Raw genomic sequence first — 83,778 nt, 5'->3', positions numbered from 1 at the left:
GTGCCATACTCCTTGAGTATCCTGATAATTTGTTCTTCGGTGAATTTTTCTCTTTTCATGACCAGTTAAATTTAAAACTGTATTTTCTATTTTTAACTGGCCCTATTTTATGGGGAGCTTACAATTCCTACCTGTACCTTGTTTTTCCATCCTGAAACAATTTTACTTTCTCCCTTCATTAATGCTTCATATCCATCACGGGCTACGTCCGCAGGCTTCGAGAGCTTTTCTTCTCTATAGGTTACTGTGTCTTCTGCATGAGCTTTATGAAAGAAATCAGTATCGCTGGCGCCGGGAAGTAATGCAGTAAGGGTAACATTAGTACCTTTCAATTCATTTATAAGAGCCTCACTGAATGAAAGCACAAATGCCTTTGTTGCACCATAAACAGCCATCATTGGTGCAGGCATAGTACTCACTACCGATCCCAACTGAAGAATTTTTCCTTCATTCCGCTCCACCATCTCTTTAAGAAAAAGTTTAGTCAGGCTCACTAAGGCGCCGACGTTGAGCTGAATGATGTCTAATTCACGATCAAGGTCAGTTTCTGAAAATTTTCCATATTCTCCCTGCCCTGCATTATTGACCAGCACCGAAATGGCAATGCCTTGCGCTTTAATATCATCATAGATTTCGAATGGTGCGTTTGGGTCAAATAAATCTTTTGGAAGCGGAATAACCTCCACACCAAACAGATTAATAATCTCATCCGCTACTTCCTGAAGACGATCTTCCAGGCGGGCTACCAGCACCAGATTATACCCATCCTGTGCAAATAATTTCGCAAGCTCATATCCAAAGCCACTGGTGGCCCCGGTAATAAGTGCAAATTGATTGTTGTTTTTCAATGCCATAAGTAATTGGTTGAAAGTTATAAACTGAAAATAGACAAACGAGAGAGCTGATAAAAGTATGCCAACAGCGGGGCTTAAATATTTAGAATTGATTGAGTGTTTATTCTAATTTCCACACTTTAATCTTTAAGTATTGGAATTAAATGGTTCTATTGGTTATTGTCTACCCATTTCCATCTCATAAGAAATGGCCCGATAAATTGGTAAGATTGGCCCGCAGCTTCTATCTTATACTGTAATAATTCTTCAATCTTCAAATTCTAAAATATTTTTTTCTCTACCTATCTTTTTCCGATCAGGCGGAATTCAGACAAATAAAAGTTCGAAATTCAGATTTATAATATGTCTCACGCACTTTAACTTAGGGAGAGCGAAGTCACGATACTATATTATTGCTGCGAACATTTTTGTTTCCAATTATTGAATTCCATTTTTATATCTAATTTTCGACAAAATTCTACCGAATTGGTCGAACTAATTACCTGCATAGAATATCCTTTCAAAATTACCTTAACTATACCTTACAAAAGGTAGCCGGAAACAATTAATGATTTTGTAAATAACCTCACTATAAAATAAATCATGGTTGCAAAACTCTCCTCCGATCAACTATTAAGCTTTCTCGTCATCCTCAGTATTCTTCTCATCGCATCACGGCTGCTGGGTGAAATATTTAAAAAGTTTAAGCTGCCTGCTGTAATGGGGGAACTATTTGCCGGTATTATATTAGGTCCTTCATTAATGGGCGCTTATTTCCCCGGAACCTTTAATGCAATTTTTGTAGACCCAAAGCAATCTTACAGCGCTTTCGATGGCCTCGCACAGGTAGGGATTATTTTTCTCTTATTTGTTGCCGGTATGGAGGTGAACCTGAACACACTTAAACGCCGTGGAAAGGCTGCAGCCAAAATAAGTTTTGCGAGCTCCTTTTTTCCTTTTGTTACAGGGTTTATTGCAACCTGGTTTTTTTACGATCAGCTGTTTTCAACTCCCACCGATAATAAATTAATACCTGCCATGTTTATAGGCACAGCGCTGTGCATTACCGCCCTCTCCGTCAGCGCAAAAATATTGATTGACCTGGATCTTATCAAGACACGCTTCGGGAACATGATATTAACGGCCGCAATGGTAAATGATTTTCTGGGTTGGATGCTCTTTTCCATCGTGCTGAATCTTATAAATACGCAGCATAAAGGATTTGGTGTTATCGAAACGGTGTTCATTGTACTTTTTTTTGCAGCATTTTTAATGACAGGCGGAAGATGGCTGATTGACCAGACCTTTTTAGCCGCTAAAAAATATTTTCCTTCTGCCGGAACAAACATCACAGTTGCGATTATTTTTTGCATACTCTGTTCGCTCTTTACAGAATGGGCAGGCATACATGCGGTATTCGGGGCTTTTCTTGCCGGTGTAGCGGTAGGTGCTTCCAAAAATTTTACCGATAAATCGAGAGATGTTCTCCATCAATTCATCACAAATATATTTGCCCCGCTTTTTTTCGCTTCCATAGGATTGCGGGTAAACTTTATTACCAATTTTGACTGGAAGATTTGCCTGTTTATACTGTCTATTGCTTCTATAGGGAAAATTTTAGGAGGCACCCTGGGCGCGCGTTTGAGCGGTTTTAAAATCAATAAAGCACTTGCCGTAGGCTTTGGAATGAATGCGCGCGGCTCTATGGAAATAGTATTAGGACTATTGGCACTACAGGCAAAAATAATCGATGAAAAGGTTTTTGTAGGATTGGTGGTAATGACGATTGTTACTGTTATGGTTGCAGGTCCTATGATCACCTTCTTTCTCCGAAGACATGATGCAGTTATCGGTTATGAGGCTCAATTAAAACATCAGAACCGGATTCCGGCTACCGGGTAAGCACACTCTTAAAACGACCCTGAATCACCCCGGATCGCACAACCACGGTATACTTTTCCATTCATAATAACCTTGGCTGAAAACTCATAATTTTCTTTGGATGATCCCTCACTGCATTTCTGCTTTTTAATCACTACCTGCAACGCTGCGGTTATAGCAGTATTCTCCGTACGGTAAGTAATGGCATCATCCATTTCACCTGGCTCGAAGTAAGGAAAAATATATACTTTTCCGTGGGTATAATCTTTTAAGGCAATAAGGCTTTCTTTTTTCGAAACCTGCAGCGACCAGTTTGGCTTGTTACCGATTACCCAAAATTCATAGGGTATGCAACTGTTTCGAAAATTTTTTTGCTCGAAGGTCAGCACCTTATATACGGTTAAAACACTGTCGTATCCTCTCGAGCGTATTTCCTGCGGAGCAACCGCCATATTCCCTTCCACCTCGGTATACGCATATTCATTTGGATAGGTGAGTGAACTTTTAATCAACGCTTTATAAAGGTGGTCCAGCTTTCCGCTGTCATCTGTCCAGATGTCCTTATCCGGATCTGCACAATCGCGGAAGACATGCTTTGTTGCACCTGATACAAAAAATCCCTTGTAGGTTTTTCCAGCAGGTTCTGAAGGGGCTTTGTCTGGTACAGTTTGAGCTGGGGAAATATCCCGGACAGGAATAATGTCGATGTTTTCACCAGTTTGCTGATGCCGGCATGAAATTAAAATTAATGCTGTAACAAATATTCCTGTGAGGTTCATGCTGAAAAATTTAGAATTGAAGATACCATTTCCTAAAGAATCTACTCAGAGATGGTCTCATTAGAAAATTTATTATTCTGAAATCAAAGGCTATTTTTGATTCTCTTAAAAATTAATCATGTCTGTCTTTAACATCTCTCATACAGTTGCGGAACGTTTTTTAAAATACGTAACTATCGATACCCAATCTGATCCTGAATCTTCGGCAGTACCCACTACGGAAAAACAAAAAAACCTGTCTAGGATCTTAGTTGAAGAGCTGCTTGCCATTGGAGTAACTGATGCACATCTTGACGAGTACGGAATCGTCTATGCAACTATTCCTTCCACCACAAAAAAGCAAGTACCCGTAATTTGTTTTTGCTCGCATGTAGATACTTCTCCCGATTGCAGCGGTGCTAATGTGAATCCCGTCATTCATAAAAACTATGACGGAAAAGATTTGGTGTTACCCAATGATCCATCGGTTATCATTAGTAAAGCAGAACATAAAGATCTTGCTGACCAGATTGGAAATGATATCATCACCTCGGATGGTACTACGCTGCTCGGAGCCGATAACAAAGCAGGTGTGGCGGCTATTATGGATGCCGCAACCTTTTTAATGGCTCATCCTGAAATCAGCCACGGTGAAATAAAAATCTTATTTACTCCGGATGAAGAAGTGGGCCATGGAGTGGATCATGTTGATATGAAAAAATTAGGTGCTGAATATGGCTATACCATAGACGGAGAAACAGCAGGCACATTGGAAGATGAAACGTTTTCAGCCGACATGGTCACTATCACCATCCATGGAATCAGTGTACATCCGGGCCTGGCAAAAGGCAAAATGGAAAGCGCTATTAAGATTGCTGCCTCCATTATCGAATGCCTTCCGAAAGACAAGCTTTCACCTGAAACTACAGAAGGAAAAAATGGATTCATACATCCCGTAAGCATAAACGGAATATTGGAGCAGGTAACAATCAAATTCATCATCCGCGATTTTACCGAGGAAGGATTAAAAGAAAAAGAGAAGCTGCTGGAAACTACCTGCCTGTACAGCATTAAAAACTATCCGCATTCCACTATGGAATTTAAGGTAACCGAACAATACCGGAATATGAAAGTGATGCTCGATAAGTATCCGCAGGTGGGTGAATATGCCATGGAAGCTATTCGGAGAACAGGTCTTACTCCTTCACGAAAAAGTGTGCGCGGCGGAACAGATGGCTCGCGATTTTCTTTCATGGGAATGCCATGCCCGAACTTGTTTGCGGGCGAGCATGCATTTCATTCAAAGCAGGAATGGGTTTCGATTCAGGACATGCAGAAAGCGGTGGAAACCATTGTACACTTGTGCATGGTATGGGAAGAAAAAAGTTGAGCTAAATCCTTTAATACGATTTAAAATTTGAGACAAAAAGCGCTACTTATTATAACTTAAACATGCGTATTCCTGCCACTATAGTGCTGGATTAGCGCTATAAGTTGATTTCGAAGTAGCGTATATTTAATTGTTAGCGGTCATTGCAGAGCGACACCCAAACCGAGAAATAGATAAAATACCTCAATGAAAATTTGAACAATGAAAAATTATTTCTCTCAAACTCAGGTTTTTACTTTTCTTACAATCTTAGTTTTTTGCACTGCCTGCAACGGACAAGTTAAAAAAGACTTACCAAAAGAAAAGGCATCTGACGGACACCCAAAACTTATAAAAACCATAGGCAACCCCAGGTATGGCAATGTACAATGTGGCTTGCAGGACAAAGCCGGTAATCTTTGGTTCGGAACTACACAAAACGGTTTGTATAAATATGACGGTAAATCCTTTACCCAATTTTTAGTGGCCGATGGGCTAAACAGTAATAGTGTTTATTCACTTTTGGAAGATAAAGAGGGTAAAATCTGGATAGGTACTGAAGCGGGACTTTGTCTTTACGATGATAAAACATTTACTGAAATCCAGATTCCTTTACCAAAAAACCTGCCTCCCAACAACAATCCCAACTATCGCAACTCGCATTGGGTATACAGTATCATGCAAGCAAAAAGCGGAAAACTATGGTTTGTAACAATAGATGGTGTTTATATCTACGATGGCAAATCCTTTACTCCTTTTATAATCAATGATGCCGCAAATGCCTTTTTGACCAGTAACGATAAAGTGGAACGGATCTTAGAAGATAAAGCAGGGAACATTTGGTTTGGAGGACGAACCAACAAAGGTGCGTACCGTTACGATGGAAAATCTGTAACCAACCTGAAACCAATGGAATTATTTCAAGATGGGCCAACGCCAAAAGCGCATAGTTGGGCATGGCCTCAATTGCAAGACAAGAATGGGAATATCTGGTTCAGCAATTGGGGTGGGGCCTACCGATATGATGGCAAATCATTTACAAGTTTTTCAAAAGAAGATGGATTACCCGGTGGGGTTATGCGAATAATAGAAGACAAAAAGGGAAACATTTGGTTTGGTGGTGATGGTGGACTTAGCCGTTACGATGGTAAATCGTTCACCCGTTTTACAGCAAAAGATGGACTAGCAACTCCTTGGGTTTGGTCAATTTTGGAAGATACAAGCGGAAATCTTTGGGTGGGTACAAGAGAGACAGGTCTCTACTTTTTCGATGGAAATAGGTTTATTACTTATTCGGAATATAAACAGCAGCCTGTAACGAACTAACAAACAAAATTTGCAACTACAGACGAAAGTGAACAAAAGCAACGAACCGCTAACAAGGTATTGCCAAAAGCGGGGCTGGCGAAATATTATTGTCCTGACGAAAGTAATTAAACATTAGTAAATCTATTAAGCGGCAGAGCTGAAATTCCCCGCCTTCGGCAATACCCGAAACGTTAGCGGTCATACTATAACGACAACTCCACCTATCTACGTAGTACTATCAATACTTGTCGTATTCAACCACTAAGATTGTCGCATTTACACTGCAATTACACGAACTATGTTGCGAGATTTGTCGTAACAAAAACAATTAATATGAGAAAAATAATCGTGTTATCAATGATTTCATTAGATGGTGTAATGCAGGCACCTGGTGGACCTGAGGAAGATACATCAGGCGGTTTCAAATATGGCGGTTGGGTTGCGCCTTATGGTGACGAAGTTGGTGGCAAGGTTATAGAAAAACTGATGAAACCTGCCGATCTTCTTTTGGGCAGAAAAACATTTGAGATTTGGGAAGATTACTGGCCTAAGCACGCAGATAATTGGCCAGGTATCAATGACGTCACAAAATACGTCATGTCCACGACCATGAATAAGTCAGATTGGAAAAATTCAGTTTTCCTCGAAAGCCTGGCCGATATTGAAAAGCTCAAAAACTCTATTGGTTCTGACATTCAGGTTTGGGGTAGCGGTAAGCTCATTCAACTGCTACTTAAGAATGATCTGGTGGACGAACTCTGGCTCATGATTCACCCATTGACTCTTGGTGAAGGAAAAAAGTTGTTTGACAATGGCCCGATTCCGGCGTCATTTACATTAATAGAAAGTACAGTTACACCAAGTGGAGTTATTATTGGCAATTACAAGCGAGCTGGAAAAGTCGAGACAGGTACTGTTGGAGCTTAATGAGAAATAAAATGTAAAAAAATAATTGTTTCATCAGGGGATGGCCTCAGAACCATGACTGCACCACCGACTTTTTAAAATGCTGCTTAAAAGGTTAGATATAAAAAAGCGGATATATGAAAAGGATTACTTGCACACACTTCAATTAACCAACAAGCACTCCGTTTAAAATTATTGTAATAACTATATGGAAATTCAAACGTTTGACAAAAATGGAGTATTAGCGTCAATTGCTGAAGCCGTAACACAGCTTGCAGGTTTAATGGCTTCTGTTGATGAAGACCAGGTAAATATTATACCGTATAAAGGCAGCTGGACGGCACCTCAATTATTGACCCATGTCACAAAATCAATTACCGGAATGTCAAAGGCGATGCTAAGAGATGCAAAGCCAGCCGAAAGAAATCCAGGAGAAAGAATAGAAGAATTAAAAAAAGTATTCCTGGACTTTTCAAATACATTTCAATCGCCTGAATTCATTATCCCTGAGATTGGTATTTATGAAAGACATCCGACGATCGGGAAACTAAATGAAGCTTTCAAACAATTTAAGGAGAATGCTGGTATTGCTAACTTAAATGAACTCGTTGAAGGACTCCCCCTTGGCCCAATTACAAAGTTAGAAATCATTTATTTTACCTTATTTCACACTAAGAGGCATTTGCATCAGATGAGAAATATCTGCGAGGCTTTAGAAAATAAATAATATAGGAGTGGATGCTTTCCGTTCGAAGCAGGAATGGACTTTTATCGAGAACATGCATAGGGAGTTAAAACGATTATACCCTTGTGTATGGTTTGGGAAGAAAGAGCTGAACTAAATTATGAATGAATATGAAAAAAATTATTCTTATTGTGTTGATTGTAACATGTTATTCCTGCGTAAAAGATCCTGTTATCAAAGGTATTGTAGCCGGCAAGTATTATGTAACAAAACATACTTTCAATTATTTACTTGGCAAGGGTGAGTACAATCATGCTTATTCGAATCAAACTTTTACAATAAAAGAGCTTTATGATTCAGCCATAGTAATCGATAACATTACTTTGTATCGGGAAACAGCTCCGGATACTATAGTTTATTATAATTATTGGTATGCCAATAGCTCTTATTTAGCTGAGTTTTTTCCTGTGAATGACAGTATCTATGTTTCCTTTTATGAAGGTGGTTTAGGTGCTGGTACTACTACTATTTACTATGGCAGAAAAACAGGGAAATAAAAGAATCACAAATTTTGCGCAGGCAATGTATGACGACTGCTACAAGGCGTTCAATGTTCAGCTTATGTCATTTTAACTTCAACGATATATTTTCAATTTGGGCGCTTGTACCGGCGGGACGTTCAATAAATACCCTCCTGCAACAATACCCAATCGTTGGAAGCTATTGGGTTTGACACTCTAAAAAAAACTAAATATTATTTTTGCAATAAATTAAATCTTGTTTCTTTTGCTTCAGGTTCGCAAACACGACCATTGGTTCAAAATCTAACATAAAAACTATACAAATGACAATTAAAGAAGTAGTAGCTCGCTACATGGAGCTTGAAAAACAAGGTAAATTTGAAGAAATTCAAAATGAATTGTACAGCCAGGATGTTGTATGTATTGAACCCGAACATGCGGTAAATATGGGAATGCAGGTTATAACAAAAGGGTTGGAAGCTGTTATAGCTAAAGGAAAAGCATGGGGACAAAATATTGCTGAAATGCACGGTGGTTATACTTCTGAGCCAATTATTGCAGGTAATTTCTTTAGCGTTGCTATGGGTTTTGATGCTACATTTAAGAACGACAATCAACGGAGACAACTGGACGAAATCGCTGTATTTGAAGTTAAAGACGGTAAAATTATTAAAGAACAATTTTTCTTTTAGTTTTTATTTTAAGTTAATTTGGTTACATGACTCTACAGATTTTGAGCATCTTGCCAATTGAAGTTGACGGAACCATTTTATTAGGTTTAGGGAAACATAATTCGCCAGATTTGAGAACAGCCACCAACAAAAGTATTGGCAAGCTGGGTTAACGGAAGATCATTCGGCTGCAAATCATTATTGTTATGCATCCGGGTTTGACGGAATTCTACTCATCATTTAGCTGTTAACTTGTACATTTATTTCCTTATTCGGCTGCAGTTCCGGGCTGGACAAGCAACGAATATCCAGCCTTCGCAAATACTCGGACGTTGTGCGTCATGCGTTCGAAAAAAAATATGGAAATAGAAAAGCCATAATCTTAAACAGAAAATTTTCAGAGATAATAACACGAACTCACAACAATAGGTTTGTCAATAGGCTGGCTGACAATCGGCGCAAATCACTATCAGCAATAGTTCCAGCTCACAAATTAAGCCAGGCAATAGTTCTTATCTTCGGCAACAAAATAAAACCAAGCTGCAGTTCCGTGCTGGAAGTTCAATGAATTCTCTGCCTGTAGCAATACCCAGTCGTTGTGCGTCATTAATGAATCATGTATGAAAGCAGCCGTACGATCTAAATATGGTCTGCCTGGAGACCGGGGCGGTAGATAAAACCCTAAATTTTTTATGCTTAATTTTTAAATTGATAAACTGTAAATCTCTTAATGATTGTAACATGGCAGGCTGGAGAGTTGGAATGATGTGTGGAGCGAAAGATAGGATTGATGAAATAATTCGATTTAAAAGTAATATGGACAGTGGAATGTTTTTACCTGTACAACTTGCAGCAGCAAAAGCTTTAAGCTTAGTAAGTGATTGGTATAAGCAACTCAACAGCATTTATTCAGAGAGAAGGGAAATTGTACTTACCTTCTTAAAACAACTGGATTGTTCTTTTGATGATAAGCAGGCAGGGCTTTTCATTTGGGCAAAAATCCCTTCATCTTAGAAAGATGGATATGAATTAAGTGATGAAATTTTATAGACTAAAAATGTGTTTATAACCCCGGGAGGAATTTTCGGGAGCAATGGTAATAGTTATATTAGGGTTAGTTTATGTGCAAAGGTTGAAGTGATACAAGAGGCATTGGAAAGAGTAGCCTCCCTAACCTCTTTAAAGAGGGGATTAAAAAATCAAATCATGAAGGAGAAAAATAATTTATCAGGTGGTTCAAAAGTCCTCCTCTTCGGGGAGGATTTAGGAGGGGTAACCTCCCCGCCCTCCAAAGGAGGGATCAAAAAACAACAAATAAATGAAAACAGAAAACTCAAATACTAACTCATCAAAAGTCCTCCCCTTCGGGGAGGATTTAGGTGGGGTTACTATAATAGGCATCGGTTTAATTGGTGGCTCTTTCAGTTTGGTGTTAAAAGAAAAGGGAATTGCAAAACATGTTATTGGTGTTGATGTTAATGAACATCATTGTGAAAGGGCTTTACATTTGGGATTGGTTGATGAGATTCTTCCTTTGAAGGAAGCGATAAAAAAAAGTTCACTAATTGTATTAGCAATTCCTGTTGATTCAATAAATGATTTGCTTCCTCACATTTTAGACCAGGTAGATAAGCAGGTAGTGATGGATATGGGTTCTACAAAACAAAAAATGCATGATGTTATTGCTTATCATCCAAAACGAAAAAGATTTGTTGCAACGCACCCAATGTGGGGTACAGAATTTAGCGGACCCGATGCTGCAGTAAAAGATGCATTTGTAAATAAAGCTGTAGTTATTTGCGGAAAAGATGATTCTGATGAAGATGCTTTAAAGCTTGTAGAAAACATTTATCAGCAAATTGGGATGCACTTAATTTATATGGATGCCGCAGACCACGATGTGCATGCTGCTTACATAAGTCATATATCTCACCTTACTTCATTTGCTTTGGCAAATACTGTTTTAGAAAAAGAAAGAGAAGAGGATGCAATTTTTGAACTGGCTAGCGCTGGCTTTGAAAGTACCGTACGACTGGCAAAAAGCGATCCTGCTACATGGGTTCCCATTTTTAAACAAAACCGCGAAAACCTTTTGGATGTGCTCAACGAACATATTACCCAGCTAAGAAAATTTAAGAGTTGCCTTGAAAAAGAAAACTATGAGTATTTGCAGGAGTTGATAGAGCATGCAAACAGGATAAAAAGAATATTGAAATAGATTGTGGTAAAACTATAAAATTACAGATCAACGTTATTACCCTCTTGCATTTATTACTTTTCCGCTAATATTAAAATTTATAATATTGATTTTTTGGCAATAAAATAAATTTAGCGAATTTAGTTTTTTGGATGTCTAACCTAAGTAGAAAATCAGCTTTATTTTCCGAAAGCTTATTACCTATTATAATAGGCTTATAACTTGCTTTGCTTAATGAGTTTAGTTCGATGGCAATTTCCTTTGCTCCGCCAATGCTCAAAATACTCATTGGCTTATCATTCAAAATAAAACTGTAGGGATTATCATGACAAATAAGAATATTATTCTCTTTACCAAAAGAAATAATTTTTTCAAACAATTCTTTGAAGGTAACTTTCCGGTTGGCATGTTTTGATAATTATCCCACATTATTTTTGGAACTACTTTTACCATGCAATTTAGATGATGTTACTATTGAACTTAGTGCTTCAAAGTCAGGCTCCCAATTGTTTTCTTCCTTCAAATTATAATATATACAGGTGCCTCCTGCTAATTTAACTGCACTGCTGTATGTTGGATAACCGGGGTTGGGAATCAGTACTTCATCACCTACATTTAAGTAAATTATACATATATGCATGATGCCTTCTTTACTGCCAATCAACGGCAGTATTTCAGTGTTCACATCTAAAGTAACGTTATACCAATGCCGGTTAAATTCAGCGATTGCATTTCTAAAAACTGCACTTCCCCTATAACTTTGATAGGCATGGTTGTTTGGCTTTGCAGCTTTTTTATTCAAAACATTAATTACTTCCGGGTGGGGCGGCAGATCCGGACTGCCAATACCAAGGTTGATTATTTGCTTTCCCTTCTTATTTAGCTCTTCTATTTCACGCAGGTTCTGAGAGAAATAATATTCTCCAATTCCGTGTAACCTGTCTGCTGTATTAATCACGTAGGAGTGATGGAGAAGAGGAGTAAGTATCAATACCTTTTAAAATTCCACTCCCAGTGAAAAATGAACCGTTCTTCCATCAGCAGGTAAAATGCCGGGGCCCGGATAGGTACTAATGCGACGTGTGAAATATTTTTCGTTTGTGAGATTGTTCACTCCAAAATTCACATTGTAACGGCTGAAGCGAATGGTGGTGTTCCAGTCCGTAACACCATACGACGGCACAATGCCCACAATACCATTCGTAGAGCTTACCGTGTTTGCTGCATCGGAAAAAGTCTTCCCTACATAACTGTATTCGAGTGTAGAGGAAACCCATTTATAAGACCACGTCAACCCGCTGCGTATAATCCACTTTGGAGCATTTTCCAGCGTGTTGCCGGTAAGGCTTACTCCATTAGGTGCAATGGCGCCTTTTACATATTCTGCATGATCATATGCCAGCGAACTGAATATTGCTATATCCCCTATAGAGGATTTTGTTTTTTTTAAAGCAGTTGGGTGAAATTCTATAAAGGATTCTACGCCTGCAGAGGCTGTAGTACCTACATTCGTTTTAAATAGATAAGATTGGCCTGCCCCATTTAACATACCTATGGAGCCCAAACGATCTTCATAACGCATATAAAACAAATCAATGTCAAGTATCAGTATATCATTCAAATTACTCCGGATGCCAATGTCACTGTTATATCCGTGAGCATCTTTTAAATTGCGATCTACGGTATCAAGCGTAGCAGAAGGAATTAAATCACTATAAAGCATCGGGCGGAATGCCTGAGACCAGTTTGCGTAAATGGTATTCAGCTCATTTATTTTGTACTGAAGCCCAAGCCCGGCAAGCAACTGGTTTCGGGTTTTAGTGTAATCACTGGGATTGAAGTCGTAGTTCGTATTCCCGGAAACTTTAGTATCAATAATTTCGTAACGCAAGCCAGGGGTAATAGAAAATTTCTCAAAAGGCCTGAAAATATTTTCGGCATATAAAGTATAGTTGAAAGTGGTGAAATCGAGATCCAATTGATACGGAGCAATCAGGGAAAGATCGAAATCGGTTCCTGTGGTTCCCTGTCCCTTTTGCTGGCGGTGCGTATGGGCATCGCTGAATCGCAAACCACCGGAAATAGTATTGCTTGTCTTTGCGAGTGAATAATTATGAAGCAACCGCATTTCATTTGTGAGGCTGTGGTAATAATCGCGGTCCACCTGACGCGGCGCATATTTAAGTGTCAACGGATTGATTGAATCTGGAATTAAAGGAGAAGCAATAAACATGACACTGTTTCTCTGACCAATGAAATAGTTTGATTTCAGACTGAGCTTGGTATCCTGAGAGAATGCCACATCCAGCGTAAGAGCTGGAATGTTCAAATTCGGCTGAAAGTAATTTCTACCCCTGGTTGACTGATAGGGATCTGTTTGAAACTGCGCATCTGACAAGCCTCCCGCTGTTTGGTTCACATAATAATATCGGGAGAATTCAAAACCCAGCTTTATTTTTTCATTGAATCTATAGTGTAAACCCGCATAATAAGCATAAGAATAATACTGGCTGTTCGGCCTGTATCCGTTCGATCTGCGATAATTATAAAATGCATAATAATTCAACTTTCCAACCTGCCCGCCAAGTGCATTATAGGAATTGAAGGTGCCGGATGAACCCAGCGTCTGCCTTGATTCATAACCAACATTGCGATCTGTGGGTCCATCTTTAATAACATAATTCAGCATGCCTCCAAACTGGGGACCAAATTGAAGTGAGGCTCCTCCCCTTACGAGCTCAATAGCGTGCAAGGCTTCTGTAGGTGGATTGTAATGTGATTCAGGATAGCCAAAGAGATCAGAATTTACATTGTATCCATTCTGCCTGATATTAAATTCCCACGACCTGTGCGGATTCAATCCACGCGTTGAAATACTTGTTTGCAGTCCGCTGCCATCAAAGTCCCATATATTGATACCAGGAATTTTGGCGAAAACCTGCCTGGCAATATTTTCAGCTGTATTGGCATTTGTCTTATCGAGGATTATGACTTCATTTTTTTTGCCGGCAAAAATCAGCGTACCTCTTGTATCAGGCAGGTGTTTTAGATTATTGTAATCTTTTTCAGCAGTCACCAAAACTTCGTCCAGCATCTGTGCAACAGGGATCAATACAAATTGTTCTTCATACACTTTCTGATCGGTAACCAGAATTTGTCTAACATATGGATTATATCCAATACAGGAAACAGCAACAGTAAGATAACCCTTTGGAACATTCTGAAGAATGAAACGGCCGGATGAATCTGTGGCGCCCAGAAGATTTGTTTCTTTAATGTGAACGGTAGCACCGTTTACGGTATTCCCGGCTTTGTCCACCACAACACCCTTGACGGTTGTTTGAGAAAATGCAGCAAGTGAAAGGGATGTGAAAGCAATGATTAAAACAATATAAATAAAAGCATAGCGTATTTTTATAATCATAACAACTCTTGTTAAAAAATGCAAAGGTATGCCTGTTCTATTGTACAAAATCGCAATTTACTTTTCATTAACAAAAATTCAACTTTTATTATGATTGTTAAGAATCGGATGATTGTTTCAAATTAATAATTTTATAAGTTCTATTGTGATACGTTATTTAATTATTCAAAATCAGCCCAAAGATTTTTAAAAAAAGCACCGCACAATTCCAAACACAAGGATGATGAACACCAAAAGAAAAGATCATTGGGAAAAAGTTTATTCTACTAAGCAATCTCATGAAGTTAGCTGGACGCAGCAGTTACCAAAAACTTCTTTAGACTTTATTCACAGTTTTAATTTACCAAAAACAGCAAGTATTATTGACATAGGAGGAGGTGATAGTAAATTAGCAGACTATCTACTTGATGAAGGTTATGAAAATATTACGGTGCTTGACATTTCGGAGAAGGCCATTGAAAGAGCCCAGCAGCGGCTCGGGTCAAGGTCAGCGAAAATAAACTGGATTATCAGCGATATAACGGAGTTTCATCCCCTAGTAACCTTTGATTGCTGGCACGACCGGGCAACATTTCATTTCCTGACCAGCGCTGAGGATATAAATGCATATCTTAAAACAGCCTGGCAAGCAGTACAAGGCTTTATGGCAATTGCAACTTTTTCCAATAGCGGTCCCAATAGATGCAGTGGCTTAGAAGTTCACCAATATACAGAAGAAGAATTACGAGGACGATTGGAAAACGGTTTTGAAAAAATTAAATGCGTTACAGAAAACCACAAAACGCCCTTTAATACTTTTCAGAATTTTTTGTTCTGCAGCTTCAGGAAAGTGATTTCAGAAATATGACATATATACTATAAGTGGGATATTCGGGGGACAAAGAGAATATCGAATTAACATTATTTCACCAGACCTTATCGGTCAATAAGTACTGTTTTATATACTCATTTATACCCTCTTCCAGTGAATAGAATTCTTTTTTATAGCCTATACTGCGTAGCTTTTCCATTTTTGCTTCAGTAAATGACTGGTATGTATTGCGAATATCCTGAGGAATTTCTATCCATTCAATAACCGGTTGAATATCCATAGCGGAAAACGTACTGTTTGCTAAATCTAAGAACGTTCTTGCTTTTCCGGTTCCAAGGTTATATATGCCTGAATGCTGCTGATGTTCCAGTAAATAAAACATCACTTCAACTACATCCTTTACATAGATAAAATCACGAAGCTGCTTCCCATCTTCATATTGTGGATTATGAGACCTGAAGAGCCTGACTTTTTCAGTTTGTTTTATTTGATTGAAGCCATGAAATATCACAGAAGCCATTCTGCCTTTATGGTATTCATTGGGACCGAAGACATTAAAAAATTTAAGCCCGCACCAGAACGGTGGTGTCTCCCTTTGCTCTAATACCCACTTATCAAATTCATTCTTCGAAACACCATATGGGTTTAGCGGTTTTAATTTAGAGATTATTGCATGGTCATCGCTGTAGCCGAATTCACCGGCACCATAGGTTGCCGCAGAGCTGGCATATAAGAGAGGAATACGATGCTCCGCACAACGCTTCCAAATCTCTTTGGAATAATTCACATTCAGCTCATCAAAAATTTTCCCATTAAATTCTGTTGTATCGGTTCGGGCTCCCAGGTGAAAAATAAAATCAATGGAATCGTGCTGCAGATCGAGCCATGTTAAAAACTCATTGCGGTCAATGATGTTCAGATAACGCTTGCTTTCATAGTTGCGTTTTTTTTGTTCCGAAGAAAAATCATCTACCAGGCCAAGGTCAACTATGCCAGCTTCATTAAGCCTGGCAACCAGGCAAGAACCAATAAATCCCGCAGCGCCGGTGATGATGATCATCAAGTTAGCTTATTGTTTAAAAAGTTAATTTGTTTATTTTGTTACAATTCATGGAAAAAATAAAAAATTTTGAAGATCTAAAAATTTGGCAAAAAGCTCATGAATTGAATAAGCTCATTTTTAATTTAAGCAAGGAAAGTAAGTTTAGCAGGGATTTTCATTTAAAAATCAAATATTAAGTTCATCAGGCTCTATTATGGATAATATCGCAGAAGGGTTCGAACGAAACAGCAGATTAGAATTTATTCAATTTTATCAATCGCAAAAGGTTCAGCGGGTGAATGTCACTCTCAAATAATCAGGGCACATGACTATGGATACATGACATCTGATGATATGAACAATTTAAGCATATAGTAATAGAATTGGGAAGAATGATGGAAATCTCATTGCTTATTTGAATAAATCTGAAATTAGAGGTGCAAAATTTAAAGACCGTATTTAAGAACAGATGCTTTTTTCAATTGCTACAACTCTAAATTCTAAACAATATAAACAATCTAAACCATAAGGCTCCGCTAAACATTAAACAAAAAGTGCATCACATCACCATCTTTTACTTCGTACTCTTTGCCTTCGATCCTTAGTTTTCCGGCGGTGCGACAGCTTGCCTCGCTGCCGTAGGATATATAGTCATTGTATGCAATCACCTCAGCCCGGATAAACCCTTTCTCAAAATCTGAGTGAATCACACCCGCTGCCTGTGGAGCAAGCATGCCATTCTTTATTGTCCATGCCCTGACCTCTGGTTCACCTGCAGTGAAATAGGTAATCAGTTTCAAAAGACTGTAAGAAGCACGTATCAGTTTCTCCACACCTGATTCCTGTAATCCTAAATCATGTAAAAAAGATATCCTGTCGTCATAGTTATCCAGCTCTGCAATCTCTGATTCGATGGCAGCTGAGATAAGCAGCACTTCCGCTTTTTCATCCTTTACAGCATCCATTAATTTTCCTGTATGGCTGTTGCCGCTTATTACGGATTTCTCATCTACGTTACAGACGTATAAAACAGGTTTAGAAGTAAGTAAAAACATATCGGCAAAAACAGATTGATCTTCGTTATCAAGGTTAACGGTGCGGGCTGATTTTCCGGATTCAAGATGGCCTTTATATGCTAACAATATATCCATCAATTTTTTTGCATCACGGTCTCCTGTGCGTGCTACTTTCTCTTGTTTGGAAATCCTCTTCTCTACCGTTTCCAAATCTTTCAGTTGCAATTCCGTATCTATAATCTCTTTATCACGCACGGGGTTAATATTGCCATCAACGTGAATTACATTATCATCATCAAAGCAGCGGATCACATGAATGATGGCATCGGTGTTCCGTATATTTCCGAGGAATTGGTTTCCCAGTCCTTCACCCTTACTCGCTCCCTTAACCAGGCCGGCAATGTCTACAATTTCAATAGTGGTAGGAATAATTTTTTTAGGATTTACCAACCGGGCCAATTCCGTCAGTCGCTGGTCGGGAACGGTGATAACACCCACGTTGGGCTCAATGGTACAAAAGGGAAAGTTCGCTGCCTGTGCTTTTGCATTCGATAGTGCATTAAAAAGTGTAGACTTACCGACGTTCGGCAATCCCACTATGCCACCCTGTAAACTCATTTTCAAAAATTAAGGCGGCAAAGATACACGGCCGGTTTGAGTTTGCTGGTATCTCTTTTTTTAAACTCTTACAAGTTCCTGATCAGAACATCCTTATGCCTGCCACAAACCCTACCCACATGCGCACAGTGGTATTATTACCCTGATGCGTATAGAATGTAGTAGCGCGATATGGATCATAAATATGGTTTTGTACACTTACATTGTAAGTTGGTCCGGCAAAAAGGCTGAAATATTTATTAAATGAGTAGCCACCCATTAGGCGAAATTGGTTATTCATATTTATGCCTTGAAAATCGAATCGCTGATGGTGCATCGTCCACGCCATACCGTCCATATCAATAAATGCTTTTTTAATGGGAATATGCCCGCCAATTCCCAACCCGAAGCCGAACGGAAGCGTAGCATCAAAAGGAGAGATGCCATACGCGAAAATATTATATACGTATTCCGATCCTACACGAATGCCGCCGTTAAAAGTCAGCACATCACTGGTCCAGACATTGATATCAAAAGTTCCATGAGCACTTAAGCTGATAAGGCCAATGGGAATTCCGGTAATGGAATCTGAAATGTTGATTAAACCAATTTGAAAGCCATTGATTTTTTTTCCGAAATTTATTAAGCCTATCTGACCTCCGTCACTTCTATTGGAAATATTAAATACACCGGCGATCTGGCCGCCTTTTAAATTTCCTAAGGAGATATTTCCAACGCCTGCTGTTTGCCACCCATCGGATTTTTTTGCAGATCCTGAAATATTTAAAACTCCTGCTGTCTGAAATCCAGAAAGGGTATCGGCGGCAATATTGACGATACCAGCTGCCTGAAACCCATGAACAGTGCTTTCGCTAACATTTGCAATGCCGGCGAATTGCGCTCCTTTCAATGATTTAGCCACGTTTGCCAGGCCCCCAAATTGGGCGCCTTTTACATCACCGCCTGCATAATTTGCGAGTCCGCCAAACTGGGCTCCGATAACATAACCTTTATCCCCGTTCAGTAAGCCACCGAACTCTACTCCTTTTACCGCTCCATTAAATCCCTGCAGTATGTTTAATGAAATATTATGCCGGTATAGATAACCTTCGCTGCCGTTGCTGCTTAAGGGCGTAACAAATGAAACCTGCGCATAGCGCAATATATATTCGGAAGAATCGGCTGCGGAAAAAATGGGTGCCCGCGGAAGCAAACTATCATTTTGAAGCGTAAATAGATCGTTGCTTCTTTTTAAAAATCTTAGCGAGTCCTTATCGAACAGATGCCAGTGTAAATTCAGGAATGGATGGGAAGAAGAATCCTTTCCACCTCCAATTACAGAATGAAGTGTACTGTCAATTTTTTGCAAAAAAAGTTTAAGGACGGTGCGGTTCACCGTGTCACCTTTTGGTTGAAGGTCATTTTCGGGTGCCGGTTTCACGCTGCCAGTGTCGCTGCTTTTTTGAGTATCTGCGGGATGGTGAATAATTAAACCCGTATCCATAATATATGCTACCTCATCCGGTAAGCCGCTATCAATTTCATTGGATGAATTATGGAAATATAACAGATCATTTTTTATAGCTATGGTATCCGCTTCCTGGTTAACGGATGGCATATAATTCTGTAATTCCTGCAATGCAATACTCTTATTTTCGGAAACATTACTGCTATCCCCAAATGAAATCACACTTTTTATTAACTCAGGTTTTTCAAGTATGCTTTCATTATTCGTACGTTTTCGATCAGTTTGCAGATAATTATTGGCCTGTGAATTCTTATTATTTTGATTTAAAACTGCAATGCTTTGACCATTCGCTTTGGTAAACGATTGCGGTAATGCATTGTTAGCTCTTATTTCCTGCTTACCATCATTATGTTGCTGTATTGCCGGTAAAGAATTTGAAAGAGGCGGAGCTTTTAACACAGCTAAATCCCCTGCACCGGTATTATTTTCATGGACATTTTTACTTAAAGATTTTTCTTTTGAGGAAGATTTGTCAGCTGGTTTGGAGGGAGAGTTTATGCTTAAAGCTTCTCTTGTATGAAACTGGTATGTACTATCTGTAGATCGGCTTGCATTATTCTGACCATTCACACCAGGCATTTCTCCGGAGATTGATGTTGATTCGGGAATACCAGGCTGTGTAAATTTTTGATCCGAATATTTGATCCAAAACAGAGATGTTAAAATAGCGCCTGTGATTAAACCACTTCCAAACAGTGTCCATCTATTTTTTACATATCGCTGGAACCAGCCTGCTTTCGGTGCTGCATTATACATCTGCAAAAGGAGATCAAAATCCTTGTGCCGGTTGATTGCTTCATCGCTCAGCGGAACATATTGCACTTTAAATTTCATTCTCTTCATAGCCGCGCTATATTTCAACAGTTATTAAATTTCTGATACGTTCCAAAATGCGGTGTATTTTAACTTTAGCATGATTTTCAGTAATGCCTTTAATGTCCCCAATTTCTTTGAAAGGGCGTTTTTCAAAAAATCGCATTTCTATCAATTCCAAATCAAGTGCCGGAAGCTTTTTTATCGAGGCAAATAGTGATTCCCTCTTTTGAGATTGTATAGAGTTATCTTCTTCCAGCAGCTGATCAACATTTGCATTTTCAAGACTTACAATCCGAACCTTTTGCTGATCCCTGAAATATTGAGTTATTTCATTGCTTGCTATTCTGAATAGCCACGCAGAAAAAGGAATTCCACGGTACATGTATCGATCAATACTTTGCATTGCTTTTAAAAATACCTGGGATGTTATATCTGCAGTCAGGTTTTCGTCGTCCGTTCTGCGGTATATAAAAAGAAAAATTTCTTTATAATGCTTATCGTAGAAGTAGCGGAACTGCTGGGGATCCCGTTGCGCTGCTTCTATTCGCTGCTGCTCTTCCATTGCACTGTTTTCTTGGTATCTTAAAATAATGTCGGATTATTTCCGGATGTTATACATGCTTTTCCGAATGGAAAACATTAATCAACGTGCAATGCATTGCCGCTACCGGAAATGCTTACATCCACAAATGGATTTCCTTTATAAAAGATATTTCCGCTGCCAATGATACTTCCGGTAAGTGAAGAAAAAACATTGACTTCCGCATTCCCAGATCCGGTGATTTTTACATTACATTTATCTACAGGGAAATCGTAGGCATAAATATTTCCTGAACCACTGATTGACAAATCAGAAGAAAGGCTTTCACCTGACAGCGTAATATTACCTGATCCGGAAATGGAAGCATCCGTAGATGTGGCTTTTCCTATAAAATTAATTTCACCAGAACCACTGAGATTTATATCGAGGTTATTTGTGATTATAGAGTCCTGTGTAGATATGAAACCGGTTCCAGTTAGTGTAATCGACATGGATTCACTTTTAATAATAGATGTGGAATAAAGGCTTCCCGTGCCGGTAACCTTCATGCCCTTTATATCAGGCACGGTAACGTATATCCGGATGGGTGAATAATCTTTTATGCATTGATGGGTATTAATGCTGAGCTGATCGCCGGTAACGTTAGTTTCTATCTCATTCAATATATTCTGCTGAGCTTCTATCTTCAGATCATACAAACTTCCCTGGGTAATATAGAGAACAGCGTCAATACCGAGACTCACATAACTGTAGCCGGTTACATTTCTTGACTCCGTTATAACAGCGCCTGATCCGTTAATAACAACTTTATCGCACGAGGAAATCAGACTAGCAATTAATAAAAGAAGTATCAGGTGCCTTAAATACGTAGCTCGCTTCATGAATTGTATTTAAGATAATAACGGTAAAAAGGCTAAAAGTTACAGGCGTATGGAAATTGTTCCTGCTTCATTAAAGACGTAACTGAATAAGCAGTAATTATTCGCTTACCTTTTGCTTATCACCATTTCAGGTCATCATCATTGGGAAGACGATCTGTACCTGATGGATTCCCGGTAATTTTATCAGCGGGGGAATCATCACTTTCCGGAGCTACAGGATTTGAGGTTGGCGCCGATTCATTTTGAGCATTGGTTTCCTGCCGGTTTCTTTCGTATTCTTCCTGACGACGGGCGAACTCGTCAAAATCATAATGTGGCATTAGCTCCTTCTTAATATGATCAATAGTCTCCGTTAGATTTTCAAGAAATTTATTGAAATCTTCTTTATATAAAAAAATCTTAAACCGCTCATAAGTATCATCCTGCCTCTTTTTACTCTCAGTAATGGTCAGGAAATAATCATTTGCCTTTGTCGATTTAACATCAAAGAAATAAGTTCTTCTTTTCCCTGCTCTTAATTTTTTTGAATAAACAGATTCCGACTTGTAATTTCCTTTTTTATCATCCACGGTATTATATTATTTAGGCTTCGCAAAGATATTGTTTTCCATTTCTAAATTCAAAATGTTTAACCGGCGTAGTTTTTTTCCTCCATTTGCTGCTTTTCATACAATTCGAAATAGGCATTTCGCCGTTCCAGCAATGACTCATGGGTACCCTCTTCAATAATTTCGCCATCCTCAAGCACTATAATATTATCAAAATTAAACAGTGAGAAAATACGGTGCGTAATGATTATAGTCGTGCGGTCTTTCAGATACTCATTCATATAGCCAAGAATGTTTTTCTCAGTTATTGCATCTACGGCAGAAAGACAGTCATCGAAAATTACAATTTTAGGGTTTTTTATTAGTGCACGCGCAATGGAAATACGTTGCTTTTGACCTCCGGAAAGCGTTACCCCTCTTTCCCCCACAATGGTTTCATATTGTTTTGGCAATTGCCTTATATCCTCGTTAACGGAAGCATAGATGGCCGCTTGTTCAATTTCCTCTTTCGTTATCAGATCCTGTTCAAGTCCGAAACCAATGTTATTATAAACTGTATCGGAAAAAAGGAAGACATCCTGCGGTACGTATCCAACCTGTTTCCGCAGTGAATATAAATTCATGCTTCGAATATCATTCCCATCAATTAATACATTTCCATCATTCGCATCGTACATGCGAACCAGCAATTGACCTAAAGTGGACTTTCCCGAGCCTGTTCTGCCGATTACAGCAATCCTGTTGCCCTTCCTGATTTTGAAAGATATATTCTTTAATGCCTTTATTCCTGTGTTAGGATAAGTAAAAGAGACATTCCTGAATTCTACAGTGCCTGCTATGTTCTCTTCATTAGTGCTTTCAGAAAAGATCTCCGGCTTTACATTTAAGAATTCTTCAATCCTCTTCTGAGATGCAGCCGCACGCTGTACAAGTGCCATTACCCAGCCGACCGAGGCAATAGGCCAGGTCAACATGTTAATGTAGATAACAAATTCTGCAATATTACCAGGCGTAATTTTCCCTTCAATTACCTCAATTCCGCCAATAAAGATTGTTAATATGGTACTCAACCCAACAAGCATAAAAATGAGTGGAAAATAAATTGCCTCTACGCGCGCCAGGTCCAGCGTCTTTGATTTGTATTGCTCGCATTCCTCATTAAAATATCTGCTCATGAATTTTTCCTGCACGTAAGATTTTATAACACGAATGCCTGAAAACGACTCCTGAGAAATGGTAGTTAGAAAAGAGAGTTGCCGCTGAATAGATTCACTTTTCCGTTCAATGATGCCATTGACATAAAAAATTGAAATGCCAAGCAGAGGAAGCGGGGCCACGGTATAAAGAGTAAGTTCAGGATTCACCCGGATCATAGTAAAAATTACCATTATAAAAAGAACCGCCAGATTAATGGTGTACATTATAGCAGGGCCTGTATACATGCGCACACGTGATACATCTTCAGTGATGCGCGACATAAGATCACCGGTATTATTGCGCTTATAGAAGTCCAGATGTAATCGCTGATAATGATCGAAAACTTCATTCTTTTGATCGTATTCAATTAACCGCGACATAACAATTATTGTTTGGCGCATGAAGAATAAAAAGATGCCGCGAAGGATAGCAAGCAGAACTACAATCAGTCCAAAAAAGAAAATAGACACGCTGAATTGCTTGAGAAAATTTCCTTCAAGTGCAGATCCCGCATAAAACTGGTGGTACGATATCTCATTCAGGACCATATCCACTGCGTGCCTGACTACCTGCGGTGAATAAACTCCAAAAATATTGGATAAGGCAATGAAAATAATTCCGGACAAGAGCCGGCTGCGATACTTATATAAATAGTGATTAAGAGATTTTAAATACTTCATCCGCGATGTTTCAATTTTCCCTCATTCTCCTCTCAAAAAAATAAATTTACCTTTGATGTCTTTAGCTGCAAACCTACATGATTCATTGCAAACTAATAGATTGTATTATCAGTGTTTCAGTTAACTTCTCATTGATAAATCAATAACCTTTTACTTTAAAAACCTAAAAGTGATGTCTGTTTTAACACCAGCACCGGCTGATATTAACAATGCCTCTGTATTCGAGCAATTGGCGCCCATGGAACACGAACAGGTTGTTTTCTGCTATGATAAAGCGACTGGTTTAAAATCTATCATTGCCATTCACAATACCATTCTCGGTCCGTCGCTTGGCGGTACCCGATTCTGGAACTATTCAAATGATCATGCTGCCCTTAAAGATGCATTGCGCCTTTCCCGTGGTATGACTTATAAAGCTGCTATAACCGGCCTTCACCTGGGCGGGGGTAAAGCAGTGATTATTGGCGATCCGCGAAAAGATAAAACAGAGACTTTGCTAAGGCGTTATGGTAAGTTTGTCGAGAGCTTGAATGGAAAATATATTACGGCGGAAGACGTAGGAACTTCCTCTTCGGACATGGAATATATTGCACGTGAAACCAGCTTTGTTACCGGACTGCCGGAATATATGGGAGGTGGCGGGGATCCTTCGCCATTTACAGCATATGGTGTGTATTTGGGAATGAAGGCATCAGCAAAGGAAGTTTACGGGAATGATAGCTTACAGGGAAAAAAGGTAGTAGTGCAGGGAGTAGGTCATGTTGGAGAACACCTGGTTGCGCTTCTTGAAAAGGAGGGATCCATTATTTACATTACCGATATTTTTGAAGACCGTTTAGCAGCTATCAGCAATGCCCACCGTGTAACTGTAGTGCCGCCTGAAGAGGTTTATAATGTAGACGCTGATATTTATGCACCTTGTGCTCTGGGCGCAACTATTAATGATGACACTATTGGTAGATTAAAATGCTCCATTATTGCCGGAGCTGCAAATAATCAGCTTGCAAGCGAGGAAGTGCATGGTCAAATGCTTTTGGATAAGGGAATTCTATTTGCGCCGGATTTTCTCATAAATGCAGGAGGACTGGTAAATGTGGGAATGGAGCTGGAAACCTACAATGAAAATCGTGTGAAAGCGGAGTGCGAACGAATTTATAACCGTACACTTACGGTTTTCAAAATTGCTAAAGAAAAAAACCTTCCCACTTATAAGGCTGCTAACGAAATGGCTGAAGAGCGTTTGCGAAATATTGCTGTTTTAAATTCGAGAAAATAAGCTGATGGTCTGTCCACATATATTATTGAAGCGCAGAATTTACATTTATCCCATCCAACATAACTGCTGCCTATTTGCTTCAATTAAAATAACAGTACTGTAATGCTCTCCAGAAGAAACGTACGAATAAAAGTGATGCAAACATTATACTCGCGGGAGCATGATAAGGAAAAGACCATTGAACGACTCGAGAAGACCACGCTGGAAAGTATTAATGCATTTTACCGCTGCTTTCTTTACAATCTCTACCTGTTGTCAAAGACTGCGGAATATGTAATCAGGGATAACCAGATTCAGGCCGCAAAATTTATCCAGCAGGAGGACAAATCTTTTTTAAGCTCCCAGGTTTTTGACAACATAATAATTCAGCATATAGTAGAAAGGGAAAGTTTATATCAAGAGATAAAACGTGAGAAGATGGACTTACGGGCTGATGAAGATTATTTCCGTCAATTCTTCCAGTTATTAAAAAAGACAAAGGAATATTCTGAATATTCACTTAAACAAAATCCTTTAATGCCCGAGGATAAAGAGATCATTTATTTTATATATAAAAAGATATTATATCCAAATGAAATGTTTCAACAGCATATTGAAGATGTATTCACGGGGTGGCTTGATGATCGGGAAGCCATTTATCATTCCGTTATTAATACTATCGAAACAATAGCCCCGGGTCAAAGCTCATTTATTACTAACCGGGTTAAGGATATGAAAGAAGTAAAGGAATATGCTATTGATCTTTTAAAAAAAACCATTTATAATGAAGAGGAAGCTGAGCAAATAATTACGCCTTTTCTCGAAAATTGGGATAAAGAGCGGCTTGCTATGCTGGATCTGCTGTTAATGAAAATGACGGTAATTGAAATGATATATTTTCCAAGTATCCCGGTTAAAGTTTCCATTAATGAATATATTGAATTAGCCAAACTCTACAGCACACCCAAGAGTGGTGAATTCATCAACGGAATATTAGATTCTCTTATGAAAAAACTAAAAGAAGAAAACCGTATAATCAAAAGTGGCAGGGGTGAAAAGGAAAGCTGATCATCGGGATCCGGATAAGGTAATAACGCCGTATTACTTGAAAGTATTTTTGGAAGACGGTTATCCATATTTGTTTAAATCGTTTATCTTTGCCAACTCTTTTTAATCCCAAAAGCCATGGACGCTATTAAATACTTTCACCAGCAGGTGACCAAGAAAAAGGAACTTCCCGATTTTAAGGCAGGTGATAATGTTACTGTATACTATAAAATTATTGAAGGGAGTAAAGAGCGCATACAAGCATACCGCGGGGAAGTAATTCAGAGAAAAGGGATGGGCACAACACAGACTTTTACGGTTCGCAAGATTTCCAATGGCATAGGTGTAGAACGAATATTTCCTTTTTTTTCGCCCAGTATAGATAATATTGAAGTGAACAAGCGTGGCAAGGTTCGCAGGGCAAGAATTTTTTATATCCGGGATCTGAAAGGCAAAAAAGCACGCATAAAAGAAAGAAGAGTTATTACTACCGAACCCACTCCCCAAAACGTTTAAGGATTACTCACTGGAACCCCCAAAGTGAAGTTTATAATTAATTACCCGGATCCTTTATCTTTTTGTCTCCCGCAATAGAGAACTGTCTCACAAGTAGTCATTGCAAATGAAGTGAAGCCAACACTATATTCTGTTTTAAAGTTGTTATTGGTGACCTCCTTTATAGGATTAAAAAAGAAAACCGGATCGCTAACGGACCCGGTTTATTAAATTTTCGAACTATCGGCTAATAACCATGACTTTTGATTCCAATTCTTTTCCATCTGTAAACAGAGAATAGTGGTACGTGCCCGCCGTAAAATCTACAGCCTTTAAGGTAAGAAAACCGGCCTGGTTGTATAAAGTAAATACCTTTATAACATCACCATTTTCAGATGCAATACGAATTTCTGCATTTACAAAACTTTGAGGAATAGTGTATTGAATGGTTGTTTCATTGGAAAATGGATTTGGTGAGTTTTGAATCAATGAAACCTTTTCAATTGTATTATTCACTTTTTCTCCGTCGGAACCAATATTTGGATTATAATTAACGCAGCATTGAGACAAAGCAGCTTTAATATCACTGAGCTGTTTCTGCACATCATCAAGCTGTAATTGCTGTGTTGCATACTGCTGAGTCAATTCTTCATTTTTACTTCTGAGATCCTCATTGTCAGAAATCAGCGCTTTAATACTAACCAGGGCTACACCCGCCGGATCAATAGTGGATATAGTGGTATCATTTCCTACACCAAATAATTTATTAAAATCCTGGGCTACAGGGCCAATGTGTTTAATGGATTGGTTTTCTACCTTATAATTCCATCTCTGTATATCCAGCATTTTTACCCGGCTTAAAATATCTTTTGAATCCAGCTTCTCAAAATTATCTTTCAATTTTCTGTCAGATGCATTTGACCAAACCCCGCCCGTTGTAAGAGAGGCACTGGTATTTACAAATTGCATGATATTATTTTGTGATGGATTTACGCCGAAGCCGACCTTAGTAAAGGAAGAATTTCCGATCACTACAGTATTACTGCCTGTTATTTTAAACTGAGCACCTATTGCGATAGCATTAGATAAATTATCGCTTCCATCGGTACGGAAGCCGATGTATATGTTGCTGTTACCCTTTGTGGTTTTAATTCCTGCTGAATCACCTATTATCGTATTCTTATTTCCTGAAATCCAGCGGTAAGAGGAGGATTCACCAATAAATACATTAAACGACCCGATCTGCTGATACCCGGCATAGGCACCTACCATAGTATTATTACTTCCGGTACCTGAATAACCAGCAGCCCGTCCTAAATAAGTATTCTGGAAGCCATTGACATTTTCGTGGCCTGCATTTTTACCCAGAAAAGAATTATCAAAACCATCCTTATTAGAGTATCCTGAGGCTTTTCCTATAAAGGTATTGTAGCTGCCATGTACATTATGGAAACCCGCTGTCTGGCCAACAAATACATCAGAGGAGCCCGAATCATTCAAAGCTCCTGCCTGGTTGCCGATAAAAGTATCATAATAAGCCAGCTTGCATACCTGTCCAGCCGATTCACCTACGAACGTATTATGGTGCCCTTCCGTATTGTCTGAGCCTGCAAGATGACCTACAAACACATTATACTCTCCGTTGGTGTTAGAATTACCCGCGTGGTATCCAACAAACGTACAGGAGCTCGCCGTATTTGCTGTATTACCGGTATTTCCTACAAATAAGTTTTCTCCGCCTTTATTGTCCAAAAAATTTGCTCCATCCAGGAAAAGTGATCCGCTCAAATAAATATTTTTCCATTGAAGCGACGGCGACCCTATGTTAAGTTTATTATCGGTGTCTGGAAGCAAATCTGCTGCAATCCCGGTAGTCGAGCCTCTGGTTAAGCTCATACGATCAGGTTGCTTTACGTTAATTGTGTTGTACTTTTTAAGATTTGACTGGGCATAAATATCAGTCTGCATAGAAATAAGCAGGAGAAAGAAGAGTCCGGGAATGTAATGTGTCATAATTTTTTTCATGAGGTTTAATTTTAGTTTACAATTTAAAGTTAATCAATCATCCCTTTAGCGATCAGGAGAAGACCATAACCGATATAAAAGTACGCTGTGTATGACGCCTCTCATAATTGAATTTCGCAAATAGAAAAAACTGGTTACGGATTTCCGCAAATAGAAAATTTACTTCACACATTCAACTTTTTAAAAGAGTTATTCAATCATTATAGTTAGTTGCCGATCATAACTTATAGGGTGCAACCATTAACTTTGTAAACCTAAAAACTGCTGATTGATTATGAGTGAAAATTATAAAGCCGAAAATTTCCTTGAAGAAATAGTGGAAAGTTTTGTAAAAAGAGGTAACAATGATGGCAGGGTAATGACGCGCTTTCCACCGGAACCTAATGGATATCTTCACATAGGGCATGCCAAAAGCATATGCCTCAATTTCGGCCTGGCGCAAAAGTTTGAAGGGCAAACCAATCTTCGCTTTGATGATACTAATCCTGAAACTGAGGAAACGGAATACGTTGACAGCATTAAAGAAGATATTACCTGGTTAGGATTTAAATGGACGAATGAATATTATGCTTCTGATTATTTTGATCAATTGTATGGATTTGCTATGACCTTGATTAAAAAGGGATGCGCATACGTTGATGACCTCTCCGCTGAAGAGATTGCCGCTTCCAAAGGAACGCCGAATGAGCCCGGTAAAAAAAGTCCGCACCGTAATCGCAGCATTGAGGAAAACCTTAATCTTTTTGAACGAATGCAAAAAGGTGAGTTTCAGGAAGGTGAAAAAGTGTTACGCGCTAAAATTGACATGGCTTCACCCAATATGCAATTGCGCGATCCCATCATGTACAGGATAAAATACGTAGCGCATCACCGCACCGGTACCAAATGGTGCATTTACCCTATGTACGATTTCGCGCATGGTCAAAGCGATTCCATTGAAAAAATAACGCATTCCATTTGTACGCTTGAATTTGAAGTGCACCGCCCACTGTATGAGTGGTTTATCGAAAAACTGGAGATTTTTCCTTCGAGGCAATATGAATTTGCGAGGTTAAACATGACGTACACCGTAATGAGCAAGCGAAAATTATTGGAATTGGTGAATGAAAAAATGGTGACAGGCTGGGATGATCCGCGAATGCCTACCCTATCCGGATTTCGCAGGCGCGGATACACACCGGAAAGCATCCATACATTCTGTGATAAAATAGGCGTGCAACGAAGAGAAAATACTATCGACGTTGAATTGCTTGAATTTTGTGTCCGCGAAGATTTAAATAAAAAAGCCCTGCGAAAAATGGCGGTTTTCGACCCGGTAAAATTGATCATCACCAATTATCCTGAAACCCAATCAGAAGATTTGATTGGTGAAAATAATCCCGATATTGAAAATGGCGGGGGAACTCGTTTATTGCCATTCAGCCGCGAATTATGGATCGAGCGCGAAGACTTCATGGAAAATCCCTCAAAGAAGTTTTTTCGCCTGGGTGTAGGCTTAACGGTCCGTCTTAAAAATGCCTACATTATCACTTGTGAAAGCTTTACTAAAGATGAAAGCGGAAATATACAAGAGATCCATTGCACCTATTTGCCGGAAAGCAAAAGCGGGAATGATACTACCGGCCTGCATGTGAAAGGCACTATTCATTGGGTGAATGCATTACATGCTTTATCGGCGAAGCTATTATTATACGATCGCTTATTTCTAGTCGAAAATCCTGATGGACAAATTGAGGATTTCAAATCGTACATCAATCCCGATAGTTTGAAAATAGTTGAAAATGCATTTGTAGAACCTTCATTAAAAAATGCAAGGTTCGGCGAGAGCTATCAATTTATTCGTAAAGGATACTTCTGCCTCGATAAAGATTCGAAAGAAGATAATTTAATTTTTAACCGGACGGTAACGCTGAAAGACAGCTGGGCGAAAGAGGCGAAATAATTACGTTGTGCGTGAGCCTGCGATCTTACGCTTGCGCAGTTTAAGCTCAAGTCAGGCAACGCAATGGCTCGCCCTAAGACTTGCCCCAGGAACAGAGGAAGAAGGATATGCACTATAGATGTTAATGGGAAGATGATTTTGTGCGAGAGACGAAACGGCCCAGATGTGGTTTGGAAAAACTTTAGACAAGGCCGATTAATTCAAGCTTCTGAAGTCAACCGGAACCACTTTTGAAACTCCTTCCTCCTGCATCGTAATGCCGTAGATAACATCCACCGCTGCCATCGTTTGCTTATTATGTGTGACCAGCACGAACTGTGAGCGCTCGGAGAAGTCGCGTATGATTTTATTGAACTTCGTAATGTTCGCATCATCTAAAGGCGCATCCACCTCATCGAGTATGCAAAAAGGTGCAGGCTTATAAAGATAAAGTGCAAACAAAAGTGAAATAGCTGTCAGCGTTTTTTCACCTCCGGACAACTGATCAATGATCTGAGGCCGCTTGCCCTTTGGCTTCGCAATGATCTGTATCTTCGACTCGAGTATATTATCCTGATTTTCCAAAATCAGGTCGCACTCATCTTCTTCAGTGAACAAGCTTTTAAATGTCCTGATAAAGTTTTCCTTAATGGAGCTAAAGGCTGAAAGAAACTGTGTTTTCGCAGTGTTCTCAATTTCACCAATCGTCTCCATTAACGAAGTTTTAGCATTCATCAAATCTGTTTTTTGAGACACTATAAAGTCGTGGCGCTGCTTCATTTCATTAAACGCCTCCATTGCCATAGGATTTATTTCTCCATAGGTATCAATACGGTTCCGGTAGCGCTCCGCTTTCTGCTTCAGCTCTTCCGCGTTTAATTCTATATCAGGCTCCCGTTCCATCAACGACTCAATATCTACTTTAAATTCAATTTGCAGGCGATCTTTAAGCGAATTCAACTGGATCTTTAATTCGGTAACCTTATCATGTATCTCGTTCAGCAAATGGTCAACCTGTTCCTTATTTTTTGTATGCATTCGAATCTGCTCTTCTGCCTCATTAATTTTACCACGGCTTTCATAGTAGGTTTGCTCAGCATCAGTAATCGCCTTTGCCATAGCATCTTTAACACCGTAGTCATGGATAATCTCCGTTTCCACAAGTCGTAACTTCTCCTGAAGAATTATTATTCCCTCATCTATTTCCTGCAGCTCTATTTTGTTTTTCTCAATCAGTTGCTGAGTGGCCTGAAACTGCTGATTTTTATATTCGAGTTCCCGCTGCATATGTGAAATCTTATTCTGTTGCTGCAGGTATAAAATATTCTTCTGATTAAACTGCTCCGACGCTAATGAAAGTCCTGATTCAACAGATGCTAATTCGGATGAAAGCCGGATAAGCAATTCCTGCTGCCCGGATTTTTTATCGGAGAGTATAGAGTGTTGCACCTTCAGCTGGGTTTGCTCTTCTTCCAGCTTAAGCAGAGATTCTTCAATGGCCTCCATTCGAACCCGGTGATGAGCAAAAAAACCATCGAGATTTTCCAATTTGGCTATTATTCCTGTAACCTTATTTTTAACCTGGTTATGCTCTTCTCTCACGTTATTCAGTTCTGATGAGCGTGAAGAGTTTTTAAGCCGCGCCAATTCCAGCTGAAGATTCTGGGCACTCTGCTGTAATAAGTTTTCTTTGTCTTTCAATTCATTAATTTCTGACTCCAGGGATTTTAAATTTTTAATTCTTCCCAGACGTTTTCCGGAAAATGCTCCCACCTGTCCACCGGAAATACCATGAAGTGTACGGATGTATTTCCCATTCTTTGAAATGAGCCTGGCTTCTTTTGGAAAGGCTGAAAAATCAACTTCATTTTCATCTCCCAGTAAAAAAACTCCTGAAAGAAGATATGCTACCAGGTGCTCATATTTTGAATCTGCTTCTACTACATCAATAGCTTTAATTGCATTAAAAATTCCGGAATCAATATCCGGCTTTATATCTTTTTCAAAGTCGTTGAGCACAAAAAAGCTTGCTCTGCCTTTTGCCGCATCGCTTAACAGGTTCACTGCATGCAGCGCTTCCTGCATATCTGCAACCACATAAAAATTCAGCCATGGCTCCAAAAAATTTTCAACTGCTATGCGATATTCCGAAGGACAGGATACAATATCTGAAAGGAGCTTTGCATTTGAAGTCCAGTCTGATTGCTGTTTTAAATATTTTATCGATTCAGGAAATCCTTCCATATTATCAATAAAACTTTTTGTAAGGTTATACTCATTCTGCCGGGCATCCAGATCACGGTGAATTCCTCTTAACTGATCTCTTACTTCCTCCACTGACTCTTCGTTACGGTTAACTTCCTGCTGTAATTGATCAGTTGCATCAGTAAGCTCAAGCAGCAGGTCTTTTTTATGCTGCTCCTCATTTTTATAAGTATTATGCAGGGAATGTAATTGCTCCTGCTCCATCTTACGGTTGGTATGGTCTATTCGCGCACGCTCTTTCTCCTGAAGCAGATTTAGTTTTTTAACCTCGTTTATAGAACTTTCCCGTTCTATTTCGGAAAATTCTTTTTCTGTTTCATGAAATAGCTTTGCCTGATCATCGAGCCGTAATTTAGTTGAAGTATAATCTGCACGTAATCCATCAAGTGATATTTTGGATAGATCCCTTGCGGTGACCGACATGGCTAATAGCGCATTCTCATTTTTACTATCGGCATGTAAGGTATCAATAGCATCTGCAATAATGTTTAGCTCTTCAGAGGCTTTTTGATTTTGTACAATGATGCTCTGTTTTTTATCTTCTTTGAATTTCAGGTTTTCCGATAAGATATTTTTTTCATTTTCTTTTTGCCTGATCGCAGTCACAAATTCATTCTGTTCCCGCTGCGCAGCTATCATCCTTTTTTCTTTTAGAATATTTTCAGATTTTTCTTTTTGCAGAGTTGCTTCAAGCAAAATAATTTGTGTTTCCTGTGCAATTTTTTTTTCTTCTTCCTGCTGTTGACTGCTTTTTAAAGAATCAAATGATTTCTTAAAATCATCCAATGTAAATAGTGCGAGCTCTATACTCAAGTTCCGGTATTCTTCTTTCAGCTTATAATAACGTTCCGTTTTTTTTGCCTGGCCTTCAAGTGCTTTAAGATTATTCTCGATTTCAAAGAGCAGATCATCAACCCGGTTCAGATCCAACTGGGTAGCCTCAAGCTTGTTAAGCGTTTCTTTTTTACGTGCTTTATATTTTGAAATTCCTGCAGCCTGTTCAAATAATTTACGCCTCGAGTTATCCTTATCATTTAAAATCTCATCAATCATTTGAAGTTCTATGATTGCATAGGAATCGCTGCTAATTCCGGTGTCCAGAAAAAGAGAGGTAATATCTTTAAGGCGGCAGGTAATATTATTTAGCTTGTACTCACTGTCGCCATTGCGGTAATAGTGCCTGCTTATAGTAAGGGTGTGGTACTCGGTGGGAAGAAGGTTACGATCATTTTCAAAAGTCAGCGATACTTCTGCAAGTGATGATGGCTTACGGACCTTAGTGCCGTTAAAGATCACATTCTCCATTTTTTCCGAACGGAGCATGGTGGTTTTTTGCTCTCCCAGTACCCATCGAATCGCATCAACTACATTGGATTTTCCACACCCATTAGGGCCTACCACACCGGTGATGCTGTCATTGAAATTTATTGTTGTTTTTTCAGGAAAGCTTTTAAAGCCTTTTATTTCCAAGCTGATTAATCGCACACTGTTCTTTTAAAGCAAATTTAACCTGATGGTGTGGATTATAACAGGCTGACTAACTAAGTGTGGATAAGTTATACAGGTTACAAGAAAATCAGTTTTTTCGGAAAATATACAGTGTTGCATTTGCAGGATTTATCGGACATTTCCCCTTGAAGTTTAATTTTTTAAGCTCATGACGGAGAGATTGCATGAAGAATCCATGTGTTACCAATAATACATTTTCACGGTTTTCAGATACCAGCTGCGTCAGGAATTTATATGCCCTCAGATTCGATTGCCTGCGCGTTTCAGGCATTTTATGATAATTAATAAACCATGCTATCCTCCCAAGAATGGACCTTAGTGAACTGGGTAAATTTAATTTTAACAGGAAAAAAGCAATGTTTGGCACTTCAACCAATTCGTCGGTAATTTTAAAATCACCATCATAAATTGCTTTAACGGTGTCTAATGCCCTTTTTTTAGAACTAACATAACAAACCGGAAAATCATTGGCACTGATTTTTAAGGTTGGATTTAAAATCTCTGATTCATCGTAAGCAGTGCGGTAGTTATTAAATGATTCACCAATTGAAAAAAAAGGATCACGATATAAAACCCTTCCGTGCCGTATAAGGCCAATGTTCATGGATTGAAATGTAGCAGTAATACCGGCAAAGTTTAAAATAATTTATAGCTTAAATCCGATTCTGTTGTTTTTTCTCTACAATATTGTGATCAAATTATTGGAATGAATTCAATCAAAAAAGTTTTCCGCAATTTCCAATACCGGAAAGGTGGACTGAACAGCATCTCAAGGGAGTGCTGTCAAGAATCTTTACGGTGGCATCGCGCACCAGTTGCATTACCACTACAAGGATTTATCGTCGGTATTACGGCGTCTTTGCATACGGCAACTCCATATGCTTCTTAAATGCCTCTTCCGGATTAATTTCTCTGCTAACCATTCCAAAGTTTACAGAACCTGACAGAGCATTTTTCTATAGAACTATTAGTTTTTTCAAACAAAAAAAAAGGAGTATCAACTCCCGTTAATAGTGACTAAAAGAAAATTTGCACTTGTACTGAGACCAGGTCATTGTTTTTCTGGGTAGGTGCATTCTCGTGCCGGAAATCATACTGGAGTTGAATTTTGGTAAAGGCAGCGAAGTAGTAATTAAGTGCTACGCTGTAAATAGTACTGGCGTCGTCTGATTTGTCAGTATTAGGGTCATAATGATCGTACTTAACTAATGCCGCGAATTTTTTAGGCACAATAAAACTTTCGGCCTGACCGTAATATCCGTTTTTGGTAGTTACACTGTCTGTTCCCTGTAAAAATTCAGCACTTAGCAAAAAGCGGTTGCCATTATAATTCGCATCAAAACCGAAGCGATTTCTATCCTTTGGTTTTTTCAGATCAAGACCGTAAGTTGCTTTTCCGGTATAAAAGGATCCGCCAAGACTGAGTTGTTTAACAGGATACACTACTACCCTGCCGGCAATATCCTTATGCTTATCAGCATCATTCTTGTTAATACCATTTCCATTGAAAATACCCAGTGAATATTCTACTACATTACTTTTCGGATCGGAACTAACCCTGGCAAGGCCGCCGCTGTAGAGAAAACCTATATCCCGTCCGTTATTATTTACAGCAGGAGATCCTGCAATTACATCTTTTGAGCGTGCTGTAAGCGCCTCTACCACCTGTGATCGGCTGATACTATGTACGTCATAATCTGTACGTAGGCTTTCATATGAGAGCGGTACTTTCTGCTGACCGGCCGTTAATTTTGCAAACTGGTTTATAGTATAGGATGCATAAGCATCCATAAGCCTCACAGTAGGCGGAGCAAAATCAACCTGTAACCTATAAGCTAAGTTGCGAAAAGGAGTTCCATTGAATATTAGCCGTGCATTACGGATATCAAAATTATTCGGAGTTACCTTATCTGTATAATACTGATACCGTGCCTGGGCATAACTGCTGAGTGTAATTTTACAGATGTTCGAGATCACCGGGAAAGTAAGCATTGTTACAGGAGCTGGCGGCGTTGGTGCGGCCTGAACAGTTTTGGTAGAATCACCTGGCATGTTGCTGCCGTTTATCTGACCGAAAAGAGATGAATAATTTAGGGTAAGAATTATGACTAATGCAATCGTTATTTTGGTAATCGCTTGTTTCATGAGGGTTTAATTTTTTTTTATGAAGCCACAAATATATTCTTAGTCTATAGAAGTAGTAGACCATTGTTAAAAATAATCCTTACTTGCTCATTCTCAGACTGATAATTTTAAAAACACGATTAAATTAATGCGATAAATAAGCCTACTGCCGCGGTAGAATAATTTTACTTGCTGAAATCAGAAGATAGTTTAATTCGAAAGGTGCGGTTTCAAATTCAGCTTAATGAAGGGTAATTCAACTGCTCAATTAAACTTTAAAGCTTTTGAAGCAAGAGTTTTGCATGCATTGCATCAGCAAGCGAGGTACGGTCAAGAATATCTGCAGTAGCATCTCTGACGTGCTTCATTACTTTACGGATTTCACATGTTCGTTCGTCTTTGCATTCAATGCAGCGGACATATGCTGTCTTGCTTACACATGCTACCGGAGCCAGGGGTCCGTCCAGTGTACGAATGATCTGACCCAGATAAATTTTTTCAGGCGATTTAGATAATGAATAACCGCCGCCTTTCCCCATACGGCTATACAGAATTCCATGCTTTTTTAATTCCAGTAAAATATGCTCGAGAAATTTTTTAGGTATATATTCTGCAGCTGCCAGGTCTGAAATTAGAACGGGACCCTCCTCATAACGGCGTGCCAGGTAAAACGCAGCTTTTAATCCGTATTTAGCCTTATGAGATAACATGGAACAAGATATATAATTTGATTTATTTCATAAAAAGTGATAGGATCTGGCAGGATTTTCTATTCACTTTAGATCATTATCCGTGATGCTATCAACTTTATATATGAATCACTTCTCCATAAGCAGCTGCAGCGGCTTCCATTATGGCTTCACTCATAGTAGGATGCGGATGTACGCTTTTAATAATTTCATGTCCCGTAGTTTCCAGCTTTCTGGCTACTACACATTCAGCAATTAATTCAGTCACGTTATAACCGATCATATGAGCTCCAAGGAATTCATTATATTTTGCATCGAAAATCAGTTTCACAAATCCTTCTTTAGCGCCTGCGGCACTTGCTTTACCCGATGCCGAATAGGGAAACTTTCCTATTTTTAATTCGTAGCCGGCTTCCCTTGCCTGCTTTTCTGTGTAACCAACAGAGGCGATTTCAGGTGAGCAATAAGTACATCCCGGAAGATTGCTGTAGTTAAGCGGCTCGGGATTTTTACCTGCAATTTTCTCAACACAGATTATTCCTTCTGCACTTGCAACGTGAGCCAATGCGGGGCCTTTTACAATATCACCAATAGCATAGTAGCCTGATATATTTGTATTATAGAAATCATCGACCAGCACTTTGCCTTTTTCGGTCTTAATTCCAATTTCTTGCAAACCCAGATTTTCAATATTGGTGGCCACACCTGCCGCAGACAGCACAATTTCGCACTCAATTTCCTGAACACCTTGCCCTGATCTTACAAATACTTTGCAAATGGGGCTGGAAGTATCTACCCTTTCCACTGCAGAACCCGTCATTACAGTTATGCCTTGTTTTTTAAAGTTCCTTTCAAGTTCTTTCGATATTTCTTCATCTTCAACTGGAACAATACCAGGCATAAATTCAATGAGTGTAACTTTTGTACCGATTGAATTATAGAAATAAGCAAACTCCGAACCGATAGCGCCTGCACCCACGATTACCATTGTTTTCGGATGCTGAGGAAGCACCATTGCCTCACGGTATCCTATTATTTTTTTTCCGTCTTGCTCCAAGTTGGGCAATTCTTTAGAACGCCCGCCTGTAGCGATTATGATGTGTTTTGCGGAATGTTCTGTTTTTTTTCCTGAAGGCTCAGTCACAATTGCTGTTCGCCCATTAGCTGAATCTCCCGCTTTTAAGCTTGCAGTTCCCATTATCACTTCAATCTTATTCTTCTTCATAAGAAACTGCACACCACGACTCATTCCATTGGCCACTGTTCTGCTTCTTTTAACCATGTTGTCAAAATCCGGTCTACTATCACTAACCTGAATGCCATAATCGGCTGCATGCCGTATGTATTCAAATACCTGGGCACTTTTTAATAAGGCTTTGGTTGGTATGCATCCCCAGTTAAGACAAATACCTCCTAAAGATTCGCGCTCGATAATCGCCGTCTTTAATCCCAATTGTGATGCCCTTATAGCTGCAACATAACCACCCGGGCCACTTCCTATAACAATTAAATCATAGTTCATTAAGTTTATTTTTTGTTAAAAGAGTGCGCAAGTTAAAAAAGATTTAAGGGGAAATCCTGATAAGTTGCTTATGCAATACATCGCTTTGCATTCTTCATTTATGAAGCTATAAGAAATATATGCAATGAGGCAAAAGAAGAAATAACTTTTATATAAATTTTAATGAGAGCAATACTCTTAAAACTTATAATCTTAATGATTTAAATAAGTTTGAAGATTCACCCTTTCAACAACCTACCTGAATTTGGAACATCTCTTACCTGGATTAGTACCCGTTCAGATGGTAAGCGCGTTCTTTGATTATAGTTAGAATACAATTAGCGTTTTTTGTTAATTTAATAGTAATTACAATTGTCTGCAAATCGTTACAAAAAAGAAGGCATTTAAAGTAGAAAATCACTTACCATCTATTGATTGAACATTATTTAATAAGCATTAAATTTCAGAAAGCAACTTTTTCCCGATGTTTCCGGTTTAGAGCAAACTAATAAGCTCAGTTATAGATACATTCAAAAAAATGAAAAAGGCTTTCAATCGCATCTTAATTATAGATGATGATCCTACCTTTATCTTTCTTACCAAAATGACTTTGTCAAAGATTTCTTTTGCAAAGGACATTACCAGTTATACTGATCCTGCTGAAGCGCTTATTGATCTTAAAAAAGTTTCTTCTGATACTAACTATGATTTACCTGAAATTATTTTTCTGGATTTGAGTATGCCTGTAATGGATGGATGGAATTTCCTTGACGAGTATCATTACCTTCCCGACACTCTGATACAGAATTGCAAGATATTTATCTTATATTCTTCTATTGATCCTGATGATATTAAAAGATCACAATCGTATCCTAAAGTGCTTGATATTATAAGTAAACCGCTTGCTATCAATAAAGTTAAAGAGATACAGGAGCACAGCTACAAGCAGGTTATAAAGTAAAGATTGTTTGCAGAGAACTGAATGAACCTTTTATTGATACCAATATTATTTGTTACCCGGTGACAAGCAGAATCTATACTTAAGCAAGCCTGGTAAAAAAGGTATTTTATTCCGGTTCATCCAAAGTATAATGGAAGAACAAATAAATACTGCTAAAGCCATTGCAAATAATTTCCCACCATCATTATAGACTATAATTTTAAGTTTGGTAAGGTGAAAAAAAATGGCACCGCCCATTAAACCAATAGCCATGAGGGCTCCGAACCAGGAAGTGCGGGGAATTAATACTAACACCGATGCGATTAATTCCATTATCCCAATTGCTATGCGCCCATAAGGTTCCATACCAAGTTTTGAGAAAATGTAAACTGCTTCTGGGTGGGCAGAAAATTTAAAGTATAAGGTCTGCAGCATAATCACCGCTGCTATTAATTTTAAAATCCAAAGCAATATTGTTTTACGGTTTTTCATCCCGTAATATTAAAATATTTTATAATTGTTACGCGGAATTATCCCTGTAATATCAGAATTACGATTTCCATAGCATTCAAGGAATCGTATTAATGCTTATTCAGATTTAGCGAATACAGCAGATGCCGCTCCGGTTATTTTCATATCCGTATTATTCTGTACAAAGGCAATAATTGAAGTATTTGCATCTTCAGGCAAGGAACCGGTTAAATGGATTATACCTGTATTTTCAGCCTTCATCGAAGTAAATTGACGCACCACGTTTGCGTTATGCAATGTCCGGCCCCCATTTTCTCCGCGCTTTACAGGAGTAGATTCCTTCAATGATACAAGGGCAACATTGATCTTACAATTCGTGTAATCACCATCGAGTTCGTATTGCACCTCAATTTGGTTTCCATTGCGTGCTGCATTCAATCTTTTAAAAGCTGCAGCGGCATTTACTTTCATTGCTTCAGCTAATGAAACACCTAACCTATCATCATCGGAGCCCACAAATTCATGTGTTCCATTCACAACCATTTGCGGTGTATAGATATTTTGAAGATGCATGAATCTTGAATAGGTACTTTGACGTTCTGAAAATGATTTATCACTGAAAGGATCGGCCCAGCCTAAACGATTCCAATAATCCACATGAAATTCGAGAGCAAAAATCTTTCTGCCATCTTTTTGAGCATCTGAAATTGTTGCCGATAGCAGCTCATCCGCCGGAGGGCAACTGGAGCACCCCTGCGAGGTAAAAAGCTCAATAACTGCAATTGGTTCGAAGGAAGAGGGTAAAGAGGAGCCGGAGAAAAGTAAAACCACTGTCAACGATAAAATTGAAATGAAGGATGCTTTCATACTATGGAATATATTAAAGTTAAAAAATTATACAATCAGTTTACTTGCTGTACATGGTTGATACGTGGTACTAACGAAAACTCTGAATTAAAGTTCGGATTACAGAAACTACTATTCTTCCTAAAAACAAGAGCTTAAAAGGTAATAAGAAACCCGCAATCCGGGACCATTTCGTTAGATTTGTAAAAAAATATTGAGCATGGAGTCCATACTCGAACCGTTAATAAATTCTCCAAAGCTGAATGAGTATGTTGCGGAATTGCAGAATCGTTTATTTGAAGAACGCGATAAAAGATATGCTTTTTATGAGTCTATAAGCGAGGATGATAAAGCGGAATTTATAAATGGTAACGTTATTATGCAATCACCGGCGACAGCCTTCCATACATCGATAGTAGCTAATCTTGTAAACCTCATGCGTAATTATGTGCATAAGCAAAAATTAGGGGAAATATTTTTTGAAAAAGCATTGGTTACGCTGACACGTAATGATTATGAGCCGGATATAATTTTTTACACTTCTGCAAAGGCCAACAATATAAAGCCGGAACAATTAAAGTTCCCCGCACCAGATCTGATTGTGGAAGTGCTCTCACGTTCTACGGAATCGATTGATCGCGGGGTGAAATTTGAAGATTATGCTCATCACGGAGTGGATGAATATTGGTTAGTAGATCCCTCTAAACTATTAATTGAGCAGTATTTCCTATCCAATAAAAATTATCAATTAAATTTTAAGGACACAAAAGGTACAATTGTTTCCCGTGCTATCACGGGATTTAAAACACCGGTTAACGCCATATTTGATTCCACTGAAAATCAGGTGGAACTGAGAAGTATATTACTGGGCAACTGAAATTTTAGTCTGCATCGGAATTTCAGGTCAATATTAAAACACTGGACCTTTCTAATTTATTATCATGAAATATCCTTCCGGTAAACTGATCGTCAGTTTAAAAATATTGTAATGCGAACATTGCAAGCAATTCTAAGATGAAGCGATCACTTTATTAGAACTATCTTTAAAGTAAATTAAGAGGATGAAAAAAGGCTTTTTGATAATGATAATATTAATGGTTAGCTGTTATCTTGTTTTTGCACAGGAATGTTACCGAAATATCGATAGCTTTTTAATGGCCCCCGGCGGCTACGATATTTATGGTACTGGTTCTATAAGCGAAGATGAAAACGGACAATTAATAGTACGGTTCGATAGTAATTTTAATACCGCAGGCGGGCCTGATGTTCACGTTTTTCTTTCGAAAACATTTACAGCGCCGAATGATAATAATCCGGATAAGCTCGAAATTGGAATTCTTCAAAATACAACCGGTGCACAATCTTATATTGTTCCCTCCAATGTAAATATTGCCGATTATAGCTGGGTGCTGATTCACTGTATCACTTATGATCATTTTTGGGGAGGCGGAATGTGCGGCGGGCTTATTGGTAACTGCACTGCTTCTGGTATAGATAATCACAATCCATTGCCTCCGCAGCTACTTTGCATAAAGGGAACTGTTTTTATTAATAACCTGCCAGATAACACTTCAGCCATTAGCGTCTATGATATCCTGGGTCAAAGAATACTAGTGCAAAACTTTAACAAAGGATCTTCACCTTCCGATTATGGCTTGAATTTACAAAACCATAAAGGAATTTTTTTTCTGCATTTGAAAGCTGCTGGTATAGAAACAACTTATCGCTTCGTGCTAAATTAAGTGTATCATTTCTATAAATGGATATCCTTGCGTTGGACTATAGGCATCTGATTCAGCAAGTGTTCTGATAGCTTAAATACCTTGGATGTTTCAGGCGTTTCCATAAATTTTCAAAACTGTCTCTCTCAAAGAATCTCCTGTTTCAGAGCAAATCATCTCCATAACATCTGCAATCTGTTGAGGCTTTACCCAATTGTTAAATTCAGCATTAGGCATGCTTTTACGGTTAGCAGGTGTATCAATGGTGCTGGGAACAATTATAGTAGCAGTTACATTTTTTCCTTTAGCAGTTGCGTTCATTAATTCAGTAAGATTAAAGAGTAAGCTTTTGCTAAGTGCATACGCTATATTGGATTTCCCTTCAGAGGCTTTTATGGCCGAACGGGATCCTACGAAAATAATCTTCCCCCTACCCTGCTTCATCATATGGTTGAAAAGCGGTTTCGCCACATAATAACCAGTTTCAAAATTTAAAGAGTATTGTTTCATCAGATCCGTGCCACTCGTTTTCTCAAGAGCTCCTGATGCAAATCCTCCTGCAAGCAATAGCGCAGCATCGATTAAATGGTATTTCTGAATGATTCTTTCAACAAACTCCGAAGTTTCTGATTCATTAGCCAGATTCACGGCTGATATATCAAGATTATCATTATGGGAAATAGAATTTATTGCGCTCTCATTTGAAACGGTGGCTATCACCTGATAACCTTTCAACAAAAATTTATCTACTACCGCAGTACCTAAGTTTCCACTGGCACCTGTTATTATTACTGTTTTCATATTATAAAGGAAAAGATTTGAGCAGAGAGATCTGCATATTTATTTGCAGCCTGTAACTATGAAGAGAAATGGCAATTGTGTGTATACAAAACAGAAAAGATAAAAACCTTTAAGTGGGCCCACCAGGACTTGAACCTGGGACCTGCGGATTATGAGTCCGACGCTCTAACCAACTGAGCTATGGGCCCGAATAAAATTTTTTGAAAAGAGCGCAATTTAAGACAGTTATAAGATTTTACGAAACCGCTTTGGCGTTTTAAAGATTAGTTAATGCCTGATCAGGTATTGCAAAAGCTTAAGCAATAATCCTTTCATCTATAACATCCTGTATATCCCCCGATAGCGAAACACTTCCTGTGAATAGTCTCCGTGATAGGTGTAGCAATCGAAATCTGATTTATTATGGATCGCTTTCATCACATTACCTTGCCCGCAATTATAGGCAGCCGTAACAGCACGTTCAAAATCAATGGGTGAAAGTTGCTTTTCAACATACTCCAAAAAATTTCTTTTCTCATTCAAAACGGCTACTGCTTGCTTTGCAGTGGCTAAAGGATCCTGCCAGGCTCCTGACGCAACAAAATCAGGATAAGATGCAATATCTATTTGCCAAAAACCATAGCCGTGATAAATTGGCCCCGGGTCACCTTTACGCTGACCATAATCACCTTTCATGTTCGTACAGATAAAATTAAAATCGTGCCCCTGGTTAATATAAGAAACTATTTTAAATCCTGTTTCCCGTGCACACATTCCTGCCAGCCAGTCTTCCGTATAAGGCATACCGGACACCGCCTGCTTCATAATACCGGAAAGATTTGCTTTAATCCACTGCAAAAGCTCCTTATCTGATTTTATCTGATCGTTACCCGGTTCTTTTTCAGGGTTAAAACCAAGTTGATGCGCTTTACCAAGTGTAATACTTCCAGCTTCACCTGTTTGCTGAATATTATAATATTGTTGAAAATTTTTTGTAGCTGTAAAGGTTTTCTGATCAAAATTTCCTGATGGTTCACCACAATTAAAACCTTGCAGGTTTAAAAACTGCTGCCACTTTTTTACCAATGGATTTTTATCATTAAGCTGAAGAGCCATGGGAAATACTGCAAGTCTGATGCAATGTATTTATTATATCGGGCAAAATAGTTCCTAAACTGAATAAAATTTTATTATATGAAACGAATTAAAACAGTATTTTTTTAACGATGTAGCTATTTAATTCTTTAGTATCAATTATTAAACTAGACGTAAAAATGGAGACAATTAAAAACCTCATTTTTGATTATGGGGGAGTAATTATTGATCTGGATTACAATCGCACCAAAATTCAATTTAAAAAATTAGGAGTAGAAAATTTGGACGCACATTTTACACAAATAAAACAGACCCGGCTTTTTGATGACCTGGATACAGGCAGAATATCAAATACTGATTTTCATGCACAACTAAACCAACTATTGAACACCAAACTTTCTGATAAAGAAATTGATTTTGCCTGGAATGCTATGCTGATTGGCATTAAGCAGCAAAAATTTGAGGTTTTAAAGGAATTAAAAAAGCAATACCGTACTTTTTTATTAAGCAATACCAATGCTATTCATTTAAAAAGTATCTCTGATTATTTAATAAAATCGCATCGAAAAGAAAACCTCACTGAATATTTTGACGAAACCTATTATTCATGTGAAATTGGATTGCGTAAGCCCGGTCCTGAAATCTTTTTAAAAGTGCTCAACGATAATAATCTTAATCCATCAGAAACCCTGTTCATTGATGACAGCCTGCAGCACATAGAAGGTGCAAAAAAAGTAGGATTGAAAACTTTTCATTATAATCCTTCCATCCATTCTCTAGGTGAAATTATCTTGATTACGTAAATCAGAATACGTTGCTTACCACTGCTTTTACAGGTGCCGGATTACTCATGGTGTAAAAGTGCAACAGCGGGACATTTGCTTTAACTAACTCCCTGCACTGCTGAATGCACCATTCAATACCTACTTTACGGGCTGCTTCATCTGTTATTGTAGTTTCAAGCTCCGTTGCCAGTTCTTCAGGCACTTCTACATGAAACAACCTTGGTAAAGTATTTACCTGCTTTTTTGAAGTTATGGGCTTTATACCCGGAATAATGGGTACTTCGATTCCAATTTCGCGACATCTGTTTACAAACTCAAAGAACTTATTATTGTCAAAAAACATCTGTGTGATCACGTATTGTGCCCCTGCATCTACCTTTTCTTTGAGATACTTTAAATCCATTTTCATATTAGGTGCTTCATAATGCTTTTCAGGATATCCTGCTACGCCAATGCAAAAGTTGGTAGGTGAGACATCGGAAAGGTCTTCTTCCAGAAAAATTCCGCGGTTCATGTTAACGGCCTGCTTCATCAGATCTATAGCATGTGCATGGCCACCCGGTTCAGGATCAAAGGAATTTTCATTCCTGTTTGGATCGCCCCTGATAATTAATATATTGTCGATACCCAGAAAAGCCAGATCAATTAATGCATCCTCGGTTTCACCTTTTGTGAACCCACCACAGACCATATGAGGCACAGCATCTACATGATATTTGTTTACAATAGCTGCACAGATACCGACAGTACCGGGTCGCTTTCGGATTATAGTCTTTTCAAATAGGCCTTCCCGGTTTCGCTTGTATATGTATTCAGCGCGATGATAAGTAACATTAATAAAAGGCGGCTTAAACTCCATTAACGGATCCAAAGTATCGTAAATGGATTGAATGCTCCTTCCTTTCATTGGAGGAAGTATTTCAAACGATACCATGGTAGCATTGGATCGTTGAATATATTCGATGACTTTCACAAAGAGGTTATTTCCAAAGCGGGCAAAGATATAACACGAACGGTTAGCTTTGATGGAGGAAAGGCAACAGTAAAAAGAGTGCTAAAAACCGGAATTATTCTTTGAATAACCTATAACCGATATGAGGGTCTAATATATATCCTTTATGTCCGAGCATAACTAATTAAGCTTGAAAGGAGCAATTAATTGAAAATCAGGAATGTTGACTTTGAATTTTTTTCCATCTATTACTTTTTCCATAAGATAAGTCCCATACATTTTACCTATTTCGGTTTTCAAATGGGAACCTGATATGTACTGGTGCGACTTGCCTGGTTCGATCACTGGCTGTAATCCAACTACACCCTCGCCTTCCACTTCACGTGTAACCCCATGAGAATCGAAAATATACCAATGGCGACGAAGCAACTTTATGGTATGATCACTGCCATTCTCAATGGTGATTCGATATGCAAACATAAATTCATTATTGAGTGGCTGGGAATATTCATCCTGGTAAAAGGTTTCCACAGAAATTTTAATGCCTTCTGTGATTTTGGTAATCATTTTTAATATTTTCTTTAATTACAAAGTAAATTTAAAAATTGTTCCGAAATGGTACCGGCTATTCCTGAAATTGCTGCATATTAAATAAAAAACTCCCTGATAAGGATCAATATAACAAGAGGCCCACTCAAAAGATTACTTCATTTCATTATGACACTTCCATCACCCCTGCAAAAAATAGAGGAAACCTTTTTGAAGAAAAGAGATATTCACCTTTTCATAAAACGGGATGACCTTATTAATTCCTATGTATCGGGTAACAAGTGGAGAAAATTAAAATACAATATAAAAGAGGCAAAGAGATTGCATCAGCATACCCTGCTCACTTTTGGAGGAGCTCATTCGAATCATATTTTTTCCGTAGCAGCAGCAGGTAAAATGTTTGGATATAATACGATAGGAATCATTCGTGGCGAACGCAATGCTTCTCTAAATGATACGCTGAAGTTTGCACAGGACAGCGGAATGAACCTGCGCTTTATTTCCAGGGAACAGTACCGGTTAAAAGAAGCGGGAAATTTCCTGGCTGAACTGAAAAACAAGGTTGGTGATTTTTATGTGTTACCGGAAGGAGGTACCAATTTATTAGCTGTTAAAGGGTGTGAAGAAATTATATCAGAAATAGATATAGGCTATGATCTTATCTGCTGCCCATGCGGTACCGGTGGCACCCTTGCTGGCTTGATTACAGGATTACAAGGTAAAGAAAAAGTACTTGGGTTTTCGGTGTTGAAAGGAATGGTTAATTTGGAAAATAGTATAGAAGAACTCGTCTTTGATACCTGTAAACAAAAGTTCGATAACTGGAGTGTTAATCACAATTACCATTTTGGAGGTTATGCCAAAACAAATCAAACATTAATATCTTTTATAGAAAATTTCAGATTAAATCATAACGTTAGATTGGATCCGGTTTATACCGGTAAAATGATGTATGGTATTTACGATCTGATTAAGAAAAATTCCCTTCCTGCTCCTCTAACTATAATCGCCGTACATACCGGTGGGTTAAGGCCCTTAATTTAAAGATCATTCCATATTCATTCATAGTAAAAAAAAGGGCATTATAAGAATAGTATAACACCGTCTAATGAAAATGAACCTCATCTAATTTATAACTGCATCATTTATTTTATAAACCGGAATCTTTATCTTCGCAGAAAATCCTTAAAGTATGACTGAAAAGGAACCAAAATCGCCAACCGGCATTTATTGGATTTTAACTATAATATCTGCAATAGGTTTTATATGCTTCCTAATATTTAAACCGGAGTTTTTTTGGGTAACATTACCTTTTTTAGGTACTTTTTTCGCAGGCGCTATGAGAGCTATATGATGCTTGTACAGGATAATTTCTTATCGTTATTTCTGGATTAATATTTTTCCTTTTGCAATAATATCGTTTTCAGTTTTCAGACGGTATAAATAAATTCCTGCTTGCCATGAGCTGCAGTCTACCGTAACCATTTTATCGGAAATCATATCTTTTATCATGTCTTTTCCTAACAAATCAACGATTTGCACTTCCACTTTTTTATTTGCTGGCAATGGACTTCTATTAAGGTCTAATGTAAAATAATTTTGAGCAGGCATCGGAAATCCATTTACGTATTTATTGGCGCTATCTGGAAAAGAAATACCAACTGTTCCATCAAGCAGTACCACCCAATAATCTTTATAGCTATAGGGTGTATGATTTCCAATTACATCACCATCGTTTGATGTAGTATAACCTGCTGTTATGTAATTTCCATCCTTTAAGGTGTATACACTGTTGCACACATCATCCACTGTTCCTCCATAATTTTTTTGCCACATGAGTGATCCTAATGAATCAATTCTTAAGATCCAGAAATCCTGACCACCGTAGTTTGATGTACAATCTCCATTAGTGGAAGTGGAAAAACCTCCCAGGATAAACCCATTATCAGAAACTTTATCCATGGCCAAAACATAGTCAATGGAATCTCCTCCATAACATCGCTGCCACAAAATTTTTCCGGCCTGATCAATCTTCATTACCCAGGCATCAAACAAACCATGGTTTCCCACAACATCACCATCGCTGGAAAAAGTATATCCACAAAAAATATAATTATTGTCAGGTAATACCAATATATCATACGCATAATCATCCAGAGAGCCTCCATAGCACTGCTCCCAAAATATGTTACCAACTGCATTAAGCTTCACCAGCCAACCGTCCGTTACTCCGTGGAAACCCGTTACATCTATATTATTTGAGCTGGTAAAGCCTGTTACAACATAGCCACCGTCAGCAGTTTGCTTTACCGACTGTGCTTTATCGTATTCAGAACCTCCGTAATTTTTCTGCCATTGAATATTTCCCAGACCATCCGTTTTTACAAGCCAGAAATCACTGGCGCCATAGTTCCCGGTAACATCTCTATCAAAAGATGAGGAGCCACCGCAAAGTATCAATCCACCGTCTGAAGTAGTATCCAGTGAACCAAAATCATCATAACCTGAACCGCCATAATTCTTTGACCACGCTATAGTCCCATCTGAATTTAATTTGTTAAGCCAGTAATCCGAATTACTATAGCTCCCTATTGTATCAAATGAGCTTGAATTACCTCCTACAATATATCCTCCGTCCCGCATCTGCATTACTTTTATGGCAACATCTGATCCTACACCGCCTGTATGCCTTTTCCATAGAATATTTGACTGGGCATCAAGCTTTACGATCCACTCATCATAATTACCGCCATGCAGGTTATCTGCAGGTCTTAGAATATCTCCATCGTTCGAAGCTGAATTTCCGGCAACTACAAACCCTCCATCTGCTGATTGTATTACCGAATAAGCAATGTCATTATTCGTTCCTCCTAAAGGGTGCTGCCATGTGATTGCTGGAGGAATTTGTGAAAAAACAAAATTTCCGATTATATTAAGGAAAAGAAAAAGCACACATGTCTTCATAGCCATTCTCAGGTAGTTTACTTAAATTCCATTTTAATTTGAAGCAAAAGAATTCCAGCCCTGAGCCGTTAGGGCATGGGCGTTATTTGACTTAGTAATCAGGACTGCACCTTTTTCCTTTGTAGTGATATGCCCAATAACAGAAACGTCGGGATTATTTTTAATTTTATCGTAATCATCCGGAAAAATCGTAAAAAGCAATTCATAATCTTCTCCTCCGCTTAACGCACAGGTGACCGGATCCATCTTAAATTCTAATGCCATATTGTACGTTTCATCGGCTATAGGAATTTTCTCTTCAAAGATCCTGCAGCCTACATTTGAAGCATTACATAGATGCAGTGTTTCAGAAGAAAGTCCATCTGAGATATCTATCATTGCGGTGGGTTTCATATCTAATTCCTTAAAAAGCTGCACTATATCCCTTCGGGCTTCCGGCATTAATTGTCTGCCCACAATGTAAGTATGGTTGGAAAAATCCGGCTTTACGCCGGGATTTTCACTGTATATTTTTTTTTCTCTCTCCAGCAGTTGCAAGCCTGCATATGCCCCGCCAAGATCACCACTCACGCACAGCAGATCATTTTCCTTTGCAGTGCTTCGCAATACCATTGCATCATCAATGCATTCTCCCATTGCTGTAACTGATATTATTAATCCTTTTAATGACGAAGTGGTATCTCCTCCAATCAAATCAACACCATACTTTTTACAAGCTGCATTAATTCCATCATATAGCTCATCAAGTGCTTCTACAGAAAACCGGTTCGATACAGCTACGGAAACGGTAACCTGTTTAGGAGTTGCATTCATAGCGTAAACATCCGAGAGATTTACAATTATGGATTTATATCCTAAATGCTTCAATGGAACATATGTCAAATCAAAATGAATTCCTTCCACCAGCAAATCTGTAGTAACAACTGTAGCCTTATTTGCATCATACTGGACTACTGCAGCATCATCGCCAATACCAATTTTGCTTGAACTATTTTGCAGCCGTATGTTATTGGTAAGGTGACGTATCAATCCAAATTCGCCGAGTTCGCTAATTTCAGTCCGCCTCGTTGATTCCATTTAAAAAGTTTATTGTGCAAAGCTATTGCTTCCCGTCAGATAAAATGCCTCCACGATTAAAGAGACCACATCTATGTTGATTACATTATTACGTATTTGTAAAATTCTAAAGAAATATGTAGAGAACACATGAGAATAAATTTTCAATATACTCCCAGAAATCTCCAGCTGGCTCATGAACTTCACTATAGAAAGCTGTTCCCGCTAAAGGGCAGAATCCTTATGTTCCTTGGTGCATTTTTGATTTGGGCCGGATTGCTATTGTTCCTGATTTTAGGAAAAGAAGGGAACAAGATTATAAGCATTTCTTTGGTTGTTTATGGTATTTTCGTAATTGGCCTTCACTGGTATCTCAATAAAACGATGGGCAGAAGGGCATATCGAAAATTGAAAAATTTTTATGATCCGCTTTCAATTGATATTAATGATACAGAAATATTAATTTCTATTCAGGACCAAATACGAACAATGTTATGGAGCGATATTAACAAGGCAGTTATTTCCAATAACATGGTATTGCTTTATGTTACCGATTTGATATTTTATATTTTTCCTGGAGAAAACTTTGAAGCAGGCAGCTTTGAACAATTTGCAATTTTGGTACGAAAGAAAGTACAGAAAATTTTCTAAGTGTGATGGTATGGAAAACACCTGTTCATAGCATCTTCATTATAATTATTTTATTATGAGAATACTGGATACTATAAATTCTGCTGAATGATGTCAGATAGATTTTTGTATGCAGGTTCCTTATTCGTTGTACTTTTTCCAACCATCATTGTATTAAGCTGCCTGTTTGCCTTTCAGAAAAACCCATTGAACATGCCCACTTCCCATTATGAATTGTATGAAAAACAATGGAAAGAAGTTGATGCTTTGGAAGCACAGGGACTAACCAAATCCTCCCTGCAAAAAGCGGATGCAATTTATGCCCTCGCTAAAAAATTGAATAACACACCTCAAATAGTTAAGTCGCTTATTTATAAAGTCAAGTACAAACAAGTTTTACAGGAGGGAGGTTATGAAAAAACCTTGCTTGATTTTGAAAATGAAATTAAGCTCAGCACTTTTCCCACTAAACAGATATTACAATCGTGTGCGGCAGAATTGTATTGGAGCTATTACCAGCAAAACCGCTGGCAATTTTCTCAGCGCACGGAAACTCCTGACTTCAATAAAGAAGATCCTTCCACGTGGGATGTAATAAAGATCACGCAACGTGTTACTGAGTTATATAAAGAGTCTATTGAAAATCAAGATTCATTAAAGGAGTTACCTATTGGAGACTTTGCAGCCATTCTGGTAAAAGGTAATACCGGAGATCTGTTCCGACCCTCGTTGTATGATTTTTTAGCCAATCGTGCGCTGGATTTTTTTATGAATGATGAAGCGTATCTCACACAACCTGCAAATAAATTCGATATTACGAGTGAAAAGTTATTTGAACAGGCCAAAAGTTTTACCGGCCAAAAATTCGAAACGACCGATACTTCATCCGGAAAGTATCTTGCTCTTTTAATTCTGCAAGACCTTATTACAAGCCATTTAAATGTCAAAACTCCTGATGCCTTAGTGGACATTGAATTGAAACGATTTGATTTTTTGCGCAATAACAGTGTAAATGAATCAAAGGATAGTCTGTATCTAGAGGCTTTAAAGAAGCTCGAATTTCAATTTACCGAAGATTCTGCTTCCGCATCAGTCTCGCTGGCCATTGCACAGTTTTATTACAACCGCAGTAGTGATTATCAACCTCCACTTATTGCGGAGCACCAGTGGGATAAAAAAACTGCACTAAATTATTGTGACATTGTATTAAAAAAGTTCCCGAAAACCAATGCAGCAAAAAATTGTGAGGCGCTTCGCGAATCGATTATTTTACAGAATATTAATCTAACTACAGAGCAGGTAAATATTCCGGATCGTCCCTTTCGGGGATTGCTGCAATATCAAAATGTAAAGCAAGTCTTCTTCAGAATTATCAGGAATACAGATGCACTTAACAAGAGAAATGCCGGTGATTTAGAAAAAACGTTTGCACAATATGTTCATGAACCGGTATTACAAAGCTGGTCTCAGGCGGTAAATGATTTGGATGACTACCAGCAGCACAGCACTGAAATAAAAATTCCCGCTCTGCCTTTAGGCGACTTCATTATCATAGGAAGTACAGACGAAAGCTTTTCTGCAAAAAAAAATGGTTTGTTGCGAGTATTTACTTCAGTTTCCAATCTAGGTTATGTAAATAAAAGAGCCTCGAATAAATATCAATTTTATGTCTTTAACCGGGAAACAGGCAACCTGATTAAAAATCCAAAAGCGCGCATTTTTACGCAACAATACAATTACAACACCCGTGAGTATGATTTAAAAGAAGAACAGAACTACGTCGGTGACAATAATGGATTCATTGAAGTTGCCCCAAAGGCCGCCAATATGAATTTTAAAGTGGAATTTAATTCAGGAAAGGATACACTTACCACATCCGATTTTCTTTATTTATATCTGGTTGCAGAGCAACAAAACACCAGGACAATACATACTGTTTTTTTTACAGACCGTTCCATTTACCGCCCGGGTCAAACGATCTATTTTAAAGGCATTATACTCCAAACCGAAGGCGAAAAGAATGAGTTGATGGTTCATTTTAAAAGTACGGTTGAGCTTTACGATGTAAATGATCAAAGAATAGCATCTGTAGATCTGATGACTAATGAATATGGAAGTTTCAGTGGGTCGTTTACAGCACCCTTGAATATGCTAAACGGAGAGATGATAATTAAGGATAGCTATGGAGCTGTTTCACTGTCAATAGAAGAATATAAACGTCCTCATTTTGAAGTAACCTTCGACAGCCTGAAAGGAAATTTTCGCCTTAACCAGGAGGTACATATAACGGGTCAGGCAAGATCCTATAGCGAATCAAATTTAGCCGGAGCAGAAGTGATTTATAGAGTAGTACGACAGGCAAAATTTCCTGTTTTCTATGGACAAAAAAAATATTATCAACCCCGCTTCACACAGGCAATGGAAATCGGTAATGGACATGTACTAGCTAATGAAGAGGGCCAATTTGAAATTTCTTTTACGGCCATACCCGATCTCAAAATCCCAAAAAAGGAGAACCCGCAGTTTAATTTTATTGTGATGGCTGACGTAATTGACCTTAACGGTGAAACACACAGTGCAGAAGCAAATGTATCAGTTGGCTATATTGCTTTGAACGCAGATATTGATATTCCGGAAATTATTTCCAGGGATACTTTATACAAATTTAAAATCTCCACAAAAAATTTAAACGGAATCTTTCAGTCAGCAAAAGGAACTATCCGCTTGTATTCTTTGCAGCAACCAGATAGAATTTTCCGCAAACGCTTATGGTCAAGACCTGACCAGTTTGTAATGACCCAAAGAGAGTTTATTACAGATTTTCCAAACGATCCATATGATAATGAAGACGATTATACTACCTGGCAAAGAAAGCTGAAGGTACTCGATCAAAGTTTTGATACCGCAAAAGATTCCATGTTTTCTGCTACAAACTTCTCTCTATTGCCACAAGGGAAATATGTGTTGGAAATGGTAACACAGGATGCCTTTGGTGAAGATATAAAAGTGGTGAAATATTTTACCCTTTATTCACCTGGGGAAAATCAGATTCCCTTATCAGAAACCCTATGGATAACAGATCTTCTTCCCATTTATGAGCAGGGAGATTTAGTCCGCATAGAAGTTGGAACAAAAGAGGATGCATTGAATGTAATTTATGAAATTCAATCAGGAAACAATTTCGTAGAAAACAAAATAATCTCATTAACGGAAGGGAAAAAAGAAATCCTGATTCCAGTTTCAGAAAAGTATCGCGGTGGCTTAACTATAAGCCTGATAACGATCCAGCATGGCCGGGCTTATTCATTTACCCGAAATGTGATGGTTGCCTCGGATGACCGAAAATTAGAACTGGAATTTCAAACGTTCAGAAACAAATTATTGCCGGGTGAAAAGGAAGAGTGGAAAATTAAAATTACAGGTTTAAAAGGTGAAGTCTCAGCAGCAGAAATGGTAGCATCATTGTACGATGCCTCGCTCGATGCATTAAAGCCGCATCAGTGGGATTTTGATTTATATAAAAATAATTTTTATCCAGCCAACTCATGGATTGCCGGCAGCTGCTTTAACAGTGCAACGTCAATCTTTTACAACCCCGGCATGAACACTGTTGTGGCAGGATTTTTTGCGGAATATGATCAGCTTAACTGGTTTGGGTTTAATACAGTAGGAAGAAGGATGTATGAGCCTTTGCAAACAAGAAGAACTGATGCTGATCAATCGCAAGCCTCGGATATTGCATTGCAAAAGGACGAAATGGAGGAAAAAAATGAACCAACAGAAGACAACCTTACAGATAGTAAAAAACTGCAGCAAGACTTAACTTCTATTAGAAAAAACCTCCAGGAAACTGCTTTTTTTTATCCACAGCTACAAACCGATTCTGCCGGTGCAGTGATCATCAAATTCACAGCGCCTGAAGCATTAACACGCTGGAAATTCCTGGGATTTGCACATACTAAGGATTTGAAATATGGTATGGTAACCGGCGAAACAATAACACAAAAAGACCTGATGATTACCCCAAATGCTCCGAGGTTCTTAAGAATTGGTGACACCCTATTTTTTAGTGCTAAAGTCACAAACCTTTCGGACCATGATATATCCGGTGAAAGCATCCTGCAGCTTTTCAATGCTGCGTCAATGAAGCCGGTGGATGACTTATTTTTAAATGATAAAAATAAGCAGTCATTTTTTATAAAAAGAAATCAGAGTAATGCGCTTTCCTGGCGTATTACCGTTCCGGAAGGCATAGCTGCCGTAGATTATAAAGTGATTGCTACTGCAGGTAACCAATCTGATGGAGAAGAAAACATACTGCCTGTAATTGCTAACCAGGTACTGGTAACTGAAACTTTTCCATTTACGCTTCGCGGTTCGGATGAAAAAAGTATTTCAATAAATAAACTAATGCAATTATCATCATCAAATACGCTTAAAAATTATAGTCTTAAACTGGAAGTTACTTCGAATCCAACCTGGTATGCATTACAGGCACTTCCCTTCATGCTTGAAAATTCTTATCAATCCGCTGATCAAATTTTTAACAGGTTCTACTCCAATACGCTTGCGTCATACCTTGCAAACTCGAATCCGCAGATTAAAAACATTTTCGATCAGTGGAAAAATAGTACTCCTAATTCTTTTATTTCAAATCTTGAAAAAGATCCGGAATTGAATTCTTTAATGCTTCAGGAAACTCCCTGGATAAAAGAAGCAGTGGATGAAACGGAACGAAAAAAAAGAATTGGATTGCTCTTCGATGTAAATCGAATATCGTATGATCGCACAGCTTCTATTGAAAAGCTTAAACAGGCTCAAGGTTCAAATGGCGGATGGAGCTGGTTTCCCGGTATGCCCGATAATCGCTTTATTACCCAATACATACTTACAGGCTTTGGGCATTTGCATCATCTGGGAATAAACAAATTACCGGGTGAGGAAGAAATGATAAAGCGTGCACTTATTTACATGGATGATAGGATAAAAGATGAGTACGGGCATGAGAAGAAAAATAAAACTTTGGGAGAGGAGAACCATCTAAGTGACTACGCAATCCAGTATCTGTATGCAAGAAGCTTTTTTAAGAACGCATCAATTAAACCAGAAGCTCAGGAAGCTTTCAATTACTATTTCTCACAGGCTAAAAAATATTGGTTAAAACAAAATATTTATTTCCAGGGTATGATTGCGCTTGCACTAGAAAGGTATGGTGAACATAAAGTCTCTGTAAGCATTATTGAATCATTAAAGGAGAATGCCATCACGAATGAAGAAACAGGCATGTACTGGAAAAATAACAGTGGTGGGTATTTTTGGTACGAAGCGCCTATTGAGACACAAGCTTTACTTATTGAGGCGTTTGATGAAATTACAGGTGATCAGAAAGCAATAAATGATATCAAGCTTTGGTTGCTGAAGCAAAAGCAAACCCAGGATTGGAAAACATCAAAAGCAACAGCCGATGCCATCTATGCCTTATTATTAAAAAGCAGCTCATTAACCCTTGATGAACCTGAATTAGATATTTCCGTGGGCAGCCAGGTATTAAACCTTTCCAAAATTTCAAAGGAGTCCGGAACCGGTTATTTTAAAACAACATGGAACGGTATCGAGGTGAAACCTGAAATGGGCAATATTAAAATCACGAGACACGATGTTCCAACCGGCAATAACGGAACTGAGATTACATGGGGAGCAGCCTATTACCAGTATTTTGAAAATGCAGATAAAATTACTTACGCTGAAAATCCGCTTCACCTGCAAAAGAAATTATTTGCTCAGCGTGAAAGCCCTCATGGTCCTGTAATGGTGCTTCTTACTGAGCAATCTGCTTTAAAACCCGGCGATATTATAAGGGTCCGTATGGAGGTTACTTCGGACCGCAACATGGAGTATATTCATATCAAAGATACGCGTGCAGCATGTCTGGAACCACTGAACATTTTAAGCGGATATAAATGGCAGGATGGGTTAGGATATTATGAAGAGACTAAAGATGCCAGCACCAATTTTTTCTTTGACTATCTGCCCAAAGGAACGTATGTTTTTGAATATCCTTTACGCGTTCAGTCAAAAGGAGATTTCTCTAACGGCATCACTTCCATTGAATGTATGTATGCACCAGAGTATTCATCGCATTCAGAGGGCATTAGAGTACAGGTAAAGTAATTGCTGGAACAAATAATTCCCGATCTCTGTCGTGTCCTTATTCTCCTGTTTGTTCGTGTACAATACTATTTAACCATTTTACCATGTACCAAACGGCAAGAGCAGCTACTGCTGCAGCAATAAACAAAATCATAAAAAACCACTGCTTACCAATAAATACATCCCAGGAGCTTGCTAGCGTGCCGGCAAGTTTACCTCCGATAGCTGTGGATAAGAACCATCCTCCCATCATGAGCGCGGTCAACCGTGGCGGGGCGATTTTTGAAACCAGAGACAAGCCAATCGGGCTTAGGCACAATTCACCCACCGTAAATACAGCATAGCTCATAATAAGCCACGAAGCATTTGTTTTATCTGAATAAATGTTGACAGACCAGGCAGCAAAAACCATCACCAATGCAGACAGGCCGGAAATAAAAATTCCCCATCCAATCTTTGCAGGTGTAGTTGGTTCCTTTCTTCTTCTATGCAGCCATGCAAAGAATGCAACTATCAGCGGGGTGAAGATGATTATGAAAAACGGATTAATAGATTGGAATAATTCCGTAGAGATTAATTTCTGATTTGTGCCGGCAGCCGGCCATTTATCTTTTGGTAAATTTTGAAAATAAGGATCAACTCCTACTGTCGTTTTAACTTTTCCCTCTTCATTTGTCTGCGCCTGAAAGTACTGATCCATGATAGGAATTGTATCATGGCCGTTTGCATTTACGGTTTGCTGCATACCCAGCGCTTTAGTGAATCCTTCGGCATATGAAGGAATAGAGCGATTTGTATATGTTTGAGCCCACAATGTCTGTGATGTAGAATTTTGATTATAAATAACCCAGAAAACAATGGACACCCCAAAAATCACCAGCAAAGCCGCAATACTTTTACGGTCTTCGGGGGAACCACGCCTCCAGAGAAGAAAATAAAAAATAATTATGGGAATGGTAGCTGCCATAAAAGCATCAGACGAATCGCTGCCAAAAAGGGTTCCGGGTATCATCCATCCGATAGCACCTGCAACCAGCGCCGGAACAAACACATACAGCATGATCTTGCTGAAAGGCATATCCTCCTTTTGGACCGGCTTTCTGATGTTAGCATGCTTAACATGTTTTAGCCCGGATGCAAACCATATAAGCCCGAGCAGCATCCCTACACCTGCACCGGCAAAAGCGTATCCCCATCCATAGGTATTGCGCAGGTAAGAGGCGACAAAGTTGCAAACAAAAGCACCTATGTTTATTCCCATATAAAATATCATATAAGCAGAATCCTTCTTCGGCTTCAGATCCTCTTTGTTGTATATAATACCCAGCAGTGTGCTTATGTTTGGTTTAAAAAACCCATTTCCTACTATAATACAAAGCAGGGATAAATACATCAGCGTATTAGTTCCTGGTATCGATAAACCAAAGTAACCGGCAGCCATTAAAGTGCCACCTATAAAAATTGCACGGATGTAACCAATGAACCGGTCGGCGATCATACCTCCTATAAACGGAGAAAGGTAAACCAGCGCCACATACGAACCGACAATATCTATTGCGGTGTGGTTATCAAATCCTCTGCCTCCGTTTGATAAAGTGTCAGTAAGATACAGCAGGAATATACCCACCATTAGATAGTAACCAAAACGCTCCCACATTTCTGTAAAAAACAGCACATACAATCCTCTGGGATGACCTCTTCTAACAGGTGTATTTTCCATGGTTAAAATTTGGATTCGGGTAAAAATAGAAGAATTATTCAAAAAGTGGAAAGTAATTCGACCATAGCTGTAGGCAGCGAACAAGCAGTAACAGTATTAAATCAACCGGAATCCTTTTCAATATTTTTCGCCACCATATCTTTTTTATTATTTAAAAAAATTGATCAAACACCTAAGGTTTCCGTTATTAATTTTGATTCTATTGTATTGATATAATCAAATTCTTTATGCTTAGAATTAATTTGATTGAGTATTATAAACCGCCTATGAAAAAATACTGCTTAAACATCAGCTGGATGTTTACTTTAATAGCCTGCCACTTTACTACGAACCCGATAGAAACTAAGCTTCATCAGGTTAAAACCGGTATGCGATCCAACCAGGTAACAAGTATAATGGGATCTCCTGATGAAAAAATTGATCTTGGAAATATGCAGGATACCCTGGGAAATCAAGCCCATATGGAGGAATGGCTGTACGGAGAAAATCAATCAATCATGATTATTAACGATACCGTGAACGCGGTTACTTTTAATCGTAAAAAAATGCGGGAAAAAATTGAGCATATTATAGACTCAGCACGAAATACAGATAGATCAAAGCCCTTCTCTATCCAGCCTGATTTGTGATTTCTATCTTCCATTGCATCATCTCTACATTTATAATACATATTTTGCAAGATATGGTATTTGAATTCCGGGCCCATAAACCCAGTGCGTACTATTGGTTCGCAATTGACCTGCTGTTGCTGGTGGCGGTTAATGCAACTGTCTTATACTGTATAAAACCCTTTCTTCATAACATCAATCAATCAGTAAGTAAATCTATTATACTTGTGGTACCCTGGATCTTTCTATTATTTTTTCCATCAATAGCCGGCGCAATAATGATTTATCGTTCTTTTATCAAACAATTCCGGTTCACATTTTCAAACAACAATTTGATTGTGGAACGTGTTAAAAGAAATTCATTTTCTTCCGATCAAAAAATCTTTTTATGGAATGAAATTCTTGGATACAGAAGCAGTGACTTTGAAGACAATCACTATTTCATATTATTATTCCGGGAGAAAAAAAACAACCTTATCCTTCACCGGGATAGTGGTAACTTTGAAAATTTTTTTTCTGAGTTGAAGAGATATATTGTTCTTTAAAAAAAATATTAAAGCAAAAAATTCAGTACCCAGGAAAGTTAATTAATGGCCTCCCATTATAGGTTGCGCACTCTTTTTCAACCGAACAAAAAATAACAGTGGGATGCAGCATAAAAAGAAAACACCAATGGCTAAAAATATATCCAGATAGCTTAGCAGAAAAGCTTGTTTGGTTATTGCTCCGTCTATAGCTCTATAGGCCAACTGCTGAGCATCGCTTATTGAATATCCTTTTGCAATAAAGTTTTGCTGGTAACTGCTGATACGGTTTTGAAATGAAATACTGTAATCATTAATATAGGATACCAGGTCAGCGCGGTGAAAAGCCACACGGTGTTGCAAAAATGTTCCTACTAATGCAATACCGAAAGAGCCACCAAGTTGCCTCATCATATTGGTTAATCCTGTACCCTGCGGAATATCTTTAGGTGCAAGGCCGGATAATGCCATGGTAGTGATCGGTACAAATAATAATCCTAACCCGGCGCCCCTGATGATAAGTGGGATTACAAAATTTCCTTGTCCTACATCTGCGTTAAAACCGGACATCCAGTATACAAAAACAAAAAACAATATAAATCCTCCGGCTGACAATATCTGTGGCCGCATACCTTTTTTTAAAGCCGTACCTACAAATGGCATCATAAAACCACTGAACAAACTTCCCGGAAGTAATAATAATCCGGTCTGCTGAGCAGTAAAACCCAATAAATTCTGTGTAAAAATGGGTATGATAAATACGGTAGAAAAAAGTCCGAACCCCAGGATGAAAGTAAATATTGTACCGAGAGCTAAAGATCGGTTTCGCAATACTCTAAGGTCAACCACCGGATGCTCAGTGGTTAATTCATGCCAGACAAAACCAATAAGTCCTGCAGCAGCGCAAACAGTAAGCACAATGATGAGCCGGGACGAAAACCAATCCTCATCTTGCCCCCTTTCTAACAATGTTTGAAGAGAGCCTATACCGACAATCAGCAGCCCGATCCCAATCCAGTCAATTGTGGAGGTATCCCGCTTGTGCTCTGGCTCACGCACATATGCAACCGTGAGTAAAGCTGCAATAATGCCCAATGGAAGATTAATATAAAAGACCCATGGCCATGAAAAATGATCAGTAATATAGCCACCAAGAGTGGGACCAATTGTGGGCCCTATAATTATACCCATTCCAAACATAGCGGAGGCTAAACCCATTTCCTCTTTTGGAAATGTTTCATAAAGAATTGCCTGTGAAGATGAAAGTAAAGCGCCACCGCCTATGCCCTGTATAAAACGAAATGCGACAAGCTCCCAGATGTTGTTTGCATTCCCGCAAAAAAACGATGCAGCGGTAAATAATAATATGGAAAAGGTGAAATAATTTTTTCTGCCAAACTTTGATGAAAGCCAGCCGGTCATGGGTACAATAATCACGTTTGCAATTGCATAAGAGGTAACCACCCATCCTACTTCACTGAGAGTGGCCCCTAAATTACCCATGATCTGCGGCAGAGATACATTCACCACCGTGGTATCTATTAACTCTAGCAATGCTGCCAGGATCACTGTAATTGTGACGATCCATTTTCGACTTCCGGTTTCTGACATAGCAAAAAATTATATACAGAGGCTAATAAATTTGATCCCGCCTCTCTAATCTGATGTACTTATAGCCACATATACACTCATACCCGGCCGCAGTAGATTCAGCTCTTTATCCTTTCCAGTAAACTCTATTTTTACGGGGACCCTTTGCACCACTTTAACAAAATTACCAGAGGCATTATCCGGAGGTAACAATGCAAACCGGGCTCCTGTAGCTCCTGAAAAAGAATTTACCTGTCCCATAAATTCTTTTCCCGGGAAAGCATCGGCCGTAATTTTCACCTTCTGTCCCGGCTGAATTTCATCGACCTGAGTTTCTTTAAAATTCGCCGTTACCCATATAGAAGAATCCGAAACGATAGAAAGCAGTGGTTGCCCGGGTTGAATGAGTTGCCCTACCTGGACATTCTTTCTTGCCACCAGTCCTGTGGCTGGAGATGTAATAATTGCATACGTCAGTTGCAGCTTTGCAAAATCAACATCAGCCTGCCGCTGTTTCACCACAGACTGGGCAACAGTTACCTGTTGAAACGAGGCATCGTATTGCTTCCGGGCAGCTACCTGCTGCTTCACTACTACATTATATTGTTCATCCGCCGTTTCCTTTTCCGCCTTAAGCGCATCAAACTGTTGCTGGGTTGCGGATCCTGATGTTAACAGGTTTTGATACCTGTCATAATCTGCTTTTGTTTTCCATTGACGTACCCTGGTTGCATTTATACTAGATTTTGCTGTTTCAAAATTGGCAGCAGCAGTGGATACGCCCGCTTGTGAAACACCAACTGCAGCCTGAGCATTGGCTAATGCAGCTTCCGCCTGTACAAGCTTAATCTGTAAATCACGTGTATCAAGTAAAATAAGCGTATCACCTTCTTTTACGGGCTGGTTATCTGCAACCAGAACCCACGTAACGTATCCGCCAATGCGGGGTAGCACCGGGCTGATATTCCCGTCAATTTGCGCATCATCCGTGGTCTCATGATGCTGCGCATAAATGTATTTTGTGATGCCAAAGTAAGCAGCGACAATGAGGACTATTCCTAAGACAATAAAAGGAATTCGACTTTTTTTCTTTTTTTCAGGAACCTGGTTTTCCATTTATATAAGCTTTAAATCATTTATAGTTTAAGTTACCTGTTGATTTCAGCAACCGGTAGTAAGCAAGTACAGCATCCGCCTTTGTATTCACAGCATTTAAACGCGCAGAAAGCAATGCAACATTGGCATCGGTGAGATCTGATAATAATATCAATTGGTTCAGATAACGGTTGTTTTCAGTCGCATAATTTAAAACAGCTTCCTGAAGGGCCTGCTGGCTTAACTCGATCTTCCTGGTTGCTGAGATTGCAGTAAGATAATTATGATATACTTCCGCTTTTATTGCATCTGATTCCTGGTCATGCAACGTTTGTAATTGAAGAAGATTAGTGTTTGCTTCCTCTATTTTATACTTATTAGTAAATAAACCGGTGATATCCCACGCTATTCCGATGCCTGCATCCCAGGTACCTACCCACTTTTGCTCACTGGGAATTACCCTTATGTTGGGGTTAGCATAGTAGCCATTAGCGGTAAAATTTACAGAAGGGTAATAGTTACCCCTGGATATTTTAATATTTTTTACTGCGGCATCTGCCCGCAAATCACTGGCCTTTAACTCAGGTCTGCTTCTAAGTGCCTCCTCTAAATAATAGTCGTAAGATTTTATTTCTAAAGGTTGAACCAGGGCAGCCGTATCTGTCTGTATTACATTTTCAGGTGGCATGCCTAACTGGAGGGACAGGTTGAAAGAAGCCATTTTAACGGCATTTTCTGCATCCAGCAGAGACTGCTGAGCATTTGATTTCTCCAATTGCACTTTCAGCACATCATTTTTTAAAGCCATTCCTGCTTTCTCAAAATCAGAAACTTCTTTCAAGTGCTGGTCAATCTGAAGTATATTATTCCTGTTTACATCCAGATTAAGCTGTGCTTTATATAAATTGATGTAAAGAGTTACAAGATCTATAACAACAACAAGTGAATCTATTTGCGAATCAACTTGTGAAGCAAGGATATTATCCCGGAAAAGCTCTGTAGCAGCTTTCAGACGAAAACCTGCAAATATGGGTTGTGCCAAAGAAATGCGTGAGTAGTAATTATTTACAAGTGAAGGAAATGAAAAACCTCCTTCCTGCCCCGGTATATGGATGAGGGGTTCATTCACGTTACTGAGGCGGGTATAGCTTGCACTTAAGTTTAATTGTGGGTATATAGAAGACCTTATTTCGTAATACCGGGCTTTTTGAACGTCGGTTTTATAGTGCGATATTTTTAATGTCTTATTATAATTCAATCCTTTCAGGATCACTTCATCGAGAGTAATTACCGTTGCAGTTTGTGCGAAAACTTGCGAATGAACAAACAGCCCGAGAAAACTGATACCTGCAAAAAAAATTTGTTTTAGCATATTTTCTGTTTCAAAACATTTCACAAATCCAAAAGTTTATATTTCACCTGACTTTTCTTTTTACACTTAAATACACATACAACCAATCTTTTAAATATGCTTTCAGTCTTACCAGTAATGACGGATACAATTGATTTACATTTTTTTTACCACTCATCCTGAGCGTTAGCTTTTCTGAGATAAGCAATGAATTTATGGTGCCAAAAATACTTGTGATGCTAAGATCGATATCCACTTTGCGGAAATAGCCGCTCTTAATTCCCTGTTCAATTATTTTATATATTTTTCTTTTATTTTGAAACAAAAGCTCTCCAATCTTTTCATTTAATTCAGGGCGCTGATCGAGTGTGAGCTCCCGCCACATAATCCTGTGGAAACGACGGTAGGTCATGATATTTTCCACAAAAACATCTATGATAACCTCCATTTTTTCTACAGGGTTTTTCATCTCCTCTTCGGCACGGTCTATAACAATACCGGTTTTTTCAGTTTTTCGGCGCACCAGCTCCTCGAACATTTTTTCCTTTGATCCGAAATAGTAAGAAACCATGGCTACATTCATGTGGGCCTTCTGGGCCAGCATCCGTGTTGAAGTGCCTTCAAAACCTTTTTCACCAAAGAGTTCCTCTGCAGCAGTGAGTAATTGCTCCCTTTTGTCTGTTGCCATATTACAATTGCCCGCAAAATTAATTAAACACTTGTTTTAAACAAATGTTTAACTATTTATTTTGGATTTTTTTTAAACTTGACCGGCAGGCTTTGATACAGACAATGACCAGGGCGGACTTTGCTTTAATATTATTTTGTAAACAGGGCAATTCTTATCGTGGGCCCCGGGTAAATAGCCTGTGCTCATCAAAAATTCATTTATAATTTCGACACCTGTAAATAAAAAAGTCTCTTTAAAAATTTTAACCCAATTTTCTTTTGTTTGAGGATGATGATGATCCAGCCATTGTTTGAATGATCTATACCTTTTTTGAAGCGTTCTAATTCGCTTCGCGTTTTCTATAGCTGCTGCAATCTTGAGTCGATTGCGAATAATGCCGGCATCATTCAATAATCTGTTTACATCCTTTTCTTTATATAATGCAACTGTACTTATATTGAATTCATGAAAAGCTTTTTCAAAATTTTCTTTCTTGTTCAGAATAGTAGACCAGGAAAGACCGGCCTGGTTTATTTCAAGAATTAATCTTTCAAACAATAAATTATCATCATCAATAGGAAAGCCATACTCATTGTCATGATATTTTTTATGGACACTTTCAGAGTCCATTGTCCTCACTGCTGCACAATAGGAATTTGCCATATGTTTTCAAATTATTTCAAGTAAGCCTGTACCGGAAACACATTTAAAGTGCCGGGAGTATGAATTATACTAAAGCATTTGCAAGTCGACCAGGTGTTTGTATAATCCATTTTTTGCAATCAGTGCAGCATGCGTACCCTGTTCTTCCAGACAGCCCTTTCGAAGCACCATTATTTCGTCAGCGTTCTGAATAGTGGACAGGCGGTGTGCGATCACAATGCTTGTCCGGTTTTTCATCAGCTTAAATAATGCGTCTTGCACCAGTCTTTCTGATTCTGTGTCTAATGATGAAGTTGCTTCATCCAAAATCAGGATGGGCGGATTTTTTAAAACTGCTCTTGCAATGGTAAGGCGCTGCTTCTCTCCGCCGCTTAATTTACTTCCCCGGTCACCTATAAATGTGTGGTATCCCTTTTCCATACGCATAATAAAGTCATGTGCATTAGCGACAGTTGCAGCATAGTGCACGTCTTCATCAGAAACATCCTTTATTCCAAAGGCTATGTTATTAAATACCGTATCATTAAATAAAATAGGTTCCTGTGTAACAATACCCATCATATTTCTTAAATCTTTCAACCTGAAACTCTTGATATTAACCCCATCCAGTAAGATTTCACCTTCCGTAGGATCATAAAATCTCGGGAGTAGATCTGCCAATGTGGTTTTACCCGAACCGGACGGCCCGACTAAAGCTATCACCATTCCTTTATTAATGGTTATACTTACGTGGTTTAAAGCAAACCGTTTTTCTTCATAACCAAACGATACATTTTTGTATTCAATCTTCCGGCTGAACGCATCCAATGGCATGGCTTCGTGACTATCCAAAATCATTATAGGGGAATCTACAATAGCTATTACCCGTTCACCTGCTGCCAGACCCCGCTGTATACTGGTAACAGCTCCCGAAATATTTCTGGCGGGTGTTAATATTTGGGAATATAATGCAATGTAAGCTATCAGTGAGCTGGCAGAAATGCCTGAGTCATGGTGCAGCACCATTAATCCTCCATAAATAATTACAACAATCACTACTGAGATACCCAGGAATTCGGCGGATGGTGCAGCAAGCTCGCGTTTATTAACCTGGGATTTAACAAGGCTTCTAAACTCATCATTTTCCGTTTTAAACTTTTTTTGCTGCAGCCATTCAGCATTAAATGCACGAATAATTTTTGAACCGCTGATGGTCTCTTCAGTCACAGATAATATATTTCCAAGCACTTGCTGAATAGATCCCGCCTCTTTTTTCAATCGTCTTGTAAAGGAACTGATAAGGAAACCGGAAACAGGCAGAAATAAAATGGTGAAAAAGGTAAGCTGTGCTGATATAGCAAATAACAAAATGAAGTACGCTATAATAGTGAAGGGGTCTCTGAAGATTACCTGCATGGAGGAGACTACTGAATTTTCAACTTCCTGCACATCGTTTGAGATGATTGAAAGAAGGTTTCCTTTTTTCTGACGCTGAAAAAATCCGGGGTCGAGGGTAACGTATTTTTCATGTACCTCCTGTCTCAGGTTCCGGATCAGGCGCGTTCGCATGCGGGTAAGTACACGCTGAGCCCAATACCTGAAAATGTTGGCAAAAAGATTACAAACCAGAATTAATGCGCATACATATTTTAACGCTCCTTCTTTGCCGCTGCTTGCAAGGATGGTATTAAAATAGTAATTGAAAAGTGAAATAAAATAAGAAGCAGAAAAGGAAAAAGAAGGTTTTATAAATTGCTCATGCACCGTTGCGCCTCCGAACAAAACATTTAGTAAAGGAATAAGCAACGAAAAGTTTACAGCTCCGAACAGAATACTTAATGTAGCCAACACTATATATTCAGGAAGAAAGCCTGAATAAGGTTTTGAGAAAGAAAGCAGGCGGAAATAGGTTTTCACAATAAATCCAGGCTTTCATACATTGAACATTCGATTTCATGAAATGCTGCCGCCTGGCAAATTATTGGCGATGTAACCGGAGATAATTTGTTTTTGATTAAAAAATACATATTCATATAAGTACCGGAAAATTCAAAGATCATAAACTTTCCCGTTTCAAAAACTGCTATTTATAATTACATAAAAAATATTCCTGCTGTTGCACATTATTGCATTAAATTCGTTTCTATTGGTATTAAACTGAAGGGATGGAAACGATAAAGCAGAAAAAAATAGCAAAGCTGGTGAAAGAAGTGCTGAGTGATATTTTTCAGCGGGAAAACCTTTCGATGGCTCAGGGCGGTATGATGACTATATCGCATGTTACTATGTCTCCTGATTTGCTGATTGCAAAAATTTATTTGAGCTTATTTCAAATAAAAGATCAGGATAAGTTTATTAAAGAGATAGAGGCGTCGGAAAATGAACTTCGTCACAAGCTCGGTAATAAAATCCGCAACCAGGTTCGCCGAATTCCTGAATTGCATTTTTATTTGGATGATTCTCTCGAACAAGTATTCCGTATAGAGGAAATTTTCAAACAGATCAAGAAAAATGATATGTGAAGAACTGGTTGAGCAATAGAATATCTGACTCTCAATTAACTAAATGAATCTTGCGCTCACGTTTGCACGCCGGTATTTTATTTCAAAAAAATCCTCAAATGCTATCAATATAATTTCCTGGGTTTCTGTATTGGGAATGGTAGTTGGCTCCATGGGGTTAATTATTGTACTATCTGTTTTTAATGGTTTTGAAGGATTGGTAATATCGCTCTATAACACTTTTACTCCGGACTTTACCATCACAGCCAGGGAAGGAAAAACATTTTCAGCGGACTCATCAGTACTTGCTTCCCTTAAAACAATAAATGGTGTACGTGCAATATCCCAGGTGGTTGAAGAAAATGCTTTGCTCAATTACGGAGATAAACAGTATATAGCTACCGTAAAGGGAGTTGAGCTAAACTATGGAGCACTTACCGGCATTGATTCTGCAATGTATGAAGGTTCATTTTTTTTAAAGGATAAGGAAAGCAATTTTGCGGTTATTGGTTTGGGAATTCAGCAGGCGCTGGGTATTAATTATAATGATCCCTTCGGATACCTGGGAGTATACATTCCAAAAAAAGGTAAAAAAACGGTAATTAACCCGGAAGATGCATTTAATCAGGGTTTAATTAAACCTTCCGGCAGCTTTGCCATCCAGGCAGAATTTGACAATAAGTATGTGTTTGTACCTATAGAATTTGCACGACAGCTAACAGGCAATAAACATAAGATAACTTCCCTGGAAGTGGCACTGGATAAAGGTGCCGATAATGCATCTGTACAAAAGCAGGTGGCTGCACTTTTCGGGACTCGTTTTGAAGTGAAAAATCACTTGCAGCAAAATGAAATACTCTACAAAGTGATGAAAACAGAGAAGTGGGCTGTTTATGCTATTCTTACCTTTATTCTTATAGTAGCTGCTTTTAATATTATAGGTTCTCTTTCTATGCTGGTAATTGAGAAGAAGAAAGATATCGGGATTTTAAAAACGATGGGTGCCAATGAAAGGCTCATTCGCCGGATATTTTTGTACGAAGGATTTCTTCTGTCATTTATAGGATGCTGTACCGGTTTTTTCCTGGCTCTAATCATTATCCTGATCCAGCAAAAATTCCATGTATTGAAAATCCATGGCGGTTCATTTGTGATTGATTCCTATCCTGTCCGCATGAAAATCGGAGATTTTATTCTGGTGTTCTTTACAGTTATCACTATAGGTTTATTAGCCGCATGGTTCCCGTCCTGGAAGGCAGCGAGGAATAACTACCGGATGGCACAAGAATAGAGGATAACAGATCCTTAACGTCTTATATCTAAAAAGTTATTTTTACCGTATGGAAGTAATTACGCTCCAGGATTTAAATTTCCGGTCATTCATTCCGGCCCATGTTATCCGGGACCGCATCAGTGAAATGGCTACCAGAATGAATGTTGAATTGGAGCACGAATTCCCCTTATTCATTGGCGTACTGAATGGAGCTTTTATGTTTGCAGCCAATCTTCTTAAGGATTTAACTATAACCTGCGAAGTAACCTTTGTTAAGCTTTCATCTTATGATGGTACACGCTCCACACATGATATAAAAACACTTATTGGCCTTGACAAAGATATCAGTGGCAGAACAATCGTTATCCTGGAAGACATTGTAGATTCAGGCACCACTTTACGTGAATTTATTCCCACCCTAAAAATATTAAACCCTCGCCGCGTACTTATTGCCACGCTGCTGCTTAAACCCGAAGCGCTTGAACATTATGTAGAGATGCAGTACATTGGATTTGAAGTACCAAATCAATTTTTAGTGGGGTTTGGATTGGATTATAATGGATTGGGAAGAAATCTAAAGGATATTTATGTCAGATGTTAATTTAAGCAGATAATGATATTAAGATTTTGAAAAAATAAATGTTCGCTTATTGTTTAAGTTAGAAAAGGAATCTGGATTACTTCATTATTTTCTATAAGAAATTTCTATCATGCTCAACCTAATTCTTTTTGGTCCACCGGGCAGCGGCAAAGGAACGCAGGCAACCATGCTTAAAGAAAGATACGATCTGCTGCATATTTCTACAGGTGATATTTTCCGCAATGAATTAAAAAATCATACTGCCCTTGGCCTGGAAGTTCAACAGTATATGGAAGCCGGACAATTAGTTCCGGACGACCTTACCATCCGTATTCTGGCAGATTTTACTGAGAAAAATTCAACCTCCAAAGGAATTATTTTTGACGGATTCCCACGCACCATTGCCCAGGCTGATGCACTGGATGCCTTTCTTTCTTCAAAAAATACCCCGGTTTCTCTTGTGCTCGCCCTACAGGTGAATGATAACGAACTAATAAAAAGAATCCTGTTAAGGGGTTCTTTTTCAGGAAGAAGCGATGACCAGGATCAGTCAGTGGTTACAAAGCGGCTCGCAGTATATAATAATCAAACAGCACCGCTTATTGATTACTATAAAAAACAGAATAAGCTCAGGGCCCTGAACGGGGAAGGATCAATAGAAGAAATATTTTCATCGTTATGCAATCAAATTGATCCAATATCTAACAGGTCTGTGTATCAGTGATATTTTATTCCCGTACTAATATTCATCCGGTAAAAAATTGAGGACTTTGTATTAAAAGTCTAACCCTAATGCTATTTCTATTTTTTTTCATTTGACTAATGACTTTTTTTTTGTATCCTGATATTTGCAATAAATTAATTGATCTGATTTAACACCACGGTTGTAAAGCCGCCATATAATTGATGGAAACGAGTTTTGTTGATTATGTAAAAATTTTTTGCAGGAGTGGAAATGGTGGTAAGGGAATTGTCCATTTCCGCCATGATAAGCTGACTGCGAAAGGTGGCCCGGATGGCGGCGATGGCGGACGCGGGGCGCACATTATTTTACGTGGGAATAAGCAATTGTGGACATTGCTTCATTTAAAGTATCGTAAACACGTACATGCAAAAGATGGAAGGCATGGGGGCGATGCCAATAAAACAGGTTCTAATGGAGAAGATATTATCCTGGAGGTTCCGCTCGGTACCGTGGCTAAAGATGCAGACCGCGATGAAGTATTATTTGAAATTAATAGCGATAAGGAGGAACAAATTTTAGTAAAAGGCGGAAGAGGTGGCCTTGGCAACTGGCATTTCAGGAGTGCCACCAACCAGGTACCCATGCATGCCCAGGATGGTGAACATGGAAAGGAAGGATGGAAAATTTTGGAGCTAAAGCTTCTTGCTGATGTAGGACTGGTTGGTTTCCCGAACGCTGGAAAGTCAACCCTGCTTTCAATCATGAGTGCCGCAAAACCGGAAATTGCAAATTATCCGTTTACTACATTAGTTCCGCAGCTCGGCATAGTAGGATACAGGGAAAATAAGTCCTTTGTAATGGCTGATTTGCCTGGGATTATTGAAGGTGCACATGAAGGTAAAGGAATTGGCCATCGCTTCCTCCGCCATATCGAGCGGAATTCCCTTTTGTTATTTATGATACCCTCTGATAGTGATAATATAAAAAAGGAATATAAAATTCTTCTTAACGAGCTTAAGCTTTATAACCCTGAACTTCTTATTAAACCAAGGCTGCTGGCAATCACGAAAAGTGATTTAATAGATGACGAACTGGAGAAAATGCTGAAAGCGGAAGTTCCCAAAACAATTCCCCATATTTTTATTTCTTCCCACAATAAAAAAAATATTGATAAGCTGAAAGACAAAATCTGGAAATTGCTAAATGCATAGGTCAGAGTGTGCATTCAACTGCAACTGTTTTAAATCTATGCAACTTTTAACATAGTTCAAATTGTAAATATTCCTATCATTAAGATGTCCCATAGTCAATATCCTTTCATCCCGTATCATCGTGAAATAGTTGATGAAGCAAAGATGCTTGAGAACAGCAGTATGTTTTATAAATTCATGAATGAGCGAAGAACCGTTCGGGATTTTTCAGATCGCAGTGTATCCCTGGAAGTAATGGAAAATATTATACTCACTGCTTCCACTGCCCCATCAGGTGCTCACAAACAACCATGGACATTTTGCTTAGTCAGTAATACTGATATTAAGAAACAGATCAGAGATGGGGCAGAACTGGAAGAGTATAACTCTTATCATAGTAAAATGAGTAAAGAATGGCTGGAAGATATAGCTCCTCTTCAAACTGATTGGCACAAGCCATTCCTGGAAAAGGCTCCATGGCTAATTGTAATATTTAAAAGGGTTTACGAAATTATAAATGAGAAGACGCGTCAAAATTATTATGTACAGGAGTCAGTTGGTATCGCAACCGGATTTTTACTCGCTGCAATACACAATGCAGGGCTGGCAGCCCTTACGCACACTCCCAGTCCTATGAATTTCCTTTCAGATGTCTTGCATCGCCCGGTAAATGAACGGCCTTTTCTTTTAATACCTGTCGGTTATCCTGCAAATGATTGTAAAGTTCCTGAACTGAAAAGGAAAGAAAAAGAACATGTAATTGCGTATTATTAATTTTGCCACGATCCTGTTTGCAGCAGGCCGATTCGTATGAAAAATTTCAGAACCCTTCTCTTCTATAAATATGTTTTAATAGAGAATGCAGAGCTTTTTGCAAGTGCCCACCTTAATTTCTGTAATTCGATTAAAATCAAAGGCAGGATTATTATTGCTGATGAGGGCCTAAACGGTACCGTATCCGGTTCTATAGAACAGTGCGATCGGTACATGCAACATCTCCTCAGTGATTTGAGGTTCCGGGATATGGAGTTTAAGATCGATGAAGAAGACACTATTTCTATGACGAAGCTGTTCGTCAGGTATAAAAAGGAAATTGTACACTTTGGAAGAGAAGATGTAAACGTGTGGAAAAATCACGGCATCTACCTGGAACCGGCAACATTCCTGGAACAAATGGATCAGGAAGATACCGTTATCCTGGATGTGCGAAATAAAATAGAATGGGAAGTGGGTAAATTCAAGAAGGCGGTTACGTTGCCTATTGATCACTTTCGGGATTTTCCCAAATATCTTCCACAATTAGAAAAGTATAAAGACAAAAAAATTCTTGCCTATTGTACCGGCGGCATTCGTTGTGAAAAGGCAACCGCGTTCTTATTTGAAAACGGATTCAAAGAAGTCTATCACCTCCGTGGTGGAATTATTGAGTATGGAAAGCAGGTGGACGGAAAAGATTTTGATGGCAAGTGCTATGTCTTTGATTCAAGGATCACAGTAGATGTAAATCAGGTAAATCCAACCGTAATTTCCCATTGCTACCGGTGCAATACTGTGATTACCCGGATGGTCAACTGTGCGAACCCCGAGTGTAATAATCATTTTTTCATGTGTGAAGAATGTGGAGGGAAATACCGGGGATGCTGCACTGATCAATGCATGGAGCACCCTCGAAAACGCCCGTATAACGGAACAGGATATTATTTAAAAGGGACAATTCCCTGATCTCATTTGTCCCTGTAAAGCAATAGCTTTGCATGCAATTCAAATTATAACTGCAATTAAAAGATAGTCCCTTATTTTTTCCGGACGTTAATTTTTGTTATGGGTAACTTTTCATACATCTCTAATGCTGAACCAGCTTACATTGAATCACTCTATGAAGGATATAAAAAAGATCCATCAAGCGTAGATAGTGAATGGAAAAAATTTTTTGAAGGATTCGATTTTGCAGTTGCTAATAGTGGTTCAGGCGTCGGAAATGAGAATGGAAATGGCACGGTGCATCTTGAGGACACACCCGGTTCTTATAACCATTTTCCTGCCGAACAAAATGATACCGTTGCCAAGGAATTTCAGGTAGCACGGCTTATTACGTCCTACCGGCAAAAGGCTCATTTGATAAGCCATACAAATCCCATTCGCCCACGCAAAGACAGGCATGCCAACCTTGATCCCAAATTTTTCGGGTTACAGCCGGACGATCTATCCAAAGAATTCTATGCAGGAGAGTTACTGCGGCTTGGTAAAGTTTCTCTTAAAAAAATTATTGATCACCTGCAAAAAATCTATACGCGCTCTATCGGTGTGGAGTATATGTACATCATAGAGCCTGAAGAATTAAAATGGTTTCAGGAAAGATTTGAAAATGGATACAGCAATCTCAATTTTTCAATTGATAAGAAGAAGAGAATACTGGAAAAGTTAAATGATGCAGTTGTTTTTGAGAAGTTTTTGGGAACAAAATATATTGGGCAAAAACGTTTTTCACTGGAAGGAGGTGAAACCACTATTGCCGCTTTAGACGCCATTATTAATAATGCATCTGCCGCCGGTGTTGCTGAAATTACGATTGGCATGGCCCACCGTGGCAGGCTGAATGTGCTTGCAAATATCATGGGCAAAACCTATGAAAATATCTTTAGTGAATTTGAAGGCACCATGAAGCCCGATACTACTATGGGCGATGGAGATGTTAAATACCATCTTGGCTATTCCTCTGAGCTTCAAACGGGTTCTGGAAAAAGAATCTATCTGAAACTCTCCCCAAACCCTTCTCACCTGGAGGCGGTGAATCCCGTGGTAGGCGGCTTTACCAGGGCTAAAGCTGATACTCTGTATGGCGGGGAATATGACCTGATTTTACCGGTGATCATCCATGGCGACGCAGCCGTGGCCGGGCAAGGTGTAGTGTACGAATGCTTGCAAATGAGCCTGCTGGATGGTTATTCAACGGGAGGCTCCATTCATTTCGTCATCAATAACCAAATAGGATTTACTACGGATTTTGATGATGCACGGTCTTCGAATTATTGCACAAGCTACGCGGCAACGGTGCTTGCCCCGGTACTTCACGTAAACGGTGATGACCCCGAGGCAGTTGTTTTTGCTTCAGAATTAGCAGTGGAGTATCGTCAAAGGTTTAATAAAGACATTTTCGTTGATATGGTCTGTTATCGGCGTTATGGACATAATGAAGGAGACGACCCCAAGTTCACCCAGCCGCGTATGTATGAGGCTATTTCCAAACATCCTAATCCGCGGGAAGTATATTCTCAAATCCTTATAGACCGGGGTGATATCGAGGCAGAAATGGCAAAAGAAATTGATAAGAGTTTTTGGAAACAGCTTCAGGACCGGCTGGATCTTGTGAAACAGCATCCTCTTCCTTACACCTATCAACAACCTGAACTGGCATGGCGCGCATTGCGTAAATCAAAACCGGAAGATTTTGATCACTCACCGGATACATTTGTTACAGAAGAAACTGTTAAGCTTCTTGCAGGAAAACTTTCTTTTATACCTCCTGAATTTGATCCCCTCCCAAAGATCCGGCAAATACTGCAGCGGGGGAAAGATTTCTTTGAAAAGGAAAACAAAATAGACTGGGCCTGGGGAGAACTGATGGCTTATGGAAGCCTTCTGCTTGAAAAACATGATGTACGGCTCAGTGGTCAGGATACCATCAGAGGTACCTTCAGCCACAGGCACGCAGTGCTTTACGATGAATCCAGTAATAAAGGGTTTAACAGGCTTGGAAACCTTTCGGAAGACCAGGGACATTTCAGAATTTATAACTCACTGCTCTCAGAATTTGGCGTACTGGGCTTTGAGTATGGTTATTCACTTGCAAATCCTGAAGTGCTAACACTGTGGGAGGCTCAGTTCGGTGACTTCAGTAACGGAGCACAAACCATAATTGACCAGTTTATTATTCCGGGTGAAAGCAAATGGCAGCGTATGAGCGGAATCGTATTGCTGCTGCCGCATGGATATGAAGGACAGGGTGCGGAGCATTCCAATGCAAGGCTGGAACGGTTCCTGCAAATGAGCGCAGAATATAATATCTCAGTAGTCAACATAACGTCACCTGCAAACTTCTTCCATGCATTAAGAAGGCAGCTATACCGGCCTTTCAGGAAACCACTGGTGGTTATGAGCCCTAAAAGCCTGTTGCGGCATCCCCGCTGTGTGAGCGATTGGCATGAATTGACCACAGGCGGCTTTAAAGAGGTAATCGATGATAACAGTACGGATGCTTCAAAAGTGAAACGCGTTCTTTTCTGCAGTGGAAAAATTTATTTTGATTTACTGGAAAAGAAAGAAAAAGATAGCCGGAACGATGTTGCCATAGTGCGTGTAGAGCAATTATATCCCATCCCGCAAATGCAGCTGGATTTACTGGTAGAAAAATATAAGCTGGCCACCTTCATCTGGGTGCAGGAAGAACCCTATAATATGGGAGCTTATGGCTTTTTGAGGTTAAACTGGAAACCCAAAGACAAAGAACTCTATGGTATTACGAGAAAAGCCAGCGCCTCGCCTGCAGTTGGTTATTCTAAGCTTCATGCAAAAGAACAGGAAGAAATAGTAGCAAAAGCAATGGAATAGAATGATGCAGGCGGAATCACTTTACCAGTTATTTACCCAGTCATCTGGGATTTGCACTGATACCCGAAACCTGGAAAAGGGAAATATATTCTTCTCACTGAAGGGGCAGAATTTTAACGGGAATCAGTTTGCATTGCAAGCTCTTGAAGCAGGAGCAAGCCATGCTGTAATGGACGAAAACCTGTTTCCCGATCAGGAAAATGTAATCCTGGTAGAAGACGTATTAAAAACCCTTCAGCGATTGGCCAATCAGCACCGGAAACAGATCAATGGCAAAGTAATAGCCATATGCGGAAGTAACGGCAAAACCACCACTAAAGAATTATGCAGGGCGGTATTGGAGACATCCTTTAAAACTGTTGCTACAAAAGGAAATTTAAATAATCAGATCGGAGTACCGCTCACCCTGCTCTCCATACCAAAAGAAACTGAAATGGCTGTAATAGAAATGGGCGCCAGCCATCTGTCTGAAACAGCTGCACTCTGTGAAATTGCCGAGCCGGACCATGGTATCATTACAAACAATGGTAAAGACCATCTGGAAGGATATGAGAACGAGGAGGGAGTTAGAAACGGCAACGGAGAACTGTTTAATTACCTGAAAAAGAAAAAAGGAGTAGCCTTTGTAAGCACAGCTCAAAAAGACCTGCTGGAAATGTCTGCTGATTTAAAACGCATGACCTATGGATCCAGTGATGATTCTGATATAGTAGGAAAGATAACCGGGTCTTTCCCCTTCCTTAAAGTTGAGATAATGAACCGGGAGAAAGACAAGGTAAGCTGGGGACTTGCAACCGGCGACTGGAAGCTGAAAACCGCAGGAGAAGATGGGGAAATAATAATCCAAACCCAGCTTGCCGGCAGCTATAATTTTGAAAATGTGATGGCGGCTGCCTGTATTGGGAAATTTTTTGGCGTGCCCATGAAAAAAATAGAAGAGGCTATATCTTCCTATTGCCCCTCTATGAATCGCTCCCAGGTTTTAAATCAGGATGGCAATACCTTTATTCTGGATGCATATAATGCCAATCCTTCGAGCATGCAGGCTGCTGTCGAAAGCTTTGCCTTAATTCCAAAAGACCATAAAATAGTTATTGCCGGCGATATGCTTGAGCTGGGAGATCACAGCGCTGCGGAGCATCGCGAAATATTGCAGCTGATTAATGAAAATAATTTTGAAAAGAGAATTTTTATTGGTCCGGAATTCGGCAAAGTATTTACATCAAACAATCACTCCCTGCACTTCAATACTGTTTTTGAATTGAAGGACTGGTTTAAGGAACAGAAATTTTCCGATTACTATTTTCTTCTTAAAGGTTCCCGGTTGATTGAACTCGAAAAATTATTAGTATAACTGATTTGTGAGTTCCCTTTTATCCAAGCTAAAATTATACTACCAGGTTTCCTTCTTTCAGCTTTTCTGCATTTTCAGCAAATTGCAATGCATCAATCATCTCCTGGATATTGCCATTCATAAAATCATTGAGCGTGTATACAGTCATTCCAATACGGTGATCGGTAACCCGCGCCTGCGGATAGTTGTAAGTGCGAATCTTTGCGGACCGGTCTCCCGTGCTCACCATGGTCTTCCGCTTGCTGGCAATAGCCGCTTCGTGTTTGCGAACGGCTTCTTCATACAAGCGTGTCCGCAACATGGTCATTGCTTTTTCGCGGTTACCTAGCTGGGAGCGTTCTGTTTGACACATTACCACCACGCCCGATGCAATGTGAGTAAGAATGACCTTGGTTTCTACCTTATTTACATTTTGACCTCCAGCCCCGCCGCTTCGGGCAGTCTCCATCTTAACGTCAGAATCTTTAACTTCTACATCCACTTCATCTGCTTCCGGTAAAACGGCTATGGAAGCGGCTGAGGTATGAACACGTCCCTGCGCTTCTGTTTCAGGAACACGCTGAACACGATGCACCCCCGATTCAAATTTTAGAGTGCCATAAACATTGTCACCGGTAACTTCCAGGATCACTTCTTTATAGCCTCCTTTAGTGCCCTCGCTTTCCGAGATCACTTGTACCTTCCATTTTTTCATCTCACAATACCTGACGTACATCCGGTATAAATCACCGGCAAATAAGCTGGCCTCATCACCTCCCGTACCTGCCCGGATCTCAAGCACCCCATTGCGCTCATCCTGGGGATCTTTCGGAATAAGCAACTGCCGGATATGGTCTTCCATTTCAGACTTTTCTTCTTCCAGCATATCGAGTTCTGTCTTCGCAAGGTTCCGGAAATCTTCATCTTTTTCCGACGTGAGAATCAGCCGGTTATTTTCAATATTGCTTAATAACAGCTTATACTGTTCCGAGGCATCCACTATTTTTTCAAGCTCCCTATAGTCACGGTTGAGCTGTGCATATTTTTGCTTATTGTTGATCACTACCGGATCGTTTAATTCCTCCTGTATATTGAGCCACCTGTCTTTTATGGCTTGTAATTTTTCAATCATTGCTGGTAAAATTTTCGGTCTGTTTTTGATTAAAACCAGTGCAAAGGTAAATAAGGATTTCATGCCAGCCGGAGAGAAATCACATCAAATGTTCTGTTAAAAAAACCCTTTGGCATTAGTATGGTTTTCAGATTATAAATAGCGCCGGGTATCAGCTTCCGGAGCAACTTTTACACACAAATGCATGTTAATAAAAGTATTCAAAAATGGGGGGCCGAATAGTTATTTTCGCTTAACCTGCTATGGACACTTCTTCAGTAATAAATTACAACGACCTGTTTGTTCAGGAGCTGCAGCGTCTCAATGAAGCCCAGCTAAAGGCCGTTGAAACCATTGAAGGCCCCGTACTGGTGATTGCCGGGCCGGGGACCGGGAAGACGCAGATTATAGCTGCAAGAATTGGTTACATCCTTTCTTCAAGGGATGTGCAGGTGCAACCTCAGAATATTCTTTGTCTTACCTACACAGATGCCGGTACCATTGCCATGCGCGAAAGGTTGCTGCAGTTTATCGGCCCAACTGCCTACCGCGTAAATATCTACACCTTCCATGCCTTTTGCAATGAGGTAATTCAGCAGAACCTGGACTATTTTGGAAAGCGCATACTGGAACCTATTTCTGAACTGGAGCAGATTGATTTGCTTCGCGAACTGATCGACCAGCTCGATAACCGCCATCCATTAAAACGGTTGAAAGGTGATGTATACTTTGATGTGGGCCGGTTGAAGAACCTCTTTGATTTAATGAAGCGCGAAAACTGGACTCCCGGTTTCATAGAAAACTGCATTGACAGCTACCTCGAGGAGCTGCCATACAAGGAAGAATTTATTTATAAGAAGAATATCACCATGAAGGGTTTCAGACCAGGCGACCTGAAGGAGAATGCCATCTATGCTGAAACAAAAAGAATGGAATCCCTGCGCGCTGCAGCCGGTCTTTTCCCTGTTTACCAGGAAATGATGCTTCAAAGAAACCGGTACGATTACAGTGACATGATCCTGTGGGTTATTAAGGCCCTTCGGGAAGATGAAAACCTGTTGCGGAATTACCAGGAACGGTACCAGTATTTTTTAGTTGATGAATTCCAGGATACCAATGGTGCCCAGAATGAGATCCTTTCCCTGCTTACCAGCTTCTGGGATAAACCCAATGTTTTTTGTGTGGGAGACGATGACCAGAGCATCTATGAATTCCAGGGTGCCCGTCTTAAAAACATCCTTGAGTTTTATGAAAAAAATAAATCAGATATAACCACCATCGTATTAACTGAGAATTACCGGAGCACACAACCTATCCTGGATGCAGCCAAAGCGGTGATTGATAACAACCGGGAGCGCCTCATCAATCAGCTAAGCAGCTTATATCTTGATAAGACACTGGTTTCCGCATCTGAAAGAAATGAATACCCTGAAAATCCTGTAATCGCTGCTTTTCCTAACATCGCGCAGGAAGAAGCATTTATTATTTCTGAGATAGAAAAGCTACGGGCTAAAGATATTCCGCTCAACCAGGTAGCAGTAATTTACCGTAAGCATGAACAGGCCGTCAATATTATAGCAATCCTGGAAAAGAAAAATATTCCTTACCAGGTAAGGAAAAAAATCAATCTCCTCGACCTTCCCATCATTCAGCAATTCTTAAATGTGCTCCGGTATCTTGAAATGGAAGCCCGCAGGCCAAACAGTGGAGAACACCTCCTGTTTGAAATATTGCACTACCGCTTTATAGGTGTTTCTCACAATGATCTGTTGAAGATTGCCACGCTTGTTTCTCGTCACGATAACAAAAGGACCTGGCGGCACGTGCTGACAGATGATAAAATACTTTCTTCCATACGTCTTTCAGACAAAGAAATACTAATCCGCTTCGGCAGAAAGTTAAATGAGTGGATCAGTGATGTCTTCAACCTTACCCTGCAGATGCTTGCTGAAAAGGTGCTGAATGAAAGCGGCTTATTGAAGTACCTGCTGGAAAGCAATGAAAAAATATGGATACTCGAAGTAATGACCACGCTCTTTAACTTTATTAAAGCGGAAAGTTCCAAGCAGCCCCGCCTTAAGATCTCGGAGCTGGTAGAAATGTTCGAGCAAATGGAAAAACACAGCGTATGTATTCCTGTAATTAAAAGTTCCTATTATGAGAACGGTGTATATTTTACCACAGCTCATTCCGCAAAAGGGCTGGAGTTTAAATACGTATTTCTTATCGGGTGCACATCGGAAAAATGGGAAAAATCGCGGGGCGGACAAGGAAACTTCTCACTGCCTGAAACGCTGACTTCTTCAAAAGAAGAAAACAAGGTAGAATCTGCGCGCCGCCTGTTTTATGTGGCGCTCACGCGTGCCAGAGAATGCCTTACCGTATCTTATTCCAAAAGAAACCGTGAGGGTAAGGAAGCAGAGGCTTCCCAATTTATTGCAGAGCTCTTAGAAAATAATGATCTCAGTGTTGAACAGAAAATAATTGGTGATGACCTGCTCGCCGAGCAATTTGCGATAGCGCTCGCTTTAAAGAATCAGTCGGCACTCCAGTTATTTGATAGCGACTATATCAATTCTGTTTTACAAAATTTTGTCCTCAGTGCCTCGGCGCTTAATAAATATCTAAAGTGCCCTGTTGCATTTTACTATGAAAATATTTTGAAAGTTCCTGCTGCTAAAAGTGATGGTGCAGCCTTTGGAACCGCCGTGCACTATGCCTTACATCGTTTGTTTACGAACATGAAGAAATCGCAGCAGCAGCTATTCCCTGCCCAGGAAGAAATGATTAAAGACTTTGTTTTTGAGATGCATCGCAACAAAGATTCTTTTACCGATAAGCAGTTTGAAAGGCGGCTCGCCCTTGGTCACCAAATGCTTCCTGACTATTATGAAAAGTACCATCCCACCTGGAATAAGATAACCGTTACGGAATATTTCATCCGTAATACAGAAGTTGCAGGTGTTCCTATAAACGGCAAGCTCGATAAAATTGAGTTTAACGGCAATGATGTACACGTAATTGATTATAAAACCGGTAATGCCCATTATGGGCACGACGAAGTACAGCCACCCAATGAAAAAAATCAAAATGGTGGAAATCACTGGCGCCAAATATTATTTTACAAGCTGCTGCTCGATAACCACCGTTTACAGAAATGGAACATGGTAAGCGGTGAAATTAATTTTATAGAAAAGGATCAAAAGAAAAATGATTTTATCGTCTATAAGATTGCTGTTATAAAAGAGCACATGGATATTGTTCTGGCTCAGATACGTGATACCTATTCAAAAATTATGAGCCATCAATTCACTATTGGATGCGGAAAGGAAGATTGCACCTGGTGCAAATTTGTAAAAGAGCATCTGAGTAAATGAAGAAAATACTTGCCTCAGTGCACATCTGCTTCGCCTTATTAATTTGACAGCAAGTTGCGATATTCAATTATAAAGGTTGGATTGAGCTATTACAGGGATCTTTCGATTAAATGGCCATTCAGAAAGAAATGAACTATTAATAGTTATTTCATTTTGCCATTGTTGGTCTTGGCCAAGGTATAAGTAATGGCAGACCAACAAACTTTGAGCTGGATTAAAATCGCTTTATGCTTCCTTGATATGTGTAATGAAATCCCATTCACTTTTATTCAAAATATAAAATGATGCAGATGAAAAGCGATAATTTTCCGGATACGTTGTCAATCGCCAACGATTGTTGCAAGGGTTATTGTGGATGTACTCTAACTTCTGCCACATAATACTTTCAGTAAACAATTCTACTGCTAATGGATTTCTTTCCCATACCTGATACATTCTGTCTGCTGCGTCAACCTTCAAATCATATAACAGTGAGTTTCTGTTTCTTTTTAAGTCTTCAATAATTACCTGTGCTGTATATTTCATAAATCGCTGTTTAATTTTAGAAGGATCTGAAAACTCAGGAAAACTCCATATGATATGCATGTGATTTGGCATTATGACAAATGCATATACAATGACTTCATTTTTGAAAATTAAATACCTTAAACTGTTTACTACAATCATTTTATAATGATCATTCCAGAGTACCATCTTCCACTCCAGATTTGTTGCAGTAAAGAAATAAAGTTTACCACCTTGCATTATAGTATTAAGATAAATGTTTTATGGAAGCCATCCACATAGTTGTTGGTCAGCCTTTACTATACCTTTGCCAAGACCAACCTTTAGATTTGCAAAGTGATATTTTCAATCACTTTGCAATTATTATTTTTCTTTTTGCTACTTTTTCTTTTGTTAATTAAATACAAAATTGTTGATAATTCTGTAACCTGATTGC

The 83,778-nt window shown here is 39.0% G+C and carries 65 protein-coding genes, 1 tRNA gene and 3 pseudogenes; 34 read left to right on the top strand and 35 right to left on the bottom strand.

Annotated features, from left to right (window positions below; translation table 11 throughout):
* Window positions 1-107: 107 nt before the first annotated feature.
* Window positions 108-854 (bottom strand): SDR family oxidoreductase, encoded by a 747-nt coding sequence (locus H0W62_14280; GenBank protein MBA3649687.1) that lies wholly within the window; start codon window positions 852-854, stop codon window positions 108-110.
* Between the two features lie 582 nt (window positions 855-1,436).
* Between H0W62_14280 and H0W62_14275 the strand changes: the two genes are divergently transcribed.
* Complete coding sequence (locus H0W62_14275) at window positions 1,437-2,735, top strand: cation:proton antiporter (protein ID MBA3649686.1); 1,299 nt, start codon at window positions 1,437-1,439, stop codon at window positions 2,733-2,735.
* An 8-nt stretch (window positions 2,736-2,743) separates the two neighbouring features.
* Here the strand turns inward: H0W62_14275 and H0W62_14270 are convergent, their stop codons facing one another.
* A complete protein-coding gene (locus H0W62_14270) occupies window positions 2,744-3,493 on the bottom strand; it encodes a hypothetical protein (protein MBA3649685.1) in 750 nt (249 codons plus the stop codon).
* A 118-nt stretch (window positions 3,494-3,611) separates the two neighbouring features.
* On the opposite strand from H0W62_14270, the gene pepT reads away from it, so the two are divergent.
* The 8 genes and pseudogenes from pepT (at window position 3,612) to H0W62_14230 (ending at window position 11,150) form a co-directional block, all read left to right on the top strand.
* A complete protein-coding gene (gene pepT / locus H0W62_14265; protein MBA3649684.1) occupies window positions 3,612-4,862 on the top strand; it encodes a peptidase T in 1,251 nt (416 codons plus the stop codon).
* 201 nt (window positions 4,863-5,063) lie between these two features.
* A complete protein-coding gene (locus H0W62_14260; GenBank protein MBA3649683.1) occupies window positions 5,064-6,167 on the top strand; it encodes a hypothetical protein in 1,104 nt (367 codons plus the stop codon).
* A 315-nt stretch (window positions 6,168-6,482) separates the two neighbouring features.
* Window positions 6,483-7,076: a dihydrofolate reductase family protein gene (locus H0W62_14255; protein ID MBA3649682.1), complete on the top strand. Its 594-nt coding sequence runs from the start codon at window positions 6,483-6,485 to the stop codon at window positions 7,074-7,076.
* Window positions 7,077-7,263: 187 nt separating this feature from the next.
* Window positions 7,264-7,782: a DinB family protein gene (locus H0W62_14250; GenBank protein ID MBA3649681.1), complete on the top strand. Its 519-nt coding sequence runs from the start codon at window positions 7,264-7,266 to the stop codon at window positions 7,780-7,782.
* A 128-nt stretch (window positions 7,783-7,910) separates the two neighbouring features.
* Window positions 7,911-8,297: a hypothetical protein gene (locus H0W62_14245; GenBank protein ID MBA3649680.1), complete on the top strand. Its 387-nt coding sequence runs from the start codon at window positions 7,911-7,913 to the stop codon at window positions 8,295-8,297.
* 287 nt (window positions 8,298-8,584) lie between these two features.
* Entirely contained in the window at window positions 8,585-8,953 is a 369-nt protein-coding gene (locus H0W62_14240; GenBank protein MBA3649679.1) for a nuclear transport factor 2 family protein, read from the top strand.
* Window positions 8,954-9,577: 624 nt separating this feature from the next.
* Window positions 9,578-10,276: pseudogene (locus H0W62_14235) on the top strand (aminotransferase class I/II-fold pyridoxal phosphate-dependent enzyme).
* Window positions 10,251-11,150, top strand: a complete 900-nt coding sequence (locus H0W62_14230; protein MBA3649678.1) for a prephenate dehydrogenase — start codon at window positions 10,251-10,253, stop codon at window positions 11,148-11,150. Before H0W62_14235 ends, H0W62_14230 begins: the two are co-directional and overlap by 26 nt.
* A gap of 70 nt (window positions 11,151-11,220) precedes the next feature.
* On the opposite strand, the pseudogene H0W62_14225 reads toward H0W62_14230, so the two are convergent.
* Together H0W62_14225 and H0W62_14220 are read right to left on the bottom strand one after the other, a co-directional pair.
* Window positions 11,221-12,087 (bottom strand): annotated as a pseudogene (locus H0W62_14225) (aminotransferase class I/II-fold pyridoxal phosphate-dependent enzyme).
* Between the two features lie 39 nt (window positions 12,088-12,126).
* Window positions 12,127-14,553 carry a TonB-dependent receptor gene (locus H0W62_14220; GenBank protein ID MBA3649677.1) on the bottom strand — a complete coding sequence of 809 codons (2,427 nt, stop codon included), beginning with the start codon at window positions 14,551-14,553 and terminating at the stop codon, window positions 12,127-12,129.
* Window positions 14,554-14,776: 223 nt separating this feature from the next.
* On the opposite strand from H0W62_14220, the gene H0W62_14215 reads away from it, so the two are divergent.
* Window positions 14,777-15,400: a class I SAM-dependent methyltransferase gene (locus H0W62_14215; protein MBA3649676.1), complete on the top strand. Its 624-nt coding sequence runs from the start codon at window positions 14,777-14,779 to the stop codon at window positions 15,398-15,400.
* 58 nt (window positions 15,401-15,458) lie between these two features.
* Here H0W62_14215 and rfaD read toward each other — a convergent pair whose 3' ends face one another.
* Window positions 15,459-16,424 carry an ADP-glyceromanno-heptose 6-epimerase gene (gene rfaD, locus H0W62_14210; GenBank protein ID MBA3649675.1) on the bottom strand — a complete coding sequence of 322 codons (966 nt, stop codon included), beginning with the start codon at window positions 16,422-16,424 and terminating at the stop codon, window positions 15,459-15,461.
* Window positions 16,425-16,474: 50 nt separating this feature from the next.
* Here rfaD and H0W62_14205 point away from each other — a divergent pair.
* A pseudogene (locus H0W62_14205) lies at window positions 16,475-16,869 on the top strand (four helix bundle protein).
* Window positions 16,870-16,942: 73 nt separating this feature from the next.
* On the opposite strand, the gene ychF reads toward H0W62_14205, so the two are convergent.
* From ychF to H0W62_14175, 6 genes are all read right to left on the bottom strand, one after another.
* Window positions 16,943-18,040 carry a redox-regulated ATPase YchF gene (gene ychF, locus H0W62_14200; GenBank protein ID MBA3649674.1) on the bottom strand — a complete coding sequence of 366 codons (1,098 nt, stop codon included), beginning with the start codon at window positions 18,038-18,040 and terminating at the stop codon, window positions 16,943-16,945.
* 82 nt (window positions 18,041-18,122) lie between these two features.
* Window positions 18,123-20,390, bottom strand: a complete 2,268-nt coding sequence (locus tag H0W62_14195) for a hypothetical protein (GenBank protein MBA3649673.1) — start codon at window positions 20,388-20,390, stop codon at window positions 18,123-18,125.
* Between the two features lie 7 nt (window positions 20,391-20,397).
* The gene (locus H0W62_14190) at window positions 20,398-20,925 is read right to left on the bottom strand and encodes a sigma-70 family RNA polymerase sigma factor (protein ID MBA3649672.1); all 528 of its coding nucleotides are present in this window, start codon (window positions 20,923-20,925) and stop codon (window positions 20,398-20,400) included.
* A gap of 77 nt (window positions 20,926-21,002) precedes the next feature.
* A complete protein-coding gene (locus H0W62_14185; protein MBA3649671.1) occupies window positions 21,003-21,785 on the bottom strand; it encodes a DUF2807 domain-containing protein in 783 nt (260 codons plus the stop codon).
* Between the two features lie 119 nt (window positions 21,786-21,904).
* Entirely contained in the window at window positions 21,905-22,354 is a 450-nt protein-coding gene (locus H0W62_14180; GenBank protein ID MBA3649670.1) for a DUF3276 family protein, read from the bottom strand.
* A 59-nt stretch (window positions 22,355-22,413) separates the two neighbouring features.
* Window positions 22,414-24,210: an ABC transporter ATP-binding protein gene (locus H0W62_14175; GenBank protein MBA3649669.1), complete on the bottom strand. Its 1,797-nt coding sequence runs from the start codon at window positions 24,208-24,210 to the stop codon at window positions 22,414-22,416.
* 172 nt (window positions 24,211-24,382) lie between these two features.
* On the opposite strand from H0W62_14175, the gene H0W62_14170 reads away from it, so the two are divergent.
* The 3 genes from H0W62_14170 (at window position 24,383) to rplS (ending at window position 27,028) form a co-directional block, all read left to right on the top strand.
* Window positions 24,383-25,486 (top strand): Glu/Leu/Phe/Val dehydrogenase, encoded by a 1,104-nt coding sequence (locus H0W62_14170; protein MBA3649668.1) that lies wholly within the window; start codon window positions 24,383-24,385, stop codon window positions 25,484-25,486.
* A gap of 102 nt (window positions 25,487-25,588) precedes the next feature.
* Window positions 25,589-26,533, top strand: coding sequence for a transcription antitermination factor NusB (nusB, locus tag H0W62_14165; protein MBA3649667.1), 945 nt, complete (start codon window positions 25,589-25,591; stop codon window positions 26,531-26,533).
* A 117-nt stretch (window positions 26,534-26,650) separates the two neighbouring features.
* The gene (rplS, locus tag H0W62_14160) at window positions 26,651-27,028 is read left to right on the top strand and encodes a 50S ribosomal protein L19 (protein ID MBA3649666.1); all 378 of its coding nucleotides are present in this window, start codon (window positions 26,651-26,653) and stop codon (window positions 27,026-27,028) included.
* A 219-nt stretch (window positions 27,029-27,247) separates the two neighbouring features.
* Here the strand turns inward: rplS and H0W62_14155 are convergent, their stop codons facing one another.
* Window positions 27,248-29,032, bottom strand: coding sequence for a tail fiber domain-containing protein (locus H0W62_14155; GenBank protein ID MBA3649665.1), 1,785 nt, complete (start codon window positions 29,030-29,032; stop codon window positions 27,248-27,250).
* Between the two features lie 274 nt (window positions 29,033-29,306).
* Here H0W62_14155 and H0W62_14150 point away from each other — a divergent pair, with 274 nt between their 5' ends.
* Window positions 29,307-30,974 carry a glutamine--tRNA ligase/YqeY domain fusion protein gene (locus tag H0W62_14150; protein MBA3649664.1) on the top strand — a complete coding sequence of 556 codons (1,668 nt, stop codon included), beginning with the start codon at window positions 29,307-29,309 and terminating at the stop codon, window positions 30,972-30,974.
* Between the two features lie 195 nt (window positions 30,975-31,169).
* On the opposite strand, the gene smc is transcribed toward H0W62_14150, so the two are convergent.
* The 5 genes from smc to lpdA form a co-directional block, all read right to left on the bottom strand.
* Window positions 31,170-34,703, bottom strand: coding sequence for a chromosome segregation protein SMC (smc, locus tag H0W62_14145; protein MBA3649663.1), 3,534 nt, complete (start codon window positions 34,701-34,703; stop codon window positions 31,170-31,172).
* A 91-nt stretch (window positions 34,704-34,794) separates the two neighbouring features.
* Complete coding sequence (locus H0W62_14140; GenBank protein ID MBA3649662.1) at window positions 34,795-35,331, bottom strand: histidine phosphatase family protein; 537 nt, start codon at window positions 35,329-35,331, stop codon at window positions 34,795-34,797.
* A 413-nt stretch (window positions 35,332-35,744) separates the two neighbouring features.
* Window positions 35,745-36,872, bottom strand: a complete 1,128-nt coding sequence (locus H0W62_14135; GenBank protein ID MBA3649661.1) for a hypothetical protein — start codon at window positions 36,870-36,872, stop codon at window positions 35,745-35,747.
* A 254-nt stretch (window positions 36,873-37,126) separates the two neighbouring features.
* The gene (locus H0W62_14130) at window positions 37,127-37,561 is read right to left on the bottom strand and encodes an Rrf2 family transcriptional regulator (protein ID MBA3649660.1); all 435 of its coding nucleotides are present in this window, start codon (window positions 37,559-37,561) and stop codon (window positions 37,127-37,129) included.
* A gap of 97 nt (window positions 37,562-37,658) precedes the next feature.
* Window positions 37,659-39,062: a dihydrolipoyl dehydrogenase gene (gene lpdA / locus H0W62_14125; protein ID MBA3649659.1), complete on the bottom strand. Its 1,404-nt coding sequence runs from the start codon at window positions 39,060-39,062 to the stop codon at window positions 37,659-37,661.
* A 517-nt stretch (window positions 39,063-39,579) separates the two neighbouring features.
* On the opposite strand from lpdA, the gene H0W62_14120 reads away from it, so the two are divergent.
* Window positions 39,580-40,002: a response regulator gene (locus H0W62_14120; GenBank protein MBA3649658.1), complete on the top strand. Its 423-nt coding sequence runs from the start codon at window positions 39,580-39,582 to the stop codon at window positions 40,000-40,002.
* A 45-nt stretch (window positions 40,003-40,047) separates the two neighbouring features.
* Here the strand turns inward: H0W62_14120 and H0W62_14115 are convergent, their stop codons facing one another.
* Both H0W62_14115 and H0W62_14110 read right to left on the bottom strand, forming a co-directional pair.
* Window positions 40,048-40,473: a DoxX family protein gene (locus H0W62_14115; GenBank protein ID MBA3649657.1), complete on the bottom strand. Its 426-nt coding sequence runs from the start codon at window positions 40,471-40,473 to the stop codon at window positions 40,048-40,050.
* 96 nt (window positions 40,474-40,569) lie between these two features.
* The gene (locus tag H0W62_14110) at window positions 40,570-41,319 is read right to left on the bottom strand and encodes a DUF1223 domain-containing protein (protein MBA3649656.1); all 750 of its coding nucleotides are present in this window, start codon (window positions 41,317-41,319) and stop codon (window positions 40,570-40,572) included.
* A gap of 199 nt (window positions 41,320-41,518) precedes the next feature.
* Here H0W62_14110 and H0W62_14105 point away from each other — a divergent pair, with 199 nt between their 5' ends.
* Both H0W62_14105 and H0W62_14100 read left to right on the top strand, forming a co-directional pair.
* Entirely contained in the window at window positions 41,519-42,175 is a 657-nt protein-coding gene (locus H0W62_14105) for a Uma2 family endonuclease (GenBank protein MBA3649655.1), read from the top strand.
* 184 nt (window positions 42,176-42,359) lie between these two features.
* A complete protein-coding gene (locus tag H0W62_14100; protein MBA3649654.1) occupies window positions 42,360-43,040 on the top strand; it encodes a DM13 domain-containing protein in 681 nt (226 codons plus the stop codon).
* A 90-nt stretch (window positions 43,041-43,130) separates the two neighbouring features.
* Here the strand turns inward: H0W62_14100 and H0W62_14095 are convergent, their stop codons facing one another.
* The 3 genes from H0W62_14095 to H0W62_14085 all read right to left on the bottom strand — a co-directional run bounded on the left by H0W62_14095 (window position 43,131) and on the right by H0W62_14085 (window position 44,915).
* Complete coding sequence (locus H0W62_14095; protein ID MBA3649653.1) at window positions 43,131-43,820, bottom strand: SDR family NAD(P)-dependent oxidoreductase; 690 nt, start codon at window positions 43,818-43,820, stop codon at window positions 43,131-43,133.
* Window positions 43,821-43,934: 114 nt separating this feature from the next.
* Window positions 43,935-44,008 (bottom strand) — tRNA-Ile (locus tag H0W62_14090).
* A gap of 127 nt (window positions 44,009-44,135) precedes the next feature.
* The gene (locus H0W62_14085; GenBank protein MBA3649652.1) at window positions 44,136-44,915 is read right to left on the bottom strand and encodes a peptidoglycan-binding protein; all 780 of its coding nucleotides are present in this window, start codon (window positions 44,913-44,915) and stop codon (window positions 44,136-44,138) included.
* Window positions 44,916-45,073: 158 nt separating this feature from the next.
* Here H0W62_14085 and H0W62_14080 point away from each other — a divergent pair, with 158 nt between their 5' ends.
* The gene (locus H0W62_14080) at window positions 45,074-45,697 is read left to right on the top strand and encodes an HAD family phosphatase (GenBank protein MBA3649651.1); all 624 of its coding nucleotides are present in this window, start codon (window positions 45,074-45,076) and stop codon (window positions 45,695-45,697) included.
* Window position 45,698: 1 nt separating this feature from the next.
* Here the strand turns inward: H0W62_14080 and metF are convergent, their stop codons facing one another.
* Together metF and apaG are read right to left on the bottom strand one after the other, a co-directional pair.
* Window positions 45,699-46,652, bottom strand: a complete 954-nt coding sequence (metF, locus tag H0W62_14075) for a methylenetetrahydrofolate reductase [NAD(P)H] (protein ID MBA3649650.1) — start codon at window positions 46,650-46,652, stop codon at window positions 45,699-45,701.
* Window positions 46,653-46,811: 159 nt separating this feature from the next.
* Window positions 46,812-47,198 carry a Co2+/Mg2+ efflux protein ApaG gene (gene apaG, locus H0W62_14070; GenBank protein MBA3649649.1) on the bottom strand — a complete coding sequence of 129 codons (387 nt, stop codon included), beginning with the start codon at window positions 47,196-47,198 and terminating at the stop codon, window positions 46,812-46,814.
* Window positions 47,199-47,348: 150 nt separating this feature from the next.
* Between apaG and H0W62_14065 the strand changes: the two genes are divergently transcribed.
* Complete coding sequence (locus H0W62_14065) at window positions 47,349-48,224, top strand: 1-aminocyclopropane-1-carboxylate deaminase/D-cysteine desulfhydrase (GenBank protein ID MBA3649648.1); 876 nt, start codon at window positions 47,349-47,351, stop codon at window positions 48,222-48,224.
* A gap of 336 nt (window positions 48,225-48,560) precedes the next feature.
* On the opposite strand, the gene H0W62_14060 is transcribed toward H0W62_14065, so the two are convergent.
* Window positions 48,561-50,144 (bottom strand): T9SS type A sorting domain-containing protein, encoded by a 1,584-nt coding sequence (locus H0W62_14060; protein MBA3649647.1) that lies wholly within the window; start codon window positions 50,142-50,144, stop codon window positions 48,561-48,563.
* A 33-nt stretch (window positions 50,145-50,177) separates the two neighbouring features.
* Window positions 50,178-51,221 carry a thiamine-phosphate kinase gene (thiL, locus tag H0W62_14055; protein ID MBA3649646.1) on the bottom strand — a complete coding sequence of 348 codons (1,044 nt, stop codon included), beginning with the start codon at window positions 51,219-51,221 and terminating at the stop codon, window positions 50,178-50,180.
* Between the two features lie 129 nt (window positions 51,222-51,350).
* Between thiL and H0W62_14050 the strand changes: the two genes are divergently transcribed.
* On the top strand, window positions 51,351-51,851 hold the full coding sequence (locus tag H0W62_14050; protein ID MBA3649645.1) for a YcxB family protein: 501 nt from the start codon (window positions 51,351-51,353) through the stop codon (window positions 51,849-51,851).
* A gap of 87 nt (window positions 51,852-51,938) precedes the next feature.
* The gene (locus H0W62_14045) at window positions 51,939-58,001 is read left to right on the top strand and encodes a hypothetical protein (protein MBA3649644.1); all 6,063 of its coding nucleotides are present in this window, start codon (window positions 51,939-51,941) and stop codon (window positions 57,999-58,001) included.
* 37 nt (window positions 58,002-58,038) lie between these two features.
* Here H0W62_14045 and H0W62_14040 read toward each other — a convergent pair whose 3' ends face one another.
* A complete protein-coding gene (locus tag H0W62_14040; protein ID MBA3649643.1) occupies window positions 58,039-59,700 on the bottom strand; it encodes a peptide MFS transporter in 1,662 nt (553 codons plus the stop codon).
* A 266-nt stretch (window positions 59,701-59,966) separates the two neighbouring features.
* On the opposite strand from H0W62_14040, the gene H0W62_14035 reads away from it, so the two are divergent.
* Both H0W62_14035 and H0W62_14030 read left to right on the top strand, forming a co-directional pair.
* Complete coding sequence (locus H0W62_14035) at window positions 59,967-60,329, top strand: hypothetical protein (protein ID MBA3649642.1); 363 nt, start codon at window positions 59,967-59,969, stop codon at window positions 60,327-60,329.
* Window positions 60,330-60,382: 53 nt separating this feature from the next.
* Window positions 60,383-60,853, top strand: a complete 471-nt coding sequence (locus tag H0W62_14030) for a hypothetical protein (GenBank protein MBA3649641.1) — start codon at window positions 60,383-60,385, stop codon at window positions 60,851-60,853.
* A 42-nt stretch (window positions 60,854-60,895) separates the two neighbouring features.
* On the opposite strand, the gene H0W62_14025 is transcribed toward H0W62_14030, so the two are convergent.
* From H0W62_14025 to H0W62_14000, 6 genes are all read right to left on the bottom strand, one after another.
* Window positions 60,896-62,443 carry a DHA2 family efflux MFS transporter permease subunit gene (locus H0W62_14025; GenBank protein ID MBA3649640.1) on the bottom strand — a complete coding sequence of 516 codons (1,548 nt, stop codon included), beginning with the start codon at window positions 62,441-62,443 and terminating at the stop codon, window positions 60,896-60,898.
* Between the two features lie 45 nt (window positions 62,444-62,488).
* The gene (locus tag H0W62_14020; protein ID MBA3649639.1) at window positions 62,489-63,538 is read right to left on the bottom strand and encodes an HlyD family secretion protein; all 1,050 of its coding nucleotides are present in this window, start codon (window positions 63,536-63,538) and stop codon (window positions 62,489-62,491) included.
* A gap of 16 nt (window positions 63,539-63,554) precedes the next feature.
* Complete coding sequence (locus tag H0W62_14015; GenBank protein MBA3649638.1) at window positions 63,555-64,889, bottom strand: TolC family protein; 1,335 nt, start codon at window positions 64,887-64,889, stop codon at window positions 63,555-63,557.
* A 43-nt stretch (window positions 64,890-64,932) separates the two neighbouring features.
* Window positions 64,933-65,556, bottom strand: a complete 624-nt coding sequence (locus tag H0W62_14010; protein ID MBA3649637.1) for a TetR/AcrR family transcriptional regulator — start codon at window positions 65,554-65,556, stop codon at window positions 64,933-64,935.
* A 72-nt stretch (window positions 65,557-65,628) separates the two neighbouring features.
* Window positions 65,629-66,201: a DNA-3-methyladenine glycosylase I gene (locus tag H0W62_14005; protein MBA3649636.1), complete on the bottom strand. Its 573-nt coding sequence runs from the start codon at window positions 66,199-66,201 to the stop codon at window positions 65,629-65,631.
* Window positions 66,202-66,270: 69 nt separating this feature from the next.
* Entirely contained in the window at window positions 66,271-68,097 is a 1,827-nt protein-coding gene (locus tag H0W62_14000) for an ABC transporter ATP-binding protein (GenBank protein MBA3649635.1), read from the bottom strand.
* Between the two features lie 248 nt (window positions 68,098-68,345).
* Here H0W62_14000 and rbfA point away from each other — a divergent pair, with 248 nt between their 5' ends.
* From rbfA to H0W62_13955, 9 genes are all read left to right on the top strand, one after another.
* Window positions 68,346-68,702, top strand: a complete 357-nt coding sequence (gene rbfA / locus H0W62_13995) for a 30S ribosome-binding factor RbfA (protein MBA3649634.1) — start codon at window positions 68,346-68,348, stop codon at window positions 68,700-68,702.
* A gap of 43 nt (window positions 68,703-68,745) precedes the next feature.
* Window positions 68,746-69,972 (top strand): FtsX-like permease family protein, encoded by a 1,227-nt coding sequence (locus H0W62_13990; protein MBA3649633.1) that lies wholly within the window; start codon window positions 68,746-68,748, stop codon window positions 69,970-69,972.
* Between the two features lie 49 nt (window positions 69,973-70,021).
* Window positions 70,022-70,555, top strand: coding sequence for a hypoxanthine phosphoribosyltransferase (gene hpt / locus H0W62_13985; protein MBA3649632.1), 534 nt, complete (start codon window positions 70,022-70,024; stop codon window positions 70,553-70,555).
* A gap of 109 nt (window positions 70,556-70,664) precedes the next feature.
* The gene (locus tag H0W62_13980; protein MBA3649631.1) at window positions 70,665-71,258 is read left to right on the top strand and encodes an adenylate kinase; all 594 of its coding nucleotides are present in this window, start codon (window positions 70,665-70,667) and stop codon (window positions 71,256-71,258) included.
* A gap of 182 nt (window positions 71,259-71,440) precedes the next feature.
* Window positions 71,441-72,430 (top strand): GTPase ObgE, encoded by a 990-nt coding sequence (gene obgE, locus H0W62_13975; GenBank protein ID MBA3649630.1) that lies wholly within the window; start codon window positions 71,441-71,443, stop codon window positions 72,428-72,430.
* An 84-nt stretch (window positions 72,431-72,514) separates the two neighbouring features.
* Complete coding sequence (locus H0W62_13970) at window positions 72,515-73,183, top strand: nitroreductase family protein (GenBank protein MBA3649629.1); 669 nt, start codon at window positions 72,515-72,517, stop codon at window positions 73,181-73,183.
* 36 nt (window positions 73,184-73,219) lie between these two features.
* Window positions 73,220-74,131: a rhodanese-related sulfurtransferase gene (locus tag H0W62_13965; GenBank protein MBA3649628.1), complete on the top strand. Its 912-nt coding sequence runs from the start codon at window positions 73,220-73,222 to the stop codon at window positions 74,129-74,131.
* Window positions 74,132-74,230: 99 nt separating this feature from the next.
* Window positions 74,231-77,017 carry a 2-oxoglutarate dehydrogenase E1 component gene (locus H0W62_13960; GenBank protein MBA3649627.1) on the top strand — a complete coding sequence of 929 codons (2,787 nt, stop codon included), beginning with the start codon at window positions 74,231-74,233 and terminating at the stop codon, window positions 77,015-77,017.
* 1 nt (window position 77,018) lies between these two features.
* Window positions 77,019-78,371 (top strand): UDP-N-acetylmuramoyl-tripeptide--D-alanyl-D-alanine ligase, encoded by a 1,353-nt coding sequence (locus tag H0W62_13955; GenBank protein MBA3649626.1) that lies wholly within the window; start codon window positions 77,019-77,021, stop codon window positions 78,369-78,371.
* Window positions 78,372-78,405: 34 nt separating this feature from the next.
* On the opposite strand, the gene prfA is transcribed toward H0W62_13955, so the two are convergent.
* The gene (gene prfA, locus H0W62_13950) at window positions 78,406-79,482 is read right to left on the bottom strand and encodes a peptide chain release factor 1 (protein MBA3649625.1); all 1,077 of its coding nucleotides are present in this window, start codon (window positions 79,480-79,482) and stop codon (window positions 78,406-78,408) included.
* Window positions 79,483-79,724: 242 nt separating this feature from the next.
* Here prfA and H0W62_13945 point away from each other — a divergent pair, with 242 nt between their 5' ends.
* Entirely contained in the window at window positions 79,725-82,838 is a 3,114-nt protein-coding gene (locus tag H0W62_13945; GenBank protein ID MBA3649624.1) for an ATP-dependent helicase, read from the top strand.
* Window positions 82,839-83,063: 225 nt separating this feature from the next.
* On the opposite strand, the gene H0W62_13940 is transcribed toward H0W62_13945, so the two are convergent.
* Entirely contained in the window at window positions 83,064-83,582 is a 519-nt protein-coding gene (locus H0W62_13940) for a transposase (GenBank protein MBA3649623.1), read from the bottom strand.
* Window positions 83,583-83,778 lie beyond the last annotated feature (196 nt).

The sequence above is a fragment of the Chitinophagales bacterium genome, assembly GCA_013816805.1.
Lineage (GTDB): Bacteria > Bacteroidota > Bacteroidia > Chitinophagales > UBA10324 > MGR-bin340.
The sequence above is the reverse complement of the archived record's forward strand: the minus strand, read 5'-3'. Positions and strand labels throughout refer to the sequence as shown.

Coding starts and splice junctions, on each gene's coding strand:
- H0W62_14280 (MBA3649687.1), bottom strand. CDS start 854: ATGGCATTGAAAAACAACAATCAATTTGCACTTATTACCGGGGCCACC.
- H0W62_14275 (MBA3649686.1), top strand. CDS start 1,437: ATGGTTGCAAAACTCTCCTCCGATCAACTATTAAGCTTTCTCGTCATC.
- H0W62_14270 (MBA3649685.1), bottom strand. CDS start 3,493: ATGAACCTCACAGGAATATTTGTTACAGCATTAATTTTAATTTCATGC.
- pepT (MBA3649684.1), top strand. CDS start 3,612: ATGTCTGTCTTTAACATCTCTCATACAGTTGCGGAACGTTTTTTAAAA.
- H0W62_14260 (MBA3649683.1), top strand. CDS start 5,064: ATGAAAAATTATTTCTCTCAAACTCAGGTTTTTACTTTTCTTACAATC.
- H0W62_14255 (MBA3649682.1), top strand. CDS start 6,483: ATGAGAAAAATAATCGTGTTATCAATGATTTCATTAGATGGTGTAATG.
- H0W62_14250 (MBA3649681.1), top strand. CDS start 7,264: ATGGAAATTCAAACGTTTGACAAAAATGGAGTATTAGCGTCAATTGCT.
- H0W62_14245 (MBA3649680.1), top strand. CDS start 7,911: ATGAAAAAAATTATTCTTATTGTGTTGATTGTAACATGTTATTCCTGC.
- H0W62_14240 (MBA3649679.1), top strand. CDS start 8,585: ATGACAATTAAAGAAGTAGTAGCTCGCTACATGGAGCTTGAAAAACAA.
- H0W62_14230 (MBA3649678.1), top strand. CDS start 10,251: ATGAAAACAGAAAACTCAAATACTAACTCATCAAAAGTCCTCCCCTTC.
- H0W62_14220 (MBA3649677.1), bottom strand. CDS start 14,553: ATGATTATAAAAATACGCTATGCTTTTATTTATATTGTTTTAATCATT.
- H0W62_14215 (MBA3649676.1), top strand. CDS start 14,777: ATGAACACCAAAAGAAAAGATCATTGGGAAAAAGTTTATTCTACTAAG.
- rfaD (MBA3649675.1), bottom strand. CDS start 16,424: ATGATCATCATCACCGGCGCTGCGGGATTTATTGGTTCTTGCCTGGTT.
- ychF (MBA3649674.1), bottom strand. CDS start 18,040: ATGAGTTTACAGGGTGGCATAGTGGGATTGCCGAACGTCGGTAAGTCT.
- H0W62_14195 (MBA3649673.1), bottom strand. CDS start 20,390: ATGAAGAGAATGAAATTTAAAGTGCAATATGTTCCGCTGAGCGATGAA.
- H0W62_14190 (MBA3649672.1), bottom strand. CDS start 20,925: ATGGAAGAGCAGCAGCGAATAGAAGCAGCGCAACGGGATCCCCAGCAG.
- H0W62_14185 (MBA3649671.1), bottom strand. CDS start 21,785: ATGAAGCGAGCTACGTATTTAAGGCACCTGATACTTCTTTTATTAATT.
- H0W62_14175 (MBA3649669.1), bottom strand. CDS start 24,210: ATGAAGTATTTAAAATCTCTTAATCACTATTTATATAAGTATCGCAGC.
- H0W62_14170 (MBA3649668.1), top strand. CDS start 24,383: ATGTCTGTTTTAACACCAGCACCGGCTGATATTAACAATGCCTCTGTA.
- nusB (MBA3649667.1), top strand. CDS start 25,589: ATGCTCTCCAGAAGAAACGTACGAATAAAAGTGATGCAAACATTATAC.
- rplS (MBA3649666.1), top strand. CDS start 26,651: ATGGACGCTATTAAATACTTTCACCAGCAGGTGACCAAGAAAAAGGAA.
- H0W62_14155 (MBA3649665.1), bottom strand. CDS start 29,032: ATGAAAAAAATTATGACACATTACATTCCCGGACTCTTCTTTCTCCTG.
- H0W62_14150 (MBA3649664.1), top strand. CDS start 29,307: ATGAGTGAAAATTATAAAGCCGAAAATTTCCTTGAAGAAATAGTGGAA.
- H0W62_14140 (MBA3649662.1), bottom strand. CDS start 35,331: ATGAACATTGGCCTTATACGGCACGGAAGGGTTTTATATCGTGATCCT.
- H0W62_14135 (MBA3649661.1), bottom strand. CDS start 36,872: ATGAAACAAGCGATTACCAAAATAACGATTGCATTAGTCATAATTCTT.
- H0W62_14130 (MBA3649660.1), bottom strand. CDS start 37,561: ATGTTATCTCATAAGGCTAAATACGGATTAAAAGCTGCGTTTTACCTG.
- lpdA (MBA3649659.1), bottom strand. CDS start 39,062: ATGAACTATGATTTAATTGTTATAGGAAGTGGCCCGGGTGGTTATGTT.
- H0W62_14120 (MBA3649658.1), top strand. CDS start 39,580: ATGAAAAAGGCTTTCAATCGCATCTTAATTATAGATGATGATCCTACC.
- H0W62_14115 (MBA3649657.1), bottom strand. CDS start 40,473: ATGAAAAACCGTAAAACAATATTGCTTTGGATTTTAAAATTAATAGCA.
- H0W62_14110 (MBA3649656.1), bottom strand. CDS start 41,319: ATGAAAGCATCCTTCATTTCAATTTTATCGTTGACAGTGGTTTTACTT.
- H0W62_14105 (MBA3649655.1), top strand. CDS start 41,519: ATGGAGTCCATACTCGAACCGTTAATAAATTCTCCAAAGCTGAATGAG.
- H0W62_14100 (MBA3649654.1), top strand. CDS start 42,360: ATGAAAAAAGGCTTTTTGATAATGATAATATTAATGGTTAGCTGTTAT.
- H0W62_14095 (MBA3649653.1), bottom strand. CDS start 43,820: ATGAAAACAGTAATAATAACAGGTGCCAGTGGAAACTTAGGTACTGCG.
- H0W62_14085 (MBA3649652.1), bottom strand. CDS start 44,915: ATGGCTCTTCAGCTTAATGATAAAAATCCATTGGTAAAAAAGTGGCAG.
- H0W62_14080 (MBA3649651.1), top strand. CDS start 45,074: ATGGAGACAATTAAAAACCTCATTTTTGATTATGGGGGAGTAATTATT.
- apaG (MBA3649649.1), bottom strand. CDS start 47,198: ATGATTACCAAAATCACAGAAGGCATTAAAATTTCTGTGGAAACCTTT.
- H0W62_14065 (MBA3649648.1), top strand. CDS start 47,349: ATGACACTTCCATCACCCCTGCAAAAAATAGAGGAAACCTTTTTGAAG.
- H0W62_14060 (MBA3649647.1), bottom strand. CDS start 50,144: ATGAAGACATGTGTGCTTTTTCTTTTCCTTAATATAATCGGAAATTTT.
- thiL (MBA3649646.1), bottom strand. CDS start 51,221: ATGGAATCAACGAGGCGGACTGAAATTAGCGAACTCGGCGAATTTGGA.
- H0W62_14050 (MBA3649645.1), top strand. CDS start 51,351: ATGAGAATAAATTTTCAATATACTCCCAGAAATCTCCAGCTGGCTCAT.
- H0W62_14045 (MBA3649644.1), top strand. CDS start 51,939: ATGATGTCAGATAGATTTTTGTATGCAGGTTCCTTATTCGTTGTACTT.
- H0W62_14040 (MBA3649643.1), bottom strand. CDS start 59,700: ATGGAAAATACACCTGTTAGAAGAGGTCATCCCAGAGGATTGTATGTG.
- H0W62_14035 (MBA3649642.1), top strand. CDS start 59,967: ATGAAAAAATACTGCTTAAACATCAGCTGGATGTTTACTTTAATAGCC.
- H0W62_14030 (MBA3649641.1), top strand. CDS start 60,383: ATGGTATTTGAATTCCGGGCCCATAAACCCAGTGCGTACTATTGGTTC.
- H0W62_14025 (MBA3649640.1), bottom strand. CDS start 62,443: ATGTCAGAAACCGGAAGTCGAAAATGGATCGTCACAATTACAGTGATC.
- H0W62_14020 (MBA3649639.1), bottom strand. CDS start 63,538: ATGGAAAACCAGGTTCCTGAAAAAAAGAAAAAAAGTCGAATTCCTTTT.
- H0W62_14015 (MBA3649638.1), bottom strand. CDS start 64,889: ATGCTAAAACAAATTTTTTTTGCAGGTATCAGTTTTCTCGGGCTGTTT.
- H0W62_14010 (MBA3649637.1), bottom strand. CDS start 65,556: ATGGCAACAGACAAAAGGGAGCAATTACTCACTGCTGCAGAGGAACTC.
- H0W62_14005 (MBA3649636.1), bottom strand. CDS start 66,201: ATGGCAAATTCCTATTGTGCAGCAGTGAGGACAATGGACTCTGAAAGT.
- rbfA (MBA3649634.1), top strand. CDS start 68,346: ATGGAAACGATAAAGCAGAAAAAAATAGCAAAGCTGGTGAAAGAAGTG.
- H0W62_13990 (MBA3649633.1), top strand. CDS start 68,746: ATGAATCTTGCGCTCACGTTTGCACGCCGGTATTTTATTTCAAAAAAA.
- hpt (MBA3649632.1), top strand. CDS start 70,022: ATGGAAGTAATTACGCTCCAGGATTTAAATTTCCGGTCATTCATTCCG.
- H0W62_13980 (MBA3649631.1), top strand. CDS start 70,665: ATGCTCAACCTAATTCTTTTTGGTCCACCGGGCAGCGGCAAAGGAACG.
- obgE (MBA3649630.1), top strand. CDS start 71,441: ATGGAAACGAGTTTTGTTGATTATGTAAAAATTTTTTGCAGGAGTGGA.
- H0W62_13970 (MBA3649629.1), top strand. CDS start 72,515: ATGTCCCATAGTCAATATCCTTTCATCCCGTATCATCGTGAAATAGTT.
- H0W62_13965 (MBA3649628.1), top strand. CDS start 73,220: ATGAAAAATTTCAGAACCCTTCTCTTCTATAAATATGTTTTAATAGAG.
- H0W62_13960 (MBA3649627.1), top strand. CDS start 74,231: ATGGGTAACTTTTCATACATCTCTAATGCTGAACCAGCTTACATTGAA.
- H0W62_13955 (MBA3649626.1), top strand. CDS start 77,019: ATGATGCAGGCGGAATCACTTTACCAGTTATTTACCCAGTCATCTGGG.
- prfA (MBA3649625.1), bottom strand. CDS start 79,482: ATGATTGAAAAATTACAAGCCATAAAAGACAGGTGGCTCAATATACAG.
- H0W62_13945 (MBA3649624.1), top strand. CDS start 79,725: ATGGACACTTCTTCAGTAATAAATTACAACGACCTGTTTGTTCAGGAG.
- H0W62_13940 (MBA3649623.1), bottom strand. CDS start 83,582: ATGCAAGGTGGTAAACTTTATTTCTTTACTGCAACAAATCTGGAGTGG.